The sequence below is a fragment of the Desulforhopalus singaporensis genome (genome assembly GCF_900104445.1).
Taxonomy (GTDB): Bacteria; Desulfobacterota; Desulfobulbia; order Desulfobulbales; family Desulfocapsaceae; genus Desulforhopalus_A; species Desulforhopalus_A singaporensis.
On sequence record NZ_FNJI01000002.1, the window covers coordinates 1 to 115,343 of the forward strand.

A 115,343-nucleotide genomic window follows, 5' to 3' on the forward strand; every position below is an offset into this window, starting at 1 on the left:
CACATCATTGGCCAAGGCAGATTTATTAGTCCTGGATGACTACGGCCTGGAGCAGCTGGATCGCGAAAAACGACATGATTTATTAGAGATACTTGAAGATCGCCACGGTCTCAAATCAACCCTGGTGACCAGTCAGCTACCTGTTGACCTCTGGCACGAACAGATCGGCGATCCGACCCTTGCAGACGCCATCCTGGACAGGCTGGTGCACTGTGCACACAGAGTAAAACTCAAAGGAGAATCCATGAGAAAAATGAAAGCAAACTTGACGTCAATGCAACCAACGAGGTAATGGACAAATAACAGCGTCGCTTCGCTCCGACTACCCGGCCGCGATCATCTGGAATGGGTGGCCGGGATCAGTGGAATACGCGGTTACTGCTGATCCTACAACTGGCTTTCAGCAGGATACTGTAAGTGGACTCTAATCTCGCCGGCTAGCAATTGAGTAATGTATTGTTGTGGCAGAGAAACAAGAACCATTTCATTAATGTTAATCAGCGTGCAATAATGCCCCCTTTTCGAGAAAAACAGCGTCGAAAATCGACCCCTCTATGTTACCCCGTCCATGATGGAACTATCACGGAGGATATGGAGGATGTTAGTAGTGGAGACTATAGAAAAAATCGTCGTTTACATTTTGCAGAATGGCTTGGGATAAAAGTATCAGTCGTAAGCTTGGGTTGTCTAGAAATACAGTCCGTAAATTTATTCTAAGCGGTGCAACAGAACATACTTATCAACGCACCATTCAACCCCAGCCCCTACTTGATGAGTATGTTTCCCAGTTGGAGAAGCTGCTTGACGAGGATTGGGAGCGTCCCGGGAAGCGTAAGATAACAGCCCGCCGCCTCTTTGAGCTATTGCGCACAGAAGGTTACGCCGGGAGTTACGACTGCGTCCAGCGCTTTACCAAGAAATGGAGAAGAGGGAAAGGTAAGCAAAGCTCTGGAGCGTTTGTACCCCTTAAGTTTCCCCCCAGGTCATAACCTGGTCGATCGCGGCCGCTGTAACCTTTGAAACAAGGCTGTGGGAGACCTCTGCCCCATACATTTCTTTGAAGGTTGCTGCAATATCCCGGGTTGTCATCCCCCTTGCGTAGAGGGCCAGGATCTGGTCGTCGAATTCGGTGAGACGGGTCTATCCCTTCTTGATAAATTGAGGTGAGAAACTGCCCTGGCGATCACGGGGCGTGGTTATCTCCACCTCGCCGATGTGTCCCTTGAGTGTCTTTTTAGAAGTGGTGTTGCGGCTGTTGCCAGTTCCTCTGCCCTCATTGGCATGCTTGACATAACCGAGATGCTCCTCCATCTCTTTCCCCAGCGCTGTTTCTACAGTGAGTTTTACAAGTTCACGGCTCAGGGCTGATAGGTCTTTCTCGCTTTTAAGGTTCTTGGCCAGTTCAGCGGCCAAAGACTGCGGGATTTCTTTGTCGGATTCTTTGCTCACGTCAATTCATTTTCTTAGCGAAGTTAATTGATTGTAAGCAGTTACACAATTTTATTTACAGACTCCTTCAGAAATCAACTTGGGCTACCTTGGGATGAGAGTTTAAAACTCAGAGGATAAATGGAAACTTCTTTTTACTTTTTGTGGGTCACTTTTGCACACAGACAAGGAGTCAATATTGACAACCGACAGCAGAAAATTGGATTTTTTCATCGTTATCTCCTTGTTTTTTGAGGTTACGGTCTGTTGTTCTGAGAAAAATAGACCGCTCGAATGTACTTTTTGTTGTATTCAAAATCCCAGTGAACATCTTTCATGCAGAAAACCGCTTCTTCCAGATCTTTGTCACGGATAGCCTCGAGAATTCTGTCATGTTCGGCGCATGCATCCAGGTACCATTGTTGAGGAAAAGATTTTGCCGGAAAGTCCCAGAGTCTGTTCTTGATCGGGCGTAGGATTCTTTCTGCGAACATATTGGGTGCCATCATTATAAAAAACTGATGGAACTCATAATGAAGCAGCGAGTAAGAGCGTAAATCCCCTTCCCGGACATACTCCTTCATCTGCTTGTTCAGCTCACTCATCTGGTCCAGGACTTCAGTTGTATAGTTGTCAAACCCGTTGGCGACAAGGGTGCTTTCAATAGTTCCTATTATTCCGTAGAGGTATTGAATATCCTCTTCTTCAAGGATGTTTACGGTAACCCTGCTGCGGGGATGAATGGTGACGATACCTTCTGCATCCAATCTGATAAGGGCATTGTTGAGAGGAGTGCGGCTGATGCCGAGTTCCTTGCAGATCTTCTTCTGATCTATTACTGAGCCCGGCAGGAGTTCTCCGCGGTGCAGTTTTTCGCTAAGTATCTCGTAAATCTGGTTCCTGAGGGATTGTGATCTGTTCTGTCCGGGAGTTTCACTGTTCTCCGAGTGCATGGCTTGCCTTTCTTATTGAGGTGTGTATCCGATTTCGGTTCTTCTGGGTTAAGCGTACTTCTCAGTATCGCCTAGTATTGCTGGTTTGTGGACGAGTCAAAGAAGGAAAATGTTCTGCTTTGGCAGCTTTTTTCGCTTCAAATATTTTCTTTCCTCCCCCTCCCTTTGAACAAGAGAAGGAAGGAGAGAATGCAAGATGAGGAGTTCTCCACCTCAAAAAGTCGTGGCTATTTACAGAATTCATTGACTTCAGAGCCTCTAAAAATCTAGCTCTCATATCAAAAGTACGCTTAATCCAGAAGAACCAAAAATAACGTATTCTCTCTTAAACAACAATATCTACTATCCTACAGCTGTCCTGGAAGCAAAACAGCCACCCAGACAAAGTGTCTGAGTGGCTGTTTTTATTGGTACGCCCGAGAGGATTCGAACCTCTGACCTACGGATTAGAAGTCCGTTGCTCTATCCAGCTGAGCTACGGGCGCTTAGGTGATATATTCAGCTGTGCAGGCAAAAAACCTGCACGGACGACATAATAACCGAAGTTTTCCAAAAAGCAACTTCATTCTTACTTTTAATCCATATCTTGCGCTCGTTTCCATACGGGACCGTTTTCCGTATCGATCACGGTGATCCCCTTCTGCACCAACTCCTCCCTTACCCGATCAGCCAGAGCCCAGTCCTTGTCCAACCGGGCCTGCTCCCTTTTCTGGATAAGGGCATTGACGTCAGGAGCAAGGGGGCACCCCTGCAACCGAAACACATTCAGTATCCGGTCTAGTTTCTTGAGGCTTTCAAGGATATAATTTTTTTGGTCTTTATCAAGGTGATTCACCTGCAGAATCGGGTTCAGCCTCCTGATGAAATTATAAATGGCCCCCATCCCTTTGGAAACATTGAGATCGTCGTTCATGGCCTCGTAAAACTGCTCTTCCATGCCGGAGACAAACGCAGCAACCTCCGGGTGAGGCCTGCCGCCAGGAAGACAGTTAAGTTTACAAGTGAATTCATCAAGCCGCCGCAGCGCTGTTCGGACACTGTCGAGCCGTTTGTAGGAGAAATCAAGGGGCTTTCTGTAGTGGACCGAAAGCAGCATGAACCTGACTTCGCGAGCGGTATAGCCTTTTTCAACAAGCTCCTTCAGGGTAATGTTGTTTCCCGCGTCGCTTGACATGTGCTTGCCATTCACCAGGACAAGCTCGGAGTGTAGCCAGTAATTGGCGAGCTGTTTTCCGGTAAGAGCCTCGGCTACGGCAATTTCATTTTCGTGGTGCGGGAAGATGAGATTGCGGCTGGAGGTATGAATATCCATAGTTGTGCCAAGGTACTGCAGCGCCATGGCCGAACACTCAACATGCCAGCTCGGTCTCACGTTCCCCCAGTCGGTCTCATAGAATATTCCCTTTTTTAACTCCTGGAGGGTTGATCTCTTGAGCAGAGTAAAATCCCTGGGATTATCCTTTTCATAGTCGTCCAGGTCGACGGTTTTTCCCAGCTGGATCTTGCTCAAGTCTATCCCCGACAATCGACCGTATTTCTTGCTCTTGGAGATATCGAAATAGATGGAGCCGTGCTTTTCGTAGGCATATCCTTTATGCAGCAGTTCATGGGCTATCTCGATCATGTGACCAACGCTTTCCGATGCCTTGGGATACCCTGTGGCCTTCTTCACCCCGAGAGTTTCCATATCCTGCAGGAAGGAATCGATATAGTGTCGGGTAAACTCCTTGAGCGGTTTCTGCGCAGCCTCGGCACCTGCTATGGTATTATCATCCAGATCGGTAAAATTCATAAACGCATCTACCTGAAACCCTTTGCTCTCCAGGGTCCGCGTTATAAGATCTGATACGATAAATCTCCGACAAAGCGCCAGGTTGGCAAATTCATAAGCCGTCGGCCCGCACGAATAGAAAGAAACCCGTCCTTCAATCTGCGGCACAAACTCCTCTTTTTTCTTCGAGAGGCTGTTATAAAAACGCAGCTGATTCTTTTTCCCGTCGTTTTTCTTTGGCGGGGTGAAAAGAGGTGTGCTCAGATATCTCTCGCCGCCGTCGGGGAGAATGACCACAATCATGCCTTTGTCAAGGTCCCTGGAGTAGTCGATTGCCGCCGCCATGGCACCTCCACTGCTCATGCCGACCAGAATACCCTCTTTGGCAGCCAGCTTGCGGGCCGTTTCAAAGGCGTCTTCGTCATCTACCTGCACAATCTGGTCCGGTACCGACTTGTCGAAGATGCCGGGCTTATACGACTCCTTCATATTCTTGAGGCCCTGAATTTTATGATCCAGATGAGGTTCTACCGCTATAACCTTTACATGAGGCTGAAACTCATGGAACCAGGCACAAAGCCCCATAATGGTTCCAGAGGTGCCGAGAGTGGCCACAAGATGGGTCACTTTCCCACCAGTCTGCTTCCATATCTCTGGCGCAGTCTGGTTGTAATGTGCTCTCCAGTTCGCTTCGTTGTTATACTGGTCGGTGAGGAAATAGCGATCTGGAAATTCCCGCACCATTGCATAGGATTTCTCAATCGCCCCATCCGTCGCCCTGGCGGCGGGGGTCAGCAAAATCTCCGCGCCGTACGCCTGCATTATTTTTCGCCGTTCAATCGAGGCTGATTCAGGCATCACCAGCACACACCTGTACCCTTTGGCGGCACAGACCATGGCAAGGCCGATGCCGGTATTGCCGCTGGTCGCCTCAAGGACGATTTTGTCTCTGGTCAGCTCGCCACTGGCCTCTCCGGCCTCGATCATGGACAGCGAGATGCGCTCCTTTACCGACCCGCCCGGATTGGTCGCTTCAATTTTGCCATATATCTCAACCGATTCTTTACCACCAAGACGGTTTATCCGCACAAGAGGCGTGTTGCCAATAGCACTACAGACATTTTGATGTAACATTTCAAGCCACGATGTATAAAAAAACAATAAACAAAAATCCAGTACCAGCGTTATTTCTTCTCTTTCCTGCAAGCATTAGCAAGATACCAGAACTGCATTAAAGCTTCCCGGCATTTTTCATCCTTGATGATACCGACCTGACCGGAAAACTCAGCGATCTGCGCCTTGGAAGGGGGAACGAATCGTATCAGCGGTCCGCTGTTATCCTTCATATCATGCGGATTTTTCTCTTTTTCCCTGGGCAAAACCATCCTTATATCGACAATCCTGCCCATCTGGAGATATGAATTGAAATTTTCCAGCATCTCCACCTTCCGGTACTGGAGCTGTGCCAGCCAGGAGGAATTTTCCACCTCAATCCACAATATCCCGCGCTCGATCTTCAGCGGTGCTGCGTGAACATGCACCTCCTCATCGACAAGATCGCGCCAATGCACGAATATCTTATGCAACTCCAGCTGCTTTTCCCACCCCTTGTCCCTTACGACCCGGGGAAGGGTTGCGGCGATCAGTTCTTCGGTATCAGTTTTCTTTTTAGCCATATATCCTGTTCTGTCAGATTACCTCACTCTTTACTTAGAAAAAAAATATTTGGCAAGGCTCATAAAAAAACCCGCAATCCTCAAAAAAGGACTGCGGGTTGCAGATCAGTCACCGTGGCTTTGGCCAGGTATCAGTAAATCCCCAGGTATGTTTTCAACTCCCAGTCGGTTACTGCGATCCTGTACTCATCCCATTCCTTTTCCTTTGCCTCGATATATTTGTTGAATATATGATTGCCGAGGGTAGCTTTGGAGATGGGATTACTCTTCAACTCTTCAATGGCTTCCTTCAGGGATGATGGCATGACCATGATTCCTTCTTCCATCATCTGGCTGCTGGTCATTTCAAAAATGTCTTTATTTACGGAGGGCGGCGGTGTGAGGTCGTTCTTCACTCCGTCAAGGCCACAATTGAGCATCATCGCAAGCGCAAGATACGGGTTGCAGCTCGGATCCGGGCAACGGATTTCAGTTCTGGTGGAAAGACCTCGAGCGGCCGGGATACGAATCAGGGCCGAACGGTTGGACGCCGACCAGGCACAGTAGACCGGAGCCTCGTATCCGGGGACAAGACGCTTGTAGGAGTTCACCAGAGGATTAGTTACTGCAGCAAAGGCACGCGCATTTTTTAAGGCGCCGGCAATATAAGCGTAGGCGATTTTGGACAATTGCAGCGGATCTGATTCGTCATAAAAAGCGTTGGTGCCATCCAGGTTAAAGAGTGACTGGTTGGTATGCATCCCCGAACCGTTGACACCGAAAATCGGCTTCGGCATAAAGGTTGCGTGCAATCCGTATTTTGAGGCAATACTCTTGACAACCCACTTGAAAGTGACGGTATTGTCAGCAGCCGTCAGAGCATCGGCATATTTGAAATTGATCTCATGCTGGCCTTCGGCGACCTCATGGTGGGACGCTTCGATCTCAAAACCCATCTTCTCAAGGGTCTCGATAATCTCACGGCGACAGTCGTTGGCGGTATCTTCCGGATCAAGCGAAAAATACCCGGCGACGTCATTGGTTATTGTGGTTGCAACCCCATTTTGGTCCTTTTCAAAAAGAAAAAACTCGGCCTCGGTTCCTACATTCATTGTATACCCGAGTTCCTTTGCTTCAGCCAGTACCCGCTTGAGATTCACCCGCGGACAACCTTCAAAAGGTGCACCGTTGGACTTATGGACATCACAGATAATCCGAGCCGCCGACACGCCTTCCTTGTTTCTCCACGGCAGAATGGTAAACGTATCGTAGTCCGGCTTCAGGTACATATCCGACTCGTTAATCCGTACAAAACCATCAATTGAGGAACCGTCGAACATCATCTTGCCGTCAAGAGCTTTCTCTATCTGGCTTTTGGGAATCGCAACATTTTTCATGAATCCGAAGATGTCTACAAACTGGAGACGAAAATATTGAATGTTCTCGTCCTCAATAATCTGCATGATGTCTTCCCTGGTCATTTTCCTGTCTCCTATTACTCAAAATTATATTGTTTTTCGTTTGCATCCTATGCTGCAACTGACCACAACGCCAAAATAACATTTATGACATCTTTTGCAATAAAAAATGAAATTTTATGACAATTTTGTTATTTAAAAATCGTAGGAAACAGCCCAACGCATTTAAATTAAACATATTATTTATATTCGTGCCTTAAACCGAATGTGTTATGGCGTACAGGACACCCTGGGTGATTTCTTCCTTGAGCTCTTCGTCCAGCAGCTTTCTGCCGTTGGTATCCAGAACATAAAAAGCATCAATCAGCTGCTCCACCTCGGTGGCGATATAGGCCTTGTGAATATTGATGCCGAAATCGGCCAGTGACTGCGTTATATAGTAAAGCTGCGCAGGCCGGTCAGGCGCATAGACCTCAATCACCGAATAGTTCTCCGAACTGTTGTTATCAATAACCACCTTGGTGCTCACCTGGCCGCCGGGCCTTGGCGCCCCACCGTACCCCGAGGCCAGCTTGGAATAGAGCCGGTGGCTCAACCCCATGCGGTGCTCTACCGCCCGGTCGAGCTGTTCATTAATACTCTGCCAGTCCTTTTCAGCAAAACCTAGCCCGTCTGTCGGCTGAACGTTGAGGACATCCACTACGGTGCTGTCGTACCAGGTAAAGATCTGTGCCTTGGCTACGGTCAGATTGTTAAGCGTCATCACCCCGCAAATTTTCGCAAGCAGCCCCGGCCTGTCAACGGTCATCACCAGCAGTTGCCAGCCGTCATCCACCTCAGCGGCCCGCACCAGGGCTTTCTGGCGAATACGATTGAAGTTGTCACGCTGGATCACCACATGCTCCGCGATGGTTTCCGGAGAAAACGAGAGAATATAATCGGTACTGAGCCTTTCCGGGTCGACCCTGAGCTCCTTTTCCGCCAAAAGGTGAACACGCACCTGGTCGCGGAGCCACTCCACCCCCTGCTCTTCATGGGCCAGCACATCGTGAACGCCATGGTGGCCGAAATCGAGATACGGCGTAACCTTGAGAAACAACTCCTCCATAAGGGCCGCCTTCCATTCGCTCCAGGCGGACGGACCGGTAGCTCTTGAATCCGCAACCGACAGCAGGTACAGCATGGAGAGACGGTCAAGGTCGCCTATGAGTTCTGCACATCTTTTAATAAACACCGCATCGTTGAGATCGCGCCTCAACGCATTTTCAGGAATAAACAGATGATAACGCACAAGAAATTCAATAGCGTCGCACTGCGCCTCATCAAACCCGAGCCGCTCCCCGGCTCCTTTTGCCAGGCGAGCGCCCTCAACCGAATGGTCGCGCCCCACCCCCTTGCCGATATCATGCAGCAGAGCGGCAAGATAGAGCACATTGAGATCCTTGACGCTTGCCATCACATTACCCCAGGATTCAGAGTCTGCAAGTGAATACAGCTCAGCCACAGCCTGGAGGGAATGCCGGTCCACGGTGTAAATATGATACAGATCATACTGGGCAAGGGTAGCTATCCTGCCAAATTCGGGAATAACGGCCTGCAACACCCCGGTTTCAAGCATCATGCTCAAAACAGCGTAGATATCTTTTGCCCCGGACAAGAGCGCGAAAAAGGTCTTCGCCAGCCGGGGAGAACACCGCTGCTTGTCATCTATCAGGCCGACAACCTCCGGCAGGCTTTTCCTGGTCCTGTGGTGCAACGGCAACCCGGTGCGGGCCATGACCAGAAACAACCTGACTATAATCTGCGGCTTGGCAGCCATCTGCTTGCCGGTGGCAGTGAGATGGATCTTCCCCCCTTTCACCTCGATCCCTTTCTCAACCTGCCTGTCACTCACCCTCAGCCCTTTATCGCAAATTCCAAGCACCTCATCGACGTGATCGAAAAACAGATCGGTGGTAAGGGTTACGGTGTGCAGGGCATCGTAGAGATCCCCGATAAAATGCTCAACCCCGCTCACCCCGTCATTTTCACGATACCCGAACCCCTGAGCCACCTCGCTCTGCTGCTCATAAAAAAGCTGATCGCTTTTGCGATCGTTGAGATAGTGCATATAACAGCGCAGACGCACGAGAAACTCCCTGGCGCGCAGGAACATTTTCTTTTCGTTTTCAAGCAACAACCCGGCATCCTGAAAATCATCGAGATTCTTCAGCCCGAAAACCACCTTGGCGGTCCACATCATCGCCTGGATGTCACGCATGCCGCCGCGACCTTCTTTCAGGTGCGGCTCCAGAAGATAGCTGTGGGAGCCAAACTTAACCCTCCTCGACTCCCGAAACATCTTCATCCTATCAACGAAAATCTCGCGGTGACCGTCAACAAACCTGCGGTTGAACTCCGACAAAAGCTCCTCGAACAGCTGGCGATCGCCATAGAGAAACCTGGCATCGAGAAGGGCCACCAGGAAAAAGTATTCCTCATCGGCATGAACCATCGATTCCTCGACGGTCCGCACCCCGTGCCCGACATCCAGCCCAGTGTCCCATAAAGGATACAACACCGCGTCGGCCACCTGCGCGATACAATCTTTCACTTCCGGTCGATACAGAATCATCAGATCGATATCGGAACCCGGAAACATCTCCTGCCGACCATAACCGCCAAGCGCCACCAGGCAGATCCCCTCCATGCACACGCCCAGCTGTGCCGTTTTAAAACTGCCAACGATATATTCGTCGACAATTGCGGTATGGGACGCCAGTATCGCGCCACTGTCGCTGCCTGCAGACCAACTGATCCTGAGACGGTGCCGTTCTGCCCGAAACGCTTCCAGCATCCGACTACACCGCATCCCTGTTTTCTTCGCCGGTCCGCACCCTGATCACGCGATCGACGGGGATGACAAAAATTTTGCCGTCACCAATCTTGCCGGTGTTGACGGCGGCGCGCACCTTTTCCACCACCGCATCAACCTGGTCGGCAGGCAGCACAATCTCGATCTTTATCTTGGGGATGAAATCGACAACATACTCGGCGCCACGATAAATTTCAGTGTGCCCTTTCTGGCGGCCGTAGCCCTTGACCTCGGACACGGTCATTCCGGTAATACCCAGCTCATTAAGAGCATCTTTTACGTCATCTAATTTGTAAGGCTTGACAATAGCCTCAATCTTCTTCATGTTCATCACCTTCACTCACCTATGAATCCGGCACAACCCGGAGCCTGTTCGATAGACGGTCGACAGAGCCTGTCAACCAGACCCACCACCGAGCCTTAAAGTTTATTTAGCCAAAGCATACTTACAAGAACAACACTTTACAACAAGTTCAGCATACCGCAAGCGGCAACTCCTCCATGACGCCCACTTCCCGGACCGAGCCCAAGGCCAGGCTCCAGCACACCTGCAGGGGCCGCCTAATTGTTATAGGCGGTTTCCGAATGCTCGGTCGAATCCATCCCCTGGACCTCCGCCTCACCTTCAAGACGCATCCCCATAAACGAATGGACAGCCTTGAAAAGCACCAGACTTACGACAAAAGTATAGACAACGACAACCACCACCCCCAGCACCTGGCTGCCAAGCTGACCTACCCCTCCGCCGTAAAAAAGACCGTCGGCGCCTGCCGGATTCACTTTCGTCGAAGCAAACAGGCCGAGACAGAGGGTGCCTACCACCCCGCCGACACCATGGATTCCGACCACATCAAGAGAATCATCAAGCCCCAGTCTGGTTTTTGAATTTACCGCGACAAAACATACCACACCGGCAACACAGCCGACGGCAATGGCCGCATTGGGGGCGACAAAACCTGCAGTCGGGGTAATGGTCGCCAGCCCGGCTATCGCCCCCGACGCCGCCCCGAGAGTGGTCGCCTTGCCCTGGGTCACCCACTCCATCACCACCCACATAAACATTCCGGCCATCCCTCCAAGATGGGTTGCAACAAATGCTGTGGCCGCCACTTCGTCCGCGGCCATAGCCGAACCGCCGTTAAACCCGAACCATCCGAACCAGAGCAGGCCGGTGCCCATCATCGTCATGGGCAGATTGTGAGGCATAAAGCTGGTCCGGCCAAACCCCTTTCTGTTACCAAGTACGAGAACTCCGGCAAGAGCAGCAGCCCCGCATGTTGCATGAACAACAATACCGCCCGCAAAATCCAGAACTCCAAGAGCTCCAAGCCAGCCTCCCTTACCCCAAACCCAGTGACACACCGGATTGTAAACACATATCGCCCACAACAGCGAAAATACCAGAAAGGGAACAAACCTCACCCGTTCGGCAAACGCGCCAGTTATCAGCGCAGGGGTTATTATGGCAAACATGCACTGATAGATCATAAACACTGTCTGCGGGACCGTCGTCGCATAGTCGGGACTGGGTGCGGTTGTGACCCCGCTGAGCGCAAACCAGGACAAATCCCCGACCAGTCCGCCGAGATCTGGACCAAAGGACATGGTATACCCGAGGTAGACCCACTCAATCGATATCAGCGAAATAAGGACCAGGCTCTGCATAATAGTTCCGAGAACATTTTTTCCGCGCACCATGCCGCCATAAAAAAGAGCCAATCCAGGCGTCATAAGCAGGACCAGCCCCGCCGCCGCAAGAATAAATGCGGTATCCGCTTTATCCATAACCTCCTCCCTTATCTGTTCATTCACCCAGACGCAACCGCCCCGGCCGCCTCCTCCCCGCCAGCCAGGCCTATCACCCTCCACAGGACTTGTCGCAAAACAAGCCGTCGCGACATCGCCACCGGCCATATCGAAACAAAAATACATTTACGTTATTTTTAATCATTTTTCATTACATTTTTGTACTTTATGTATGTTTTTTTCTGAGCGGCCCTACCGTTTTTGCCGAAAACCGGATTTACTTTTAGTAGAATTCCGAATAAATTCAGGCCAAAATCAGGTAAGCGCAAAATATTATTGCCGGCAAAAAAACCGGACCAGACAGGGAAACTATGAAAATAAACGGCACCCACCACAGAACAATATGGCCCGACCCTGCAAACAAAGAGGAAATCTGCATTCTTGACCAGCGGCTGCTCCCGCACAGGATCGTTATCGAGAAACTGCGCGATCCCGAAGACGCGATAACGGCAATTTCCGACATGTATGTACGAGGGGCTGGACTCATCGGTGCAACCGCCGGTTTCGGCATGTACCTGGCCGCCCTGAAAGCACCGGAATCCGGCTTCAGCTCATTTATGAACCAATACAGTGACGCGCTGGGCAACAGCCGCCCCACCGCCAGAAACCTCAAGTGGGCGATCGAGCGGGTCAACCGGGAGATCGACAAGGTTCAGACTGTTGGCGAAAAAAGAGAGAAGGCTTTTGCAACCGGTTGCGAAATAGCCGATGAAGACGCCCTGTTCTGCAGGAAAATAGGCGAACACGGCGTGGCGCTGATAGCCGAGATCAGCCGCAGGAAAAATGGAGAGCCGGTCAATATTCTCACCCACTGCAACGCCGGCTGGCTCGCTTTTGTCGATTACGGAAGCGCCACCGCCCCCATCTACGCGGCAAGGGATGCAGGTATCGATATTCACGTGTGGGTGGATGAAACAAGACCCTGGAACCAGGGAGCACGGCTTACCGCCTGGGAGCTTCAGCAGGAAGGAATCCCCAACACCCTCATCTGCGACAACACCGGAGGCCATCTCATGCAGCACGGGCTGGTCGACATGGTACTTGTCGGCAGCGACAGGACAACCCACACCGGAGATGTGGCCAACAAAATCGGCACCTACCTGAAAGCGGTGGCGGCACGGGACAACGGGATACCTTTTTATGCCGCACTGCCTTCGTCAACTTTCGACTGGAATATTGACAACGGATTTGATATCCCAATAGAACAACGTTCGGAAAACGAAGTCACCCAGGTGATGGGGCTCGACGCGACCGGCGCGATGAGCAACGTGACGCTTTGCGCACCCGGAACCAAAGCCGCCAATTATGGTTTCGACATAACCCCCTCCCGCCTGGTCTCCGGCCTCATAACCGAACGCGGAGTTGTCGATGCGAACAGGGACGCAATCCACAAACTCTATCCTGAAGGGGCTGGAACAGGAAAAAGCGAATTCCAGGCATAACAAAAAAAACAGGCGAACTGCAGGCCGCACCTACCGCCGCCGGGGGCATACTCACATAATGGAGAAAGCAGACAGATGAGCATACAAGAGAGAAGAAGATATGTAAGATACGACATCCTCCACCTGCTCGACTACATACTTTATGACAGCGACGGAAACCCCGGCCCCTATTCCATGGGCCGAACCCTCGACGTATCCCTGGACGGAATCAAGCTGGAAACGCAGCAACTGGTCAATTCCGGCACGATCATACGCATCACCATCGGCCTTAAAAACGACCTTATCGAAATAGAAGGCATAGTCACCCACGCCTCGAAGTCGGCTGGAACCTATGCCGCGGGCGTCGTCTTTTCCAAAGTATCCCAGCAAGCGCGGGAAACGCTGAAAAAATATATCGAGGCGTTCAGTGCGCAAAAAAAAGAATAGTTTTTTACAAACCATGACCGGCAACCAGCGGCGCGGCTTCATCTACCGATAGTAGTATTGGTTAAACCCAGGCCACCTGCCGACCAGGAAAACAGACATGCCGGCCTTGGGCCGTGCTCACGTTGCGCCGGACCCGGCGCAACGCCTTCTATTATTACCCATCTTCTCGTCCGTAGACGTCATCGAAACGGACGATATCATCCTCGCCAAGATAGGTCCCGTTCTGCACCTCGATCAGTTCAAGCTCGATAACTCCGGGGTTCTCCAGCCGATGCATCGAGCCGGCCGGGATGTACGTTGACTGATTTTCATGAAGAAGCGTCACCTTCTCACCGTTTGTCACCCTGGCTGTTCCGCATACCACGACCCAGTGTTCACTGCGGTGATGATGCATCTGCAAAGAGAGCTTTGCGCCTGGATTGACCGTTATACGCTTTATCTGAAACCGCGGCTGCTGTTCAAGGACGGTGTAGCTCCCCCAGGGCCGATACACGGTGGTGTGTACACTGAACTCTTTTCGTTGTTCCTTTTTTAACCTCGCGGTAATTTTTTTCACATCCTGGGAGCATGACAGGGGAGAAACCAGGACGGCATCGGCAGTTTCGACCACCAGGGTGTTTTCAAGGCCCACTGCGGCAACCAGTTTTTTCTCCGACCTGACCAGACAGTTGCGGCTGTCATCAAGGATCACATCGCCGCTGGTCACGTTGCCGTTTTCATCCTTTTCCTGCACCTGCCACAACGCCTGCCATGAACCGACATCGCTCCAGCCGAGATCAGCAGCGACCACGACCGCCTTTGCGGTCTTCTCCATCAAGGCGTAATCTATGGAATCGCTCGGGCAGCTTGTCATGGCTTTTTTATCGAAGCGAAAGAAACTTCCGTCAACCCCTCCTGCCTGCACCGCCTCACCCATGGCACTGAAAATCTCGGGGGCGTGCAGCTGCATCTCATCGAGCAGGGCCGACAGGGTAAAGGCGAACATTCCGCTGTTCCAGAAGTAGTTGCCGCTGGCGACATAGTCTCCAGCTGTCTTGAGGTCGGGTTTTTCCTTAAAGGAAACGACCTCGCACCCCGTTCCCTTTTCAATATAGCCGTATCCCGTTTCCGGTTGGGTAGGTTCAACCCCAAACGTCACGATTGACCCTTCCAGCGCAAGCAGCCGTGCCCGGCTGACCGCCTCGACAAAAGCTTCGGTATCGCTGACAACATGGTCGGCAGGCAGGACCAGCAGCACCACATCTTCGCCGATGGACTTGCAGTAATGAGCGGCCCCGCAGATTGCGGGCGCGGTGTTCTTGCCCATCGGCTCCAGTAATATTGCAAACGACTGAAAACAGTCAAGCATCTCAATCTGTGCCAGAGTGGTAAACCGATGCTCCTCCCCCGCCACCACAACCGGCGAAAGCATGCCAGGCAGTTCGGCAACCCGCAGCAGCGTAGTCTGCAGCAGCGACTTATCCCCGACCAGGCTGAGCAGCTGCTTTGGGTACTTTTCTCTCGACAGCGGCCAGAGTCTTGAGCCAACGCCACCTGCCAGTATTACCGGCTGTATCTTAACCATGGTATCCTCTTTTCAATTTCTTCCACAATATATCAACGTGTTTCAGGACTACCCCCGGCAGGGGCCAGCACCTGAACAACGCCTCCTTTTTACAAGGGTATTACACTTCTTTGGTATGGCGAATAATTCCGAGCAACTCTGCAGTCTTTTCCTTCAAAAGAGTAGAGTTTCCTCTTGTTTCTACATTCAGCCGCAACAACGGCTCGGTGTTTGATTTCCTGATGTTAAAGCGAAAATCATCAAACGAAACCGAGAGTCCATCGGTAAAATCGAGTTCCCCCTCTCCGTATCTCTTTTTAATATCGGCGATAACCCGGTCGGGATCCTTGACCCTGCTGTTGATCTCGCCTGAAACCGGATAGGCGCTTATCCTGTCGGCAACCAGCGAGGACAACTTCCGGCCGGTGCGGGAAAGCAGCGAGGCCACCACGAGCCAGGGGATCATGCCGGAATCACAAAAACCAAAATCACGGAAATAGTGATGGGCGGACATCTCCCCGCCGTAGATCGCATTTTCCATACGCATGCGTTCCTTAATAAAGGCATGTCCGGTCCTGGTCATGACGCAATTGCCGCCTGCGCGCGTCACCTGTTCCTGTGTACTCCACGTAAGCCGCGGATCATAGAGTATAGTGGCGCCGACCTCTTTTTTCAGCATTTCAAGCGCCAGCAGGCCGACAATATAATACCCTTCGATGAAATTTCCCTTTTCATCCCAGAAAAAACAGCGATCGAAATCACCATCCCAGCCAATTGCGAAATCGGCACCGTGCTTCACTACCGCCTCAGCGGTCTGGTTGCGATTTTCAATCAGCAGCGGGTTAGGTACTCCGTTTGGAAAGGTTCCGTCGGGCCTATGGTGCAGCTTGACAAAGGTGAAAGGCAACGATTTTTCCAGCAGATCGATAACAGGACCGGCACAGCCGTTGCCACCGTTGGCCACTATTTTCAATGGCTTCAGTTCATCCAGATCAACATATCCCAGAAGATGATCCACATAGCTGGCCTTGTTGTTCGTTTGGCTGTATTTACCCCGCTGCACCGCCGGGCCGGGCAGCCGGCAACCAGTAATCATTGCCGCCATCTCCTGTAGACCGGACTCGCCGGTAACCGGCCGCGCCCCTCTGGTCACAAACTTCATGCCGTTGTAATCGGCAGGATTATGACTGGCGGTAACGATCACCCCGCCGTCGACGCCGTTTTTTTCAAGACTGAAGGCGCCGTGATAAATCTCTTCGGTGCCGCACACCCCCAAATCGAGCACATCCACCCCCACATCGAGCAAACCTTCAACCAGGGCGCGGCATAGCGATTCGCCTGAAAGCCTGATATCGCGACCCACAACCACCTTCTTCAGATTGTAGAGCGCACCAAAGCTGATACCTATCTTCCTGGCAAGATCCTCATTGAGTTCTTCAGGAACTTTTCCCCTTATATCATAGGCTTTGAAACATGGAAGAGATGTGTTAACCATTTTTTGTTTTCCTTTTGAGCACCGCTCCGTTATATTTGTGTCTTCGTTTTCACTTTCACAAACTCCAGATTGTAAAAAATTAGCCGGCTGACGGCAACATTCAATACAACAGATTTCCTTTTTTTCTAACCGCTTATCATGAAAGGCATCATACTTGCCGGAGGCTCCGGTACAAGACTCTACCCGTTAACCAAGGTCATCAGCAAACAGATGATTCCCGTTTACGACAAACCGATGATCTACTACCCCCTGTCGGTTCTCATGATCGCGGGAATAAAGGAAATCCTGATAATATCGACCCCCCACGACCTGCCTCATTTCCAGGAGCTGTTCGGCGACGGATCTCATCTGGGCCTTTCCATCGACTACGCGATACAGGAAAAACCCGAGGGGCTGGCCCAGGCTTTTCTTATCGGCAAGAATTTTATCGGGACCGACAGCGTTTGTCTTATTCTCGGCGACAACATTTTTTTCGGCCCGGGCTTTTCAAAAATTTTGAGGGAATCAACCGCTCTTGATGAGGGCGGGCTTATCTTCGGCTATCTGGTAAAAGACCCTGAACGTTACGGTGTGGTGGAGTTTGATGCATGCCGGAACGTTATCGGCATTGAAGAAAAACCGACCAAACCCAAGTCAAAGTATGCAGTGCCGGGGCTCTATTTCTACGACAACGATGTTGTCGCCATAGCGGAGCAGGTTACCCCGTCTCCGAGGGGCGAGCTCGAAATCACCGATGTAAACAACGAATACCTGAGACGCAGCAAACTCAGGGTTGAACCGCTGGGCCGCGGATTCTGCTGGCTCGATACCGGAACCCATGAATCGCTGCAGCAGGCTTCAAGTTATATCCAGGCGGTCCAGGAGAGACAGGGACTGAAGGTGGCCTGTATCGAAGAGATAGCCTACGAACTTGGCTACATTACCCTGGATGAGCTGGCAAACCTGGCAACGGACATGCTGAAAAACCAATACGGCCAATACATAGCCGACATCGTTGCCGAAAAAAAGATGGCGCCATAAGGGAGTCCTTACAATGAAAATATTGATAATCGGTGCCAACGGCCAACTTGGCTCAGACTGCTGTTCACTGTTTGCAGGAGACAACGAAATCGTCGGCTGCGATATTCCGGAGGTAGACATCGGCAGCCGCGCAAGCATCGACCGCTGTCTGGATGAAAACCGTCCGGAGGCGGTCATCAACTGTGCCGCCTATACCGCGGTCGACAAGTGTGAATCAGAGTCCGAACTTGCCTGGGAGATAAACGCCAGGGGGCCGGAACATCTCGCCAAGGCGGTGCAGCGGCACAATGCCAGGCTGATCCACGTCTCCACCGACTACGTCTTCGACGGGGCGAAGCGTGTCCCCGACCATTACCTCGAGTCAGACACCACCAACCCGCTTTCAGTGTATGGCAAAAGCAAGCTTGCCGGGGAACAGTCGGTACAACAATACTGCGCCAACCACCTGATCCTGAGAACAGCATGGCTCTATTCCGCCACCGGCGGAAATTTTCTCAAGACGATGCTGAGGCTTGCTGTTTCCGACCCGGACCGCGAACTCAGGGTGGTAGACGACCAGTTCGGCTCACTCACATGGTCCTACACTCTGGCCAGACAGATCGGCAAACTGCTCGACACCGATATTACCGGCATAGCCCACGCCACGTCTGAAGGATACTCCAGCTGGTATGAAGCGGCTCGCTATTTCCTTGAAAAGATGGAGATCGACTGTTCTATCCATCCCTGCACAACGTCAGAATACCCTACCGCTGCGCACCGTCCGGCAAACTCAATTCTTGAGAATAAGGTATTAAAGGATGCCGGCCTCTCACTTTTCACAACGTGGCAGGAGGAACTCGAAATTTTTGTCGAGAAATTCCGCGAAGATCTGCTTGCAGAAGCACGGCCCCGGTAGGCAGGAAGAGAGGGTGGTAAGGCTGGTAACAGCCCCCTTCACGGTGCAGATTTCCGGTAACTGAAATCCCTGATAAGATTGCTGATAAGAGTGGTGGAGCGTGAACAGAGCCCTTTGATCTGGAATCCGGCCTGATAAAAACCGGCATTTTCATCTGCAATACACCACCTGCTGGTCGCATCGATAATGATCTCGTTTCTATCCTTCAACGGACTCGGCAACCGCATGCGCAGGCGATATTTTCGATCGAGCTCAACCGGACTTTCACAGAGGAGTTTTAATCCTTTTTCAGAGATATCAAGCAGATGACCGAGAATTCTGCAGCTCATACCGTCAAATACCCGGAGATAGAACACAAGATAGCAGCGGTCCAGACCACGTAGATCCCGGTTGTATGATCCTGTTGCACGAGATGACATGAACTACCTCCTGCACCTGAAATTTCTCTGATATGGTTAGTGCATGGGCATCGCACCCTGATACCCTAGCTCCAGTATACCCCAATTTCGCCCAACTATCCAATTGGTTGGAGCAACCGGTTTTTCTGAATACATATTGGCATCTCTTGCAATATGTCACGTGTTCGAACCAGAGCCAAGCCGCACCAGCTCAACATCACCCACCGCACCCAGCTTGTCGCCGCATACGACGATTATGCCACTCAGTCCGTCAATTAAACGGGAGGCATCAAGCGCTCGCTTTATCCCGGCATCAACATCCCGCTCCCTGCCCACTTCGTTGCCAAGCCGGGTGGCGGCACCATCAGCCAGGGGGGTCGAGCGGGCAATCACGGTGACGGAATCGGCACGGCCAAAGCTAAGCGAATGTCCGACAGTGCCCGAAGAGGTACAGATCCCGGTCGGCATTTTCGTGGCTCCAATCCTGACGCCAACCCGCATGCTAAGAGGAGATTCCCCGGCGAAAATGGCGACGGTCGCCTCCCGGTCCTTCTTGACGAAGAGATCACCGCCATTTTCGACAATAATTTCGCTGCAGTAGCTTTTGAGCAGAGAAGTGCCGACAAACTCGGCGATCGATCCTGCCACTGCAGCCATCGGTCCGGTGCCGGTTTTTTCTCCTGCTTTCAGCATCGCTTTGACTATTGGCGGAGCCAGCGGATCCGGGCTAAGCGGCGTCAGGGAATGTTCAAACCGGGGAACACACCGTATATAATCCTCAATCTGCAGTCTGTACTGCAGGGCCAGTTCCTGCGCCTTCTTAGACACATCCCGGTCGGCGAGAATATGCAGGTCGGTGTCCTTGACCTTGACCATGACCGACACCATGGACCGGCTGTCAGCCGAATCGCGGTAAAACCGTTCGACATACGACAGGGGTTTTACAAAGGATCTTTTCTTCATCATATAAGCCGGGAGGGTCTATTCATCTGCGGGCGCCAGATAGTTCTTTACCGCGTCGAGCGAAATCGCCGGCTGCTGCTGCAGCAGGGATTTTCTCACCTCTTCGTTGCGGATGAATTCCCGCGTGAAATCGGCTGCACCGTTTAACGCCCCGCAGGTTCTGCAGGTTCTGAGCATTGGGTTTTCCGGTGCCAGGATCGTTCCCAGAACGATATGGAGCAACACGGCAAGGATAGCCGCCTTGGCAAAACCCACCAGTGCGCCGAAAAGCTTATCAAACCAAGAGGTAATGGTCATCTGGACAACCATGCTCAACCCTTTGCCGATCAGCATTATCACGATATAGGTGATGATAAAGAGGATCACGTAGCTGGTCAGAAACATGACCTTGGGGTTGTCGGTAACGTTTTTCAGCATTGGAAAAATCTGCTCATGATACCGGCTTGCAGCAAAATAGCCGAAGTAAAGAGCCAGCAGTCCCGTTACCTGCTTGAGCATACCAAGCCAGATTCCCCGGCCTACCAGCAGAATGAAAAGACCGACTATAACCAGGTCGTAGGCGGTGAGTCCCCCGATAGCATCCATAACATCCTCATTTTTTTATTTTTTTACGATATTGAACGACCACAACGCTCCCTCAGGCCAATAATTAGCAGCAACCGTTGAAACTGCAAGCTTTTTCTTGAAAACAGCGGGTTAGCGTGTAGGGAGGGGTTGCCTGAATTGACAATAACGATTATAGCGTTATCAACGATAACCGCGAACCCTAAAAACCCCTCCGCCAAATTTTATAACCTCTCTATGCCCGAATTACCCGAAGTAGAAGTGACCTGCCAGGGTCTGCGCAAACACCTGCTGGGCAGAACCGTAGAGAACATCTGGTACAGCGGGCTGCCCCTTCGCACCGTTTTTGACATCGACAGGATCAGGGATGACCTCGAGCAAAAAAAGCTCGTTGCAGTAAGTCGGCGGGCCAAATATCTTCAGCTTCATTTTGACCATGAAGCACTTCTTGTCATCCATCTGGGAATGACCGGAAACCTCGGCATATTTGAGCAGGACACCCCACGCAAAAAACACGACCACCTGGAATGGCGCTTTGCTGACGGAACCCTGCTGAGATTCAACGACAGCCGACGCTTCGGCTCGATCACCCACGTGCCAGCCGAAACGGTCGCATCCCTTGAAAAGACACTCTACCGCACCACGGGACCGGAACCTTTTTCAGAAATCTTCAACGGTGCCTACCTTCAGCGGCTCGCCCGCAATCGCACGGTTGCAGTCAAGCAGCTTATTATGACCAACCAGGTCGTTGCCGGAGTGGGCAACATCTACGCCAACGAGTCGCTGTTCAGGGCCGGAATCAGGCCGGCCAGGAGAATTGCCACAATAAGTCCCAGCAGATGGCAGGGACTGGCGACCTGTATCAGAGAAGTACTCTCGGAGGCGATCGCATGCGGCGGCTCAACCATCAGCGACTTTGTAAACGCCAGTCGGGAAACCGGATATTTCCAGGTAAACTTCAGGGTTTACGGGCGACAAGGCCAACCGTGTACAGTTTGTCGGACGACGATAGAGAAACAAATGATCGGGGGCAGAGCAAGCTACTACTGTCCTGTATGCCAGAAATGAAAAAAATTGCGGTTATTCACGGAGGTGAACTGTTACCATCTCGCCCTCTTTAACAAGCCGACGACCCGGCTCGGTGACAATATAACAGGTAACAGGTTCAAGCCTTTTCGACTGTCTTACAAAAGATTTACCGCCCTCGATGAAATAGACCCCGCTCTTGTAATGAGTCACCCCGTCTCTTTTGAGCCTTAGATCATGCAGTATCTGTGCCTCAAACTTTTCAGGCCAGTAGCGGTTGGCACCCTGCATCCGTTTCAGAATCGGCCCGACCAGCTCATTTGCAAGAGTCCGAACGGCCGGAGGGGGTCCCGGCAGACCAAGGAACGCTGTGTGCTCTATCGTGCCGAACAGCAGGGATTTCCCAGGGCGCATGGGTAAGAAATCAACAACAACGTCACCCCCGGCCTCGACAAAAGACGACTTAACCAGATCATACTTGCCGGGTCCCATGCCTCCAGTGGTAATAACCAGGTCGATCTTGCTCTTCGCTGCCTCGACAAAAGTCGAAACCAGCAGCTGGCGGTCGTCGCCAAGAACCATCCCGCGTTCAACGAGTCCGCCGCCCGCGACGATTGCCTGAGAAAGGACCCATCCGTTGAGCGACTTCTTCAACCCTGTCCCAAGCCTTTCGCCGGCGGTCACCAGTTCATTGCCTGTGCAGTAATAGGCGACCTTGGGTCGACGAGCCACAGGAACCTGGTCAATCCCAATCGAGGCGAGCATGGTGATATGATCGCTGCAGACCCTCTCCCCTCGCTCAACCAGGCGTTCCCCACACCGGACTTCAGCCCCCTTTCTCTTTATATAATTGCGGCCGGCGGCAAATTCTTTCAAGTTGATGACCACACGGTCCCCTTCCTCCTTGCATTCCTCAAAGGGTACGACCATGTCAACACCGGCTGGCACCACCCCACCGGTGAAAATCCGGTGACAATATCCTGGCCTTAGAGGAACAATGTCACTGCAGCCTGCAGCTATTTCCCGGTCGATGACATACTCCAGCATCCCCTCCCCGGTTTTTCCGGACCGAAAAGCCTCATCATCAGACGGTTCTTTGCCCTGGTCATCAGCTGGGTTGTCGTCAATTGCGATAGCATAACCATCACGAAGAGCTTCGTCATAAACCGGCATATTCCCAGTGGCGGCAAGGTCTCTGGTCAGAAACCGGCCCCCGGCCGCGGACAGAGGGATCATCTCAGTTGCAGGCGACCCGAAACGCTCTTCAATGCAGTCTAATATCCTATTCATCAACCAGCCTTTTCCTGTTATTTGCCCAAACAGAACTGCTGAAAAATAACATCGAGCACATCTTCGGCCGTCGTTTCGCCGACAATCTCCGACAGACAGTCGAGGCACTCCTGCAGGTCAACCGCGATCAGGTCGTAGGTCAACCCTTGCTCCAGGGTTATCATAACCCGCCGCGCCGCCTCCAACGCCGCCCGCAAGGCGACTTTGTGCCTGAAATTTGGAGCACAACCCTGCTCTTCCCACTGTTCATTTCCGGCGACGACCTGATGGTATATTTCTTTTTTAAGCCCTGCTATCCCGATCTGTTCCTTGGCGGAAATCACCACCTGACTCTTTAGCCCGTCAAGTTGTGCCAGGTCAAACTCCCTCCCGCCACAGAGATCAACCTTGTTGACCACCGCAATGACTGGTTTATGGCACACCTCCCGGTAGAGTGTCCTGTCAGCTTCGCTAAGGCCTGCGGTGCCGTCCACAAGAAACAGCACCAGATCGGCCCTGTTTATCAGTTCTCTTGCACGGAGGATACCAAGTTCCTCAACCTCCTCCGCCCCGGACCTGATTCCGGCGGTATCGACGATTTTTACCGGAACCCCTTCAATATCTATCAACTCCTCGATAGAATCCCTCGTCGTTCCGGGAAAAGGGGTGACCAGGGCTCGCTCTTCCTGGAGCAGGGTATTCAACAGGGAGGATTTACCGACATTTGGCAGACCGGCAATGACCATCGAAATCCCTTCACGGTAAAGCCTGCCGCGTCCGGCACCTGCGAGAAGTTCTTCCAGGGGTGCAACGACCTCGTCTTCAAGCTGCCTGATCAGCTGTGAATGATCTGCTATCTCGACATCTTCATCGGGGAAATCGATTGCGACCTCAACCACCGCACGACCTCTGGCAAGTGACTGGCGGACCGGATCAATACGGTGATAAAGCGACCCGGAAAGCTGCTCCTGGGCGAGATCGACGCCTTTTCTTGTCTTGGCGGCAAGAATGTCAATAACCGCCTCGGCCTGGGTGAGATCAATACGGCCGTTTAAAAAGGCTCTCTTGGTGAATTCTCCGGGGTCGGCGAGATCCGCACCCGCATGGAGGACCAGCTCGAGAACGTTGCCGAGCACCAGATGACTGCCGTGGCAATGTAATTCCACCACATCTTCACGGGTGTACGTTGCAGGCGCAGCCATATAGACCGTTAACACTTCGTCGACGATCCTGCCGCTTTGCGGGTCTCGGAGATGTCCGTAGTAGAGCCGGTGGCTCTGGTAACTGCATTTTTTATCTTTGGGGGTAAAAAGCGAGCGCAGAATCGTCAGGGACGCCGGCCCGCTGATACGTATTATGCCTATTCCTCCTGCTCCGGGCGGAGTGGAAATGGCGGCAATAGTCGAGTCGTTATAGGATCTGTTCACCAGTACACCTCACGTCTGTCCGGAACTCTCACTGAACCAGGCGGGCGAGGTTTAAACCGCTGCTGCATAAAATTACCACGCCCATGAAAAATTGTGTGATTTTCCTTTGCAGCCTCGGTCATCACCAATTCAAACGATATTACCACTGTCGGGGGATACGACCTTGTCAACGACCGGCAACCGCTTGCAGAACACGCGTGGAAACTGTGACACTCCATGAGTGTAAAACGGCCGGAACCGTCGCTATTTTTTCTTCTGATTCGATTTGTTCTGGCCTGCCCGGGAACCTGCGCGCTTTTTCGGTCCTCTGTTGCGCTTGCCGGGTGTATAGATAAGTATCTTCTTAAACAGTCCGTCCCCTACCGACCTGCTGCGAATATCCTTGTCTTCCTGGAGAACCATATGGATGGAACGCCTCTCCGAAGGGTTAAGGGCGGGCAGTACCTGGGTTTTTCCTTCCTCCTTGGCAAGAACGGCCAGCTCTGCGGCCTTCACCTTCAACTCCTCAAGACGTTTTTCCCTGAAATCGCCGACATCTACGCTAATCCGCACTTTTTCTTCAACCTTGCGGATAATAATCTTGCGCAGCAGATACTGGAGGCTGTCAAGGACCTTACCCTCCATACCGGCAAGTTCCTCTTCGAACTCCCCCCTCAGGGTGCAGCCGACAGCAAGACCTTTGGTTTCTATATCGACCGACGAGGGAAACCCCATCAGCCTGACGAGGTCGAGCAGTTCTTGCTTGACCAGAGCGACAGCTTCCGGGCTTACCTCATTTTCCGGCTGCGAATCCTGCTGCTCTTGCTCGCCGCCACCTTGCTCGTCAGCTGCCCTCTGGGGTGACGGGACAGGCGGCTTCCCGGTTAGCTCTTCTGCCGGCTTGCCGTTGGTGTTTTCCCGAGCTGGAGGAGGCTGCTTCTGCGACTCCTCCTGATCCGCCTTTGGTGGTTTTTTGCCGGAAGTCTTGCTCTTGCCCTGTTTTTTCCCATTACCGCCGTTGGCGGCGATCATCTCGTCGACCTGAATAACCTCGACATCTTCCTCAGCGTCGGCTTTGACCTCCACCCGTATGTGCGCTTTTTTGCGGATAAGGCCGAAGATACCGGTCGAGCCTGTCTCTATCACCTCTATGTCGAGCTTTTCCTGCGCAACACCCAAACTCTCGCATGCCTTTCGTATCGCTTCCGTGACTTCCTTTCCGTAGAAATCCTTCTTATTTGAAGACATTACATAACCTTTCTCAATTGTATCTCTTTTAAGGCACCTTGTCCGTAATCGTTTCAGCCACCTTTTCATGAACAATAACTACGGATGCTAAAAGCACCACTGCTTCGTTCACGTCAAAAGAGGCAGACGGACGGTAAGGCGCTAGGCTGCCGCTGTTTTTTTCTCTCGATTGATCAGTACCTGCTGCAGAATGGAAAGTAAATTATTTACGAACCAGTAGAGTACCAATCCCGATGCAAAGTTAAGAAACATGAAAGTGAAAATAACCGGCAGAAACATCATGATCCTCGCCTGAGTCGGATCGGCCGTGGTGGGTGTCAGTTTCTGTTGTAAGAACATGGAAGCTCCCATCAACAAGGTCAATACCGGCAAACCTCCGAGATAGGGAATCTGAAACCCGAGCCACAAACGGTCCGGGGCGGAGAGGTCAGTAATCCAGAGCATAAAGGGCGCATGACGCAGCTCAATTGCCTGGAGAAGTACTTTGTACAGGGCAAAGAACACCGGGATCTGCAGCACCATTGGCAGGCAGCCTCCCAGGGGATTGACCTTGTACGTCTTGTAGAGGTTCATCACCTCCTGGTTCATCCTGGTGGGATCGTTTTTATACTTCTCCTTGATCTTGACCATCTTCGGCTGCAGTTTCTGCATATTCTTCATCGACTTCATTCCCTTCTGGGAAATAGGCCAGAACACACCTTTAAACAGTACGGTGACAAGGATTATGGCAATCCCGTAGTTGTGGAACACCCCGTAGAACATGTTAAGGAGCCACAGCGCCGGCTTTGCGATCAAATCAAACCATCCGAAATTAACGGACCGATCGAGGTTGAAGCCGATCTCCTTTAACATTTTAAGTTTTTTGGGACCGTAAAAGACGTGATACTTGTACTCCTTTGCGCTTCCAGGCTGAAGTGTGTCAAGAGCTCCGCCGATTTCGGAGCGGACAAGGTCCTGGGTACCCTGCATGGTAAAACTGGTCGCCGCCCCATCAAGGGGAACAACTCCACAGAGAAAATAGTTTCCTTCATATCCGGCCCAGTCGATCGCGCCCTGCATGACCTTGGGGCCCTCCTCAAACTCGTCCGCTTTTACCTGGCTCAACTCGTCGTTGAGGTAAATGGCCGGACCATTGAACAGAAATCTGTTGGCCGGCCCCGCAGTACCGCCGGTAAAAGGCTTATTGACCAGGCCGACATGCGGCGCCCCCTGGAGTATTGTACCGGAACCGTTGATCACCTTTACTGTCATATCCATGAGGTAGCTCTGGTTGTCGAAGCGGTACACCCTCTCCACCGTCAATCCGTTACCGGCTCGTCCAACCAGGTGAAGTTCGGCCTTGCTGTCGTTTGTTGACAGGGTCAGCTTGCGGCTGTCGGCGGTGTAGAGAATTTTCGTTCCCACCGCGCTTCCCCAGCTGAACTGAAGAGGAAACCCTTCGGTCGCGGATGTCTTTACCAGTTCCATCCCCTTAGAATTCTCACCCTTGGTCTCCATATGCTTTTTCAGCACAAAACTGGTGACGGTACCACCATCTTCGGAGATTGTTGCGGTATAAAGATCAGTGTCGATCGTTACTTCTTCCGGGGTGCGGTCATAAACCACCGCTTCAACCGGCGTCTTCATGATCTCTTCGGCGGGCGGAGCAGGGGAAACAGCCTGGGGAGTAGCGGAGGCTTCTTCACCAGGGGTCGTAACAGCTGTTGTGGCAGTTTCATTTTCCGGAGCAGGCTTGTCAAAACCGACGAAAAAATATTGATACCCGAGAAGAATGGCCAAGGAGATAAGGATAGCTAAAAAAGCTCTGTAGGTGTCCATGAACTGTCCATTAATGGTGGCGAAAGGGGTTTAACATCAGGATTCCGATTACACTAAACTCAACAGCGAGCAATCCCGTTTACGGCACAGGATCGTACCCGCCTTTTGCAAAAGGATGGCAGCGAAGCAGCCGCAGCAGACCGTAACCGGCCCCTCGGACAACTCCATGTTTTTCAACGGCCTCTATCATATAGGCTGAACAGGTGGGAGTAAAACGGCAAGCGGGTGGCAGGAGTGGCGAGATGAGATATTTATAAGCCCGTATGCATCCGATTAAAGCTTTTCTAAACAGAATGCCTATCTTCATTTCATCATTAATGACAACCGGTAAAGGAGGTTGTGATCTCGCGCACTGCCGTACGGATCTCGCCCGGGCTGTTCAGGGAAAAACCGGGTCTTACGGCGAAAACGATGTCCATCCCCGCAGGATACCGGTTCCTCTCAATCCTGAACGATTCCCTGATAATTCGTTTAATGCGATTTCTCTTTACCGCACCGCGAATTTTACGGTGAACGCTTATTCCGATCCGGCTTTCAGCCGTGGAATTCGGCAGGCAGATCAGACTAAACCTTTCACCGTGAAAGCGTTTCCCCCTACTGTAAACTCTATCAAACTCCCATCTCTTCCGGATGAGGTCCGTCTTCAAGAGTCTTTGATCGGCCAAGTTACGCTGAAAGTCTTTTCCGCCCCTTGGCGCGGCGTGCACGGATAATCGCGCGGCCTCCACGGGTGCTCATTCTCTCGCGGAAACCATGGGTACGTTTACGTTTTAGATTACTTGGCTGAAAAGTTCGCTTGCTCATTCTTCACTTCCTCTTACTTGAAACCCATGGCGTACCATGAAGCATTCACTGTTCTTTTGTCTGCGCAAGAATACGTTTTGAAATGTAAAATCCCTCTCTTGCCGCAGCCCGTTTATCCTGCCGGAAATATTTTCCCCATCAGGAATACAAAATTACAAAAGGAAAATAATAAACACATTATTATTCCCGTGTCAAACATTTTTGTTCTCTTCGCCAAGGGCATATTGCTAAAGGCTCAATGCTGTGCTATTCTCATCAGGTTCTGAAAAATATGCGCATCTATGTTCCGTAACAGCTACGATAGTTTCAAACCCACAACCATTCTCCAAGCCAGAGGATCCATGGTTCCTTCGACCCCTGCAATTTACCAAGACATCGACTGGGCAGCGCTGAGACAAAACGCCATGGCCAGAAAAGCCTGGAAGAGCAAAGGTCCTGAGCAGTGGGATGCCAAGGCCAAATCCTTCAACAGTCGCAACCGCAAAAACGATTACGTCGATCTGTTTCTGTCCCATCTTCCCAAGGACGACTCCTGTTCCGTTCTGGACATCGGCTGCGGGCCCGGTACCCTCGCCATTCCCATAGCCAGAAGGGCCCGCCGGGTCACTGCCGTGGATTTTTCTCCGGAGATGCTGAAAATTCTCGAAAGACATGCCGAGGAAGAGGGGCTTGACAACATCACCACTGTCTGCGCCGCCTGGGAGGACGACTGGCGAGATTACGGCATCGATACCCACGATATAGCCATCGCTTCGCGGTCGATGGGGGTTTACGACCTCCACAGCGCACTAAAAAAAATCGATGCAATATCAGCCAGGTATGTCTTTCTCACTGACCGGGCGGGAGCGACTCCGTTTGATGAGGGAGCCTTCGAGGCAATCGGCAGACCTTTTGAGCCGGGACCCGACTACATATATACCGTAAACGTTCTTTACACCATGGGTATATATGCAAATGTGTCTATCCTTGAAATCGACAAGCACGCCACCTTCAACAACCTCGAAGACGCTTTTGCCTCCTATGCCTGGATGTTTCAGGACCTCTCGCCAGAGGAGCAAGGGGCACTGCGCGACTATGTGAAAAGCAGGGTTGTCCGCCGGGGCTCTGACCATGTGACGGTAAAGCGCAAAACCCCGATCCGGTGGGCGCTGGTATGGTGGGAAAAACCCAAAAACAGATAACAACAGCAACAATCAATTCAAATCATACAACATGACGCAAGACCAATTCGATGTAATCGTCGTCGGAGCCGGGCACGCCGGATGTGAAGCGGCCCTGGCCGCGGCGCGCCTGGGGTGTACGACCCTTCTAACCGTGATCAATGCCGACACTATCGGGGCGATGTCCTGCAACCCTGCCATAGGGGGGCTGGCCAAAGGTCAGCTGGTGCGAGAGATTGACGCCCTCGGCGGGGAGATGGCAAAAAATATCGACGCCACCTCCATCCAGTTCAGGACCCTGAACACCAGCAAAGGACCCGCCGTGAGATCCTCCAGGGCCCAGGCCGACAGACTGCTCTACCGGCTGCGAATGAAAGCTGTCATTGAAAAACAACCTGGGCTATCCGTAAAACAGACCATGGTTTCGGGACTTATAGTGGACGACGGGACCGTCTGCGGTATAACCACTTCGCTTGGCGAGAGAATCATTGGCAAGGCGGTCGTGGTTGCAACCGGCACTTTCCTCAACGGTCTTGTGCATGTCGGCTTGAAAAATTTTTCCGCGGGCCGGCTGGGCGATGCCCCATCGCGAAAACTCGCCGAGTGGTTTCGCAGCAACGGTTTTGAAATGGGCCGGATGAAAACCGGGACGGTCCCTCGCCTCGATGCAACCACCATCGACTATTCACAGCTCGAGGCGCAGCACAGCGATTATCCGCCGGCCCACTTTTCTTTTTCATCGGGAGGCGGCTACACCCTTCCCCAGCTGCCCTGCTACATCACCTACACCAATGAGAAGACCCACGAGATCATAAGAAATTCGATCACCGAATCACCTCTTTATGCCGGGGTCATACAGGGCGTAGGCGCGCGGTACTGTCCGTCGATAGAAGACAAGGTCATGCGCTTTCCCGAAAAAGACCGTCATCAGATATTCGTCGAGCCAGAGGGGCTGGATACCGTGGAGATCTATCCCAACGGCATCCCCACCAGCCTGCCCCTGGCCACCCAGCAGGCAATGGTCAATTCCATCAAAGGATTTGAGAAGGCGAAGATCATCCGTCCCGGCTACGCCATTGAATATGACTATATCGACCCACTCGGGTTGCATCCGTCCCTGGAAACAAAAATGATCAGGGGCCTGTTTCTCGCAGGGCAGATAAACGGCACCTCAGGTTACGAGGAAGCCGCGGCCCAGGGGCTTGTCGCCTCAATCAACGCCGTCCGCTATACCCGCAACCAAAAGCCGCTGGTCATTGACCGCTCCCAGGCCTATATCGGTGTGCTCATCGACGACCTGGTTACCTGCGGCACCAAGGAACCATACCGGCTGTTCACCTCCCGGGCAGAATACCGCCTTCTTTTACGGGAAGACAACGCCGACGCCCGGCTGGCCCAGACCGGTTTCGATATCGGTCTTGTCACCGAAGAAAATCACAAGCGATATGTGGCCAAGCAGGATGCCATTACAAGAGGAATACAGCTGCTGGAAAACATTTTCCTGCGTCCGCAACAAGCAGTCAACGAAGCACTTGCAGCCCTCCAGTCGACTCCGCTGAAGCAGAAAGCATCCCTGGCCGACCTGCTCAGAAGGCCCGAGATAACAATGGGCTGCCTGCCCTCTTTGCCCATTGCCCCTGAAGAGCTCGCGGCGGTTGAAGCGCTTGAGAAAAGTGGTGCCAGAAACGAGATCGTGCTGCAGATTAAATTCAAGGGATATATCGACCGGCAGCAGGAACAGGTTTCACGGTTCAAGAAGATGGAGTCGGTGCTGCTTCCCAAAGATATCGACTACTCCTCCCTCTCCGGCCTGTCCAACGAAGTTGTGGAAAAACTTACCAGGGTCCAGCCGGTATCCCTTGGCCAGGCATCGAGAATATCCGGAGTCACCCCCGCCGCTATTTCCGTGTTGCAGGTTCATCTGAGAAAGTTAAAAATGCTATAGATTACCGACAGATAAAAACGCCCAGGCTCATATGTATACAATACCCTACCCACAATTCGATCCGGTGATTTTCGCCCTTGGCCCATTGCAGGTGCGATGGTACGGCCTGATGTACATTCTCGGGTTCGCGGCGTCCTACCTGCTCGTAAAAAAACAGATCAGGGATTTTTCTTTTGAAAGACTGGGCGACCATTTCGACAACCTCAACATGGTGCTTATCCTCTGCGTGGTTCTCGGCGGCAGGCTTGGGTACGTTTTTTTCTACAACTTTTCATATTATCTGGCGCACCCCCTCGAGATTCCGGCAACGTGGCAGGGTGGGATGTCGTTTCACGGCGCATGTATCGCCTTGATCGCCGGAGGATTGCTGTTTTGTAGAAAGCAATCGCTTAATTTCTGGAAAACTGCGGATATTTATGTCGCCACCGTTCCTGTCGGACTATTTTTCGGCAGGATTGGCAATTTTATCAACGGGGAGTTGTACGGACGGATAACCTCAACCGGAATCGGCATGGTGTTTCCCGGAGGCGGCCCCCTGCCCAGACATCCATCGCAGCTTTATGAAGCGTTGCTGGAGGGTGCGGCGCTTTTTGTACTCGTCTGGGCGGCACACAAAAAACCGTGGAAGGCTTCAGCACAAAATAGGCGATTGTGGCCCCACGGTTCGATACTGGCCCTTTTTCTCATCGGCTACGGCATTTTCCGGATAGTCGTGGAAAACTTCAGGCAGCCGGACCCGCAGCTGGGTTTTCTGTTCACATCGTTAACCATGGGCCAGCTGCTCAGCGGACTGATGGTGGCGGCCGGAGCCCTGCTCTGGATCATAAGGATCCGATACGCCACCATCTGAAAAGATCATCCTATCTCAGACGTCTCCCTCCTCACCGATCCTGGCACATAGATTTTTCCCCGGCCTGAATTTGATCACGTTGTGTTTGGGAATGATAATCGTCTGGCCGGTCTGGGGATTTCTGCCCTTCTGTGCAGCCCGCTCTTTTACGTTAAAAGATCCGAAACCTGACAGAGTAACCCTCTCTCCTTTCTCCATTGCCGAAGCCATCAGCGCCAAGACCTTATTCAAAGCGTCTTCAGCAAGTACTTTGGTATATCCCCCGGACTCCGCTATCTGTGCAACAAGTTGACCTTTGTTCATTGTTTTTCCTCTCTGTTTATATTGTAATAACTGGTTCATTGAAAATTTTGCTTTGTTAAAACCCGTTATTGACAAGTACCAGATCGGCAAAAAACAACAATTGGTATATATACCTATATCAAACTGATAATTATTTACAATCGGTTATTATCCACTGGTAATTCTTACATTATATTCGGGAAATCACGAAATATGGATGGTAATTTCTTTACCTTTTCTTTACATCACTCGTCAAAAATAACATATCCGTTGCGGATAACGTAGTTGACCAGGTCGACACTGTTTTTTCTGTTGAACTTTCTCAGCAAATTCGACCTGTAATGATCAACGGTTCGCTGACTCAGCTTGAGTTTTTCCGCCATTTTCCTGCTGGTCAGCCCTTTCACCACCAACTGCAGAATCTGTTTTTCTCTTCTGGTAAGTTCGCCGGTGGGACTCTTGCCGTCATTTTGAAACATCAGAATCATGTCGCTGGCAAAATCCTCTGTCATGTTGGGAGAGACATATTTTTTCCCCCTGGCAACTTTTTCCAAAGCAACCAGCAATTCGTTGTCAGGGTCGTTCTTCATCAGGTAACCGTCGGCACCTGCGGACATGGCGCTGTAAAACACCTGCTTACTCTCATGCATGGTAAGGATAAGTATTTTGATATGCGGATAGTTCTTGCGCACCAGTTTTATCGCCTCCATGCCGGCGATGCCTGGCATACTGATATCTAATATGACGATATGAACCTCAACGTTTTTCAGAAAATCGAACAGTTCGTCGCCGCTCCCCACTTCACCAACGATATCAAACCGTTTGTTTTGGGAGATTATGTTTTTTATTCCATGCCTGATGAGCACGTGATCATCGGCTAGCAGAATGCGTATATTCCCGTCCCCTTCACTCATCTTCGCTCCTTCTGACCAGAACTCGAGGCAAGCGCTCTTTCCCGTCTTTCTTTAATGGGAAGACCCCAATCGGGCATATTCGGGCTCGGATTTCAGAACGCGGTCACCAGCAAGGCCCCGAAATTTTCTCTTCAGCGTAAGTATACTCTTAGCTAACCAAATTTTTAAAAAAATTCAACTTCTCTCAGAACTGCTCCCAAATTATGACTATTCCTGCCTAATTTTCTTGACTTTATCTGAAAACACGCTTTGATTACCAGTCAAAAGAAAAATGAATCGTGATTCATCTGTAGTTACAGACGAATCACCAGGTTTTACATATTAACTATTTTCAAGAGGAGTAATTGATGGAAGAACCTATGAATCTGCCTTGGGCACCAGAGGCAATTCATCTGTTGCAGCACCACGTTTTTACAGTGGCTGATCCTGATCTCTTTCCTCCAAGCTCGCGTCTGACAGTCCTGAGAATATCCAGGGCCGACCCTTTTGCGCCCAAAGCCTCTTTTTGGGCAGTGGCAAATGACAAAGACGTCCCCCCCGGCTTGACCGGTGCTGCAGTTGATGCACAAGGCGCAGGGAACTTGGAAAGGCGGTCCGCCCAAGTGCTGTTACAACCGATGAACAGGCCCCGCTTATCACAGGACAAAACACATTGCCGGCCCATCAGCAAAAGATGGGGCATGGAACTGCCCGGAGTTGATTACATAAAAACTTAGCAGGAGTTCAGACATGCCTTTTGTTCCAGCGCATGGGCCGAACTTACAAAGGTGATAACATGATTCTGAAGCTTTTTCCATTTCTTGCCTGGTTTAAAGATTACGACGTGGGCAAGTTCAAAATTGACTTTATTGCAGGTCTTACCGTAGCACTCGTTCTTATTCCGCAATCCATGGCCTACGCCCAGCTCGCAGGGCTCCCGGCCTATTATGGGCTCTATGCCGCCTTCTTGCCCCCTATGATTGCATCTCTTTTCGGGTCCAGCAGGCAGCTTGCAACAGGCCCCGTGGCGGTTGTCTCCCTCATGTCCGCCGCATCCCTCGAACCGCTCGCCACTGCAGGTTCATCCGAGTTCATAGCATATTCGATAGTACTTGCCATGACGGTGGGTATATTCCAGTTCTCGTTAGGCGTGCTGCGCCTTGGGCTGGTGGTGAATTTCCTGTCCCATCCGGTCGTCAACGGATTCACCAACGCTGCGGCGATTATCATAGCGTCGTCCCAGTTTTCAAAATTTTTCGGCGTCTATGTCGACAAGGCGGAACATCACTATGAGACCATGATCCGCGTGGTCGCAGCAGCTTTTGATTACACCCATCTTCCGACCCTCCTCTACGGGGTGGGAGCCGTCACGCTCATGGTGGTTCTGCGAAAGATCAATCCACGCATCCCCAATGTGCTCATAGCTGTTGCAATCGCCACGGTGATCTCCTATTTCACCGAATTCAACAACGATACAAGACAGCCGCTCAGCACCATTGAAATGGCCGGAATTGACAGCAAGATCGCCGCATTCAACGAAGCGACCGCCAAAATAGAAAAACTTGGCAACCAGCGTGCCGAGCTCGGACTGCTTTTTGACGCCGAGAAAAAAAAGACCGCCCATTCCGTTTCTCATAGGATGATAGAGCTACAGAGCGAAATCGCTCTGCTCACCCTGGAGATCAAGGAGTCCAAGCACCAGAGCCACCTGCTGCGCACTGAGCTTCGCGACCTCAAGTTTGCAGCGGCAAAGCAGGATGGAAAGTACACCTTCTACCCGAAAGACGCTCTGCCCGATTCTGTTACCACCGACGGCAACACATGGCGGCTCAAGGTCGGCAACACCCAGCTCGATAGTTCCGCGCTGCTGTTTATGGGGGGAGGTGCGGTGGTCGGCCAGATCCCGGAAGGGTTGCCGCAATTTTCCGTTCCCGACCTGACGATCAAATCATTTTTAAAACTGCTGCCGACAGCAATCATAATCTCCTTGCTCGGATTCATGGAGGCTATTGCCATCGCCAAGGCAATGGCGGCCAAAACCGGGCAGAAGCTTGATCCCAACCAGGAACTCATAGGCCAGGGTCTTGCCAACATGATCGGCTCCATCGGCTCGAGCTATGCGGTCTCCGGATCATTTTCACGTTCTGCGGTCAACCTGCAGGCCGGTGCTGTTTCCGGGATTTCCTCGGTAATTACCTCCATTATGGTGGTGATCACCCTGCTCTTCTTCACCCCGCTGCTCTACCATCTGCCCCAGGCCGTTCTCGCCGCGGTAATCATGATGGCGGTTATCGGCCTCATCAACGTGAAGGGGTTCATTCATGCCTGGAAAGCCCAGTGGTATGACGGCGCGATCTCCATTCTCAGTTTCGCAGTCACCCTCTATTTTGCGCCTCACCTTGACAAAGGCATCATGGTGGGCGTCGCCCTTTCTATGGTTGTTTTTCTCTACAAGTCCATGCGGCCAGTGGTCGCCAGTCTTTCCATCAACGAGGAGAACGTCCTCAAGAGCGCGGACCATTACCGGCTCAAGGGATGTCGTCATATCTCGGTGGTTCGTTTTGACGGCGCGCTCTTTTTTGCCAATGCCAGCTACCTCGACGAGCAGGTGACAAAATTCCGTACCGAACAACCCAGCCTGCGCTATATCCTGCTCGACGCCCGCGGCATAAACGACATGGATGCGTCAGGCGAGGAAGCTCTGGCGATGCTGTGCAAACGTGTTCGCAGCGCCAGGCTCGGCTTTGCCATGTGCGGTGTCAAGGGCCAGGTACTGACCGTGATGGAAAGAACCGGACTGATCAACGAGATCGGACAGGAACACATGTTCGCCGACAGTAAGGCCGCAGTGGCCGCGCTGATCGACCGCGTCCATAAAGGAACCGATCTTCCCGAAGCAGGGTGCGACAACTGCCCGCTCACCCAGTATATTCCCGAGCCCGCAAAATAACACCGTTCGTATACTGGTGCGCTTGCCAACCCCTTTGACCAGGCCATTTCGGCCTCCGGTCAAAGGGGTTTTTTTATGAAGTTCCCGCTCTTTTTTCCCCTTACCGCTGACCACCAGCCAACATTTTTTGTTCCCTATGCCAGCTAATTTCCTTGGTATTTTGCAAGACCACATGTCTGTTCTTGCCTCCTGAAATTTTGGCTGTTATAATCGCCGGCATTGTTCAATTTCCATGCTAAATTCAATCAGGATTATTTCTATGAAAAAAATTCTCCCTCTTCTAACATTTCTTTTGATACCGGCCGGTGCAGCTTTTGCCAGCAGCGGCCATTCCACCAACGCCGCTGACATATCCGGATCATTTATGGGTATTTTCTCCATCTTCCTTTTTGTTGCCGCCTACTCGCTGGTAATCTTCGAGGAACAGCTCCACCTGAGAAAATCCAAGCCCGTGCTGCTGGCCGCCGGCGTAATCTGGGTGCTGGTCGCCGTCACCTTCACTTCACTGGGCGACAACAACGCGGCAGAAGAGGCCATCCGTCATAATTTGCTGGAATATGCTGAACTTTTCCTGTTTCTGCTGGTCGCCATGACCTATATCAACGCCATGGATGAGCGCAACGTGTTCCAGGCACTGCGGTCCTGGCTGGTAACCCGGGGGTTTTCACTGCGTGCGGTATTCTGGGTCACCGGCCTGCTCTCCTTTTTCATATCCCCGGTTGCCGACAACCTCACCACCGCCCTGCTCATGGGAGCGGTCGCCATGGCGGTGGGCGGCAAGGACAAAAAATTCGTCGCTCTCGCCTGTATCAATATTGTCATTGGAGCCAATGCGGGAGGCGCTTTCTCACCTTTTGGCGATATCACCACCCTGATGGTGTGGCAGAAAGGCGTCATCGACTTCCACGAATTCTTCGACATATTTCTCCCGTCAGCGGTCAACTGGCTGGTGCCTGCTGTTTTCATGAATTTTGCCATCCCCAAAGCAGTGCCCCAGCCCAGTAAAGACAAATACGTGATGAAACTTGGAGCCAAGAGGATCATTTTCCTTTTCCTGTGCACCATCGTCACCGCGGTATCGTTTCACAATTTCCTCCATATGCCCCCGGCAACCGGCATGATGCTCGGTCTTGGCTACCTCGGCTTCTTCTCCTACTACCTGAAGAAGAAAGAACACAGAAACTACGACGTTGACGACAATCCGCTGTCGCAGCAGACCTATCACGCAAAGCCGGACCCGTTCGATATTTTCCGCAAAGTCGCCCGCGCCGAATGGGATACCCTGCTGTTTTTCTACGGCGTCATTCTCTGCGTGGGCGGTCTCGCCCAGTTCGGTTACCTGGCCATGGTCTCGACATTCCTTTACCACGGCATGGGACCGACCTTTGCCAACGTCATGGTGGGATTCCTCTCGGCCATCGTCGACAACATCCCGGTAATGTTTGCCGTTCTCACCATGTATCCCGAAATGTCCCACGGCCAGTGGCTTCTGGTAACGCTCACCGCTGGGGTCGGCGGCAGCCTGCTGTCCATAGGATCTGCGGCAGGAGTTGCGCTGATGGGGGCCGCCAGGGGCATCTACACATTCAACGCACACCTTAAGTGGACCCCGATAATCGCTCTTGGCTATGCGGCATCCATCCTCTGCCACCTCTTTGTAAATCGGAGCTTGATGTAACGGGCCGCACGGTCCTTTCTCCTTGAGAATTGCCATGATCAGTCCCGACGCCACCACTCTTCCCATACCGATAAGTTGGGAGGAGTGTTTGGCCAGGGGGTGGAAAGATCTCGACATCCTGCTGATAACCGGAGATGCCTATATTGACCACCCCTCGTTCGGGATTGCGCTGATAGGCAGGCTTCTTACCCACCACGGGTACAAGGTAGCCATCCTCGCCCAGCCGCGAACCGACTCCACCTCAGATTTTACCGCCTTCCCCTGCCCCCGTCTTTTCTGCGGCATAACCGCGGGAAACCTCGACTCCATTGTCGCCAACTATACCGGCAACGGCAGGGTACGGGAGAACGATGCCTACTCTCCGGACGGCAATCCCTATCGCACCACCAAAAAGGAAAAACAGAACCGGCGGCGCCCCGACCGGGCCACCCTTGTCTATACCTCTCTTGCCAAGGCTGCGTTTGCCCAGACTCCTGTGGTACTCGGCGGAATTGAAGCCTCCCTGCGCAGGTTCGTCCACTACGACTACCAGCAGGCAAAACTGAGGGGATCCTTTCTTACCGACGCCAAGGCCGACATCCTCGTATACGGCATGGGAGAAAAAGCGATCCTCGAAATTGCAAAAAGACTGCACAGCAACCTCCCCCTTGACGAAATAGCCGGCACCTGCAGGCGCCTCACCGAAAGAGAGTGCGCGGACCTCTTTGGTTCAACCAGCCTGGAAAGCTCACGTGAGATGCTGGTGCTTCCCTCCCTGCAGCAGATATTGGCGGACAACAAAAATTTCCTTGTTGGTGAGACAGCGCTCGACAGACATCTGCGCGCCTACTCAAACAGAATCGTCCTGCAGAAGCAGCAAACCCATTGGGTCATCCAGTACCCGCAGCCAAAACCGCTCACCACCGCCGAGCTCGACCAGCTCTACGAATTGCCGTTTACCAGAAAGCCCCACCCTGAAAACCAGAACATTCCCGCCCATAAAATGATCGCCGACTCCGTCACCATCGTGCGCGGGTGTTCGGGCAACTGCTCTTTCTGCGCCATCACCAGGCATCAGGGGCCAGCCATCACCTCGCGCAGTGAAGCCTCTATTGTGCGTGAATGCACTGAATTTTCACGGGCCAGACATTTTTCAGGAACCATCAGCGATCTCGGCGGGCCCACCGCCAACCTCTACGGTACCGGGTGCGCAATCGGCTCCTGCAAGAAGCGGGATTGTCTCTACCCGGAACCGTGCCCCAATCTTGAGATAGACGAAAAGAGATTTCTCAGCCTTCTTGAAAAGGTCGGCAACCTTGAAAAGGTAAACCATCTTTTCATCTCCTCCGGACTTCGCATGGAACTGCTGCTGCAGACTCCCCGACTGATGAGGAAAATAATCGCCCATCATACGCCCGGGGCGATAAAAATCGCCCCCGAACACACCTGCGACGACCTGCTGGAGCTTATGCACAAGGAGCCTCATAAACTGTTGCAGAACTTTGTCACCAGATGCCGTGAGCTTGCCAAGCAGACGGGAAATAAATCTATAGAACTCACCCCCTATATCATCACCTCCCATCCCGGGTCCACCCCTGACCACGCTGGCAAACTTGCAAGCGATCTCAAAAAACTCGGCCTCACAGCCCGCAAATTCCAGGATTTCACCCCAACTCCGGGGACACTTTCAACCGCGATGTACGTGACAGGTCTTCGCGCCGACACCTTGAAACCGATACCGGTGAGCCGCAACAGGGGAGAGCGCAACAGGGAGAGAAAAATTCTCGAATCCATGTTTCACCCCAAAAACAAGGGTAGTGTCAAAAGAAAAAACGGAAGATACGCCAAGAAAAAGCGCTAAGCTCAACCGGATCCGGCGAGCAGTTCTATCAGGTCAAATCCTGCGGTGTAAAGGGGACGACCTCTTTTAATCCCCTCCCATTGACGGCAACCATCAGCAGCCGGTCCAGGCCGAGGGCAATACCGGCTGCGCTGTCAAGATGTTCAAGGTCCTGCAAGAAACGTTCAGGCAAAGCGGTCGTAACGTTACGACCCTGTTTTATCGCCTCTATCTCATCATGAAACCTTGTCCGCTGTTCCCGCTCATCTGTCAGTTCGGTGAATCCGTTGGCGAGCTCGATCCCGTTAATATAAAGCTCAAATCGTTCAACCAGGTGCGGCTCTTCATCCTTGCGCCTGGCGAGCGAGCCCAGCTCCACGGGATAGTCGTAAAGGAAAACAGGCCGCCCACCCCCCAGCTTCGGTTCGACATCCTCGACCAGGACTTCATCAAAACTTCCCTCGCGAACAGCTTGTTCCAGAGGTACCCGGCTGTATGCATCAAAAGCCTGCGCAACGGTAATCCGCAAAAAGGGCATATCCAGGTCGGTTTCGGCAAAAAAATTATCGCCGCCGGGGCCGCAGCCGATCCCGGTCGCCGTCAGGTCTTTGTCGACCGCGCGCAGCAGCTGTTCGCAATCATCCATAAGCGCATGATAACGGGCACCGCGCCGATACCATTCGAGCATCCGGAACTCTTCCATGTGCAGGGTACCGATCTCGTTTTTTCGAAAGCATGGACATATCTGGAAGATATTGGTCAGGCCCCGGGCAAGCAGCCGTTTCATGCAGAGTTCGGGAGAGGCTTGCAGATACTCGCCGTCAGCCTCAATCGGGACTATGTTGGCTTCGGGGATGACCACCGGTTGCCGGACAGGAGTATCGACTTCCAAAAAACCCTTATTCTTGAAAAAGAGCCTGACGGAATCGAAAAAGGCTGCCCGCAGCTTCAGCCTTTTTTCACCGAGCATGAAACTATTCTTTCACCCGGGTGACATACTCCCCGGTCCTGGTATCTATCTGGATCTTGTCGCCTTCTTCCACGAAGGGGGGGACCTGGAGCTGATAACCGGTTTCCACGGTCACCGGCTTGGTATCGTTACCCGAGGTGTCGCCCTTGGCCCACGGATCGGCCACGGTTACACTCAGGTTGACAAAGATCGGCAAGGTCACGTCGATCGGCAGGCTTTCAAAAAACAGGACTTCGACCTCCATGTTGTCGATCAGGTAATTCTTGTTGTCACCGAGCTGCTCCGCGGTCAGAAAGAGCTGTTCGTAATTGTCGGTATCCATGAAATGGTACTCGTTATTCTGGTTGTAGAGATACTGCATTTTTCTCTCTTCCAGTTCTGCCTTTTCAAATTTATCATTTGACCGGTAGGTCTTGACCAGCTGGTTGCCGGAGATCATGTTTCTCATTTTACAGCGATACAAAGCCTGTCCCTTGCCGGGCTTGGAAAACTCGAAATCCGTAATTATGTATGGGGCTCCATCGATCTGCAGTTTCAGACCTTTTCGTAAATCAGAAGCGTTCAGCATCGTACATCTCCATATTAGCTCAATAGTAAACCGACAATCCGGCTGTTTAGACAATTCTCAGGCATCCGTAGCCTTTCAGCCTCGTTGTCTGCGCAAAAGGCGCAAAATCGACAGGCTGCTGATCACTAAACGTCATAGTATACCTGCCTTGATAATCTTTTTCCAAGTAATATTTTTTAAAATCAATATCCAGGCGGTAAAACGCGCCTTTATACGGGGGGCAGATGCTGGTCCGATATTATCAGGCCATTGTCCCAAAGGGTGCTGACACGTGATAGCTATTCGCCTGGAAATATAATGTTTTCACGATTTCACTCTTGCTTTACATCGGGGTTTCAGGTCGCGAGCAGAGGTGGTAGACCGATGGCAAATTTGTCTTTTTTTCAATGCACATGAAAAATTCACAGGTATAATGAAAGACTTTTCAAGGAGGCAGACATGATCAGAGTCGGAATTCTATCGGACACCCACCTCCATCATCCTGATGGAGAATTTATAACAAGGTGCAGGAGCGCTTTTGCATCATGCACCGCGATAATCCATGCCGGAGATCTCACCAGCGTGGAGATTCTTTCCGCGTTTCAGGGCAAAAAAGTATACGGCGTCCACGGAAACATGTGCAACCAGATGACCCGTATGACTCTTCCGGAAAAACAACAGGTACGACTGGGTAAATTTCTCATTGGCATCACCCACGGAGCAGGCCCCAGACATAATATCGAAGAGAGGGTTTTCGACCTTTTCCCGGAGGCGGACTGCATAATTTATGGCCATACCCATCAACCGATCTGCCATTACCTGGGCACCACTCTATTGATAAACCCCGGCAGTTTCATGGGAACAGGCCGATACGGCGCGCCCGGAAGTTACGCGCTGCTCACCGTTGACGACAACGGTCTTGACGGTAAAATTTTCTCGTTTTGACAAGGACGCGTTCGATTATGAAAACTCTATGGACTCCATGGCGTATCGACCATGTCCTGAAAAATGTTGTCAACGGCGGCGGCTGCATATTCGAGCCTGCCGGCAACGCCAGCCATGCCAAAGAAGACCTGCTTCTCTACCGCGACCGCGACTGTGTGGTGCTGCTCAACCGCTTCCCGTACGCCAACGGTCACCTGCTGGTGGCCCCGGCACGCCACATCAGCTGTATCACCGAGCTGAGCAGTGATGAAAATTTACAGGTGATGAAAATGGTGGGGCAATCCACAGCTATCCTGAAAAAACATCTTAATCCCGACGGGTTCAACATCGGGTGCAACCTCGGGGCCATCGCCGGGGCCGGAATTGCGGATCATCTGCACTTTCACGTTGTTCCGCGATGGACAGGTGACCATAATTTTATTACGGTTGTCTCCGAGGTAAGGACCATCCCGGAGCATATCGAGACCACTTTTGACAGACTTATTCCTGATTTCATTAGTCTTTATACCAACAACGCACAATGATTACTGCTTCAAAAGAAGGAAAGACAGAGAGGCCGGTTAAACTCACCCCGATGCTGCAACAGTATATGGATATCAAGCAGCAGCATGAAGACGCCATCCTTTTTTACCGGATGGGCGATTTTTATGAGATGTTTTTTGAAGACGCGGTCATCGCATCAAAAATCCTCAATATCACCCTCACCTCGAGAAACAAGAAAAGTGACCCGGTACAGGTGCCCATGTGCGGGATTCCCTACCACGCGGTGCAGAATTATCTGTCAAAACTCATTGAGGCCGGACAGCGGGTTGCCATCTGTGAACAGGTAGAGGATCCGGCAGATGCCAAAGGCATAGTAAAACGCGACGTAATCCGCATCGTCTCTCCAGGCGTTGTAACAGACGACCAGCTGCTCGACGATAAGAGTAACAACTACATCTGCGCCCTGAATTTGCGGGAGAAAGGAAAATCGTCGAGTTGCGGGGTGAGTTTTCTCGATATCAGCACCGGTGAATTTCTTATCGGTGAATACAGTGGCAACGGCCAGGAGCTCACCGACGTTCTCGATCAGGTAACCAGGCTGCAGCCGGCGGAGCTGCTTGTTGCACAAAACTCCACCAGTGTTGGAGACACCCTGCTTGGTGAAATCAAGGCGTTACTGCCTAGAATCTGCATCACCTCAAACGGAGGCGACAGCTCCGGGCTGGACAGTGTCCCGGCGGCAAGAGAGATGCTCTGCGACCATTTCAGTGTCGTCTCCCTGGACGGTTTTGGCTGCGCAACATTCAATGAAGGTGTGCTGGCCGCAGCGACCTTGCTCGACCACGTCCGGAAGACCCAGAAAACCGCGGTTGGCCATATTGAGAAACTGACCCCCATCGAAACCGGTGCCATCCTCCACCTCGACGAAGCGTCTCGTCGCAACCTGGAACTGACGCAGACCATAGTCGGTGCCAGCCGGCAGGGATCGCTTATCTCGATTTTGGATCAGACCTGCACACCGATGGGAGCAAGGCTTCTCAAAAATCATCTTCTTTTTCCCCTGCAGCAGCAGGAGAAAATAATCAGCCGCCTTGACGCCACCACTTATTTTTTCAAAAACAGTCATTCACGAAAAGAATTGCGAGCCCTTCTGGAATCGGTCTACGACCTCGAACGGTTAAACAGCCGCATGACGCTTGGATCCGGCAACGGCCGCGATATGATCGCGCTGAAAACCTCTCTTAGTGCACTGCCGCAGATTCTGTCTGCGCTCAAAAATTGCGATACCTCAGAACTTCTCGATATCCGGTCCCGTTTCGACTGTCTCACCGATCTTTACGACCTGCTTGAACAGGCAATCGCCGAGGACTCCCCGGTGACCCTCAGGGAGGGCAACCTGATCAAGCAGGGCTACAACAAGGAGCTTGACGAACTGGTTGCGCTGCAGCGTGACGGGAAAAAGCTTATCCTCGAACTTGAAAACAAGGAGCGAAGCGCCACCGGAATTGCTAAACTCAAAGTCGGTTTCAACAGGGTTTTCGGATATTTTATTGAAGTGAGTAAAGTTCATTCGGACAAGGTTCCAGAACACTATATACGCAAGCAGACCCTGGTCAACGCAGAGCGGTTCATCACCGCCGAACTCAAGGAATTTGAGGAGAAGGTGCTCGGCGCCCAGGACCAGCGGGTGGAACTGGAATATAACCTTTTCGTTGCAATACGCGACCGGCTCGCCGCCAGCAGCAGCAGGCTGCTGCAGACGGCCAACCTGCTGGCCCGGCTCGATGTTCTGCTCAACAATGGCGAAGTCGCCCATAGATACAACTACAGACGCCCGGAAATCAACGGTGAAGATGTCATTGAGATAGTAGAAGGACGACATCCGGTGATCGAGCGCATGATGCCCAGCGGCGAATTCGTTCCCAACGACGTCTATCTTGACCAGAAAAAAGATGAGGTGCTGATCATCACCGGTCCGAACATGGCGGGTAAATCTACTGTTCTTAGGCAGACTGCACTTATCGTGCTGATGGCGCAGATGGGCTGTTACGTTCCGGCCGAAAGTGCCAAGATTGGCATAGTCGACCGCATTTTCACCCGGGTTGGGGCCATGGACAATCTCAGGCAGGGACAATCGACGTTCATGGTTGAGATGAGCGAGACAGCCAACATCCTCAACAACTCCACCGAACGCAGCCTTGTTATTCTCGATGAGATCGGCCGCGGCACCTCGACCTACGACGGATTGTCCATCGCCTGGGCGGTAGCGGAAAATCTCGTCAATAAAAATGAACGGGGGGTAAAGACACTTTTTGCCACCCATTACCACGAATTGACCGAACTCGCCAAGTCCCACAGCCGGGTGCGCAACTATTCAATTGGTGTGCGTGAGTGGCGGGGCAACATTATTTTTCTGCATAAACTTGTGAAGGGGGGAACCAGCAGAAGCTACGGAATTCAGGTGGCCGCCCTTGCAGGGGTGCCCCAGGAAGTAGTGTTGCGTGCCAAGGAGATTCTAAAGGATATTGAGCTGGGCAAGTTTGCAAAGACAACCGGCGGCGAAAAAAACCCTCGAATCACCAGTAAAAACAGGAAACACCCCGACCAGTTATCGCTTTTCTCGCCCCCGCCGGACAGGATACACGAGCTGCTGGACGCAATCAGCCCGGATGAATGTTCACCCATGGAAGCGCTCAACACCCTTTACCGGCTAAAAGAATTGCGAAAACAGTAACTAGCCTGAAAATGCAGTGCGTTAATGCTTTGCCATGACTGTTTCTTTTTTGTATAGTGTTGTTATTTTCCGCAGTTGCGCAACCAAAATCTTCAATTTCGCCAGGCGCCGCTTCGGGGCGCTGTTGATACCGTGTCAAAGCAATCGGTGCTGCGAACTGAAGTCAATATGTGCCTAATGTCAGTCAAGTCGGGATAGGTTTGTACAGCTCATGTATCGATTTTTTTTAACCAGTCTTATTGCGGCGCTGGTCCTTGGCATTGGAGCCGGTAGAATCCTTGGTGATGATTTCGGCCCGGCCTCCGGACTGGAGATTGCCAAGCGTTACGACGAGGCCAAATTTTTCTACACCCAGCTGCAGACCAACCGCAAAATGGCCTCGTCACGAGATAACTGGCTCAAGGGAACCAGCAATTTTCGCCGGATCTACCTGGCAGGTCCAAAGTCAGACTTCGCCGCAGCCTGTCTCTTCATGCTCGGCCGCCTCTACGGTGACATGAACGACCGGTTCAATACCCCCAGAGATCTAGAGGAATCGGTCTCCTATTTTGAGGATATCGTAAGGCTTTTTCCCGGGCACAAGTTGGCCGATGACGCCTATTACACCCTTGGCACTATCTACCTGAACAAAAAGAAAAACCCGCAGAAGGCTGCCGAGTTCTACGCTGTTATCGTCACCGATTATCAGTCCGGTGACATGCATCCCCAAGCTGAAAACCAGCTGAAAATACTTTCCAAGGAACACAACATCGCCCTGCCCGGTGCAATGATGTCCGGGAACAACCTTACCAATCAACTCAACTATGTACTCCCGGTGAAATACTGGTCATCAAAAACATACACCCGGGTGGTTATCATGGCATCGGGCCCGGTAAACTATAACGATGTTCTGCTGGAAAAAACCGGGAGACGGCCGGCACGGCTCTATATAGATTTCAAGAAAAGCTACATCGAACCCCGCTACCGCAGCCCTGTTCCCATTGAGGACGGGCTGCTAAAACGGATACGTACCGGTCAGTTCAGCCCCGATACGGTTCGCGTGGTGCTCGACATCGAATCGCTCTCCAGCTATAAGATATTCAGTCTTCCCGATCCTTTCCGGGTCGTTATTGATGTTCGAGGTGAAAACGGCGTTACCGGGAAAAAAGTTGCAATTTCAGCCTCGGCACAGAAGAGGATCTTCATCGCGCCAACAGGACGCAACAGTCGGCTTGTTATTCTCAAGGGCAGCAAGAAAACAGTGCCCGGACGCAACAACCTGAGAGCTGTCGCCGATATTGACAAGGTCAGCGGCCATGGATTCGCGTTCCAGCCCAGCCTGGCCCAGCAGTTGGGGCTCGGGGTGAATAAGATTGTTATAGATCCCGGACACGGAGGCAAGGATCCCGGCGCTTCTGCCTACAATCTCAAGGAAAAAGATATCGTTCTGAGGCTTGCCAGGCTGTTGTCGCCGACACTGAAAAAAGAGCTGGGATGCGAGGTTATCCTCACACGGTCATCAGATGTGTTCATCCCCCTTGAAGAGCGCACGGCCATTGCCAACACCGAAAATGCCGACCTTTTCGTGTCGCTGCATATCAACGCCCACCCTTCCGGCAATGTCCGGGGATTCGAAACATATTTCCTCAACCTGAGCACCAACGCCGAAGCGATGCGTGTAGCGGCTATGGAAAACGCGACCTCCACCCACCAGATGAGCGATCTCCAGGATATTCTGTCGGACATAATGAAAAATTCCAAGATAGAGGAATCGTCAAGACTTGCCCAGCACGTCCACAACTCTATCCTGGATAAGGCCAAGCAGAACGGTTTCAGCAAGCTCAAGAACCTGGGGGTAAAACAGGCGCCCTTCTACGTACTGATCGGTGCCCAGATGCCGGCTATCCTCCTTGAGATCGCCTTCATAACCAACCAGGATGACGTGAAGAATCTGCAAAGCGACCAGTTTCTCGATATGCTTACCAGGGAAATCACCGCAGGGATCAGGAATTACGTCAACAACACAACCGCAGGTTACCTGGGGTTTACCACCGGTACATTGCAGTGACGACCTCGCCTTGCAGGGGCATCGGCCTATGACAACCGCTGTAGTGTGGCTGTATTTGTGACAATCATCCCGCCCTCCACCGGCGCCACGGCCAACGAACAAAAAAAAAGGGGCGCTCCAGTCTTGGAGCGCCCCTTTTCATTCTTTGCAGAACCTGGTCCCGCTTTTACATCTTTGCAACCTTCAGTCTTGCCAGGGCTCTCTGGAGGGCTATTTCGGCCCTCTTTCTGTTGAAATCCTCGGTCTGCTGCGCAGCCTGAGCAAGCCGTTTCTCCGCCCGCTCTTTTGCACGCATCGCTCGCTCTACATCGATTTCACTTCCCTTTTCAGCACTCTCAACGAGAAAGGTGATTTTGTTGTTTGAAACCTCACAAAATCCGCCACTGACCATAAGGGCCTCTCTTTTCTTACCATTCTCGTAGGTCAGAGTACCAATTTTTATGGTAGACAGAAAAGGCGCGTGGTTGGCAAGTACACCGAAGTCACCACCAAAGCCGGGGGCATTTACTATATCGACATCTTCGTCGACTTTTGCTCCGGTCGGCGTTACAACTTCAAGTCTTATCTGTTGTCCCATCGCACTGTCCTCTTAAGCAAATTGATTGACCAGCAAGACCGGCGTCAGCAACCTGTACCGGTCTCCTGTCGTCGTTACCGTTGAACCGGCAACCTCTTATCCCTTGGACGCGGCGTCTTTGGCGACAGCCTCGTCGATTGAGCCGACCATATAGAAGGAGTTTTCATTGAGATCGTCGTGTTTACCCTCAAGAATCTCCTTGAACCCCTGAACCGTATCGGCAACCTTTACGAACTTACCTGGCATACCGGTGAAGACCTCGGCAACGGTGAACGGCTGCGACAGGTATCGCTGGACTTTCCTGGCACGGGAAACGAGCATCTGGTCTTCCTCAGAGAGTTCGTCCATACCAAGAATGGCGATAATGTCCTGAAGATCCTTGTACTTCTGCAGGGTAACCTGGACACCCCTGGCTACCTGGTAATGCTCTTCACCGATTACGTTCGGATCAAGGATCCTCGAGGTCGAGTCGAGCGGGTCAACCGCAGGATAGATACCGAGCTCGGAAATCTGACGGGACAGAACAACGGTACCGTCAAGGTGAGCAAAGGTTGTCGCCGGCGCAGGGTCGGTCAAGTCGTCAGCAGGTACATATACGCACTGTACTGCGGTAATGGACCCCTTGGTGGTCGAGGTGATCCTTTCCTGCAGGGCACCGAGGTCGGTTGCCAGGGTCGGCTGGTAACCAACGGCTGAAGGAATACGCCCGAGCAGAGCGGAAACCTCGGAGCCGGCCTGGGTGAAGCGGAAGATATTATCTACGAAGAAGAGCACGTCCTGCCCCTCTTCATCACGAAAATATTCAGCCGCAGTCAGACCGGTAAGAGCAACACGGGCACGGGCTCCCGGAGGCTCGGTCATCTGGCCGTAAACAAGGGCCGCCTTGGGCAGAACACCGGAATCCTTCATCTCATGGTAGAGGTCGTTCCCTTCGCGGGTACGCTCACCAACCCCGCAGAACACCGAGATACCGCCGTGGTGCATGGCGATATTGTTGACCATCTCCATCATGATAACCGTCTTACCGCAACCGGCGCCGCCAAACAGTCCCATTTTACCGCCCAGAGGGAAAGGTACCAGCAGGTCGATAACCTTGATTCCGGTCTCGAGGACGCGAACTTCGGTATCCTGCTCGGTAAATGCGGGAGCATCGCGGTGAATCGGCAGCTTTTTATCGGACTCGATCGGACCAAGTCCGTCAACCGGGCGACCGACAACGTTCATGATTCTGCCAAGAGCCGGCGCACCGACCGGAATTTCGATCGGACGGCCGGAATCCCTTGCTTCCATTCCGCGTACCAGACCGTCGGTTGCGTCCATGGCGACACATCGGCAGACGTTATCTCCGAGATGCTGGGCGATCTCGATGACCAGGTTGTCTTCCACGTCGCTGATACCTGGATTGCTAACCATACAGGCATTCATGATAGCAGGCAGATTGCCGGGCTCAAACTCCACGTCAACAACAGGACCGATTACCTGTATAATTTTTCCTATTTTCTGTTCACTCATTGGGCCTTACCCCTCCTCAAAAGTCTATGATTATCAATATGATAAATAATTATTTCAGGGCTTCCGCACCGCCTACTATATCCATTAGCTCATTGGTTACTGCAGCCTGGCGAGCTTTATTGTAAACGATGGTCAGGTTCCTTACGATGTCGCCGCAGGCGTTGGTGGCGTTGTCCATCGCAGTCATCCTGGCGGCATGCTCGCTTGCCCCAACTTCCAGCATGGCGTGATAAACCATGACGTTGAGGTAGAGCGGCTGCAGCACTTCCATTATCTCTTCGCTGGAAGGTTCGTATATGTAGTCTCCGGAAATCTTCCTTTCTTCCGCTTCATCCTTCTCAACAGGCTGAACCGGCAGAAACGGTTTTGACGCGGGTTCCTGCACGGCGACCGACCTGAATGAACCGTATACTATTTCGACCTTGTCGGTATTACCTTCAAGGAATTGTGCTGCGATATCCGTGGCAATCTCCCGGGCGTGAAACATCTGGAAGTTTCCCATGGTATCATTGTAGTTTTTCCTGACCTTACCGCTTCTTTTCAGGAGCTGAAAACCTTTTTTACCGACACAGACCAGGCTGACGTTCTTACCTTGCGCCTCGTACGCCTCCATCTTCTTGGTGGCAAGCTTTATGACGTTGGCATTGAAAGATCCGCATAGTCCGCGATCTGAGGTGATAACCACCAGTTCGACATTTTTTACTTCCCTGCTTTCCATCAGCGGGAATGCGTTGGTATTGGCCCCGGAGGAAAGGTTGGACATCGCCTCGTTGAATTTGGCAGTATACGGCCTGAAGGCTTCCATCTTTTCCTGGGCGCCGCGCAGTTTTGCCGCGGCGACCATGTTCATGGCCTTGGTGATCTGGGCAGTCTTCTTCACCCCCGTGATCTTGGTTTTTACTTCTTTTAAACTCGGCATATCTTGACCTTTTTGTGATTAATTAAGACCTTTTGTCGCCTTGAAAGTATCACCAAAGCTGGTCAGTACCTTGTTGAGCTTCTCCTTTATACCGTCAGTGAACTGTTCTTCAGCCACGAGGTCGGTGAAGATCGAAGGTTCGTTGGACTCGATATAGCTGTAGAGTTCCGCCTCGTAGTCGGCAAGGGTCTCAACCGGCAGTTTGTCAAGATAGCCGTTGGAACCGGCATAAATTATGGTTACCTGCTTTTCCATCGACAGCGGCTGGTACTGAGGCTGTTTGAGGATTTCGACCAACCGCTCACCGCGGGTCAGCTTGGCCTGGGTTGCAGCATCAAGGTCGGAACCGAATGCGGCGAAAGCTGCCAGCTCACGATACTGGGCGAGGTCGAGTCGCAGCGTTCCCGCGACCTGTTTCATTGCCTTCACCTGAGCGGCACCACCGACGCGGGATACCGAAAGACCGACGTTGATCGCCGGACGGATACCGGAGAAGAACAGGTTCGGCTCGAGGTAGACCTGACCGTCGGTAATAGAGATAACGTTGGTCGGGATAAAGGCGGAAACGTCACCTGCCTGGGTTTCGATAATCGGCAGCGCAGTCAGCGACCCGGCACCGAACTCATCGCTCACCTTGGCAGCACGCTCAAGCAGACGAGAGTGGTTGAAGAAGATATCTCCGGGGTACGCCTCGCGGCCCGGCGGGCGTCTGAGCAGAAGCGAAAGCTCACGATAGGCGACCGCCTGTTTGGAGAGGTCATCGTAGATGATCAGGGCATGCTGGCCGTTGTCACGGAAGTATTCTCCCATGGAGCATCCGGCAAACGGGGCGATATACTGCATAGGCGCAGGATCGGACGCGCATGCTGAAACAACCGTGGTGTATTCCATGGCACCATGCTTGCGGAGGGCTTCCACAACCAGGGCTACGGTTGACTTTTTCTGACCGACCGCTACGTAGATGCAGTGGATGTCTGAGTTTTTCTGGGCAATGATGGCGTCGATACAGAGCGCGGTCTTACCGATCTGGCGGTCGCCGATTACCAGCTCACGCTGACCGCGGCCGACCGGGGTCATGGCGTCTACCGCCTTGGCGCCGGTGTAGCACGGTTCGTGAACCCCCTTACGGGCGATAACGCCTGGTGCCAGTACCTCGATTTTCGCCGAGTGTTCCGAATTGATCGGTCCCTGTCCGTCAATGGGCTGACCGATGCCGTCAACAACGCGGCCTTCCATGGCCGGTCCGACCGGAACCTCTGCGATCCGTCCGGTACGCTTGACGATATCACCTTCCTTGATATGGCTTACATTACCGAGTACCGCGCAACCTACGTTGTCTTCCTCGAGGTTCAGGGCCAGTCCCATGATACCGCCGGGAAACTCGAGCAGCTCCATGGCCATGCAATTCTGCACGCCGTAGATGCGGGCAATACCGTCACCAACTGAGATAACGGTTCCAGTCTCATTCAGATCTACGCTGGTTTCATAAGCACCAATCTGGTCTTTGATAATCTGACTAATTTCTTCGGCTTTGATCTGCATCTATTCTCTCCCCTTGATGGAATCTTTTAAACCTGCAAGTTGTGTTCTGATACTCCCGTCCAGGACCAAATCGCCAACCTTGGCGATAATACCGCCTATGATCGACTGATCGACACTGGTTGTGAGTTCGACTTTCTTGCCTGTTAACTTTTCTAAAACTTTTTGCACATTTGTTTTCAATTCATCGCTCAGCTCAACCGCCGAAACAACATTGCCGTGACTGATGTTCTTGGCCTCATCGACCATTGTCTTGTAGCTCTCGGCTATCTCCGGCAATATCTCGGCACGCTTTTTCTGAACTAAAAGATTCAGGAAGTTCCCCATGACCGCGTCTACTTCCATGGAACCGATGATGCCGGTCATAACCTTTTCTCTGACATCAATCGGATAGAGTGGATTGGTCAGGGCATCAACGACCTCGGGACTTTCAGCGTAAAGCGCTGACAGTCCCTGCAGGATGGTGTCGTACTCCTCAAATGTATTCTGTTCCTGACCGACCGTGAAAATTGCTTTGGCGTATCTTTTTGCGAGGATTGTCTGTTTCACTGTACTGCCCCCACTTTTTCTAAATAGTTTTCGATGATCTTCACCTGGTCATCATCAGTGAGATTGTTCACAATCAGCTCTTGGGCCATTACCGCAGCCTGTTCCGCCACTTCATTCTTGAGCATTTTCCGCGCTTCGCTTATCTCATTGAGCACCGCCTGCTCAGCCGAACGCTTGATGTCGGCAGCTGCCTGCTCAGCTTTTTCGATAATCTTGGCTTTTTCCACTTCGGCCTGGGCTACCGCCCTGTCAACCACCTTGTCGATCTCTGACTCGACACTTGCCAGCTTGCTCTGGAAATCGGCGTAGGACTGCTCGGCTTTTGCCCGCTTTTCCTCCAGATCCTCGATCTCATCCTTGATCTTGTTTCGCCGTGTGGAAAGAGCGGCTCCGATCGGCTTGGCACCGAACTTGACCAGGATAATCATCAGGGCGATGAAGTTTACGATCCTCCATCCCAGATCCTTGATTTTTGCTGCCGACAGGCTGCTTGTCGCCGCGTGTCCCCCAGCGGCTTCTCCGTGGGCATCTGCAGCCACAGCGTGTTCGGTTGCCACCGCTTCATGGCTTGGCTCGGTTGTAGCCAGTGCGGAGTTGGCACAGCATAGTGCGAACCACAATGTCAGTGTAAGCAGGCTTAGAATGCCGGCTATTTCTCTCACTCCTCTCATCGTTACAGGCTCCTCCCCAGAATTTTGCTTGCCATATCAGATGCAAACCCTTCCAGCCCATCGTGCAGACTTGTTTTGGCACTGTCGATTTGCGATTTCAGGTCAGCGAGTTTCTTGTCCCGTTCCGCTTCCACTTCCGCCTTGATGGCGGACAGTTTTTCATCTCCGGCTTTCTGGGCGTCGGCTCTGGCTGAATCAAGCGCCCTTTTGGCCCTGCCCGACGCCTGAGCCATCTTGGCATCGACGTCTTCCTGCCGGAGTGCTGCGTTTTTCTCAAAATCCAAGATCTCTTCCTGCATTCCCTCCAGTTTTTCAGATCGCTCCCTGATGATCTTCCTTATGGGTTTGTAAAGGACACCGTTGAGGAGGAACATGAGTACAACCATGTTAACAATCTGAATAAACAAAGTGATATCCATCGTAACCATGTTAGTAGCTCCTGCTTAACTAAGATAACGAAAAAAAAAATTTAACATTCATTTACGATAAATGAATGATGACCGCGAATAAATCTGGTGCAGGAAAGACGTTCCGGTACAGTAGAGAAAAAAATGAACGCTCATTCACTATAGCCAAAAATTCTTACTGTAAATATGCAACTCTGTCAACTAATTTATGTGGTTGGGAAAGAACGACACCCTTACCAACCATGCCGTTGCGTGGTTGGTAAGGGGAAGGGAAAAACTATGTTTTTTGGGAAAGAGAAACCGAGGTGGAACCTCAGGAAAGAATCTCGTTTACCTCTGAAACCACCGACCTCATGGCTTCTCCTAATTTGTCGGCAAGAGGTCCGCCGGCCTGGGCCATATCAGGGCGGCCTCCGCCCTTGCCGCCGACATGTTTGGCGATCCTGTTGACCAACTCCCCGGCCTTGATCCTGGCGGTAAGATCCTTGGAGACAATCGCCAGTAATGCAGCCTTGCCGCCAATCACGCCTCCCAGCACCGCAACTCCGCTGCCCATGCCGTCACGCACCTTATCCCCGACCTCGCGCAGGGTTTTCGGACTGTCCAGCGGAATTTCCGCGCCGATGACCCTCACCCCTGCCACGTCCACCGCCCCCGCCAGCAACGAGTCGAGGTCGGAACTTGCAAGCTGCCTTGAGAGGTCGGCAACTCTCTTCTCCACCGTCTTAAGCTGGACCAGTAGCGCCTGGATCTTGGTGACAAGCTCATCAGGCTTGTTCACGCTCAGCAATTCGGCCATCTGGTGCTGGTTCCTGAAAACATTCTGGATATCGACAAAAGCCGGTGCCCCGGCTACCGCCTCGATACGCCGCACCCCTGCTGCAATTCCCCCTTCAGACAGAATCTTGAATACCCCGAGATCCCCGGAGGCGCGGACATGGGTGCCGCCGCACAGCTCGAGACTGAAGTCACCCATCGACACCACCCTGACCTTATCCTCGTATTTCTCGCCGAAAAGCGCCATGGCCCCCAGGTTCATCGCATCTTCCTTGTCCAGGACCCTGGTGACCACCGAAGCGTTGGTCCGTATCCTGCTGTTGACGATTTCCTCGATCCGGTCCAGCTCTTCTACGCTCACCTGCGAGAAGTGGGTGAAATCGAAACGGAGCCTGCCCGGCTCAACCAGGGACCCCGCCTGCTTGACATGATCCCCCAGCACCTCCCGCAGGGCGCCGTGCAGAAGATGGGTGGCGGTGTGGTGGGCGGCTATCGCCCGGCGACGTTCTTCATCCACCGCCAGTTCGACCGTGTCTCCCTGATTGAGGCTGCCGCTGACAATTTCAGCCGTGTGCAGGACAATACCGTCACCCTGCACCGCAGTCGTGCTTACGGCTGCCCTGCCCTTGGCGGAGCAGATCTCCCCGCTGTCGCCGATCTGGCCACCGGATTCGGCATAAAAAGGAGTCTTGGCAACGAACAGCTGGCCTTTTTCGCCTGCGGACAACGACTCAACCCGCTCACCGGCCTCGTTAAGCAGACCGAGCAGGCGACTCTTGCCGGCAACCTCTTCATAGCCCGTGAACTCTGTTTTCAGCCCCTCTGCAGCAAGACTCCTGACCCCCTCGCCGAGTACTTTTACCTGTTCGTCTTTTCTCGATCTGCGCGACTTGTCCCGCTGGTTCGCCATCTCATCCATGAACCCCTGCTCATCGAAGTCAATTCCTTTTTCAAGCGCTATATCGCGAACTATATCAAACGGGAAACCGAAGGTATCGTAGAGTTTGAAGATAAAGCTTCCGGGGATAGTTTTATCCTTGAGCCCGCTCACCCGCACAACCTCCTCCTCGAGGAGTACAAGACCGTTTTCCAGAGTTTCGCGGAACCTTCCCTCTTCATTATTGGTCACTTTTTCAAGCAGCGATGCTGAATCGGCAAGATGGGGATAGGCCCCGCCCATCTCATCGGCGACGACCCTGGTGACTGAATCGAGAAACGGCTTCTGCAACCCCAGGGTTTTACCAAAACGTACCGCCCGTCGCATAATTCGCCGCAGCACATACCCCCTGCCCTCATTTGAGGGCAGTACCCCGTCGGCTACGAGAAAAGTGGTGGCCCTGGCATGGTCGGCGATAACACGCATGGCCACGTCCACCTTGGGGTCTTCGCCATATTTTTTTCCTGACAGCTCTTCGAGCCGCCCAAGTATCGGCCCAAAGAGGTCGGACTCGAAATTATTCAGTTTTCCCTGCAACACCGCGGCGACCCGCTCCAGCCCCATACCGGTGTCGATCGACGGTTTCGGAAGGCGGGTCATGGTGCCGTCCGCGTCCTTGTTGAACTGCATGAAAACCAGGTTCCACAGCTCCAGATACCTGTCGCAATCGCAGCCGAGCTTGCAGTCGTCCCTTCCGCAGGTGGCCGCCGCCGGCCCCTGGTCAATATGGATCTCGGAACAGGGGCCGCAGGGTCCGGTATCACCCATCGCCCAGAAATTATCCTTTTCTCCCATGCGCACGATCCGGCCCTTGGGCAAATCCTCTATCTTATCCCAGAGCTGCTCGGCTTCGTCATCGTCTTCGAATATCGACACCCACAGGTTGGCCGGGTCGATTCCCAGCTCTTTGGTCAGAAATTCCCAGGCGTATCTGATAGCGTCTTCCTTGAAATAGTCGCCAAAGGAGAAATTTCCGAGCATTTCAAAAAAAGTATGATGTCTCGCTGTATAGCCGACATTTTCAAGGTCATTGTGCTTGCCGCCGGCCCTGACGCATCTCTGGCTTGTTACGGCACGCACGTAATCGCGGGAGTCCTCACCCATGAAAACGGTCTTGAACTGCACCATCCCGGCATTGGTAAAAAGCAGTGTCGGGTCGTCTTTTGGCACCAGAGACGAACTGTCGACCGGGGTATGCCCCTTATCCTCAAAATATTGTAAAAATCTGCTGCGAATTTCATTACCTTTCATATTCTACACAAAAGATCCTGTTATTAGTCTGCAGGGCCGCGCCGACCTAGGCTCCCGGCTCCGGTCCTCTTTATGGAAATCTTCACCGGCCGCATCCGACCGACGCCGAAAATCTCCCGCTACCCGAACTCTCTATTACTGCTGCCGCCTGATGATATGTGGCAGCACCTCCTTAAACTCAGCACTTCCCGCTCTGCCAAGCAATTCATAAATCAACATCTGTGTTGGCCCCGCTGATCCGCCGATACGCAATATCCGGTCGATGCCCGCCTCATGGTCTTCTCTTTTGATAGAGGAGACCGCATCAGTCACCACCCATACGTCTTTTCCCATATCAAGCAGCCCGGCGGCGGTCTGGTAAATGCAGATATGTGACTCGACCCCCACCAGGATGACGGTGGACACCTTTGACGGCAACTCTTCCAGGAAGGCGCGGGTCCGTGGATTAGCCATGGCACTGAATTCGACCTTGTCGAATCGCATGACCCCATCCATATATGATTCCACCCTGTCGACGTAAGGCCCCAGCCCCTTTTCATACTGGGTATTGGCTATAATGGGGATATCAAGAATTCTTGCCACTTCAATCATCAGTACGATGTTGTCGATGACACTATCTGCCCGGTCTATTTTTGCCATCAAACTTTTTTGCACATCGATTATGTGCAAACAGACATTTTCAGGTTTCAGCAGGGTTGGTTTCATTAGGATATCTCCGATTAAGTACTCGCCATTGAGTGATCAGTAAACCTTTTTCTCCTTTCAGATTCAAGCATATCGTGACATTTATGACAAAAAACGGCGTGACCGGAATACCATTCCTGACACGCCGGCGACAAACGGCTGATTACTGCAGAACGCACCGCAGTCACATCAGTCATATATCAATGTTTCTTCTTTCCCTCAACCAGATCGACAATAAGCGAGGGGTCGGCAAGCGCGGTCACATCACCAATATGCTCATATTCATCAGCGGCGATCTTCTTCAGCACCCGCCGCATGATTTTGCCGCTTCTGGTTTTCGGCAGCATCTCGGCATACTGGATGACATCGGGTGTGGCCACCGGACCTATCATCGCGCGGACATGATCACGAAGCTCCTCGAGCAGCTCACCGCTCTGTTCAAAGCTGCTTTTAAGGATGACATATGCATATACGGCCTGGCCCTTGAGGGAGTGGGGTATCCCCACCACTGCAGCTTCGGCCACGCTTTTATGGGTCAGCAGGGCCGACTCTATCTCCACCGTCCCCAGTCTGTGGCCGCTGACATTGATGACATCGTCAACCCTGCCCGTGATCCAGTAGTACCCGTCCTGATCCTTTCTCGCACCATCCCCGGTGTCATAGCCGGTTGATGTCACCGCCCCGCCTCGTCTATCCGTTTTTTTTCTTGCTCTGAGGATCTCCTTGAACATCCCCGGCCACGGGCTGGTGATCACTAGACGTCCCGGCCGCCCCCGCTCCACCTGCTGGCCCAGTTCGTCAACGACCATGGCAGAAATTCCCGGCAGCGGGTGAGCCGCAGCACCAGCCTTTTCCGGAGGAGATGCGACAAGGGGAGAAATCATCACCCCGCCGGTCTCGGTCTGCCACCATGTATCGGCAATCCGTAGCTTTTTCTTGCCAATAATGTCATGGTACCAGCGCCAGGCTTCAGCGTTAATCGGTTCTCCCACCGAGCCCAGCAGCCGCAGAGACGACAAGTCGTATTTTTCAACAGGCGCGGTACCAAATTTCATCAGCGCCCTGATCACGGTCGGCGCGGTATAGATGATGTTTACCTTGTATTTTTCCACTATGGACCAGTACCTGCCGGGATCGGGGTAAAGGGGTATCCCTTCGTAAATCAGGCTGGTTCCGCCAAGTCCCAGCACCCCGTAGACAGAGTAGCTGTGACCGGTAATCCAGGCAATATCGGCAGTACACCAGAACAGCTCATCCTCTTTAAGATCAAACACAACCTTGCAGGTATACATCACATAAAGCAGATAGCCGGCGGTCGAGTGGGCGACCGCTTTCGGCCTGCCGGTGGCCCCTGAGGTGTAAAGGATGAAGAGCGTGTCATCGGCGGCCATCTCTTCGGCAGGACATTGGTCGCCAATGTCGGGGCTGGCCATCTCCTCATGGAACCAGCTGTCCCGATCCGGAACCATCTGCACCTCCCGCTTGGAACATCGCACCACCACGCAGCTTTTTATGTCCGGACAGTCGTCCAGCGCTTCATCGGCGTTCGCCTTGAGAGGCAACGCCCTGCCCGCACGGTTTACCGCGTCTGCGGTGATCAGAATCTTTGATTTGCACTGGTGCAGCCTGGCCTGCAGGCTGACAGAGGAGAACCCTGAGAATACTACGTTATGGATGGCCCCGATTCGAGCACACGCCAGGATCGCGACAACCAGTTCGGGCACCATGGGAAGGTAGAGAGAAACACAGTCTCCTTTTGCGACCCCTTTCTTCTTGAGAACGTTGGCAAAGCGGCAGACCTCGCGGTGCAGCATTTCATAGGTGAAGACAGTAGCATCGGACTCGTTTTCACCCTGCCAGATAAGCGCGGCCTTTTTCCCCCTGCCGTTTTGCAGGTGCCGATCGAGACAGTTGACGGACGCGTTCAGTTCTGCACCAGAGAACCATCGCAGCCCGCCTGTGGCGAAATCACCTTCAACAACCGTGTCCCAGCGTCTTGAACAGCTGAGCAGTTCGGTGGCCCGGTTTTCCCAGAATATCCTCGGATCCCCGGCGGCCTCATCATAAAGTCTGTTCAGCAGATTGGTCCTTGAGTTCTCGTTCTCCGGATAGTTGTCTGAGTCTTTTCTTTGCTCCCGGCAACTTTTAGCTGCTTTTGTTCCCGCCTGTGTATTCTTATAACCATTCACGCCATCTCCTCAAAGTAGAAATGGAATACAGCAGTCAGCCCGACAAAACAGCCGGCGGCTTTTTCTCTTTATTTCGTAACCTGTCAATCCTTCAGGAAAAAACCGTCCCGGCCACATCCTGTCACAACGGACACAATGTCACCAATTAGCCTACCCACCATCTGAGGCTAAAGCAAGAAAATTTTACAGCGACAACACAAATCCAGGTCCCTGAAAATCCTTGCTTCAAGAAAATAAAAACCTTGTCGAAATACACAGTTGTTGGAACAGGTTCCCCGACCAGCTCTATATTTTTCTGTTGCACAATGCCCACGAGGGGCGGTATTGTATAAGCGTCTCATTAATTTCGCTCGGTCTTGTCCAGCCATCCCTTGCAGAAATTCGGTTTTGAAAGATTTTACTTTACAATTCAGGGATCGCTATTAAACTATAAAATGAAATACTTTCTTAGGTGAAACAATGCAGGATGATCAGATAGATGCAATGTCCAAACTGCTCAAATCGATGTCGCACCCGATACGCCTTAAAATCCTCTGCCTGCTTCAGGACAAGGAACTGTCTGTCGGGGAGATACGGGACCAGGTCAAGACCACCAACGCCAACGTCTCGCAACATCTGAACATTCTGCGAAGTCAGGGGATAATAGACTATCGCAAGGACGCAAACTTCATCTATAACAAGATCACCGACAAAAGAATACTGGAACTCATCAAGAAGATGAGGGTCCTCTTCTGTCCCGACTTCTGACACCTGGAAAAGTTAGGCAGATGCTTGAAAAAATTACAGGATTGAGACGATGATCATAACAGACTGGATACATGCAATTGCCGGCTTCTTTATTGTTATAAGCCTGCTGTTCGGCGTTGAGGCGAGTCCCTTGTTTCACAGCTCATACTGGTTGTTCTTCACCGCTTTTGTCGGCCTCAATCTGTTCCAGTTCGGATTTACCAAGTTCTGCCCCCTGGGGGTCATCCTCAAAAAGCTCGGTATTCCGGAAAACAGGTAGTCAGGCCGCGCCTTTAATCAACCATCGGCACCATCTGGGCAGAACATGAAGCCTGCCAGCAGCATCTCATTTCACTGCAGAAATCTCTTTTGCGAAAACAGGGGACATTACCCTCTTTTTCCTGAATTCGTTCTATCAGTTCGGCAAGTTTAATGCCCTTTTCCTGTGGAATATCGAGCATAAGAGCTTTTTTCCTGGCCAGAGAAAACAGTTTCGGTCCCTTTTTGAACTTTGGATTAACCATACTTCCCCCGCTTTGTTGTTTGCGCAACATTTCAGAAGTTGGCCCCCCCTGAACCTCCCCGCCGGCTGCTTCGGTTATGAGTAGTGGTATGAGAAGGTATTATTAATCGTTTATCGTGTTCTTCCTATTATTGTACTTATGGGACAAAGAAACGCACGGAAAAAATATTTTGGTAGCATTCAGGCTAAATTGGCAGAATATGGTATTCCTCGACAGTGTCGTGCAACCCGTTGAGCACCTGTCCGGTACGTCCATCGATGGAAACGGGATCGCCGAACCCGATATGGACCCCGTTGATCTCGCAATACTGCTGAGCCTCATAGACTTTCAGGCTGCTGCAGCCGACGACGCATGTCTTTTCCAGGCGCACCGCCACCACGCTGGCGTGTGAGGTCTGCCCGCCCCGCGCGGTCAGCAGGCCGTCGGCCTTGCTGACCACCTTGATATCTTCAGGAACGGTATCCTGTCTGATCAGGATAAGGGGCACACCGGGAGTCTCGCGTCGCAGCCGGTTGATATTATCCTCGGTAAAAACAGCGCGCCCGGAAAGTGCGGAACCGGAGACCCCGACACCTGCGCCCAGGTGAGCCGCTTCAAGCCCATCGCTTTCGACAAAAACGTTGAGATGCTCCTTTTTCTTGATAGTTATCATATCCCTGGTCTGCAACAGGTACAGTTTCTCAGGGTCCGGACCTTCAAAGGTGAACTCAATTTCCTGGGGATTCCACCGCTTGTCATAGACCAGCTCCCGCGATATGTCCAGAAGCTCTCGGTAGATACGGGGGAACCGCCTCTCAAGGGTTTCCTCTTCCGAGCGTCCATCGAGTTTTGCCTGCTCAACGGAGATGGCATAACTTGAAACCAGGCCGGAGACGATATCTTCTCCCTGGTCGCCATAGGCGTAATCCCCCCACAGCGCGACCCTCTGCACCTTGCGGTAGGGGTGGGCGGTGAAGACGACCCCGGCCCCGGACGAGCCGCTCTTGTTGCCGAACACCATGGCCTGGACGATGACGGCGGTGCCCCAGGAATCGGACACATCCATAACCCGCCGATACTCGTTGGCCTTCTTCGTTTCCCATGAATCAAGCACCAGCTGGATGGCATGAACAAGCTGCAGCCACGGGTCATCGGGCATACCGAGCCCCCGCTGCCTGATCAGCCGCTGGTAGGAAAGAGCGAGCTCCTTCATCTGGTCCGGCGAGAACTGCCGTTTCAGCGCCACATTATGCCGGGCCTTGGCCTCGTTCATCAGCCGCTGGAACTCTTCCCGACCCACGCCGGAGATCATCGCCCAGGACTGGAGAAAGCGGCGGTAGTTGTCCCAGGCCAGGTATGGGTTGCCGTGACGGGCGACGGTCTCCTCGATCAACTCTTCGTTGAATCCGACATTATGAACAGTAGCCATCATTCCCGGCATTGAAATCGCTCCCCCGCTACGCACCGAGAGCAGCAGCGGCGAATCGGGAGAGCCGAAGTTGCGCCCCGTCATTTTTTCAATTTCACTCAGCGCCCTACGCAGCCGCCGGTTGAACTCCTCTCTGGTTTTCCGGTAGCCGAACACGATATCCCGGCAGCGAAAGATTTCCGTGGTGATGACAAACCCCGAGGGAACCCGCTTGCCGTGGCGGGAAAGCGTCGCCAGATTGAACCCCTTGTTGCCGAGATAGATAAGATTGTTGGTGAAGGGGTTGGGGTTGTGCAGGAGCGAAAGAGCCCGTTCGGGATTATAGGTCATCAGTAGGTCGAGACTTTCCTGATCGAGCAGATCCTTCTGGTTTTCAAGAGTCTGCAGGATTCTCAGGATGAAGTTGTCGAGGTGCTGGAGCCCGAAGGTGGAAGATATGAGCTCGCGCATGAACAGTTCCGACAACCTCTGGACCGAGGTCCCCATCTCCTTCTGGTCGTACAGCGACGCGTATTTGCTCAGTATCTTTTCCGGTCCTATCTGCGGAATGATGATCGACAGGTTATTCTGGTGGATATTGGTGTAAAACGCATAGATGATATCCTTTACCCCCTCCGACATTCCCCGGAAGATGTCGAGATACTGGGTATAGGAAAACCGTCTCACCTTGAGTGAGTTTTTCAGCAGCATCAGGTAGATGGACAACCTTCTGGAGGTGATACCGTCAATTGCCAGGGCGCGCATGAACAGTTTGATACAGCGGACAATATTATAGAAAGTGGCCTGGGTTATAATCGACAGGTTGATGGTCTCCGGCAACTTTTCAAGGTACAGGGTAGCCAGGTTTTCAAGCCTGAAGGTAAGACTCAAGGCATCAAATTTCTTCTCCCGATAACGGCCGTACACCGAAGGGATATCCACCGCGATGTGCCGCTTGTAATAGATATCCTCGCGGGCCTCGAATTTTTCTTTTGAGAGTATTATCTCCTTGAGCGCCTCAAGTGCCGTAAATATCGCAGCAAGCCCCTTTTCGATATCGGAATTCTCAAGTTCCTTGACCAGGATGTCAAGTTCGGGGAATCCGTCGTTGACCGCCCGCGTCACCTCCGACTTGAGCTGCTGGAATCCAAGCTTATATTTTTTCTGCAGGAGTTTATACATCCTGATCAGCAAAGCAAACCGCCGACATTCGCTGGCATCCAGGTCTTTCTGCTGGTCAAGAAATGCGTCAATGCGGCTGTTTGATATTGCGAGAATGTCTTCAACGTCGGAAATAGCGTAATGGTTCCAGAACCTCTTGCTCAACCTGAACTGAGTCTCCACGTAGATCCCGTCCGGCCTGACCTGGGCATACACCTCCTCCGGCAGAAACTGGGCGAGCGCGGTTTTGGTGCCGTCTCTCCAGAAGGTGATTATGGCCTTGATGAAGTCGACTATCAGGTTGGAGCTCTCAACATGACCCTGCTTGCGAAGAAAATGAATCAATACGTCCTTGCGCCGATGGATCTCGTCCAGCTCGGTTGAGACATCACGCAGTTCGCCCTCAGAACCGATCTCGTTGAAAAATACCGGCATCAACTTGGTGAACTGTTTTGCCAGGTTGTAGATAGGTTCGATGGGGTGGTTGAGCAGCTCGGTAATATCGCGCTGAAACAGGTCGGTATCCTTGACGCAGGTGCCGGAAAGCTTGATGTGGATAATAAGGGCGGAAAAGAGCGTTGAGCACCACTTCGGCTCCCTCATGATCAGGTGCAGCCACACTCTGATATTGGCAAGATGTGCCGGGTTTACAAGCGGCTGCCAGTTTTCGTCAACCCCCATGACCCCCGCATGCTGAAAGCCGAAACGAACCGCTTCCCAGAGAAAGGTCTCCACCATTCGGCTGTTGCCCCGATCAAACACTTCACCGCCAAGGACCTGAATACATTGCAGCGAGGTATGGGGGTATTTGCGGACATTCGCCTTCAACAGCTTGAAAGCGGTGAGCAGGAATTCCTCGATTTCCTCAAAACTCTGCTGCCTGATAAGCTGCACAAGGTTGCGGTTGATCTCCCTGAGGGTTTCCTCATGGATGAGGTAAAGCCCCCTGGTGTCCATTATCTTGAAGAGGAAAAGCAGTTTCCTGTTTTCGACAATGTGTATCGACACCCCGGTCTTTTTTTGCAGCTGGGAGAAATCCTCCTGCGCCTCTTTCAGCTTGTCGGGAACGGACCGATAATACCTGACTATCTCGATATGGTCGGGAAGATTAAGACTTTGGCCAAGCGCCGCCTTGAGATCCTGTTTCCCATGCATCTCCCTTGCCGCTTCAAGATGGTTGCGCATTACCCCGTGGCTTATGGGGGTAAAGAGCTGCGACGAGTGAAAATCGTCGGCATCAATCGAGCAGCGTTCGAGAAACCAGGAGAGCGGATCGTCCTCTTCCAGCCAGTAGAGATAGCATCGCTCAAGGCTTTTGTCCAAAAACCCCAGGTACGGCCCCAGATCAAGCAAATCGCCGAACTTGAGGAGCCTCTTGCCCAGTTTCTTCAGCGGATGCTGTCCGTGAACGAACTGCATCATGATCGCCGGATTGGATTTGTCGAACTCGGTCAACCGGACAAACGCTTCGTTGAATACCGGAGCGAAAGTTTTCATTTCCTGCTCACCACACCCGGCCAACAGCTTGTCAAACCAGACCATCTGCGCACCTACCGCCCGGGCCAGGAGCAGCTGATCCTTCTGGGTGTCGCACAGGGCTTCTTCAAAGAGCCTAAGAAAAAGCCGGATCGATTCCGGCCCTTTCTCGTGTGCGAGGTAGTAATGACTGTTTTTGAGCACATAACTCCTGAGCTGCGGGAGCACCAGCTTCCAGTTACGGAAAGGATGGCAGATCTCGTAAAGCAGTCTTTCAAGAGTTGCCCGCAACCCTTTGTAGTTGTCCACAACCTCAAGCAGGACTGTGAGCTCAGGGTTGATCCGGACCTCCCCCGAAGTCTCGATGAGATTCGCCTTCAGAGCATCCGAATCTATTGCCGCGACATCATTTTCCATCATAGTACACCAATAAACAGTCAGTTTCCGAGCAGCCAGCTGCGCTCCTGATTCTTTTCCCGTTACAGCGTTTTGTTTGCCTCCATGTGCAGGATCAGGTCGAGCATCCTGTTGGAATAGCCCCACTCATTATCATACCAGCTCAGCACCTTGACCGATTTCCCTATTACCTTGGTCGATTCCGCATCGATCACCGAGGAGTGCGGATCTCCCTGAAAGTCAATGGAAACGAGCGGCAGCTCTGAATAGCCGAGATACCTGTTGGCAGCTTCCCTGAGAACCTGGTTCACCTCGGCGACACTGGTCTCCCTTTCAACCTCTATCACCGCATCCACAAGGGATACCGTTGGCGTCGGGACCCTCACCGCCAGCCCGTCAAACTTGTTTTTCAGCTCCGGAATCACCAGCGACACAGCCGCCGCGGCCCCGGTCTTTGTGGGGATCATCGACAACGCCGCAGCCCTTGCGCGGCGCAGGTCGGAATGGGGAGAATCGAGCAGGTTCTGGTTGCCGGTGTAGGCATGGACAGTAGTCATCAGACCGCAGGTTATGCCGAAGTTGTCCAGGATGACCTTGGCAAAAGGCGCAAGACAGTTGGTGGTACAGGAGGCGTTGGAGACAACGTGGTGAAGCGTTGCGTCATAATCGTCCTCGTTCACCCCCATCACCAGGGTTTTGACGTTGCCTTTGGCCGGCGCGGAAATAATCACCTTGGCGGCGCCGGCGTCGATATGCGCCTGGGCCGATTCCTGGTCCCTGAAAAACCCTGTGCACTCGGCCACATATTCCGCCCCCAGCGCACCCCAGGGAATGTCGGCGGGGTCCCGGAAGCTTGAGACTTTTATCAGCTTGCCGTCTATGTATATTCCTTCGTCGCACCCCTCCACTTCCCTGCGGTATACTCCCAGCACCGAATCGTACTTCAGCAGATGGGCAAGGGTCTTGTTGTCGGTAAGATCATTTATCCCCACCACCTCAATATCGGAAAACGCTTCATCCTCGCCAAGAGCCCTGAAGATATTTCTGCCGATACGACCAAACCCATTGATTCCAATTTTAATAGTCATCCTCTCAACCTCCAAAATTAATACCCTGATCGTTATACGTAAACTTCATCCACGTTTTCACCCGGTAGTGGCGAAAGCGAGGATTTTTGAACTTTTTCAGGCTGCCCCCGGCCTCTTCCGATACCCACGACCCTGGCCGCCGACAAAACGGCGCAGGTGCAGGGTCACGGCATGCTTTTACGGTAAAGATCGAGATATTTGTGCATCACCTTCGACCAGGTATATCGCTCGTGGATAGTCTGTACCGCCCGCAGCTGCATCCTTCTTTTTTTCTTGTCGGAAAGAGCCAGCGCCCGCTCGATAGCGTCTACAAGCCCCCTGGCACTGTTGTCGTCATACCCTATCCCGGTCTTGCCGTCTATCACCTTGACCAGTCCGCCCACAAGGTGGGCGATGGGAAGGTTCCCGTATAGCTGAGCCATGAAATCGGTAAGGCCGCAAGGCTCGAAGCGGGAAGGAAGGACAAAGAAATCACCGGCAGCGAAAATCTGGTTGGCAAGATCAGGGTCGTACCCCCGGAGATAACAGAGCCTGCCCTTAAAGGCTTCCAAAGTCGTCATCCCGACCAGTCGATCCTCAATTTCCGTCCAGCCGCTGCCGAGGACGAGCATCTGGACCCCGGGGGTTGCAGCAAAAAGCTGCGGCAGGGCGTCAAGAAGAATATCAACGCCCTTCTGTTCGTTCAGGCGGCCGACATAGGTGAGCAGCACCATGTCACTATCGCCACTGAGTCGTCCATATCCGGCAACCCGGTGAAAACTGCCGCCGGTCAGACGGACCAGCTCGTTCTTGCAGCGCTTCTTACCGCTTAACGTGTCTTTGGGGTCCGCCGGGTCGAAGTGCATTTTTTCGGCAACTCCTGGAAAAACTTTCGGCGGGAAAGACCGGGGATCGATCCCGTTTGTCACACCTTCCAGGACAATATGCCGCCTCTTCAGCTCATGTCCGAGCCAGCCGGTCATGCTGTCCTGTACGGTTTCCTGCAGTTCCCTGGCGTAATTTTCACTGACGGTATTCACCAGCGCATAAACCCCGGCCACCAGCAGCGGGTCGAACTTGCGCTCCAGCTGGCAGGACTCGACAACTCGTACCGGCAACCCGGTTATGGAGACTGCGTACGGGATATCGGCGATCTCCTGGTGGTAACCATAGCCGGCATTGTGGATTGTAACCAGACACCCGGTCCCCCTGAAATAACTGATATACCCGCTTTTTTCCCTGATCAGCGCCGCCAGCAGACCAGTGTGCCCGTCGTGGCAGTGGATGACATCCACCTTTGCACCGAGCGCGATCATCAGTTCAAGCGACGCCTTCTGGTGCAGGACGTTCATGGCAAAATAGTCATGATGCCCGGCCGAACTTTTTTTCCATTCGGAGCCTTGCGCTTCCTCCGTGGTGTATGTGTATATCGATTTTTTTTCACGAAAGCGGACCGCATCGACGAGATAGAGCCGAACCTGTCCATCCTGCTTATAGTAATATCCGGCCTCTTCCCTGATCGATCGATCAGGTTGGTTCATATTAATCGGGATGCAGAGTGGTTTGCCCGGGGCGAGCGGGTCCTCAAGGGGGAGAAATCCGTGTTTTTCCGGGTCGATAAATCCGTAGAGGGGGATAACCACAGACACCGACCTGGCAGTCCCGGCACCAAGAGCCCTGCTCAACTGGCACACCATATCCTTAATCCCTCCGGCACCTGCAAGCTCCCCGTACTCCCTGCTAATCATCCAGATGGACCTGATCTGCCTTGTCATGGTGAAACGTATGTCCTCGTAGCGTGTTGCGGTATAATCGACTGAGGAGTCCATCAATCATCCGCTACTTTTCCCAAATCCTGTTCCACCAAAAACTGGTCGAACCCACATTACATATACCACTACCACCATATCCGGTGTCAACTCAAAAAGGAGCATGGTCCTTCGTAATTTAAAGAAATTGTTTATGTTTTCAACGCAACCAGAGACAGGGGCCAGATGCAGCCGCCCCGCTTTCATTATAGTATCAGCCCCCCCTGCCGTGTCAAGCGGCGCACCTGAACAGGCAGCGCAGATTGTCAGTACCCAGTCCATCCCCACTTGATCTGCATCAGCACCTGCAGCTTTCAGTCGGAGATTGACTGTCCGGGTAAAAACTCCTATAGTGTCCCACCGGACAGTGTCCGTCACCGGTGCCGGGCAACCGAACAGGACAGGGCCGGCCGGTGTTTGACAGTTTCATAACTTCCGTTCCTCCATGACCACCACCCCAGGGGAGCGGAGCGGCAACAATGTTCGTCATTTTTGCAAAAAAGAAGCATAATTTATCCCCACAACTCCACAGGTTGGATCTGCTTTTTAAGGATAGGCCATGACCGACAGAACAATTAGGGTTACCACCACACGCCACATGGAACTTGTCGACATAACCGCCGAGCTGAGCGAGGCCATCAGCCGGCAGGGGGTCGACTCAGGTGTTCTTTACCTGTTCAATCCCCATACCACAGCGGGACTCACCATAAACGAGGGAGCTGATCCGGACGTGCAACAAGACATTATCCTCGGATTAACGGACATGGTTTCAGCAAACCTCCCGTACAGACACCTTGAGGGCAACTCGGTCTCCCACATCATGGCGCTTCTTACCGGGAGCTCCCTGACTGTTGAAATCGCAGGGGGACGCCCGGTGCTCGGAACGTGGCAGAAGATTTTTTTCTGCGAATACGACGGTCCGAGAAACCGCAGTGTCAGGTGGAAAATTGTCGGGGACAATCCAACCGCATAAATCCTTTACCGGACAACAACGGATATGAAAGTCGATGGAGCAAAGATATGTTTCGGTCTCACCGAAGAGCTTGACAGGGATTCGCTTGTCATCTTCCTGCAACTCGCCGGGCGTCAAGAATTGGCACAGACCCTGGCGGCCAGGATGTCCAGTGAGGAAATCATCAATTTTGTCGATTCCTTTATGGACCTGTTACGCCAACACCTGACCGAGCAGGAATACCACACTCTTTTTCTCAACGAAAACCACCCTCACCATACACCAGATCAATAGGGAGCCTCCGTTGGATGCAAACAAATTTTACGACCTCCGCAGCTACCTCGACGTTCTCAGGCAGGAGAACCAGCTGCTGGTCATAGAAGAACAGGTCGATCCGTATCTGGAGATAGCGGAAATCCATCGACGGGTTATCGCCGCCGGCGGCCCGGCCCTTCTTTTTACCAATGTCAAGGGATCCGATTTCCCGGTAACCACCAACCTGTTCGGATCCGCCAAAAGACTTGAGCTCGCATTCGGCAATAAACCGCAGCAGTTCGTCCGTGACATTGTCCGGCTTGCGGAAACGGTTATGCCGCTAACTCCGGCAAAGCTGTGGCAGAATCGGCAACTCCTGTTCGACGGGATGAAAATTGGGCTTAAAAAGCACGCCAATCCACCGGTCATGGAGAGGTTGCAGCGCCCTCCCCGGCTCTCAAGATTGCCGATGCTCACTTCCTGGCACAGCGACGGAGGGCCTTTTGTAACTCTTCCCCTGGTATATACCGAGCACCCGGACGGCAAGGGTCACAACCTCGGCATGTACCGGATACAGCGGCACAGCGACACAACCACCGGAATCCACTGGCAGATCCACAAGGGCGGCGGTTACCACTACTACGAAGCGGAAAAACTAGACCGCCCCCTGCCGATGACCCTCTTCATAGGCGGTCCCCCGGCGCTGATGCTGTCTGCTATCGCGCCGCTGCCCGAGGATCTGCCCGAGCTGATGCTCACCTCGCTGCTCCAGGGATCCAGGTTGGCCATGGGCGACGATCCCCTGGGCGGACACCGGCTGGTCGCCTTCGCCGAATTCGCCGTCAAGGGCGAAGTGCCGCCGAAGCTGCGTCACCCCGAAGGCCCGTTTGGCGACCATTACGGATACGATTCCCTGCAGCACGACTACCCGGTGTTCAAGGCCACCCATCTCTATCACCGTAAAAACGCAATTTACCCTGCGACCGTCGTGGGCCGCCCCAGACAGGAAGATTACTTTATCGGCGACTTCCTCCAGGACCTGCTCTCGCCCCTGTTTCCTCTGGTCATGAAGGGGGTAAAGGAGCTGAAAACTTTCGGCGAGGCCGGGTTCCACTGTCTGGCAGCTGCCAGGGTTCACGATCGCTACCCGCGGGAGGCATTTGGCTGCGGGCTGCGCATCCTCGGCGAAGGCCAGCTTTCGCTGACCAAATTCCTCATGGTAACCGACGGCGACATCGACATTACCGACTTTGGCAGACTGTGGGTGCATCTACTTGAACGGGTGGTATGGAGCCGTGATCTTTTTGTCTTCGCCAACGTCTCCCAGGACACCCTCGATTATACCGGCCCCTCGGTGAACAAGGGTTCCAAGGCGATGCTCATGGGCCTTGGCAAGGACAAACGCAGGGAACTGCCCCGTGAATTCAACGGAACTCTGCCCGCTGGCTGTACCAAGCCGACAGTCTTTTTACCAGGCACCCTGGTCGTACAGGCCCCCCCCTACACGGAATCCCCGGATCTAGCCGGTCAACTTGCCGAGCACCAGGGGGTAGACAACTGGCCGTTTCTGCTACTGGTCGATAACTGCGCTGAGGCAACCTCCACCATGCAGGAGTTCGTCTGGACCTTTTTCACCCGGTTCGAACCTGCGGCGGACATTTACGGAAAAGCAACATCGGTTCACCGTTTTCACGTCGGTCTTGAACCCCCGATCGTCATAGACTGCAGGATGAAGCCCTGGTATACTGATGTCCTCGAGGTCGACTGCGAAACCAAGAAGAAGGTTGATGAAAAGTTTTGTCGCATCATCCCTGCCAGATACCGGTAACATGAAGAAATCCGAACGTCTACAGAAATACCTCGCCAGATGCGGTCTCTGCTCCAGGCGAAAAGCCGAGGAATATATCAGGGAAGGCAGGATAACCGTCGACGGCCGGATCGTGACCGAGATGGGCACCACCCTGGATCCAGACACCAGCGAAGTTCTCTTTGACGGCGCCAGGGTCAGCCCGGAAAAGGAGAAGCTCTATTTTCTGCTCAACAAACCCAAAGGGTACGTTACCACAATGTCCGACCCGCAAAACAGGCCGGTGGTGACTTCCCTGGTCAAAGGGGTGGACGCACGGCTTTTTCCGGTAGGCAGGCTTGATTTTGATACCGAAGGCGCCCTGCTGCTCACCAACGACGGAGAGCTAGCCCAGAAGATCCAGCACCCCAGCTTTGAAACCAACAAGACCTATGAAGCTCTTGTCAGGGGAGTGGTGCCGCAGAATAAAGTCGACCAGCTGGAAAAAGGCGTGATTCTTGACGGAAAAATGACCTCCAAGGCAACCATCAGATATCTCAATCGTAAAGGAAAAAACCAACTTCTCAGAATCACCATTCACGAAGGCCGAAAACACCAGGTCAAAAAGATGTTCCAGCATATCGGCCACCCCGTTCTCCACCTCAGGCGCACAGCCTACGGAAAACTTACCCTGGGCTCGCTGCCGACCGGACAGACCAGACGACTTAACCCCTCAGATATTAAAAAGATTTTTTTATAGAATTTTCTTTACAAAAATTAAATTAGCTGATTAAATCTAAGTAGTTAGAGGCGCATCTATTTATCAGGCACAGCAAAGTCATCCAGTAACTGACTGTTATTGCTGCACTTTTCCGCAGGCCGTCCACCGATGGCCGACGACTGGTTACTATTGACGCAACATTACTGAAAAAAAGCGTTGTACAAAGGGTCTAATTTGATTTCCGGAGACAGGAGTTAAGTATGAATAAATCAGAATTAATTGAAGCGTTGGCTCAGGATATTGACGTACCTCATCGTGAGGCAGCGGCAATTACAAATACCGTGATCGAGACGATGACCGAAGCCCTGGCACGGGGTGAGTCCATTGAAATACGCGGTTTCGGCAGTTTTGTGATAAAAAAATACGATTCATACGAAGGCAGAAACCCCAAAACCGGCAAGAAAATCAAGGTGAAGCCCAAGAAGCTCCCCTTTTTCAAGGTTGGAAAAGATCTTAGGGAAAAAGTCAACACCAAGTAACCTGCTTACACCAGCCTCCGGCAGCACAGCCAACCAGGTTACCACCAGTGATCGATGTGGCAACGGTTGCTGCCGGTTGCGGCCTGATCCGGCGGATGCGCGAGCACGAGTCGCAGCTGGCGCGTCAAGCAACAATACCGCCGATCAGGTCGTAGGTCTTCGCCTCTTCAATTCTCACGTTCACAATATCGCCTGCAGCAGCCGTGCCTTCATTGATATAGACGCAGCCGTCAACCTCGGGCGCCTGGTACTTTGTTCGCCCCTCAAGCAGTAACTCGGTTTCCCGGCACACCCCTTCAACAAGTACCGGCACGGTCTGGCCGACATATTTCTGCTGGACCTGTCCCGATAATTCGGCCTGCACCCCCATCAGGTGGTCCCGGCGACGGTTCTTTTCATCTTCCTCGAGTTGGCCCGGAAAATTTTCCGATGGAGCCCCTGGCTCGTTTGCGTATGCGAACACCCCCACATGGTCCAGCTTATACCTTGACATAAATTGTTCAAGCTGGCCTAAGTCGTGCTCGGTTTCTCCTGGAAAGCCAACGAGAAAAGTAGTTCTGAGTGCAATATCGGGAATTTCCCCGCGCAGTTTTTCGACAAGTTCCGCCAACTGCCGATAGCCGTAAGGTCTGTTCATTTTCTTCAGAATGTTGTCACTTACATGCTGAAACGGAATATCGAGATACGGCACTATCCGCTGTTCATTTACCACCAGCTCGATAAGTTTACGGCTGATTCCCGTCGGATAGAGATAGAGCAGTCGAATCCACGGTATAGAGGTCTTCTGCAGTAATTGTTCAAGCAGCTTCTCGAGGCTGGTCCCCCTGCCAAGGTCATTGCCGTAGGCGGTGATATCCTGGGCGATAAGTGAGAGTTCCTTGACACCTGCCCGCTCAAGATTTGTTGCCTCAGCTACAAGGTCATCAATAGGCCTGCTCCTGAGCCTGCCGCGGATTGACGGGATCATGCAGTAGGAACAGCGGTTGTCGCATCCTTCGGTAATTTTCAGCCATGCCCTGAAACCAGGCGTGGAAATTATCCGCGGGGTAGCAGCATCCATCAGATATTGCGGGGGTAAAATCACCTTTTTAGAAAGGTCGTAGACTTTTTTATCGAGCAATTCCGGAACCATCGCAACCGCTTCGGTTCCCAGAAAGAGATCGACCTCCGGCAACTCTGCTGCCAGACTTTCGCGGTACCGCTGCACCAGACAGCCGCAGACCACTAATTTAACCCCCGGCCTGCTCTTTTTAATATTCGCCATGGCCAGGATTTCATCAATGGCCTCTTCAACCGCCGGCTGGATGAACCCGCAGGTATTGATTATTATCACATCGGCCAGTTCCGGATCTTCACACAGCTGCCAGCCACTTTGGTCAAGAGCGCCGAGGATGACTTCGGAATCAACCAGGTTTTTGGCGCAGCCAAGGCTTACCAGGTGAAAGGTCGACATAGTCTCCCCCTACTATTGAGAAATGAATTTTTGCAGTACTTCATAGGCCGCCTCTTTACGAGCCCGAAAATGATCTTTTGTAAAACCAGGGCTCCAGGATTCGCCCCACACCTCATCGGAAACGATGAGCACAGCACTAAACTCGATTTTCCGAAAAATGGCAACGGCGCATAAGGCGGAAAATTCCATGTCGATCGCCACCACCCCCCGACTCCTGTTCAACTGCGCAAGCTGGGACCTTTTTTCCCGGTAAACAGCATCGGTGGACCACACCCGCCCGGTGGCCGTGACAACCCCCTGACCTCTGAAAAAATCGCGAAGTTCCGCGGTGAGGCTGCCAGAGGGAGCTATCTCGCTTTCTCCGGTATAATAGGGTGAAGTTCCCTCCCCGGAAAGGGCGCTGTCGGGAATGACGATATCCCCCACCGCCAGTTTTTTGTCAACCGCCCCGCACCATCCGCAGAGAACAATCCGCCTCGCTCCAAGGGCAATGAGTTTTTCCATGGCAAGAGCTGCCATCGGTGCACCGATTGCCGGCCCAGCGACAAAAGAGTAGTCGTTTTTGCTCACGCATAGCCTTGAGTTGAAAAGAAACCGCGAGCTCCAACCCGAGTCGAGCAGGGTGTCTATTCTCGGTTTCGCCTCGGTCGGATTAACCAGGAGAAGACCACGCTCAGGGATCGATTTTTCATTGCGGTTTTTGCGTGGAAAAATAACAATATCGGGATCGTTTTCTACAGACATTTTTTCCTCTGGTTGCGATGAAAAAAAAAGGACTGCAGATACCTGCAGTCCTTTTATCGATCACCAACTGATCGTTATGATCCCTGATGGACTTTTATCCAAGCAGCGGATTTGCGTAGAGCAGGATCAGGGAGATAACCAGTCCGTAAATAGCTACTGATTCGGCAAGAGCCATACCAAGAATCATGAACACCATGAGCTTGGGCTGAACTTCGGGGTTTCTTGCAAGGCCCTGACATGCGCCGTTACCAACAGAACCGATACCAATACCAGCGCCCAGTCCGGCAAGACCGATAGAGAGTGCAGCACCTACGCAGATCAGAGCTAATTGAATATTACCTTCCATTGTTTTCTCCTTTAAAAAGTTTTGTAAGTTGGCCTTCTTCTTTATATCCTAAAACCGCTAAAACCAATATTTTGCAGAAGATGCTCCGCATATCCGCCGGAGCACAGTCCTGTAATCTTTTTAATGTGCGTGCTCCTGCGCCTGTGAAAAGTAGACCACAGTCAGAAGAACAAATACCATCGCCTGTACCAGTGAGACCAGAACACCGAGGATCATGATCGGCAGCGGTGCAAAGAATCCCCCGGCGAGCATAAAGAGGATTGCAAGAAGGGTCTCTTTAGCCATGATGTTACCAAAAAGTCGGATGGACAGAGACAGCAGCCTGGCAACGTTACTGATGATCTCAATAGGCAACAGCAGAGGTACCAGCCACCATACCGGCCCCATGAAATGTTTGTAGTAACCCAGACCGTGATTACGAAAACCGATCAGGTGATGAGACAACCATACGATGACGGTCAGTGCGAGAGTGGTGTTGATCGAAGAAGTGGGCGACATGAACCCGGGAATCAACCCGATCAGGTTGGCTACGGCAATGTAGAGTCCGAAAGTTGCGATCATCGGAAAAAACTGATCGGCTAGCTCCCTGCCCATGTTGTCCGCAAAGAAATCGTCCATACCGCCGATTACCAGTTCCCAGAAATTCTGTCCCTTGCCCGGAACCATTTCAAGGTTTCCAAGGGTCAGTTTGGCCACAATGAACAGGAATACCATCACCAGCCAGGTATATGTCATGTACGGCGCACACAACTGCTCGAGTATACCGTTTCCCACCGGGCCGTGCGGAACCGGAAGTCCCATTTTTTCCAGGATGATCGAAATAAATAGTATCGGATGTTCCATAACTCCTTTTACCTCCTCCCTCTGAATAAGTAGCCCCCCGCCAGCCTGATCGCAACCAGGGTGACCGAGATAACCACCGTTGACAAACCCAAAATCAGTCCAAAGATGTTGACCAGCTGCCACTTGATAACGACAAACAGGACAACACCTATAATTACAATGCGTATCCAGAACTTCAGCAGGTACCCTTTCTGTTCCCGCTGGGCGCGTTCCCTGCGCTCTTCCGGGGAGCGAAGAGCGGTGACACTATCGATAAGCCTGTTGACATCGCTTGCCGACACCGAGAAGCTGCATATGGAGATCAGCCCCCCAACCAGCACCGAGAAGGCGAAATCAAGGTTTACAAACAGAGCCGAACCGAGTGCCAGGCAAAGGAGAACGATCCAGCTTGCCACCTTCATCATCAACAGTGGCGCGAACTCATCAGTCACAGAAATTTCTACTCCTCGTGCTCTCGTTTATCTTTCTGTTGTTGTTTTTCCTTCTCTTCCTTCTTGGTTCGCCAGATAATTTCGAGCAGGGTCTTGTACCCCGCGGCAATACCAAAAGCCAGACCGATAAACGTGAACCATGGCGCGGTGCGACCATCGAACACTTTCTGGTCAAGCACAATCCCCGCGCCAAGACCGACCAGTATCGCAGAGACGAAAGTGAACCCGATATGGCCGTAGTTGGCGAGCAGCTGAACAAATTCTTTTTTCAAATCCGACATTCACACCACCCACCTTCTGCTCAGGACAACCCTGAGTTCATAACCGAGTTTGATATCACGACTGCCTATCATAGTCAATATAAATTCATTTTTCGAGCATTTTTTTGAATGACCATTCAGTCATTTTTATTGCCTTTTCGAGATCATCTCCGCTCTGCGCAGCGGAGATGAAGGCAACTTCGAACTGCGACGGAGCCATATAGATACCTTTGGACAACATCTGCCGGTAATGGAGACCATAGCGGTTGGTGTCGGCGGTCATCGCCGACTCAAAATCAACCACTTCGTTCTCGGTAAAAAAGCCGGTCATGATCGATCCTACCCGGTTAAGGGTCACCGCAATTCCGGTACTGGCGCTAATGTCCGCAAGCCTGCCTGCGTATTCAGCGGCCTTTTCTTCCAGCTGCTCATAGAACCCGGGGGCCTGCAGCAGTTTCAGGGTTGCAATTCCTGCCGCCATGGCAAGCGGGTTGCCGGACAAGGTTCCCGCCTGGTACACCGGACCGTCTGGAGCGATGCAGTCCATGATCTCTTTTTTCCCGCCATAAGCACCAACCGGCAATCCGCCACCGACGATTTTACCAAGACATGTCATATCGGGAGTGATCCCGTAGTATTTCTGGGCTCCACCGTAACTGAGCCTGAATCCGGTGATGACCTCATCGAATATGAGGACGATTCCCAGCTCTCCGGTCAATCTCCTGAGGTCTTCGAGAAACTCTTTCTTCGGCGGGACGCACCCCATATTTCCGGCAACCGGCTCGACGATGACGCAGGCGATGTCAAGCGCCGGGTCTCGAAGGGTTTTCTCCAGGGTCTCGCAGTCGTTATATGGGATGGAGAGGGTATTTTTGACGATATCGTCAGGCACCCCAGGACTTCCGGGGATACCGAGGGTAATGACCCCCGACCCGGCTTTCACCAGGAAGGAATCGGCGTGGCCGTGATAGCAGCCGTCAAACTTGACCACCATCTTTTTACCGGTGTATCCCCTGGCAAGGCGCACGGCGCTCATGGTGGCTTCCGTGCCCGAATTGACGAACCGGACCTTTTCTATGGACGGAACCGCTTCCACCACCATCTGGGCAAGCTCAATTTCTGTCGGCGTGGGCGCGCCGAAGCTGGTTCCCTGCGCCGCGGCATCCTGCACCGCCTTGACGATTTCCGGATGGGAATGACCGAGGATCATCGGCCCCCAGGACCCGACGAAATCGACGTATTCCTTACCGTCGGCATCCGTCAGCTTTGCCCCTGAGGCGCCAGTGATGAAAACCGGATCACAACCTACCGAGCGACACGCCCGGACGGGACTGTTGACCCCACCGGGAATAACTTTCTTGGCGTTTTCAAACAGGGAAGCGGAACGTGTATTTTCCATTGCTATCTCCTTATCGACCGACTCAACGGCCGGCTGTTGCTGTTATTATGTTATCGTGTTGATGTCAAAAGATAGCGGTGAGCACCACACCTTTTTTCACCCTTTTTTTCATTGATCGACGGGCAATATAGCATGGTGATCGTTTTACTGTCAAACAATCCCCCCTTGATTTTTTTTTATTTGATGAACATTGTAGGGTATCGCTAAACAATGGCGTTTGGCACCCGGCATGCCACTTTTTATGCTTGTCAGCCAATGGAGCAACAGGTAAAGTGGACAGCAGACTTATTTGCGGCTGCTTGGAGCCGTAACCAGACGATCAGACACGAACAAATTTCATGAATAAAGGAGCACATGATGGCAAACGAAAACGTCTTGCAACTGACTGACGCAGAGTTTGATAACGTAATTAAGGCAGACAGGCCCACCCTGGTTGATTTCTGGGCTCCGTGGTGCGGTCCGTGCAAGGCAATCGGCCCGGTCATTGAAGATCTCGCCAACGAATATGACGGCAAAGTAACCATTGCCAAAATGAACGTGGATGACAACCCTGAAACCCCCGGGAAATTCGGCATTCGCGCCATTCCGACCCTGATCCTTTTCAAAAGTGGCGAAGTTGTCGACCAGATCACTGGATCTGTCGGCAAATCCCAGCTTGTTGCTCTCATTGAGAAAGCTCAATAAAGCAGTCGCCATGGCTGCCGTTTCCCGGGGTTTACCCGGTCACAAAACAGCAGCCTCTGTTTAGCCCATTTGACGTATTCAACACCGATGAAAGAACATTACGAACTCATTATATTAGGCGGCGGCCCGGCAGGGCTTGCGGCCGGGCTCTACGCGGCACGGGCGCGTCTGGATCATGTCCTCATTGAGAAGGGGGCTACCGGGGGGCAGGTGCTGCTGACCGACTGGGTAGACAACTATCCCGGCTTTCCCGAAGGGATTACCGGATTTGAGCTGGTCGAGAAGATGACTCAGCACGCCAAACGATTCGACCTCAACATAGAAATTGGTACCGTTGTCAAGGTCGATCTTGACGACGAAGCCATAAAGGTTCTTCACCTTGAAGACGGGAGCCGGGTGAGCTGCGACACGCTGATCATTTGTACCGGCGCCAGGGCAAATACCATCAACGTTCCCGGCGAACAGGAAATGCGCGGCAAGGGTGTCTCTTACTGCGGCACCTGCGACGCACCTTTTTACCGGAACATGCACGTCGCAGTCGTGGGAGGCGGCAACACCGCCATCCAGGAAGCGGAGTATCTCACCAAGTTTGCCAGCAGGGTAAGCGTCATTCACCGCAGGGATGAACTGCGGGCAACGAAAATAATCCAGGAAACCGCCTTTGCCAACGAGAAGATCGATTTTATCTGGGACAGTGTGGTAACGGCCATAGAAGGTGAAAACGGGGTTGAAAGGCTCAGACTGAAAAACAAGGACGGCAACGAGTCCGTCCTTGAGGTACAGGGGGTGTTTGTGCTCATCGGAGTCACCCCGAACAACAGTGGACTTCCCCTGGAAAAACTGAAGGCCGACCAGTGGGGATTTATCCCCACCGACATCGAGTCAAGAACCGCGGTTCCCGGAGTCATGGCGGCAGGCGACATATGCAGCAAGGACGTACGACAGATTGTCAACGCCGCGGGAGAGGGAGCGGTTGCCGTTCTGGCCGCTGAAAACTATTTACAACTGATGAAAAGCTGAACAAACCGGACCAGCCCTGATGACCCTGACGAAATTACATTTGTCCAGAAAAGCCGGAATGATACTGGTAATCCTCTTGCTTGCAATGCAAAGCGGATGCTCAGGCTTCAAGGAGACCTTTAACTTCACCTCCATTGATGAAGAAGGCAACGTAATAGAAAACGACAACCTGACCCTGCCGGCCAGGAAGCTGCTGTCCCAGGGGATGGATGACTACAACGTCGGTAAATATTTCACGGCTGTGCAATTTTTCGAGGAAATATTGAACAGATACCCGTTCAGCCCCGAAGCGATCCTGGCCGAACTCAAAGCCGCCGACTGCTCCTACCATCTCGGTAAATATCTCGAAGCCCTGATGCTTTATGAGGAGTTTGAGGAGCGGCATCCGACCAACGCCTCCATGCCCTACGTGCTGTATCAAAAAGCGATGTGCAATTACAAGCGCATAGACCGCATCGACCGAGATCCGTCCGGCGCGGAACAGGCCATCCGCCATTTCAACCAGCTGCTCAAAGCGTATCCCGACTCCCCCTACAGCGCTGAAGCAGAGGCGCGAACCAAGGCTGCAACCGAGTTCCTGGCGAACCACGAATACTTCGTGGTGGAATACTACGTAAGAACAGCAAAATACGATCAGGCTGCAGTCCGTCTGAACTATCTGCTGGCAGCTTACCCGAAAAGCTCTATCGCGCCCACCGCGACCGAGCTCCTGGCCCGTATCGAGGCGGGTGATCCACCCGGCTCAAAGCTGTCATCCTGGTTTCCCAAGCTCAACCTGCCGGACTGGACTCTGTTTGGAGGCAAGGATGAAGAAGACGACTCGGTCGGCCCTGTCGTCCATTAACAACACCGGAAGAGCAGGCGCCGATGCGGCGCCTGCTCTTTTTTTTTAAATCATATATTCTGCAAAGATCCGCTCGTCGTTCAGCGACACTTCCATCGCCCGAACCGGACAGATAGGGACGCACAGGCCACATCCGGTACACTTTTCGGCATCAAAGACAACAGCCATCTCCGGACGCTTGACATAGAGAGCCCCGGAGGAGCAGACCCCGGTACAGGCGCCACACTGGAAGCAGTTGTCGTCGTCACGACGAATTCTCGCGGCCATGCGCTCCACCCGCACCCCAAGATTTCTGAGATAGTCGAGCCCGGACTTTACGTTGCCTTTGCTGGTGCCTTTGAGTTCAATGATCATGAGTCCTTCACGCTGGAGCAGGATATCGGCCTTGAGAATATTGAACTCGATATCATACTCTTTTACCAGCCGGTAGATATAGGGTTGGTCACTGGCATCCTTGGGAAATCGCAGTATATATATTTGGGTGTACATTACTCTACCTCTTCGGTTAATATTGCTTTAATTATCGGCGTGTTGCCGGCAATGTGGACCGTCCGTCCCGTTCGTTCTTGTTTGCGATCCAGCGCAGCAGAGACCGGCCCCGGACGCAGGAACAGATACAATCCGAGTGTCAAGTGTACTTCCCGGCCAATATTATGGCAAGCCCCTTTTTAGCTGAGGACCGGGCGGGGGCAACTGTAAATTATACTGGAAACCGCTTCCCCCTACGGACGGCGACAATCAATCACCTAAAGACGCAACAGGGATAATAGTTATGGACCCCCGGACACTCACCGACCTGCTGAACCGGGTCAAGGACGCCACCTGCACGGTGGAGGAAGCAATGCAGCAGCTGACCGGATTTCCATCGGAGATCATGGAGCACGCCAATCTTGACCACCAGCGCCATTTACGCACCGGCATTCCCGAGGTTATCTACGGCGCTTCAAAAACTGTTGAGCAGATAATCACCATTGCCCGTGCCATGCTAAAGAGGGCGAGCCCCGTACTGGTAACCAGGGTCGACCCCCAAAAAGCAGCGAAGATTCTTTGCAGCTGTCCAGAACTTGAATACCACGAACCTGCAGGTCTGCTTTGTGCCAACAAGGCAGACGTGAGGATGCAGAAAACCCGGGGCAAGGCCCTTGTGGTATGTGCCGGGACCTCCGATATTCGGGTTGCAGAAGAGGCGCGGCTGACCCTGGAGCTGTTCGGTCATCCGGTGGGAAGTCTCTACGACATCGGGGTGGCCGGCCTCCATCGCCTGTTTTACAGACAACAACTGCTCCATGAGGCATCCGTTATCATTGTCGTGGCCGGAATGGAGGGGGCACTGCCCAGTGTCGTCGCCGGTCTTGCCAGGGCTCCGGTTATCGCGGTGCCGACCTCAGTCGGATACGGCGCAAGCCTCGGCGGCATCGCTGCGCTTCTTGGGATGCTCAACAGCTGCGCTCCCGGAGTAGCCGTGGTGAATATTGACAATGGGTTCGGTGCCGCCTGTATGGCACACGCAATCAACTGCGACTATAGCGACGATGCCCCCCAGTAATTTCACCTCGCTGAACCCGGCCGCCATGCAAAGGCAAAGACACAAGACAAGCGACCTCCATTTGGTTCTTTGCCTTGAGAAATGCACCCTATTTCACACCGCAGAACTTGCAAGATTCATGCATTGCGGTATAATCGCATGGTTTGACCTAATTTGATTACCGCTTCTTGCTCATATTACGATAATTTCAGGAAAATCCATGAACACTGCACTCAAACTCAAACTCGCGCTTCTGGTCGCCATAATGGCTCTCGCCGTTGTCACTGTGGTGCCCTCTTTTTATGCCAACACTCCTTCCTGGTGGAAAACCTACATGGCTCCGGAAGGGTTGCGGCTGGGCCTTGATCTCCAGGGCGGAATGCACCTGGTTCTCAAGGTCAACCTGAAAAAGGCTGAGGAGAACAACCTTGAATTCGCCGCAAACGACCTCAAGGATACGCTTGCGGAAAATTCCATAAGCGCTGTAAGAACAGCTTCCCCCTCACCCGACACGGTAATCTTCACCCTGCCCAACAGCAGCGCCACCGACAAGGTCACGAAAATGATTGGTGAAGACTTCCCAGACCTCAACGCCAGGGTAGAGGCGAAAGAAGGCAGTTTTCCCAGGATCTTCCTGACTCTTAACAACGACAAGAAACAATATATCAAGGATAATGCAGTAGAACAGTCCCTTGAAATTTTACGTAACAGAATCGACCAGTTTGGCGTTGCAGAACCGGTCATTATCAGGCAGGGGACATCTGAGATCGTCATCCAGCTCCCCGGGGTAAAAGATCCCCAGCGTGCGCTCAAACTGTTGGGCGACACCGCCCAGCTCGAATTTCGGCTGGTCGCCGAATCAGCGGGAATCAATCTCAATGAGCTTATCGCCGACGCAACTCATCTTGGCCAGTGGCACGACGGAGAACCGGTTGCAAAGCTCAACCGGGCACTTTCCGGACGGCTGCCCGACAATACTTCCATATATTTTGAAAAACAGGTAGACAAGCAGACCAAGCAGGAATTTACCATACCCATCCTGCTTGAAAACAAGATCCTCATGACCGGCGAGATGGTCAAAGACGCCCAGGTCCGGATTGGCGGCACCTTCAACGAACCCTACGTAAGCCTCGACATGACAAGCCGGGGAGGCAAGGTGTTTGCCCATATTACAGAACAAAATGTCGGCAGACGCATGGCGATAGTACTCGACGACGTTGTCCGTTCCGCCCCGGTCATCCGCGAACGGATTCTCGGCGGATCGGCCCAGATATCCGGCAGCTTCACCCATGAAGAAGCGTCGGACCTCGCCATCGTTCTGCGGGTGGGCGCCCTTCCCGCCCCCGTTGACATTATCCAGAACATGACCGTCGGGGCAAGCCTTGGACAGGATTCCATCAATAAAGGACTAACATCTGGTATTTTCGGGGCACTTATCGTTCTCGGCTTTATGATCATCTATTACCGGCTCTCCGGTATTATTGCCAATTTTGCGCTGCTCCTCAATATCCTGCTGCTCTTTTCAGGCCTGGCCATCCTCAACGCCACCCTCACCCTGCCGGGTATCGCAGGTATTATCCTCTCCATAGGTATGGCGGTTGACGCCAACGTTCTCATCTTTGAGAGGATGCGCGAGGAATTTGGACTCGGTAAATCGGTACGCTCCAGTATCGACAGCGGTTTCGGCAAAGCCTTTCTGACCATTGTCGACTCCCAGGTAACCACGCTTATTACGGCCCTGGCCCTGTTTCTGTTCGGTACCGGACCCATCAAGGGTTTTGCGGTAACACTTTCTCTGGGTATCGTCTTCAACCTCTTCGCCGCCCTTTTCTTCAGCCGGCTTATGTTTGACACCATCAATTCTGTAAAACCGATGGAAAAACTCAACTTCCTGCTGATAGCGAAAAAGTCCACCCTCGACTTTCTTAAATTGAAGAAAATCGCCTTTGCCCTGTCGTCCATAATGGTTATTATCGGACTGCTGGCTTTTATCCAGATCACCAGGGGACAGGCCAACCTCGGCGTCGACTTCACCGGCGGCTCCCTTCTCCAGTATAAGGCCGACCAGCCGTTCACCATTGGCGAGGTGCGCAACGCGTTCCACCGCAACGATATGCAGGACCTGAATTTTCAGGAAGTGGAGAACGAGAACCGGTTGATCATCAAGATCAAGAAATCCGATGCGGTGGTGGCAAATCTCGATCAGCAGGTCAGTACCATCTTAAAAAACGAATTTCCCGAAAAAGCATTCAACCTGGAAAGCGAGTCGGAAATCGGGTCGTCGGTCAGCTCCGTGCTGCGCAACAAGGCGATCCAGGCGATTATTATCTCCCTTGCCGGCGTTATCGTCTACCTGGCCTTTCGGTTCGACATACGGTTCGGACTGGCAGCGGCCATCGCGACCTTTCATGACGTCATCGTGGTACTGGGCATCTGCTGGCTGCTCAACATCGAGATCACCCTGCTGATCGTCACCGCCTTACTCACTCTGGCCGGGTATTCCCTCAACGACTCCGTGGTCGTGTTCGACAGGATCAGGGAAAACATGATAAAATCGGCAAACAAGTCGGTGGAATCCAATATTAACGACAGCATCAACCAGGTGCTCAGCAGGACAATCGTCACCTCGCTCACCACCATCATAGTTCTGGCATCGATTTTCTTTGTCGGCGGAGCTGTCATTCACGACTTCGCCTTCGCCCTGCTCACCGGTATAGTGGTGGGTACCTATTCATCCATCTTCATCGCCAGCCCGGTCCTTACCGTGCTCGGCAAGAAAAGGCTCTAGTCAGGTGAGAGATGGAAAATAGAGTCCAGTTACCGCAATTTGTCCATCGATTGGGAAAGGATGAGCGGTTTACGTTCGACTGCCATAGCGGGGTCAGCTGTTTCACCCAATGCTGCCGCATGCTTGAGTTGGCGCTCACCCCCTACGATGTGCTCCGGCTGCGCCGGGGAGCCGGCTGCAGCTCAAGCGAGATGCTTGAGAAATATATAATCATGGAGCATGAACCCGGAGAACCTTTTCCCAGATTTTACCTGACCATGGTGGACGATGGCCGCGCCAGCTGCGTGTTCGTCGGCAGGCGGGGATGCACTGTATACGACCATCGCCCCTCGGCGTGCCGGTCATACCCGCTTGGGCGGGCGGTGATGAGAGTGGACGGGGACAGGCTTGAGGAACATTTCGTCCTGATAAAAGAGCATCACTGCCAAGGCTTCAGCGAAGCCAGGGTCAATACGGCCGCTACCTACGGGCAGCATCAGGGGCTGGCCGAATACAACCATTTCAACGATCGTCTTGCCGCGATCCTGCAGCACGACGCTGTCAGGAACGGTTTTATCCCTTCCGTCGGTCAGGTGGACAAGTTTATCCTCAGTCTGTACGACCTCGATACTTTCAAAGACCGGCTGCTCACAGACCGGCTCGGCGGCATCAAGCCTGACGAGCAACAGATGAACAAAATGGAAGATGACCGTGAACTGCTCGGGTTTGCAATTGACTGGCTTTGCGACCAGCTTTTTTCAGGCCTGTGAGATGATTCACAAGCTATATCCAAGGTACTTTTTGTTATGTTAAAACTTATCGTCTTTGACTGCGACGGCGTCATGTTCGACTCAAAGCAGGCCAATATCGCATACTACAACCACCTGCTGGATCACTTCGGATTGCCGAAAATGGATAGCGGCGAGGAAGATTACGTGCACATGAGCAGCGTGATTGAAGCGATCACCCGCATTTTCAGCAGGCACCGCTCTCCAAACCTTGACCAGGTACATGAGTACCGCCTGCAGATCACCTACGAACCATTTTTGCAACACATGAAGATGGAACCGGACCTGGTTTACTTCCTTGAGAGGGTGTGGAAAAAATACCGCCTGGCCATCTCCACCAACAGAACCAATACCATGCTCCCACTCCTGGAGAGTCACAACCTGGACCACTACTTCGAGAAGGTGGTAACCGCGGCCACGGCAAAGCGCCCGAAACCGGCACCCGACGGACTGCTGGAGATTCTCGACCATTTCAACTGCGCCCCCGAGGAAGCACTCTTTATCGGCGACTCAATCGTTGACCAGCAGCACGCGTCAGCCTGTGGCGTCGACCTGATCGCGTTTAAAAACAGCGATCTCGAGGCCCGCTATCACGTCGACAGCTTCAAAGAGATCCTGCAGCTTCCGCCCTTTGGCAGAAGCTAGACAGTATCGATCGGCCGGCCTTCTCAGACCAGGAAGCGGAACTCTCCTTTTCCCAGCAGATTATGCAGGTGCAGAAGACCGATCAGGCGGTGCTTTTCATCCACCACAGGCAGCGCGGTGATTTCATGGCGTTGCATGATCGACAGGGCATCGGCTGCCATGTGGTCGATGTCTATGGTAATCGGATCGTGGGTCATCAGTCCAGCGGCGTCGATTTCATTGAGAACTTTACCCGAAGTGAGAGCCCGCCTGATATCGCCGTCGGTAACTATACCCAGCAGCACCTTGTTATCATCGAGAACCAATACCACCCCGCGGTTTTTGTTGTTGAGTTCCTCTATGGTCCTGATCGCTGACAGATCCGAGCTCACCCAGGGGATGTCATCGCCGGTAAGCATCACTTCCGACACCCCGACTTTCAGACGCTGGCCAAGGCTGCCTCCAGGGTGATTTTGGCGAAAATCCTCCGCCTGGAACTGTTTTCTTTTCAGCAGTACAACCGACAGGGCATCACCCATTGCAAGGGTCGCGGTGGTGCTGGTGGTCGGGGCAAGCCCAAGTGGGCATGCTTCTTTCGGGATGGCAATATCAAGGACAATATCCGCTGCCAAGGCAAGAGAGGAATTACGCCCCCCGGTCATGGCAATGATCGGGTTACCGCGCTTTTTGATGCTGGACAACAAGCTGTTCAGTTCGGAGGTCTCCCCTGAATAGGAGATTGCGAGGACGACATCCCCGCTCATAACCATACCGAGGTCACCGTGCATGGCTTCAACCGGGTGCAGAAAAAAAGATGGCGTACCGGTGCTGTTGAGGGTGGCGGAAATTTTCTGTCCGACTATCCCCGATTTGCCGATCCCGGTAATAACGAGTCTTCCACGACTGGCCAGTATGGTTTCAATGGCCTTCACGAACTCTTCCCCAATGTTTTCTCTCACTGCTGAAAGTCCGCGCTCTTCAGTCAAAAGCACTTCTTTGGCCGCTTCAATTGTCATCTGATTATCCCTATTGCGTTACAGGTGGAATATTATTCTGAAATATCGGGATATAGAGCCCTCCCGTCGTTACCGGGGCAACTGTAAGCATCTTTTGCACCGCCGCAACAAAAAATGGCGCACCTGTTACCCATTTAGGTGAAGGTTTTCTCGTAAACTTATTTTCTCAAACTGTAATTGTCATTCGCCATCCCAGAAAAGCACCGCCTGACTGACCGTGATGTTTTGTAATATGAGCGTTTGGTGATGGATCCAGATTTTTTTTGTCCAAATAAAATACTTTTTTTGCGTTCTTTTGTTGTAATTAGTAGTACAATGTGTACCTTTTGCAATCGTTAATAGAACAGTTACGCGAGACAATCCAATCATAGGAGTTAAGATGTCAGCTTATTTATTTACCTCTGAATCGGTTTCAGAAGGTCATCCTGACAAAGTTGCCGACCAAATATCAGATGCAATACTCGATTCCATCCTGGAACAGGACACCCAGGCCAGGGTCGCCTGCGAGACGCTGGTTACCACCGGAATGGTGCTCATAGCCGGTGAGATCACTACTTCCGCCTGGGTGGACATGCCAGACGTTGTAAGAAAAACGGTCAAGGGAATTGGTTACAATTCTTCAGATATGGGTTTTGACTGGCAATCCTGCGCAGTCATGACCTCGATCGACAAACAGTCCACCGACATCGCCCAGGGAGTCGATGAAGGAAGCGGTCTCGATCTCGACCAGGGAGCAGGCGACCAGGGAATTATGTTCGGCTACGCCTGTAACGAGACCGAGGTGCTTATGCCGATGCCGATTACCCTGGCCCACCGCTTGACCAAACGGCAGGCCGAGGTGCGCAAGGCGAAAATACTGCCCTGGCTCAGACCCGATGCCAAGAGCCAGGTGACCATAGAATATGAAGGCAACGTCCCGAAGCGCATCGAGGCGGTGGTTCTTTCCACCCAGCATGACGAGACAATAAGCTACGAAGCGCTCAAGGAAGGGGTGATTGAGGAGATCGTAAAACCTATCCTGCCCCTTGATATGGTCGACAAGAACACCAAATATTTCATCAACCCTACCGGACGGTTCGTTATCGGCGGGCCCGTCGGCGACTGCGGCGTTACCGGTAGAAAAATTATCGTCGACACCTACGGCGGGAAAGGGTCCCACGGCGGCGGCGCGTTCTCCGGCAAAGACCCATCCAAGGTCGACAGGTCGAGCTCCTACTATGGTCGCTACGTCGCCAAAAATCTCGTAGCAGCGGGAATCGCCGATGAAATAGAGGTACAAATTGCCTACGCCATCGGCATATCCAACCCGGTATCGATCAACGTCAACAGCTTCGGCACCGGAAAAATTTCCGACTCAAGGATCAAGCAGCTCATCGTCGACCATTTCGACCTGAGACCCAAAGCCATCGTCGCCCAGCTTGACCTGCTCAGACCGATCTACCGTGAAACAGCAGCCTACGGACATTTCGGCAGAGAGCTCGACTCGTTCACATGGGAAAAGACCGATAAAGCCGATCTTCTCAGGGATTCGGCAAACCTCTGATACGAAGATTGTCATCATTTTCTAAAGGGATATCCCAATGACCAAACAGACCAACGATTATAAAATAGCCGATATCACTCTTGCCCAGTGGGGACGTAAAGAGATTGAGATCGCGGAAACCGAAATGCCCGGCCTTATGGCGCTGCGCGAAGAATATGCCAGCAAGCAGCCGTTAAAGGGAGCCCGCATCGCCGGCTGTCTGCACATGACCATACAGACGGCTGTCTTGATGGAGACCCTCGTTGCGCTTGGCGCAGAGCTGCGCTGGTCCAGCTGTAATATCTTCTCAACCCAGGACCATGCCGCTGCAGCTGTAGCCGCAGCCGGCATCCCGACCTTTGCCTGGAAAGGAGAAACCGAGGAGGAGTTCTGGTGGTGCATCGACCAGACAATTTTCGGTCCCGACGACTGGCGACCGAACATGGTGCTTGACGACGGTGGCGACCTGACGCTGGTTCTCCACCAGAAATACCATAACGAGTTGACAGGTATCCGCGGCATCAGCGAAGAGACCACCACCGGGGTTCACCGGCTCAACGAAATGGCAACCGCAGGCAGCCTTGGCTGTCCTGCCATCAATGTAAACGACTCGGTCACCAAATCCAAATTCGACAACCTCTACGGCTGCAGGGAATCCCTGATTGACGGAATCAAGCGAGCCACCGATGTGATGATCGCCGGCAAGAACTGTGTCGTCGTCGGTTACGGTGATGTCGGCAAGGGATGCGCCCAGGCGCTACGCGGCATGGGAGCGACGGTTTATATCGCCGAGATCGATCCTATCTGCGCCCTCCAGGCGGCGATGGAAGGGTACCGCGTGGTAACTGTTGAAGAAGTTGCCGCTATCGGCAACATATTCGTCACCTGTACCGGTAATCTCAAAGTGATAACCCGGGGCCACATGGAGATGATGCCCGACGAGGCCATCGTCTGCAATATCGGGCATTTCGACTCTGAAATCGATATCGCAGGAATACGGGATCTTGAGTGGGACAACATCAAGCCCCAGGTAGACCACGTCATCTTTCCCGACGGCAAAAAAATCATCGTCCTGGCTGAAGGACGCCTGGTTAACCTTGGTTGCGCCACCGGCCATCCCAGTTTCGTGATGAGCAACTCCTTCACCAATCAGGTCCTGGCACAGATAGAGCTTTGGCAAAATGCTGAAAAATACGAAAAGCAGGTCTATTTCCTGCCGAAGTCCCTCGATGAGAAGGTCGCCAGACTTCACCTGCAGAAGATCGGGGCTAACCTGACCACCCTCAGCCAGGAGCAGGCGGACTATATAGGGGTGAAGGTTGAAGGCCCGTATAAGCCCGAGTATTACCGCTACTGAGCTGTTTTCATTCTTTCCCATCGCTCCGGCCGATTCGATCATCAGCCGGAGCGTTTGAGTCAGGCCTTACGCGCAAGCTCCACGTCACCGGAGAGAACCTTGTGCAGGCGGCCGTCCTCACCCCTGAGATAGAGATTTCCTGTTTCATCCGGGCCAAGAGACAGTCCGCTGACCAGTTCTCCATAGACATCAACGCACGTCAGGTTCTTGCCAAGCAGATAATCCATTCTGCGCCACTGGTCAAGGACAGGCCCGAACCCTTGCTGTTCAAAAATATCGATCTCTTGAGCCAGCGCCTGGACCACTTTTTCACCAAGAAGCCGCAGATCAAAGGTTACGCCAGCCAGTTCATGGAGACTTGTCACCTTTTGCTGCAACTCGGCCGGGAAGCTGCCTGTCTTCTGGTTGACGTTGATCCCTATGCCGATAACGGCGTACCTCTTTTCTGGCGGTGCCGTAAGATCAGAACTCTCTGCGAGGATTCCAGCACATTTTCTACCGTCAAAAAAGACATCGTTGGGCCATTTCAGCTGAACCTTTTTGTCAACCATTAAGGAGAGGAGCCTCGCCACCGCAACTCCCGCGACCATGGTCAGCTTAGGGTATTCCTCGGCACCAACAGTTGGACGTACGATGCAGGAGCAGTAGAGCCCCTGCCCTGCGGTAGAATGCCACTGTTTGCCGAGCCTGCCTCGCCCTGCGGTCTGGGCCTTGGCGCATACTGCAACACCTGATTCGCAGCCTTTTTCGGCAAGTTCTTTTGCCTTGCGGTTGGTCGAATCCAGCTGGTCATACCAGTAAATTTTCATCTTCTTGTCTGGTGATTTGGGGACAAATAGAAAAGGCACCATGGAGCAGATGCTCCCGGTGCCTCTACGAACGGTGACGCAAAAAAGACAAGATATTAATCTTCCTTCGAGTGTTCCTCGTCCTGAATACGTGACGGAATTCCATACATGGTGGTGGAACCGGAAGACCAGAACGCAAGGCGGCCTTCTCTAACCATCTCGTTGGCGACATTTTTGATAACCCGCGGCTTGCTGTCAGGATCACATGCATAGAAATCCTTGATGTACAGCTGCGGCTTCGGAGATTTAGTAGCTTTCTCCTCTATGGCGTCTTTTAATGCTTCTTTATCCAGTGCCATAATCCTACTCCTCTATTTGTAGAGATTGAAGAAAGCATCGGTTCAGCCGGAGCCGAAAACGACTCCGGCTAAAAACCTTCATTCCTGCTTTGTTATTTTACATGGCTGCTGTACTTAAACTGCGTGGTGGTACGCCACGTATCATATGCAAGACGATAGTCGTCGATGCTCTTCTCTGTGAACGGGATGTCACATTTTTCAAAAAATCTTTCCCAGCCGATTCTCTCAGCCCAGTCACCGATACGCTCGTACTTTTTGGCGTCCGCTGCATACGCTTCAAGAATCTTCTTAACCGCTTGAACCGTCTCCGGCCAGCGCGGGGTGTTGTTCGGCAGGTAAGGAATTACCAGCTTGGAAAACTTTGGCTCGGAAATTCTGTTTGAAACCTTACCGCCCACCAGGATTGCGATACCGTCGCCTTCAGGGTCGGCAAGCGGCATGGCGGGGCACATGGTGTAGCAGTTACCGCAGAACATACAGCGGTCAACATTAACCTTGACGGTCTTGATCTCCTTGCCGTCAATTTCAGCTTTTGCAGGTTTAACTGCGCCAAGCGGACAGGATGCGATAGCAAGCGGAAGCTCGCAGACGCCGGTAATACGCTTGTTGTCGATCATCGGCGGCTTACGGTGAATACCGAGGATGGCGATATCCGAAGCGTGAACAGCACCACACATGTTGAGACAGCAGGCGAGGGCGATGCGCACCTGTGCCGGCAGTGTCATGGAGGTGAAGTAGTCGAACAGTTCATCCATTACCGCTTTGACAACACCTGAAGCATCGGTTGCCGGAGTGTGGCAGTGTACCCAGCCCTGGGTGTGAACGATATTGGTCACACCGGCGCCGGTTCCACCTACGGGATACTTGGTTCCGTAGGTGGCAAGCGTGTCAAGAAGAGGCTGAACCTTGTCCTTGGAATCAACCATGAACTCGATGTTGTTCCGGGTGGTGAAACGCAGGTACCCGTCACAATGCTTATCAGCGATATCACAAACTTCACGGATGTACTCAACAGATACGAGACGAGCGCACCCTACACGAACGGTATACACTTCGGCACCGGTTTCAGATTTGTGCATCAGCACGCCGGGCTGAGTGATTTCGTGCCACAGCCACTTTCCTTTGTTTTCCTTGATCACGGCCGGAAAGAACTGTTCGTAATGTGGGGGACCAAGATCTGAAATGCGGCCATCCATTGGTTTGTCCGGATTATAACCCATTGTTAATTCTCCTTGTATTTAATATGAATTTTAGCTCAAATTAAAATCGTAATTAAGCAGCGTGCTTTCTACGGAATTCGTCGATATCACGCTCGAAACCGCCTTCAACCTCTTCTTCCTTCCAGAATACGTATGGGTTTGAACGAGGTTCTTTCACGTGCTGCGGAATCGGCTCGATACCCATAACTTTGAGGAAAGTCGGAAGACCAAGTCTCTGCATGGTTTCACCGACACGCTCGCGGTTCTTGCCTACTTCCATCCACCAGTCCCATACGCCTTCGATGAACTCTACCAGTTCCTCGAAATCGTTATCGGCGGATACCTTCATGAAAGGTACGATCAGGGTGGAGAACTGAGCACCGTCGAGGATAGGAGCTTTTGCGCCTACACAGATTGAAGCACCCTGGTCGGCACCGGGACGCAGTGCGCGGGGCATTACGTTGATGCAGTGCATGCAACGGGTACATTCGGCATCGTCAATTTTCAGCTCGTCCCCTTCCATCCACATACATTCGGTCGGACACAGGTCGATCACTTCTTTCTGGATATCGAACTTGCCCCAGTCTTTGCCTGAGTGGGCACCGCCGTTTGCAGGATAGTTGCCTGCTACATACTCTTTTACCGCAGCCTGATCGATGCGGATGTTATCTTTCCAGGTACCGATGACGGAAATATCGGAACGGGCGATGGACGCAACGCAGTCGTTGGGGCAACCGGAAAACTTGAACTTGAACTTGTACGGGAATGCCGGGCGATGGATCTCATCCTGGTAGTGCATGGTCAGGAAGTGACAGCACTCTTCGGTGTCGTAGCAGGACCATTCGCAGCGGGACTGGCCGATGCAGTTGGCAGGAGTACGCAGGTTGGAACCGGAACCACCCAGGTCCTGTCCCATCTCGTGGGTCAGATCCCAGAAGAACGGCTCGAGATTTTCAGTACGGGTACCCAGAAGAATAACGTCGCCGGTGGAACCGTGGAAGTTGGTCATACCGGAACCGTGCTTTTCCCAAAGATCCATCAACTTGCGAAGGTTGGCGGTTGAATAGTACTTGGAAGCCGGTTGTGCGACGCGAACGGTGTGGAAATGCTCGACACCGGGGAATTGCTTGGGCAGGTCGGCATAACGGCCGACAATACCACCACCGTAACCGAAAACACCTACGATACCACCGTGCTTCCAGTGAGTGATTCTATCTTTGTAGGACAGCTCCAGGATACCAAGGATGTCCCAACATTCAGGCTTTGTTTCCGCCTGCTTTTTAATGTCGGTAACGAAGCTTGGCCACGGGCCACTCTCCAATTGATCCAACAAGGGCGTCTCATGCTTTGCCATGATTTCCTCCTTTGAATTACAGTTTGAACTTCTACCTTAACCAAAATCATACTAAAGCCGAGCACCAGTGGCTGATCTTCAGCTTTATTTCAATAATGCTGGATCATAATCGTATCTATCCGATCTACTGTTCGAATACGTTTCTAGATACAATCATGAAAGTTGATTCAGCGTGTGAGAATATCTTCGCTATGCCGTTTTGTCAACAAAAATCGGCCCCGATCATCCCCTGCGACTGAACCGTCATTCACCCACTGTTACTACCACTCCGGCCATTTCAGAGCTGTTTGAGAAAATAGTTTTCGAGGCTGTCCGGATCGGATTCTCTCTTCGATATTTCGGCAATGAACCTGGTTGCCAGCGCCTTGCCGAGCTGAACCCCCTCCTGATCAAACGAGTTTATGTTCCAGACGAACCCCTGAAAGATAATTTTCGCCTCGTAAAGAGCCAGAAGAGCCCCCATGGTTTTGGGGGTAAGGCGTTGTGCCAGCAGCAGAGAAGAGGGTCTGTTACCGGGAAAAACCCTGTTGGGATTGTCCGACTCTTTACCCGCCGCAAGAGCCACCATCTGAGCGAAAAGGTTTGCCAGGAGTTTTTCCTGAGAGGTCGTGTTTTCTACGGTTTGATCAAGGCCAGACTGGGAGCGTCTGAATCCGATGAATTCCACGGGAACAATCTCCGTTCCCTGGTGCAGCAGCTGGTAAAAGGCATGCTGCCCGTTTGTTCCCGGCTCTCCCCAGACTATCGGCCCGGTAGTCGATGCAACCGGTTGCCCGTTTCTCTGCAGAGATTTTCCGTTACTCTCCATGTCGCACTGCTGGAGATGGGCGGGAAACCGGTGCATCGCCTGGCTGTAAGGCAGAACAGCCAGACTCCTGCAGCCGAGAAAATTATGGTTCCAGACCCCGATCAGAGCCATCAGCAGCGGAATATTCTGTTCAAGCCGTTCTTCTTCGGCCATCTCGTCGAGCAGCGCGGCTCCTTCCAGAAACTGCTTTAACTGTTCCATTCCCAGAAAAAAACCGAGGCTTGCCGCACCAACCATTGAACAGGTGGAATATCGTCCGCCGATATATTCGTACATATGGAAGGTTTCAAGATAGTCACCACTGTTATCCATCCTGCTGCCCTCACCCGTCACCGCAATACAGTGATCCGCCGGGTTAAGCCCTGCTTTTTTCAGGGCAGCGCGAACGATCTCTTCATTGGTCAGGGTCTCAAGGGTAGTCCCGCTCTTGGAGACGATATTGACAAGCGTTGTCGACAGGTCCACCTGGCTCAGCACGGCTACGGCATCGTCAGGGTCGACGTTGGCGATAAACCTGACCGTCCTGCCTTCTTTACCGTAACACTTCAGACCCTCATATACCGCACGCGGGCCGAGGTCCGATCCGCCGATACCGATGTGAACCAGGGAGGTAAACCGCTGCTGTCGATGATTGACAATCACTCCTGAATCGAGTTTTTCAAGAAAAGAGGCCAGTTTATCCAATTGGCCCGCCGCGCTTGCCGTAGCCTCCGGGTGGCATGGCAAGGCGCTGAAGAGATCGCGGCAGGCCGTGTGGAGAACCTGGCGGTTTTCACTCTCCACCCCCTCTATCCTGTTGGCCACGGCCCCCCTTCGCAGAGCCTTGAACTGTTCCACCAGTTCGAGCTCCCGGCTCATGTCGGACAGTCCCTGCAGCACGTGGTGATCGATGCGCTGGGTACCGTAGTGCAGATTCACCAAGGGCGACCGGCAGACAAATTTTTGCAGCCGGTCATCTTCAAACAGCGCACCCTTCCGGGTAAGGTCGTACGGCCTTTGGGCACATCGCCTGAGTCCGGAAAAAGCCTTAGTCTGTGTGAAATTCTTGTACATCCCCACCCCAGTGCAATTCAAGGCCCCGGTTACGCCCGGTACCGAGCAGCGCCCTCTTCCCCGTTTTTTTTCAGAGCGCTTATTGTTTCCAGGTAATCGTCGCTGCCGTAGACCGCCGATCCGGCGACAAACACGTTAGCCCCGGCCTCGGCCACGTCGGCGATGGACAGTGGACTGATGCCGCCATCGACCTCTATATCGACGTCCAGCCCCATGACATCGATGGTCTGCCGCAGCTGCCATATCTTGCCAAGGGAAGAGGGTATAAACGATTGGCCGCCAAAGCCGGGATTCACAGACATGAGCATAACTATATCCACATCTTCGAGGATATAATCAAGCACCGTCAGCGGTGTCGCCGGATTAAGCACAACCCCCGGCCTCCTGCCCTTCTCCCTGATCCTGGACACGGTCCGGTGGAGGTGGGTACACGCCTCTGCATGAACGGTTATCCAATCGGCACCTGCATCGGCAAAGGCATCAACATATCTGTCAGGATCGCTGATCATCAGATGAACGTCCAGCGGTGTTGTTGCCACTCTCTTGGCCGCCTCGACCACCAGGGGCCCGATGGTTATGTTCGGTACAAAGTGGCCGTCCATCACGTCTATATGAATAACATCGGCACCGGCTTTTTCGACGGCTCTTATCTCCTGGCCGAGCCTGGTAAAATCGGCCGACAGAATCGAGGGCGCAATCTGGATTTTTCGACTCATGGTATATCCTTGTATGATCTGTTTATTGATTGAACAAATTATCGCCGCCTGCAGCCGGTCAATCGCTTCGGCCGCCGCCAACCTTTGTCACCTGCCCGCCGGGCAACAGCTCGACCAGCCCTTCAAGCTCCAACATGAGCAGCAACTCGCTCACCCGCGAGGAATCGAGACCTGAACGCTCAACAATAACATCCCTGCTCTGGGGGTAACAGTCGACGCACTGTAACAGTGCATGTTCGTCCGGGTCAAGATCAGGCGCACAATTTTGTAGCCGGGCAGGATCGTCGCGCATCCTTCCTGCGGCTGCGGCACCGCAGCTGGCCGCACCGTCCATTTCGACCAGGATATCATCGACATTCTGCACCAGCTTCGCCCCCTGCTGCAGGAGCCAGTGAGTGCCTTCGCTCTTGAAGGAGTCGACCTGTCCAGGGACTGCAAAGATTTCCCGGCCAAGATCAAGTCCGATCTGGGCGGTGATAAGCGAACCCGATTTTTTTGCCGCCTCCACCACAACCACCCCCTGAGTCAGGCCGGCGATAATCCTGTTGCGAGCCGGGAACCTGAACGGTTCCGGCCGGGTGCCAAGAGGATACTCGGAGACCACCAATCCGCTACGGCGGATCTTTTCCAGCAGGGACAAGTTCTGTTTCGGATAGATTACATCGAGTCCGCAACCGAGGACGGCAACGGTCATTCCACCGCACTGCAAAGCTCCCTCGTGGGCATGGGTATCAATCCCCAGAGCAAGTCCGGAGACGACCACCACCCCTTTTGCTGCAAGCAAGGAACAGAGCCCGGTACAGATTCGCCGGCCGTACCCGGTTGCCGCCCGGGAGCCGACAACAGCAACGGAGGGTCTGGTCAGCAGGGAGGGATCTCCCTGCACATAGAGTACCGGCGGAGGATCAACCAGGTGCCTCAGCTGGCCTGGATAATCCGCGTCCTGCCAGCATATCGCCTGGCCGCCAGATTTTTCGATCCTGTCAAGTTCGACCAGCGCCCGTTCCCGTGCCCTGCCGATTTCCCTGAACCCGTCAAGCTGCTTTGTCCTGATTCCCTGAATTTTCCGACTCTTTTCAACGGAGGCTCCAAGAGCAGCTCCGGGGGAGGTGTAGTGGTTGACGAGGCGCCAGAACCCTGTCACACCCAACCCCGGAATAAAACTCAACGTTATCCAGTCAACTATGGAATTCAAAAGAAGATATGCTCTTATTTTGATCAAATAAAGATAAATAGACACTATCGCAATCAAGCTGCAAAGCGCAGTCTACCGCCTGTCACCCCTTTAGTCGGTCATAAAAACCTTCAGTTCTCCCGCCCTGGACGGGTGCTTGAGCTTCATAATCGCCTGGGCTTCGATCTGCCGTATCCTCTCCCTGGTCACGGCAAAACATTTCCCTACCTCCTCAAGGGTGTGGTCGCTGTCGACATCGATACCGTATCGCATCCTGAGCACTTTAGCCTCCCGCGGAGACAGCGACGACATAACCTGGTGGAGACACTCCCTGAGGCTGGCAACCATAGTGACCTCATCGGGCCCCATCTTATCCTTGTCCTCGATAAAATCAGCCAGGTAGGTTTCCCCATCCTCTCCCACCGGGGTGTCCAAAGAGATCGCATCCTTTGCTATCTTGAGCGCAGACTTGACCTTGGCCACATCGGTTCCCAGATGCTCGGCCATCTCTTCAGGACTTGGCTCCCGGTGTTCTTCCAGCATAAAGTCCTTGGAAACCCGGAGCAGACGGTTGATGGTCTCGATCATATGTACCGGCAGCCTGATGGTTCGTCCCTGATCGGCGATCCCCCTGGTTATCGCCTGTCTGATCCACCAGGTGGCATAGGTACTGAACTTGTACCCGCGGTGATAATCAAACTTTTCCACAGCCTTCATCAGACCGATATTGCCTTCCTGGATCAGGTCGGAAAATTGCAGGCCGCGGTTGACAAATTTCTTTGAAACGGAAATGACCAGCCTCAGGTTGGCCCTGACCAGCCCTTCCTTGGCATCCTTGTACATCGCCCACCCGCTGTCGATCTCATAGAGCACATCCCCCAGCTGTTTTTCCGTTACCCCGGATTCGGCGAGCATCTGCCGGTTGACCTGCTTCTCAATTTCCTCGGGCTCCATCAAGGCCTCACCACCGTCTGTTGCAACGGCTTGGCCGGTCATCACCTCCACCAGTACCTTGCGGAATTTTTTCGCCAGATCTTCAAGCCCCGTTGCGATCGCCTTGATACAGTCGGCACAGATGATCTTTTCCTGGAAAATATGGGAAACAGACCGCCCCAGGGCTTCAATGTCACTGAGGATTTCTTCCGCCTCCCGACTCTGCGGCTCAAGTTCGAGATATCTTTTGAGCAACTTCTGCCGCTGCAGGTCGCAACGAGCGGCTTCCTCGACTTTTGCCAGAAAATCAGCACTTTCTTCCTCCACCACCTCCCGGCTGTTGTCTTTCAACCCGGTGAGAATCTGGCAGATCTTATCGTTTTTCCGGTCCAGTCCCCGGACCACCTCCTGCAGTACCGGAATGGCCAGCGGCGTCTTCAATACGGCGTCCTGCACCCGCTGTTTTCCAACTTCCATCGCCTTGGCAAGTTTCAACTCTTCTTCATGACTGAGAAGTGTCAGTGTTCCCATCTCCCGGAGGTAGATGTTCATCGGATCGGCAGAACTCTTCGATTTCTGGGTCCCGGACTCATCACCGCTGATTCGCGCCGTCCTTCTCCGGTCGTTTGCGTTCCTCTCTCCGAACGGCTTGGTTCTCCGGTCTGCCAGCCCCCCACTTCTGCTTTCTACTGCGGGATCGTCAAAGTCCACTAAATTGTTATCCTCCGCCGTTTCATCTTCGTAATCATCTTCAGGATCATAGGACGACAAGCCGTTTTCCTGATCCAGCTGCATCATGGCCTCATCCATATCCTTGATAGTTTCATCATCATTTTGCGGCAATGTCATCCTGCACCTCTTTTGCTTCAAATAAGGGAGTATCGGCGACACAGCCGCTACCCTCGTTTTCCACATTCCAGTGACAGACCCTGCTAAATTATTGTCGAAAATTCAGACATATCCTCTCAAAATCAATCCAAACAGAAGCAAATGTCAAGAAAATTAATCGCCAGAGCCAAAAAACATCCCCCCATTGCTTCCTCACGAATCCGCTTCGTGTAACTTCCTGGTAAGATCCATTTTTTGCTCCAGGAGCTGTCGCAGCAACTCCATGTCCCCTTTATGCTGTGCTTCCTCTATCTGTTTCAGCAGGCAAGCTGAACTCTTCTGCAGCCTAGACCGTTGCAGATACCTGACCAATTCCGCCAGATCCTCCTTCGCCCCATCGCTATCCGTGGTCCCCTGGGGCGGCTGCAGCAGCAACTCGGCCACAAAACGCCTCTCCACCCCTTCAGGCAATACCGTAAGCAACTCTTCCGGCTCCGCCTCTTTGTTGACGCGCAACAGTTTTTCCATTTCAAGAAAAAGGATCTCGCCAAAAGAACCAGCGAGGCAATCCCGCAGTCCTTCTCCTGCCAGCAGTTCGAAATGGTCCGGGTACAGGACCATGAATTCAGCCAGCTGTTTCTGGGCTATGGTCAGCGGTTCAGCCCTCAGTTCAGCCCTGGGCCGCTCTGGTGGTTGCTGGGCAAACACATCGCGGGGCGCAGCCATGAACTGCTCCAGCTGTTCCACCGCCATACCGAGTTCCTGTGCAAAATGGGACAGGAAGACACTGCGTTGCAGCGGTGACGGCGCCGCCTCAACCAGCGGTACCAGCTCTTCTACAATACGCCTTTTTCCGTCAAGCCCCAACCCGAACTGTTCGACCAGGCGACCAAGGACGAATTCCGGAAGATCTTTCGCCTCCCCGAGGATCCTTGACAACTCTGCCAATCCGAATTCACGGATATACGTGTCGGGATCATGTCCTCCCGGCAACAGCGCAACCTTTCCGGCCAGCTGCTCGGCGAGAAACAAAGGAACGGCCCTGGCCGCTGCTTTTCCTCCGGCCTCATCGCCGTCAAAAAGCAGGGTCGCTTCCTCGGCAAATCTCTTTATCAGCCTCAACTGTTCTCTGGTAACGGCGGTGCCAAGGGGTGCGACCACATTTTCACACCCCTTGGCGACCAGAGATACAAGGTCGAAATTACCCTCCACCAGAATGGCCCTGTTGTGCCTGCGAATGGACTCCTTCTGCTGAAAAAGACCCAGGAGCAGGTTACTCTTGTTAAAGACGGCGCTTTCAGGAGAATTGAGATATTTCGGCTGCCCCTCCCCCACTATACGCCCGCCAAACCCGCATACCTGGCCGGCGATATTGAAAATCGGGAAAACTATCCGATCACGGAACCTGTCGTAGGTTCCGCCTTTCTTGTTATCCACCAGCAGCCCTGTCTCAACTGCTGCTCTGGTCTGTTCCTGCGAAAAAGTCGAACCCAGGAAATTCCAGCCGGCAGCCTCCACCGGCGGCGCGTACCCGATCCTGAATTTTTCAACGATCCGATCCTCGATACCCCGGTTTTGCAAATATTTGCGGGCGGCTTCAGCGCCTTTCTCATTATTTTTCAGAAAATCAAAATAGCGTGCGGCGGCTTTTTCATTGACTTCAAAAAGTAATTTCCTTTTTCTTGATTTCTCCTGCTGCTCCGTGGTCTGGCGGTTCTCGGGCAGGTCAATCCGGTACTTTTCGGCAAGCAGCTTGAGAGCTTCGACAAAATTGAGATTTTGATACTTCATGACAAAGCTGAACACATCGCCTGACTCACCGCACCCGAAACAATGAAAAAACTGGTGCCCGGGGTGCACCGAGAAAGAAGGTGTCTTCTCACCGTGAAACGGACACAACCCCAGATAGCGCGCCCCGCTGCGTTTCAGCTCTACATGTTCGCCGATGACCTGAACGATATCGGCATGTTCCTTTACTTTAGCTACAGCTTCTTCACGCTGGTCGGATATCTGCATGGTTCGCTTTTTGCTCTCTAAAAAAGATGATTCTTTGACGAGATGATACTATACTACCGTTTAGAAACTGTTGCTACGGCTTAGCCGATGTTTATACTTCACCAGACCGGGTATCAAATGGATAACCTCGCCAATATATTGGCACTTGAAATCAAACAGGAAATAGCTACGCGATATTTCAGCTTTCGCAAAAAAGCCGAGACCGAGTCAGAGGAGTATAAAAAACAGCTTGACCAGGCAAAAATATCGCTTCAGCCGACTCTTGATACCATAGCCGGTGAGCTTGCAACAATGAAAGTACTGCTGGTCCCGGACAGTGTCGTATACCTCGATTTTCTTACATTCACCAGACTTCCGCAAAGCCTCGGCGAACAAGGCGACGAAGGCCAGAGCACGGAAAAAAAGCTCAACCACCTTATCTTTGGCCCCATTTTTATTAAAAAACATAAACACAAGAAGCTGGTTTTCAGCACCTATCAGGCCCTTGAAACCGCCCTTGCCAAATATTGCGAGGAACAGAACCGCCTGGTCAAGTGGCACAACAGCCTGGAAAAAGAGATAGACCATTTTTTCCGTAACAACGACATCGGTTCGATACTCGATTTCCTTCGGCAAATGAACAGTCCCGACGGCACAAGATCGACCATACTCGACACCTCCCCAGGACCTGGCAGCGACAAGCTGAACAGGGAATTGCGGATTTTTCCTCCCCCGCCGGTTTCCGCAGAACTTGTTATCCTGCCCCTGATACCACATTTTAAAAATGCCAAGCCGACCCTCAAGCAGCTGGCCTTGCGAGCTTTTCCCGGTTACCAGGCCAATTGATCCGGGAGCACTGTTTACAAAAAAAGCAGAGAGGCAACTGAATCGGCACGACAAGTCTTATAGACCGCAAAAGCGGATAAAACCCTTTATTTTTACTCAACAAATTAAATCTTTAAATTGCATTGAGGGTGTCCGGGAGTATATACTTAGGAAATAAAACGTTACTCCGGGTACCATCAACCACCTAGCCTCAGTCAGCTGATGAAAATTACATCGATCAGGCGCACCATCAGAAATACCAAGCGGTTGGCGGAAATAATCAAGGTCTTGTCAAAGTTCGGTTTCCAGCAGCTTGTGGTCGATTCCGGAATGTTACGGATCCTTGGAGGTACAGACGAGCAGGTACCGCCGCCGCAGTCGCCCAGCTCCCTGGCCCTGCCAAGGTCGGTACGGATACGTATGGCCCTTGAGGAACTGGGACCGACGTTTATCAAGCTGGGCCAGCTCCTCTCCACCCGCCCCGACCTGATCCCTGGAGAATGGGCCAACGAATTCAAGAAACTCCAGGACAGCTGCAGGCACGTTCCTTTTACGGAGATCCACGAGGTACTCGAGCTCGAGTTTCCCGGAAGGATGGAGGAAATTTTTGACACCATCAACGAGACCCCTCTGGCCACTGCTTCCATCGCCCAGGTTCACAGCGCCACCACCAAAGATGGCAGCCGGGTGGTGATAAAAGTATTAAAGCCGGGAGCCAGGAAGTTACTTGAAGAGGACATGGCCCTGCTTGAAACCCTGGCCCAGGTGCTCGAACAGTATTTTTCCGACCTCGGGTACAGCCCGACGGCTGTCGCCAAGGAATTCAGCAGGGAACTCCTCAAAGAGATAAATCTTGTCATCGAAGGACAGTCCACCGAACGGCTGCGGCGATATTTTGACGACGACGAAAACATATTTTTTCCAAAGATCTATTGGTACGCGACAACCCGCAATGTCCTGACGATGGAAAAGATTGAAGGCAGGCTGCTGTCAACGATCGATCCGAAAACCCTGCCAGGCAGTGAACGAAGAAAAATTGTGTCCAACGGGACCGATGCGGTGTTCAAGCAATGCCTCAGATTCGGCTTTTTCCATGCCGACCCCCACCCGGGAAACATATTTTTGCTGGAGGGCGGGAAAATCTGTTTCATAGACTGCGGCATGACCGGCCAGCTCGACAGGAGGACGACGGACCAGCTGATCCGACTGGTTACAGGGGTTATCAAGGGGGACATCGATCGACTCTGCCGGGTGATCCTGGAACTGACAACGGTTGACCCGCTTATCCTGGAAAAAAGGGAATTCCGCCTGGAACTCCGCCATCTCACTGGGCAATTTCAAAATATCGACCTTGGCCACCTCCATATCGCAGCCCTGCTCTCCGATTTTTTTTCCATGCTGCAGCGATACCACATCCAGTGTCCCGGAGATCTCATGCTGTTGACCAAAGCGCTTACCATTATCGAAAGCGTGGCGGAGCAGTTCGACCCCACCTTTGACGTCCTGGCCCATGTGGAGCCGCAGATCAAGACCCTGGTCATGGACCGCTACTCAATGAGCGCCATCAGGAAAAGAATCAGCAGAACCCTGTTCTCATCGCTGGAATTGCTCGAAGAAATGCCCCGTGACATCCAGCGTTTTTTCGATCATGCCAGGCACAGCCGTTTTACCCTGAACCTCGAGCTCAAACGCATCGAACACCTTGCGGAAAACATCGACAACTCCAGCCGCCTCATGGGCATTGCGATGATCATTGCCGCTCTTATAGTCGGCTCCTCAATCCTGATACTCGCCGACGCAATTTCCCGGGAACCGGGGTTTCTGGGGACACTGGGACTGATAGGGCTGATTCTCTCAGGAATCAATACAGCCGCGTTTATCACCGCTTTCCTGCTGCCCAAGAAAAAGAAATAGAACCGGAAAAACCAACCGACCGTCAGGCTTTCTCCTACAGTGATGCGCCCATGGCCCGGCAAAGGGTTGAAAAGCTTTGTACCTCAAGGCTCGCCGTAGCCGTGAAAAGACCGCTCAGCCCGTCAATTTCGAGATATTCCCGAAAATTATCCACGTTGAGAGCGCCTCCGTAGACAATGGGCCGCCGGGGAAAATAATTGGCGATCCGCTTGATGACCACCCCCACCCTTGCAACCGACTCCGGGATTCTGAAGTTTAGAGAATCAACGGGCGTGTAGGCGAGAATCATCCCGGGACAGTCGATATCCTTGAGCGCAAAGAGGCTGGAGAGAGTGTCGCCGTTTTCGATACAGATTATGGGGGTCAACCCGACATCTGCAGCCTCGGCAGCCTTGTTCACCAGATCCGTTACGGTTTCATGAAAATACCTGCGCCGCTCACTGTGACCTATTATCGCATAGGAGGCAAAAGGTTTCACCATGTCCGCGGCAATCGCCCCGGTATAGCTTCCCCTGGGAAAAGGGGAAATATCCTGAGCCCCAAGAGAAAAATGTCGCAGCTGCAGCCGCTTCACATGAAACGAAAGCGACTCCAGATAGACAGCGGGCGGCGCGACGATAACCTCAAGACCGTCCTGCGGGCGATAAGCTTTATCGAACCTGTCCAGCCACTCCTTTGACGAGTCGCTGCTCTTGTGACACTTCCAGTTGCCGATAAGATACCTGGCCATTTCTCCCTCTTTCTCACCCGGCACAGGACATACTCTCTTTCACCTGCGCTCTCACTGCCGTTTCAGCTACGCCGGCCACGGCGACAACCTTCTGTCTCGACTTATGCCCGGACACAACTTCCACGTTTTTTTTCGACACCCCCAGCAACTTTGCAAAAAAGGATACGATCTCCTTGTTGGCCTTGCCGTCGACCGGAGGCGAACCGACGGCAACCTTGAGCCGCTCTCCGTAAAGACCGGATATCTGGGTTCTGGAGGCCTTCGGCTGCACATGCAGCTCAAGGATCACCCCGCCATTTTTACAACTTTGCAGATAAGGCATACCCAACCGGAAAGTTAATTTCTCGATGCGACCGGTTCTTCGGCAGCTTCACCATCAAGATCAAGTGCTGCAAGGTAGCTGTGCAGCAACTCCTGCAACTCCCTGCGGACCTGTGACTTTTTCTGCTCCAGTTCCTCGATCTCTATTGGCAGCCTATGTAACTCGGCTTGCGCACTTTCCTTGAACCCTTCAACCTCAGCCTTTGCTTCCTCCATCAATTTTCGGGCATTCTCTTCGGTCGTGGCTTTCAGATTGTTGGCAAAATTCTGTGCGGCGAGGATCGTTGTCTTGAAATCGGCGCCCTCCTGTTTAAGCTCCTCATTGCGTTCGACAAGCAGCTCCAACCTGGATCTCAGCTTCTCCGTTTCGGTCTTTTCCCTGGCTGTTTCCCGCTCGGCCCGCTCGACATCCTCCTTGAGCTTTTCATTGCTCTGCTGGTAGTCCCTGTTCTCCTGTGCAAGAGTCTGGTTTTCCTGCTTTACCCTTTCAAGTTTTTCCTTGAGGGTGGCAAGTTCTTTTTCTTTAGCATCTCGTTCCTGCGCTATTTCCGACTCGGATCCCACACTGGTTGCCAGGTGGGCCCGGAGCTCTTCCTGCAGGGCGCCGTTGTCCGCCTGCAGTTCCTCGCGTTCCACGTGAAGAGTCTCCAGCTGCTCCTCCAAATTGCGGTTCAGTTCGGCAAGCTCAAAGTAGTCATCGGCCAGCAACTCCAGATACGCCTTCACCTCTATGGTATCATAACCTCTGAATTTGGTTTGAAATTCCTGATCCTTAATTGCCTGCGGTGTCAGCATAATCACCTCCTGAGTGTAATGATAAAGAGCCGTTTTTGATCAACGGCAAGGCCGCCTGCCGTCGAGCTGTTATGGTTTAAGGAGCTGCATCTTGCACAAAATCGCACCTCCGGTTATCCCATCCCAAGCGCAATCTGCTTGAGGGTCCCCACCACGAAGCTCTGCACAAACATGATCGCCAGGATGAGAATCATCGGCGAAAAATCTATGCCCCCCATACTTATCGGTAAAACCCTGCGTATCCTGCTCAGAGCAGGTTCCGTCGCTTCATAGAGAAACCTGACGATCGGGTTGTAGGGATCGGCCCCAACCCACGAGACAACCGCTCTACCAATGATAATCCACACATAAGCGGTAAGGACAAAGTCTAAAAGCTGCGCTACGGCCATCATAAAATTATTTACTACAAACATTTCCCTCTCCTTGCAATCAAGCTACACCACTTCCCGGTTCAATCGGTTCGCCCGGCGCACAGAGCACCAGTTTTTCCCTGCCGTCTACGACTGTTTTTGCGGCAAGAACCATGCCCTGTGATTTTACACCCATCAACTTGGCCGGCTTGAGATTGGCGACGAGTATCACTTGCCTGCCCACCAGCTGCCCAGGGTTGTAATGTTCGGCTATCCCGGCAACAACAGTACGTTGTTCCGGAGCCATTACTGTCAACTTAAGCAACCGGTCGGATTTTTCGATCGGTTCCGCCGCAACGATTTCGGCGATTCGGAGATCAATGTTTTTAAAATAATCAAATGATACCAACCCATCTTCGGCGGGCTGTTCTTTTTCCTTCTTTTTTTCCTTTTTGGCTGCTGTCGGCGATGTTTGCTTATCCTGTCGTTTGTCCTCTTTCTTCTCCATTCGGGGAAAGAGCGGTTCGATTTCCTGCAACCGGCCGCCAGGCACAAGCAGCCCCCATTTCCCGCCAAGCGTCAGGGAGCTTATGGTGTCGTGGTCCCGGCCAATCCCCAATCCGTCCCCCATCTTGCGGGCGGTTCCGGGGATCACAGGCCTGAGAACCAGGGCCAGGATACGCAACGCTTCAACGAGGTTGTAAAGAACCGTATCAAGGCGTTTTTCAAGCGCTTGGTCCTTTGCCAGCCCCCACGGTTCGTTGGTCACGATGTACCTGTTGACAAGCCCCACAAACTCCCAGACGGCCTGGATGCCGAGATGAAACTTGAACTGGTTCATCATCTCGCTGTATTTCTCCACCATTGTTGCGGCCGCCTGACGTAGCTCCTGGTCCCGCTCGTCATCTTTATCGGGCCCGGGAATCACCGAATCGCGGTACTTCTTGACCATGGCGCTCACCCTGCTGAACAGGTTGCCGAGATCATTTGCCAGGTCTGAATTCTGCCGTGTCACAATCGCCTCGGAGTTAAACGACGAATCCAGACCGAAAGACATATCCCGAAGCGTAAAATAGCGCAGGGTGTCGACGCCATAGGTCTCAACCAGTTCTTTGGGCCGGACAACGTTGCCGATACTCTTGGACATTTTGGTATCGTTCACGTTCCAGTATCCGTGAACATGAAGCTTCTGATAAAGAGGTACCCCCATTCCCATGAGCATGGTCGGCCAGTATATGGCGTGAGGCTTGAGGATGTCCTTGGCTATCACATGCTCCGCCACCGGCCAGTAATCCTTGTATTTGTCACCGTCGGGATAACCTATTCCGGTGAGGTAATTGATAAGGGCGTCAAACCAGACGTAGGTGACGAAATTTTTATCGAACGGCAGCTCAATTCCCCACGTGAGCCTCGATTTCGGTCTCGATATGCAAAGATCCTCAAGAGGTTCAGCAAGAAACGACAGGACCTCATTACGGTACCTCTCCGGGGTTATGAAGTCGGGATTGTCATTGATATGGTCAATGAGTTGCTGCTGGTACTTCGACATCCTGAAAAAATAGTTCTTTTCAGCAATCTGCTGGGGCGGCTTCTGATGGTCGGGACAATTGCCGTCCACCAGTTCCTTCTCGGTCAGGTACCGTTCGCATCCCTGGCAGTAAAGTCCGGTATACTCATCAAAATAGATATCACCGCTGTCATATACCTTCTGCAGTATCTGCTGCACCACTGCGACATGGTCACTATCGGTGGTACGGATGAAGTTATCCGGTTCTATCTCCAGCAGCGGCCAGGTATCTCTGAACATGGCACTGATTTTGTCCACATAGGCCTTTGGCGCCACGTTATCTTTTTCCGCCGCCTCGACGATCTTGTCCCCATGCTCGTCGGTGCCGGTCTGGAACCTGACGTTGTCATCGACAAGACGCCGGAACCTGCTGTAGGTGTCGGCAACGATTGTGGTGTAGGCGTGACCCAGATGGGGCTGGGCGTTCACGTAGTAGATCGGAGTAGTTATGTATGTAGTCATATCCTCTGCTGTTTCTGGTAGAAAAAGCTCTGGTACCGCAGCTCTTGTATGGTATGCCACTATTCGCGGCTTTTTTTCTCTTTTCTCTTGTCCTGCGTCTCTTTTTTGGCCAGCCGATAGGTGCGCCACTGGTCTCGTTCCAGCTGTTTTTCTTCGCCGACACTGTTCTCGACGATAATGGCATCCTGGAGGACCAGCTGCCGCCGTACAAGGTACTGTTCGTCGTCGATGATTATGGATCTGCCCGGTTTCGGCATTTTTTTACGCTGCCTCCGGTAGGTGTCGTATTCGTATGTCAGACAGCAGAGCAGCCTGTTGCACACCCCCGATATCTTGGTGGGATTAAGCGGGAGATCCTGCTCTTTGGCCATCTTGATTGAGACCGAGTCGAATTTCTTGATAAACGACGAACAGCAGAGCTCCCGGCCGCAGGTGCCGATGCCGCCGATCATCTTGGTCTCATGTCTAACCCCTATCTGGCGCATCTCGACCCGGGTCCTGAACTCCTGAACGAGATCTTTCACGAGCCCCCGGAAATCCACCCGGTTTTCCGCTGTAAAATAGAAAATCATCTTACTGCCGTTAAAAAATCTCTCGACCCTGACCAGGCTCATTTTCAGGTTATGCTTTTTTATCAGGCCGGTGCATATCTGAAAAGCGCGATCCTCGATTCCGGCAAGGTTTTCAAACTTGTTCAGCTCGGATTTTGTTGCCATCCGCTTTATCTCAAAGTCCACCTTCCTGCCATGCTCGCGGCAGCCGCACATCGGTGCAATCCCCCTGATTTTGCAGGGTTCCAGACCGTGGTCGGTCTGCACCATCACCACGCTGTCGGCCGGCAGGCCGTCGATCGAACATGACGCGGTAACAAACTGTCCGTCATCGCGGTACTGTACCCGGTAGAAAAAAATGTCCTGCTCAGTTTTTTCTCCCGTTTTCTCTATTGACTCTCCAGTCGACACCTCGGCCGATTCCTGGTTTTCAGTAATTGTCATAAACCATCATCCTTCGGTGATTATCACCATACATCAGGCACCTAGTCCTGCAATGAAAACATCAGCGCTTCAGCTACAAGGTTTTTATTGCAGTTCCCGGCCAACTGCCTCTCGGCCCGGTCTATGGCCCGCAATTTAGCAAAAAGTTCCACGGAACTCCAGCTTTTCAACATTCTGCCGGAAACACCGCCATTTTCGCCCTGGTCGCGCGCCAGCAGCAGATCCCGCAGCCAGTATCTCAACAGTCCCAGAAAAGCAGCGAAATCCTCCTTAAGTGCAGCCATTTTTTCCGCCAGGATCAACAACTCACCCGCATCCCTGTTGGGATCTACTCGCGGATCGCCCAGAAAGGTGACCACTTCCCTCCAGACAGGGACCATGCCGGCGCGCTCATAGACCAGAGCTTTTCCCGGACTCCCCCCGGAAAGCTGTGCCAGCAAGCGGCGATTTTCAGCATCGATATCGTGGCGCTGCAACACCGCAACCGTATCCGCAATACTCAGCGGTCCAAAGAAAATCACCTGGCACCTTGAGACCAGGGTCGGCAGCATCTCCTGGGAGGACTCGGCGGTAAGGATAAACAGGTTTTTCGCCGGGGGCTCCTCCAGGGTCTTGAGCAGGGCATTCGCCGCCTCTCGGCGCATGGCGTGGACATCTTCTATGACCACGACCCGCACCGGCGACTCATAGGGGGCGAACTCCAGCTCCCTGATCAACTGCCGGATCCGGTCTATCTTGATGACTCCTTTGTCCGGCCTTATGACCACATAATCGGGTTGGTTTGAAGAGATAAATTTTCTGCAGGAGCTGCAGATACCGCAAGCCCCCACCCTGTTGACATCCCGACAGTTGACAGCCGCGGCGACCCCCCTGGCAAAAAGCTGTTTGCCAACCCCCTCCTCCCCGCGAAACAGAAAGGCGTGGGGCAGCCTGTCGCCGGCAAGAGCACGGCTGAGCATCTTTTTCGCCCGATCCTGCCCGAACAGCTGGGTATAACAGAGAGGTGACTGATCCATGGGTCCGGCCTCATCCCGAACTAGAAAAGGGACGGCTGTCGTCTGGACGGAACAGTGTCATCTTCCGGCGCCGATGGGGCCTGCTGTTCCCGCAGACCGCCGAGATAAAGATACCGCTCAAGAACCCGCTGGTATTCGGTCCAGCTCAACTCCTCACTCTTGAGTTTGCGCCGCAGCTGTTCTATCTGGTTCATCTTGGCGTCAAGATCGTCTGTCAGACTCAGGATAAACGCCTCCACCGTCATGGGAACCGTGGGGGAACCGAACTCCAGCCGGCCGTGATGACTCAGTATCAGGTGCTGCAGCTGATCGAGCAGTTCCTGTGGAAAATCCTTGATCCGCCGGGCCGCTTCGGCCACCATCTCGCAGCCGATCACCAGATGCCCCTTGAGCCTGCCCCCGGAAGTATACTCAATGGCACCGCCGATCCGCTCAAGCTCCGTCAGCTTGCCGATATCGTGAAGCAGTGCCCCGGCCACGAGCAGCGACTTGTCCACCCCCGGATAGTGATCGGCCAAGAACCCGGCAACCCTGGCAAGGGACAGGGAGTGCTCCAGCAGTCCGCCGATATACGCATGGTGTATGGTTTTAGCAGCCGGTGCCTCCTGGAACAGGGGCCACCAGTGACTTTTATTAAAAAAATAGTTGAGAAGTTTTTTCAGGTGGGGGTTTGCCACCTGGCGCAGAATATCTTGCAGATCCTGGGCCATCTCCTGGCGGCATTTCGGGGAAGCTGGGAGAAAATCTCCAATATCAACGCTATCTGCAGGACAGGGGTCTACCGAGTCGATTTTCAGCTGGGGCGCATCGCGATAGAGCTGGACACTGCCCTTTACCCGCACCGGCTCACCGACGCGACACAAAGAGTTCAGATGTTCTGCGTTTTCCCAGACGGGTCCGCTGATGTCGCCGCTCTTGTCCATCACGGTCAAAACCAGATACGGTTTGCCGGCCCGGGTTTCCCCCAGCTTGACATTTTTAACCAGAAACAGATCGTCAAACCGATCCCCGTCCTGCAACTCCGTGACAAATTGTTCTTTTTTCATATCGCAACACACCAGGTTCACTCCGGTTTCCTCCCTGCGCTCCACAGCGCAAATCACAACGACTACTGATACAATAGTAAAAATGACGCAGTATACAAGCAATTACCGGAAAACACCCATACTTTAACCTGAATATTTCATCCCTCCCCCGGTCCGGCCGACCCGGCAGTTCATTTTTCCTGCTTGCTCATTTGAGCAAACGATGGAATAATATAAGATTTGCAAGCGCAACATCAGAGCGAACCTAATTTTTGTACCAGCAGGAGTATTGAGGATGGAAAAACAGATGATAGTATCGGTCATGTCCAAGGACAGGCCTGGAATCATAGCCGGTATTACAGGAGCCATATTCCGGCTCGGCGGCGACGTGGCTGATCTCAACCAGACGGTTCTCTGCGGATACCTGACCATGATTCTAAGCGTTTCCTTTGAACCGAGCACCACCAAGGAAGATGTGCTGGCAGCCATATCCCATATCAAGACCGAATCAAAATTTGAAGTTTCAATCAAGGAACTGACCGAAGGCGAGCTGGCTGAAGCCGTGCTGCCGCCGGAGGAAACCTATATTCTAACCGTGCAGGGTCCCAACAGGGGTGGCATAGTCCACGGGATCAGCCTGTTCTGTTATGAGCGTAATATCAATATCCTCGATCTCGCCACAACGCTTGAAGCCGATCAGTACACCATGGCGCTCCAGCTCGATCTGAAGAATTGCACCTGTTCACTTGAGGTTTTACGGGAAGAACTTGAAAAACACGCCAGTTCATCCGGACTGACCATAATGATGCAGCACAACGATATATTCCAGGTCACCAACGAGGTAACCCTGCACTGATTGCTGCCAGATTTCAACCAAGCCAACTTTCCTTATACAGGAACAGGAGATCCATATGCTACGCTCAGACCAGATTCTCTCCACTGTGGAAATGATCCAGAAAGAAAACCTGGATGTCCGGACAGTGACCATGGGGATCAACCTGCTCGACTGCCGTTCCGACACCATCGCCAAAACGTGCAGCAATATTGAAGAAAAGATCATCAGTTTCGCCGGCAACTTTGTCGCCACCTGCAACGAGATGAGCAAGAAATACGGCATTCCGGTTGTCAATAAGCGGATCTCGGTCACCCCGGTGGCCATGGTCGGCGCCGGATTTGAGAAAAACGATTTCATCGAGATAGCCAAGACCCTCGATCGTGCCGCCGGTGCGGTCGGTGTTGACATCCTCGGCGGTTTTTCAGCCCAGGTTGAAAAAGGCATGACCCAGACCGACCGCGAATTCATCGCGTCTATCCCCGACGCCCTTGCCGCCACGGAAAAAGTATGCGCGTCGATCAACATTGCCACCACCAACAAGGGCATCAATATGGACGCTCTTGCGATCATGGGCCATACCGTCAAGGATCTTGCGGAAAAAACCGCGGACCAGGGAGGGTTCGGGGCCGCCAAGTTCGTCGTTTTCTGCAACCAGCCGGGCGATAATCCTTTTATGGCCGGTGCGATCCACGGGGTTGAGGAAGCCGAAGCGGTACTCAACGTGGGCGTCAGCGGGCCGGGAGTAATCGCCCGGGCGCTTGAGCGGTTGATAAGTAACCACCCGTTCCCCGCTAACCTGCAGTTCGACGAACTGGCCGAAGAGATCAAACAGACCACCTTCAGGGTTACCAGGTGCGGGGAATTGATCGGCCGCGCGGTCTCGATGTCGCTTGGAATCGAGTTCGGTGTTGTCGACCTCTCCCTTGCCCCGACGCCCACCGTCGGCGACAGTGTCGGGGAAATATTCAAGATCCTCGGAGTCGATGCAGTCGGCGCGCCCGGCTCCACTGCCATCCTCGCCATGCTCAACGACGCGGTCAAGAAAGGCGGTATTTTCGCCAGTAAAACAGTGGGCGGCTTAAGCGGCGCCTTTATTCCGGTAATGGAAGACTCAGTGCTGGCCGAAGCGGTGGGAGAGGGGTCGCTCTGTCTTGAAAAACTAGAGGCTATGACCTGCGTCTGCTCGGTGGGGCTTGACATGGTGGCGATTCCCGGATCGGTGGACGCCGACACCATATCGGCAATTATTGCCGATGAAATGGCGCTTGGGGTGATAAACGCCAAGACTACCGCCGTCCGGCTGATTCCCGTTCCCGGCAAGGAGGCGGGCGATGAGGTGAACTTCGGAGGACTGTTTGGCGCAAGTCCCATTCTGCCGATAAAAAACGTGGGTAAATCTTCCAGGTTTATAGCCTGGGGGGGAAGAATGCCCGCCCCCGTGCACAGTTTTAAAAACTGAGCGTATTGCTGATTGAGACTGCCTCTCACAGGTCGTATAACACAAGAGCCCGGATGACGTTTCATCCGGGCTCTTGTTGCTTCTGCCGTCTCTATAAAAGGCGCGCCTCTTCACTGTGGTTAATGGCTATCCCGCGCGCCGACTGTTCTGGCCGAAGCGGCCGGCTAACGAATCCTCTGTTTTCCCTCCATCATCAAATCCGGCGGTCCGAGCCACACCCCCTTGAGCAGAAGGTTGAAATAGGCCCACTTGAACATAAGTTTTGCCATGTGGTTCATTTCGGTTTCTTTTAACAACGCCAGCGGTCCCACGGCGGGGAACGGATATTTTCCGGTCAGTGGCTCAGTGTCGTAGTTAAAGTCGATTATGTAGGCTTTCCCGAAGCCTGATTCTATGAATCAGACCGCGTGTCCGTCCGACCGGGCATGCTGTTCTCCCCCGGTGATATACGCCATGATGTTTTCATGGATGACGTCGCCCTGGAAATGTGCCACCGCTCCAGCCTTGGATGTCGGCACGTCGGTGCCGTCGCCAAGTACCCAGACGTTATCGTAGCCGTTTGGCTGGAGGGTATGCTTGTCCACCGGGATATACCCCATGGGGTCCGCTATCCCCGAGTCGATCATGACCTGGGACCCGAAGTTGGGCGGGATCGACACCAGCATATCGTAGTCGACCTGGGTTCCGTCGTAAGCCTCGATCACCTTCTTGGAATGATCCACCGAGCCAAGGGCGAAATTAGGGGTGATCTTGATATTTTTATCACCGCACGCCTCGGTCAGCACCCTGGTCGCCACCGGCTTGGTAAAAGCCCCCGACAGAGGTGTGACAAATTCAATCTCGACGTTGTCCCGTATCCCGCGTTCGTGGAAGTACCAGTCGGCAAGGAACGCAAACTCGAGAGGCGCCACCGGGCATTTAATCGGCATCTCAGCTATATTGACAACCAGCTTGCCGCCATTAAAGCGCTTCAGCGCCTTGCCCAGCGTCTGGCAGTCATCGAAACGGTAATATCCATATATATCGTTGTTCCAGCCTTCCTGGAGTCCTTCAACTTCCTCCGGCCTGACATCACATCCGGTGGACATGATCAGGATATCGTACTTGAACACACCCTCGGTTGCCGTGGTAACTTCCTGTTTCTGCCAGTCGACATTGGTCAGCTCTGAAATGACAAAGTCAATACCCGGCTTGATGAACTCACGCCGACTCCTGCGGATCTCTCGTGGTTTATTGATGTCGAACGGAACAAAGAGAAAACCGGGCTGATAGTAATGGACATTGTCCCTGTCAATCAGGGTAATGGACCATTCATCGTCGAGATCCTTCCGCATTTTGTTCGCCATCATGGTGCCGCCGCTTCCGGCACCCAGTATGACTAATTTTTTCATAACAGCATTATTCTCCTTTTTGCCTTCATGGCCTCATCCTTGTTACCCGAAGCAGATTTCCGGCCGTTTATCTATCACCAACTCGAGGTGGTTATCTCCCCTGTCAACCTTGTTACTTGGCGACCTCCTGGCTACCGGCTCCACTGCGATACGCCTGCAGGCAACCACCCACCGCCTGGAGCATCATGAACATAAAACCGAAAGCCTCCTGAACCTGGGGGTCGTTGAGTTTTTTCACCAGACCAAGCGGCCCGACCGGTTTGACATAACTGAAATCAAGTCCATCAATTACCCGGCAGACATCCTCGATCTGCTTCTCGCTGAAATCGACCCTTCTCATAAATGTGATCAACGTGCCCGCCAATCTCACCGCGCCGCTGCCCTGCTGCAGTCCATCGAGCCAGACGTTCACTCCATTGAGGACATCGGTCTCTTTCATCAACACTCCCACTTCCTTGACCAGTTCGGTCATAGGCTGCAACATATTCAGCAGATCGCTCAGGGTGTGGATAT

General features: G+C 52.7%; 101 protein-coding genes, 1 tRNA gene and 1 pseudogene (1 of these 103 running past the window's edge). 36 read left to right on the forward strand and 67 right to left on the reverse strand.

From position 1 onward, the window contains the following. On the forward strand, window positions 1-292 hold a 292-nt coding region (locus BLQ17_RS01125; protein WP_176761028.1), incomplete at its 5' end, for an ATP-binding protein. A 686-nt stretch (window positions 293-978) separates the two neighbouring features. On the opposite strand, the pseudogene BLQ17_RS01140 reads toward BLQ17_RS01125, so the two are convergent. From BLQ17_RS01140 to BLQ17_RS01180, 9 genes and pseudogenes are all read right to left on the reverse strand, one after another. Beyond that, a pseudogene (locus BLQ17_RS01140) lies at window positions 979-1,449 on the reverse strand (transposase); the annotation flags it as partial. Window positions 1,450-1,685: 236 nt separating this feature from the next. After that, window positions 1,686-2,381: a GntR family transcriptional regulator gene (locus BLQ17_RS01145; protein ID WP_092218946.1), complete on the reverse strand. Its 696-nt coding sequence runs from the start codon at window positions 2,379-2,381 to the stop codon at window positions 1,686-1,688. A gap of 408 nt (window positions 2,382-2,789) precedes the next feature. Further along, window positions 2,790-2,866 (reverse strand) — tRNA-Arg (locus BLQ17_RS01150). Between the two features lie 89 nt (window positions 2,867-2,955). Then, window positions 2,956-5,286, reverse strand: a complete 2,331-nt coding sequence (cysS, locus tag BLQ17_RS01155) for a cysteine--tRNA ligase (RefSeq protein ID WP_092219304.1) — start codon at window positions 5,284-5,286, stop codon at window positions 2,956-2,958. 50 nt (window positions 5,287-5,336) lie between these two features. Further along, the gene (locus BLQ17_RS01160; RefSeq protein ID WP_092218948.1) at window positions 5,337-5,828 is read right to left on the reverse strand and encodes a DciA family protein; all 492 of its coding nucleotides are present in this window, start codon (window positions 5,826-5,828) and stop codon (window positions 5,337-5,339) included. A 131-nt stretch (window positions 5,829-5,959) separates the two neighbouring features. Further along, on the reverse strand, window positions 5,960-7,288 hold the full coding sequence (glnA, locus tag BLQ17_RS01165; protein WP_092218950.1) for a type I glutamate--ammonia ligase: 1,329 nt from the start codon (window positions 7,286-7,288) through the stop codon (window positions 5,960-5,962). 193 nt (window positions 7,289-7,481) lie between these two features. Continuing rightward, the gene (gene glnD, locus BLQ17_RS01170; RefSeq protein ID WP_176761030.1) at window positions 7,482-10,061 is read right to left on the reverse strand and encodes a [protein-PII] uridylyltransferase; all 2,580 of its coding nucleotides are present in this window, start codon (window positions 10,059-10,061) and stop codon (window positions 7,482-7,484) included. A 4-nt stretch (window positions 10,062-10,065) separates the two neighbouring features. Continuing rightward, a complete protein-coding gene (locus BLQ17_RS01175; RefSeq protein WP_092218954.1) occupies window positions 10,066-10,404 on the reverse strand; it encodes a P-II family nitrogen regulator in 339 nt (112 codons plus the stop codon). Window positions 10,405-10,640: 236 nt separating this feature from the next. Then, window positions 10,641-11,864 (reverse strand): ammonium transporter, encoded by a 1,224-nt coding sequence (locus BLQ17_RS01180; protein WP_092219306.1) that lies wholly within the window; start codon window positions 11,862-11,864, stop codon window positions 10,641-10,643. Between the two features lie 332 nt (window positions 11,865-12,196). Between BLQ17_RS01180 and mtnA the strand changes: the two genes are divergently transcribed. Then, complete coding sequence (mtnA, locus tag BLQ17_RS01185; protein ID WP_092218956.1) at window positions 12,197-13,327, forward strand: S-methyl-5-thioribose-1-phosphate isomerase; 1,131 nt, start codon at window positions 12,197-12,199, stop codon at window positions 13,325-13,327. A gap of 75 nt (window positions 13,328-13,402) precedes the next feature. Next, entirely contained in the window at window positions 13,403-13,753 is a 351-nt protein-coding gene (locus BLQ17_RS01190; RefSeq protein WP_092218958.1) for a PilZ domain-containing protein, read from the forward strand. Between the two features lie 154 nt (window positions 13,754-13,907). On the opposite strand, the gene BLQ17_RS01195 is transcribed toward BLQ17_RS01190, so the two are convergent. Both BLQ17_RS01195 and BLQ17_RS01200 read right to left on the reverse strand, forming a co-directional pair. Further along, window positions 13,908-15,317 carry a mannose-1-phosphate guanylyltransferase/mannose-6-phosphate isomerase gene (locus tag BLQ17_RS01195; protein WP_092218959.1) on the reverse strand — a complete coding sequence of 470 codons (1,410 nt, stop codon included), beginning with the start codon at window positions 15,315-15,317 and terminating at the stop codon, window positions 13,908-13,910. Between the two features lie 100 nt (window positions 15,318-15,417). Further along, complete coding sequence (locus tag BLQ17_RS01200) at window positions 15,418-16,791, reverse strand: phosphohexomutase domain-containing protein (RefSeq protein WP_092218960.1); 1,374 nt, start codon at window positions 16,789-16,791, stop codon at window positions 15,418-15,420. 138 nt (window positions 16,792-16,929) lie between these two features. Here BLQ17_RS01200 and rfbA point away from each other — a divergent pair, with 138 nt between their 5' ends. Both rfbA and rfbD read left to right on the forward strand, forming a co-directional pair. Further along, window positions 16,930-17,811 (forward strand): glucose-1-phosphate thymidylyltransferase RfbA, encoded by an 882-nt coding sequence (gene rfbA, locus BLQ17_RS01205; RefSeq protein ID WP_092218962.1) that lies wholly within the window; start codon window positions 16,930-16,932, stop codon window positions 17,809-17,811. 13 nt (window positions 17,812-17,824) lie between these two features. Next, window positions 17,825-18,706, forward strand: coding sequence for a dTDP-4-dehydrorhamnose reductase (gene rfbD / locus BLQ17_RS01210; RefSeq protein ID WP_092218964.1), 882 nt, complete (start codon window positions 17,825-17,827; stop codon window positions 18,704-18,706). Window positions 18,707-18,744: 38 nt separating this feature from the next. On the opposite strand, the gene BLQ17_RS01215 is transcribed toward rfbD, so the two are convergent. The 3 genes from BLQ17_RS01215 to BLQ17_RS01225 all read right to left on the reverse strand — a co-directional run bounded on the left by BLQ17_RS01215 (window position 18,745) and on the right by BLQ17_RS01225 (window position 20,652). Next, complete coding sequence (locus BLQ17_RS01215) at window positions 18,745-19,125, reverse strand: PilZ domain-containing protein (protein ID WP_092218967.1); 381 nt, start codon at window positions 19,123-19,125, stop codon at window positions 18,745-18,747. Between the two features lie 156 nt (window positions 19,126-19,281). Beyond that, entirely contained in the window at window positions 19,282-20,070 is a 789-nt protein-coding gene (locus BLQ17_RS01220; RefSeq protein ID WP_218121692.1) for a UPF0280 family protein, read from the reverse strand. Window positions 20,071-20,085: 15 nt separating this feature from the next. Then, window positions 20,086-20,652 carry a CvpA family protein gene (locus BLQ17_RS01225; protein WP_092218969.1) on the reverse strand — a complete coding sequence of 189 codons (567 nt, stop codon included), beginning with the start codon at window positions 20,650-20,652 and terminating at the stop codon, window positions 20,086-20,088. 129 nt (window positions 20,653-20,781) lie between these two features. Here BLQ17_RS01225 and mutM point away from each other — a divergent pair, with 129 nt between their 5' ends. Continuing rightward, the gene (mutM, locus tag BLQ17_RS01230) at window positions 20,782-21,699 is read left to right on the forward strand and encodes a bifunctional DNA-formamidopyrimidine glycosylase/DNA-(apurinic or apyrimidinic site) lyase (protein ID WP_245694920.1); all 918 of its coding nucleotides are present in this window, start codon (window positions 20,782-20,784) and stop codon (window positions 21,697-21,699) included. Between the two features lie 12 nt (window positions 21,700-21,711). On the opposite strand, the gene BLQ17_RS01235 is transcribed toward mutM, so the two are convergent. The 7 genes from BLQ17_RS01235 to rpmH form a co-directional block, all read right to left on the reverse strand. Continuing rightward, window positions 21,712-22,947, reverse strand: a complete 1,236-nt coding sequence (locus BLQ17_RS01235; RefSeq protein WP_092218971.1) for a molybdopterin molybdotransferase MoeA — start codon at window positions 22,945-22,947, stop codon at window positions 21,712-21,714. Window positions 22,948-22,964: 17 nt separating this feature from the next. Then, window positions 22,965-24,353 (reverse strand): tRNA uridine-5-carboxymethylaminomethyl(34) synthesis GTPase MnmE, encoded by a 1,389-nt coding sequence (mnmE, locus tag BLQ17_RS01240; RefSeq protein ID WP_092218973.1) that lies wholly within the window; start codon window positions 24,351-24,353, stop codon window positions 22,965-22,967. Window positions 24,354-24,596: 243 nt separating this feature from the next. Then, the gene (locus tag BLQ17_RS01245; RefSeq protein ID WP_176761031.1) at window positions 24,597-25,580 is read right to left on the reverse strand and encodes a Jag family protein; all 984 of its coding nucleotides are present in this window, start codon (window positions 25,578-25,580) and stop codon (window positions 24,597-24,599) included. A 141-nt stretch (window positions 25,581-25,721) separates the two neighbouring features. Beyond that, window positions 25,722-27,398 carry a membrane protein insertase YidC gene (gene yidC, locus BLQ17_RS01250; RefSeq protein WP_092218977.1) on the reverse strand — a complete coding sequence of 559 codons (1,677 nt, stop codon included), beginning with the start codon at window positions 27,396-27,398 and terminating at the stop codon, window positions 25,722-25,724. 79 nt (window positions 27,399-27,477) lie between these two features. Next, a complete protein-coding gene (gene yidD / locus BLQ17_RS01255) occupies window positions 27,478-27,705 on the reverse strand; it encodes a membrane protein insertion efficiency factor YidD (RefSeq protein WP_092218979.1) in 228 nt (75 codons plus the stop codon). 7 nt (window positions 27,706-27,712) lie between these two features. Further along, the gene (gene rnpA, locus BLQ17_RS01260; RefSeq protein ID WP_342674176.1) at window positions 27,713-28,126 is read right to left on the reverse strand and encodes a ribonuclease P protein component; all 414 of its coding nucleotides are present in this window, start codon (window positions 28,124-28,126) and stop codon (window positions 27,713-27,715) included. After that, window positions 28,065-28,202 (reverse strand): 50S ribosomal protein L34, encoded by a 138-nt coding sequence (gene rpmH / locus BLQ17_RS01265; RefSeq protein ID WP_092218983.1) that lies wholly within the window; start codon window positions 28,200-28,202, stop codon window positions 28,065-28,067. The genes rnpA and rpmH overlap by 62 nt, the downstream gene beginning before the upstream one ends. 341 nt (window positions 28,203-28,543) lie before the next feature. On the opposite strand from rpmH, the gene BLQ17_RS01275 reads away from it, so the two are divergent. Genes BLQ17_RS01275 through lgt form a run of 3 tightly spaced genes read left to right on the forward strand, consistent with a single transcriptional unit; the run spans window position 28,544 to window position 32,157 of the window. Next, a complete protein-coding gene (locus tag BLQ17_RS01275; RefSeq protein ID WP_176761032.1) occupies window positions 28,544-29,383 on the forward strand; it encodes a class I SAM-dependent methyltransferase in 840 nt (279 codons plus the stop codon). Between the two features lie 31 nt (window positions 29,384-29,414). Then, entirely contained in the window at window positions 29,415-31,307 is a 1,893-nt protein-coding gene (gene mnmG / locus BLQ17_RS01280) for a tRNA uridine-5-carboxymethylaminomethyl(34) synthesis enzyme MnmG (protein ID WP_092218987.1), read from the forward strand. Window positions 31,308-31,338: 31 nt separating this feature from the next. Then, on the forward strand, window positions 31,339-32,157 hold the full coding sequence (gene lgt / locus BLQ17_RS01285) for a prolipoprotein diacylglyceryl transferase (protein ID WP_092218989.1): 819 nt from the start codon (window positions 31,339-31,341) through the stop codon (window positions 32,155-32,157). A gap of 15 nt (window positions 32,158-32,172) precedes the next feature. Here lgt and BLQ17_RS01290 read toward each other — a convergent pair whose 3' ends face one another. Both BLQ17_RS01290 and BLQ17_RS01295 read right to left on the reverse strand, forming a co-directional pair. Beyond that, entirely contained in the window at window positions 32,173-32,499 is a 327-nt protein-coding gene (locus tag BLQ17_RS01290; RefSeq protein WP_281180474.1) for an HU family DNA-binding protein, read from the reverse strand. A 185-nt stretch (window positions 32,500-32,684) separates the two neighbouring features. Then, complete coding sequence (locus BLQ17_RS01295) at window positions 32,685-33,353, reverse strand: response regulator (protein WP_092218991.1); 669 nt, start codon at window positions 33,351-33,353, stop codon at window positions 32,685-32,687. 775 nt (window positions 33,354-34,128) lie between these two features. On the opposite strand from BLQ17_RS01295, the gene BLQ17_RS01305 reads away from it, so the two are divergent. The 3 genes from BLQ17_RS01305 (at window position 34,129) to BLQ17_RS01315 (ending at window position 39,800) form a co-directional block, all read left to right on the forward strand. After that, window positions 34,129-36,282, forward strand: coding sequence for a SulP family inorganic anion transporter (locus BLQ17_RS01305; protein WP_092219311.1), 2,154 nt, complete (start codon window positions 34,129-34,131; stop codon window positions 36,280-36,282). A gap of 259 nt (window positions 36,283-36,541) precedes the next feature. Further along, window positions 36,542-37,960, forward strand: a complete 1,419-nt coding sequence (gene nhaD, locus BLQ17_RS01310; protein ID WP_092218995.1) for a sodium:proton antiporter NhaD — start codon at window positions 36,542-36,544, stop codon at window positions 37,958-37,960. A gap of 34 nt (window positions 37,961-37,994) precedes the next feature. After that, a complete protein-coding gene (locus BLQ17_RS01315) occupies window positions 37,995-39,800 on the forward strand; it encodes a YgiQ family radical SAM protein (RefSeq protein WP_092218996.1) in 1,806 nt (601 codons plus the stop codon). 28 nt (window positions 39,801-39,828) lie between these two features. Here BLQ17_RS01315 and epmA read toward each other — a convergent pair whose 3' ends face one another. Together epmA and efp are read right to left on the reverse strand one after the other, a co-directional pair. Next, a complete protein-coding gene (epmA, locus tag BLQ17_RS01320; protein WP_092218998.1) occupies window positions 39,829-40,749 on the reverse strand; it encodes an EF-P lysine aminoacylase EpmA in 921 nt (306 codons plus the stop codon). A 4-nt stretch (window positions 40,750-40,753) separates the two neighbouring features. Further along, the gene (efp, locus tag BLQ17_RS01325; RefSeq protein WP_092219000.1) at window positions 40,754-41,317 is read right to left on the reverse strand and encodes an elongation factor P; all 564 of its coding nucleotides are present in this window, start codon (window positions 41,315-41,317) and stop codon (window positions 40,754-40,756) included. A 438-nt stretch (window positions 41,318-41,755) separates the two neighbouring features. Between efp and BLQ17_RS01330 the strand changes: the two genes are divergently transcribed. From BLQ17_RS01330 to BLQ17_RS23080, 4 genes are all read left to right on the forward strand, one after another. Then, window positions 41,756-42,241 (forward strand): metallophosphoesterase family protein, encoded by a 486-nt coding sequence (locus BLQ17_RS01330; RefSeq protein WP_092219001.1) that lies wholly within the window; start codon window positions 41,756-41,758, stop codon window positions 42,239-42,241. A 17-nt stretch (window positions 42,242-42,258) separates the two neighbouring features. Further along, a complete protein-coding gene (locus BLQ17_RS01335; protein ID WP_092219004.1) occupies window positions 42,259-42,765 on the forward strand; it encodes an HIT family protein in 507 nt (168 codons plus the stop codon). Beyond that, window positions 42,762-45,458: a DNA mismatch repair protein MutS gene (gene mutS / locus BLQ17_RS01340; RefSeq protein ID WP_092219008.1), complete on the forward strand. Its 2,697-nt coding sequence runs from the start codon at window positions 42,762-42,764 to the stop codon at window positions 45,456-45,458. The genes BLQ17_RS01335 and mutS overlap by 4 nt, the downstream gene beginning before the upstream one ends. A gap of 211 nt (window positions 45,459-45,669) precedes the next feature. Beyond that, window positions 45,670-47,505, forward strand: coding sequence for an N-acetylmuramoyl-L-alanine amidase (locus BLQ17_RS23080; protein WP_092219011.1), 1,836 nt, complete (start codon window positions 45,670-45,672; stop codon window positions 47,503-47,505). Between the two features lie 166 nt (window positions 47,506-47,671). Here the strand turns inward: BLQ17_RS23080 and BLQ17_RS01350 are convergent, their stop codons facing one another. The 10 genes from BLQ17_RS01350 to acs all read right to left on the reverse strand — a co-directional run bounded on the left by BLQ17_RS01350 (window position 47,672) and on the right by acs (window position 59,517). Next, entirely contained in the window at window positions 47,672-48,082 is a 411-nt protein-coding gene (locus BLQ17_RS01350) for a F0F1 ATP synthase subunit epsilon (RefSeq protein WP_092219013.1), read from the reverse strand. A 96-nt stretch (window positions 48,083-48,178) separates the two neighbouring features. Next, window positions 48,179-49,594, reverse strand: coding sequence for a F0F1 ATP synthase subunit beta (gene atpD, locus BLQ17_RS01355; protein ID WP_092219015.1), 1,416 nt, complete (start codon window positions 49,592-49,594; stop codon window positions 48,179-48,181). Window positions 49,595-49,643: 49 nt separating this feature from the next. Continuing rightward, a complete protein-coding gene (gene atpG, locus BLQ17_RS01360; RefSeq protein WP_092219017.1) occupies window positions 49,644-50,513 on the reverse strand; it encodes an ATP synthase F1 subunit gamma in 870 nt (289 codons plus the stop codon). A gap of 18 nt (window positions 50,514-50,531) precedes the next feature. Beyond that, window positions 50,532-52,055: a F0F1 ATP synthase subunit alpha gene (gene atpA / locus BLQ17_RS01365; RefSeq protein WP_092219019.1), complete on the reverse strand. Its 1,524-nt coding sequence runs from the start codon at window positions 52,053-52,055 to the stop codon at window positions 50,532-50,534. Beyond that, window positions 52,056-52,601, reverse strand: coding sequence for a F0F1 ATP synthase subunit delta (locus BLQ17_RS01370; RefSeq protein WP_092219021.1), 546 nt, complete (start codon window positions 52,599-52,601; stop codon window positions 52,056-52,058). Then, window positions 52,598-53,272 carry an ATP synthase F0 subunit B gene (locus tag BLQ17_RS01375; protein ID WP_092219023.1) on the reverse strand — a complete coding sequence of 225 codons (675 nt, stop codon included), beginning with the start codon at window positions 53,270-53,272 and terminating at the stop codon, window positions 52,598-52,600. The genes BLQ17_RS01370 and BLQ17_RS01375 overlap by 4 nt, the downstream gene beginning before the upstream one ends. Window positions 53,273-53,274: 2 nt before the next feature. Further along, window positions 53,275-53,700: an ATP synthase F0 subunit B gene (locus BLQ17_RS01380; RefSeq protein ID WP_092219025.1), complete on the reverse strand. Its 426-nt coding sequence runs from the start codon at window positions 53,698-53,700 to the stop codon at window positions 53,275-53,277. A gap of 292 nt (window positions 53,701-53,992) precedes the next feature. Then, on the reverse strand, window positions 53,993-56,644 hold the full coding sequence (gene alaS / locus BLQ17_RS01385; protein ID WP_092219027.1) for an alanine--tRNA ligase: 2,652 nt from the start codon (window positions 56,642-56,644) through the stop codon (window positions 53,993-53,995). Between the two features lie 135 nt (window positions 56,645-56,779). Next, window positions 56,780-57,349, reverse strand: a complete 570-nt coding sequence (locus BLQ17_RS01390; protein WP_092219029.1) for an isochorismatase family protein — start codon at window positions 57,347-57,349, stop codon at window positions 56,780-56,782. 179 nt (window positions 57,350-57,528) lie between these two features. Beyond that, the gene (gene acs / locus BLQ17_RS01395) at window positions 57,529-59,517 is read right to left on the reverse strand and encodes an acetate--CoA ligase (RefSeq protein WP_092219031.1); all 1,989 of its coding nucleotides are present in this window, start codon (window positions 59,515-59,517) and stop codon (window positions 57,529-57,531) included. 459 nt (window positions 59,518-59,976) lie between these two features. Between acs and BLQ17_RS01400 the strand changes: the two genes are divergently transcribed. Together BLQ17_RS01400 and BLQ17_RS01405 are read left to right on the forward strand one after the other, a co-directional pair. Continuing rightward, the gene (locus BLQ17_RS01400; RefSeq protein ID WP_092219034.1) at window positions 59,977-60,264 is read left to right on the forward strand and encodes an ArsR/SmtB family transcription factor; all 288 of its coding nucleotides are present in this window, start codon (window positions 59,977-59,979) and stop codon (window positions 60,262-60,264) included. Window positions 60,265-60,313: 49 nt separating this feature from the next. Beyond that, window positions 60,314-60,523, forward strand: a complete 210-nt coding sequence (locus tag BLQ17_RS01405) for a YgaP family membrane protein (RefSeq protein ID WP_092219036.1) — start codon at window positions 60,314-60,316, stop codon at window positions 60,521-60,523. 13 nt (window positions 60,524-60,536) lie between these two features. Here the strand turns inward: BLQ17_RS01405 and BLQ17_RS01410 are convergent, their stop codons facing one another. The 4 genes from BLQ17_RS01410 to BLQ17_RS01425 form a co-directional block, all read right to left on the reverse strand. After that, window positions 60,537-60,767, reverse strand: coding sequence for a hypothetical protein (locus tag BLQ17_RS01410; RefSeq protein WP_092219038.1), 231 nt, complete (start codon window positions 60,765-60,767; stop codon window positions 60,537-60,539). Window positions 60,768-60,951: 184 nt separating this feature from the next. Further along, the gene (locus tag BLQ17_RS01415) at window positions 60,952-65,211 is read right to left on the reverse strand and encodes a PEP/pyruvate-binding domain-containing protein (protein WP_092219040.1); all 4,260 of its coding nucleotides are present in this window, start codon (window positions 65,209-65,211) and stop codon (window positions 60,952-60,954) included. A 59-nt stretch (window positions 65,212-65,270) separates the two neighbouring features. Continuing rightward, a complete protein-coding gene (gap, locus tag BLQ17_RS01420; protein ID WP_092219042.1) occupies window positions 65,271-66,275 on the reverse strand; it encodes a type I glyceraldehyde-3-phosphate dehydrogenase in 1,005 nt (334 codons plus the stop codon). A 164-nt stretch (window positions 66,276-66,439) separates the two neighbouring features. Beyond that, window positions 66,440-68,083 (reverse strand): glycogen synthase, encoded by a 1,644-nt coding sequence (locus tag BLQ17_RS01425; protein ID WP_245694925.1) that lies wholly within the window; start codon window positions 68,081-68,083, stop codon window positions 66,440-66,442. 538 nt (window positions 68,084-68,621) lie between these two features. On the opposite strand from BLQ17_RS01425, the gene BLQ17_RS01435 reads away from it, so the two are divergent. The 5 genes from BLQ17_RS01435 (at window position 68,622) to BLQ17_RS01455 (ending at window position 72,315) form a co-directional block, all read left to right on the forward strand. Further along, window positions 68,622-69,035, forward strand: coding sequence for a secondary thiamine-phosphate synthase enzyme YjbQ (locus BLQ17_RS01435; RefSeq protein WP_092219046.1), 414 nt, complete (start codon window positions 68,622-68,624; stop codon window positions 69,033-69,035). A 24-nt stretch (window positions 69,036-69,059) separates the two neighbouring features. Beyond that, entirely contained in the window at window positions 69,060-69,308 is a 249-nt protein-coding gene (locus BLQ17_RS01440) for a hypothetical protein (protein ID WP_092219047.1), read from the forward strand. Window positions 69,309-69,318: 10 nt separating this feature from the next. Beyond that, complete coding sequence (locus BLQ17_RS01445) at window positions 69,319-71,097, forward strand: UbiD family decarboxylase (RefSeq protein ID WP_092219049.1); 1,779 nt, start codon at window positions 69,319-69,321, stop codon at window positions 71,095-71,097. After that, window positions 71,057-71,815 (forward strand): pseudouridine synthase, encoded by a 759-nt coding sequence (locus tag BLQ17_RS01450; RefSeq protein ID WP_245694927.1) that lies wholly within the window; start codon window positions 71,057-71,059, stop codon window positions 71,813-71,815. The genes BLQ17_RS01445 and BLQ17_RS01450 overlap by 41 nt, the downstream gene beginning before the upstream one ends. 221 nt (window positions 71,816-72,036) lie before the next feature. Beyond that, a complete protein-coding gene (locus BLQ17_RS01455; protein WP_092219050.1) occupies window positions 72,037-72,315 on the forward strand; it encodes an HU family DNA-binding protein in 279 nt (92 codons plus the stop codon). Window positions 72,316-72,439: 124 nt separating this feature from the next. On the opposite strand, the gene rimO is transcribed toward BLQ17_RS01455, so the two are convergent. The 7 genes from rimO to hemL form a co-directional block, all read right to left on the reverse strand. Beyond that, entirely contained in the window at window positions 72,440-73,768 is a 1,329-nt protein-coding gene (rimO, locus tag BLQ17_RS01460; RefSeq protein ID WP_092219052.1) for a 30S ribosomal protein S12 methylthiotransferase RimO, read from the reverse strand. 12 nt (window positions 73,769-73,780) lie between these two features. Beyond that, entirely contained in the window at window positions 73,781-74,512 is a 732-nt protein-coding gene (locus tag BLQ17_RS01465) for a nucleoside phosphorylase (protein WP_092219054.1), read from the reverse strand. A 94-nt stretch (window positions 74,513-74,606) separates the two neighbouring features. After that, complete coding sequence (atpE, locus tag BLQ17_RS01470; RefSeq protein WP_045705672.1) at window positions 74,607-74,858, reverse strand: ATP synthase F0 subunit C; 252 nt, start codon at window positions 74,856-74,858, stop codon at window positions 74,607-74,609. A gap of 120 nt (window positions 74,859-74,978) precedes the next feature. Then, on the reverse strand, window positions 74,979-75,701 hold the full coding sequence (atpB, locus tag BLQ17_RS01475) for a F0F1 ATP synthase subunit A (RefSeq protein WP_092219055.1): 723 nt from the start codon (window positions 75,699-75,701) through the stop codon (window positions 74,979-74,981). An 8-nt stretch (window positions 75,702-75,709) separates the two neighbouring features. Further along, on the reverse strand, window positions 75,710-76,132 hold the full coding sequence (locus BLQ17_RS01480) for an ATP synthase subunit I (RefSeq protein WP_092219057.1): 423 nt from the start codon (window positions 76,130-76,132) through the stop codon (window positions 75,710-75,712). Between the two features lie 8 nt (window positions 76,133-76,140). After that, complete coding sequence (locus BLQ17_RS01485; protein WP_092219058.1) at window positions 76,141-76,413, reverse strand: AtpZ/AtpI family protein; 273 nt, start codon at window positions 76,411-76,413, stop codon at window positions 76,141-76,143. Window positions 76,414-76,498: 85 nt separating this feature from the next. After that, entirely contained in the window at window positions 76,499-77,791 is a 1,293-nt protein-coding gene (gene hemL / locus BLQ17_RS01490; protein ID WP_092219060.1) for a glutamate-1-semialdehyde 2,1-aminomutase, read from the reverse strand. A 357-nt stretch (window positions 77,792-78,148) separates the two neighbouring features. Between hemL and trxA the strand changes: the two genes are divergently transcribed. The 3 genes from trxA (at window position 78,149) to BLQ17_RS01505 (ending at window position 80,339) form a co-directional block, all read left to right on the forward strand. After that, window positions 78,149-78,475: a thioredoxin gene (trxA, locus tag BLQ17_RS01495; protein ID WP_092219062.1), complete on the forward strand. Its 327-nt coding sequence runs from the start codon at window positions 78,149-78,151 to the stop codon at window positions 78,473-78,475. A gap of 87 nt (window positions 78,476-78,562) precedes the next feature. Then, the gene (gene trxB, locus BLQ17_RS01500; protein ID WP_092219064.1) at window positions 78,563-79,495 is read left to right on the forward strand and encodes a thioredoxin-disulfide reductase; all 933 of its coding nucleotides are present in this window, start codon (window positions 78,563-78,565) and stop codon (window positions 79,493-79,495) included. Window positions 79,496-79,553: 58 nt separating this feature from the next. Beyond that, window positions 79,554-80,339, forward strand: a complete 786-nt coding sequence (locus BLQ17_RS01505; RefSeq protein ID WP_092219317.1) for an outer membrane protein assembly factor BamD — start codon at window positions 79,554-79,556, stop codon at window positions 80,337-80,339. 45 nt (window positions 80,340-80,384) lie between these two features. Here the strand turns inward: BLQ17_RS01505 and BLQ17_RS01510 are convergent, their stop codons facing one another. After that, window positions 80,385-80,828, reverse strand: coding sequence for an NIL domain-containing protein (locus tag BLQ17_RS01510; RefSeq protein WP_092219067.1), 444 nt, complete (start codon window positions 80,826-80,828; stop codon window positions 80,385-80,387). 283 nt (window positions 80,829-81,111) lie between these two features. Here BLQ17_RS01510 and larB point away from each other — a divergent pair, with 283 nt between their 5' ends. The 4 genes from larB to BLQ17_RS01530 all read left to right on the forward strand — a co-directional run bounded on the left by larB (window position 81,112) and on the right by BLQ17_RS01530 (window position 86,064). Then, the gene (gene larB, locus BLQ17_RS01515; protein ID WP_092219070.1) at window positions 81,112-81,885 is read left to right on the forward strand and encodes a nickel pincer cofactor biosynthesis protein LarB; all 774 of its coding nucleotides are present in this window, start codon (window positions 81,112-81,114) and stop codon (window positions 81,883-81,885) included. A 199-nt stretch (window positions 81,886-82,084) separates the two neighbouring features. Beyond that, entirely contained in the window at window positions 82,085-84,652 is a 2,568-nt protein-coding gene (secD, locus tag BLQ17_RS01520) for a protein translocase subunit SecD (RefSeq protein ID WP_092219072.1), read from the forward strand. A gap of 11 nt (window positions 84,653-84,663) precedes the next feature. Continuing rightward, window positions 84,664-85,401 carry a YkgJ family cysteine cluster protein gene (locus tag BLQ17_RS01525; RefSeq protein WP_092219074.1) on the forward strand — a complete coding sequence of 246 codons (738 nt, stop codon included), beginning with the start codon at window positions 84,664-84,666 and terminating at the stop codon, window positions 85,399-85,401. Window positions 85,402-85,437: 36 nt separating this feature from the next. Then, window positions 85,438-86,064 carry an HAD family hydrolase gene (locus BLQ17_RS01530; RefSeq protein ID WP_092219075.1) on the forward strand — a complete coding sequence of 209 codons (627 nt, stop codon included), beginning with the start codon at window positions 85,438-85,440 and terminating at the stop codon, window positions 86,062-86,064. A 23-nt stretch (window positions 86,065-86,087) separates the two neighbouring features. Here BLQ17_RS01530 and BLQ17_RS01535 read toward each other — a convergent pair whose 3' ends face one another. Then, a complete protein-coding gene (locus BLQ17_RS01535; RefSeq protein WP_092219077.1) occupies window positions 86,088-87,059 on the reverse strand; it encodes a KpsF/GutQ family sugar-phosphate isomerase in 972 nt (323 codons plus the stop codon). 379 nt (window positions 87,060-87,438) lie between these two features. Between BLQ17_RS01535 and metK the strand changes: the two genes are divergently transcribed. Together metK and ahcY are read left to right on the forward strand one after the other, a co-directional pair. After that, entirely contained in the window at window positions 87,439-88,602 is a 1,164-nt protein-coding gene (metK, locus tag BLQ17_RS01540; protein ID WP_092219079.1) for a methionine adenosyltransferase, read from the forward strand. A 37-nt stretch (window positions 88,603-88,639) separates the two neighbouring features. Continuing rightward, window positions 88,640-89,938, forward strand: a complete 1,299-nt coding sequence (ahcY, locus tag BLQ17_RS01545; RefSeq protein WP_092219081.1) for an adenosylhomocysteinase — start codon at window positions 88,640-88,642, stop codon at window positions 89,936-89,938. A 59-nt stretch (window positions 89,939-89,997) separates the two neighbouring features. On the opposite strand, the gene BLQ17_RS01550 is transcribed toward ahcY, so the two are convergent. The 9 genes from BLQ17_RS01550 to dnaG all read right to left on the reverse strand — a co-directional run bounded on the left by BLQ17_RS01550 (window position 89,998) and on the right by dnaG (window position 101,166). Continuing rightward, window positions 89,998-90,789: a biotin--[acetyl-CoA-carboxylase] ligase gene (locus BLQ17_RS01550; protein WP_092219083.1), complete on the reverse strand. Its 792-nt coding sequence runs from the start codon at window positions 90,787-90,789 to the stop codon at window positions 89,998-90,000. Window positions 90,790-90,842: 53 nt separating this feature from the next. Beyond that, window positions 90,843-91,085 (reverse strand): dissimilatory sulfite reductase D family protein, encoded by a 243-nt coding sequence (locus BLQ17_RS01555; RefSeq protein WP_092219085.1) that lies wholly within the window; start codon window positions 91,083-91,085, stop codon window positions 90,843-90,845. 92 nt (window positions 91,086-91,177) lie between these two features. After that, a complete protein-coding gene (dsrB, locus tag BLQ17_RS01560) occupies window positions 91,178-92,305 on the reverse strand; it encodes a dissimilatory-type sulfite reductase subunit beta (RefSeq protein ID WP_092219087.1) in 1,128 nt (375 codons plus the stop codon). Between the two features lie 52 nt (window positions 92,306-92,357). Further along, window positions 92,358-93,638 (reverse strand): dissimilatory-type sulfite reductase subunit alpha, encoded by a 1,281-nt coding sequence (dsrA, locus tag BLQ17_RS01565; protein ID WP_092219089.1) that lies wholly within the window; start codon window positions 93,636-93,638, stop codon window positions 92,358-92,360. Window positions 93,639-93,915: 277 nt separating this feature from the next. Next, on the reverse strand, window positions 93,916-95,499 hold the full coding sequence (locus BLQ17_RS01570) for a glucose-6-phosphate isomerase (protein WP_092219091.1): 1,584 nt from the start codon (window positions 95,497-95,499) through the stop codon (window positions 93,916-93,918). A 29-nt stretch (window positions 95,500-95,528) separates the two neighbouring features. Next, the gene (gene rpe, locus BLQ17_RS01575) at window positions 95,529-96,215 is read right to left on the reverse strand and encodes a ribulose-phosphate 3-epimerase (protein ID WP_092219319.1); all 687 of its coding nucleotides are present in this window, start codon (window positions 96,213-96,215) and stop codon (window positions 95,529-95,531) included. Between the two features lie 58 nt (window positions 96,216-96,273). Then, entirely contained in the window at window positions 96,274-97,410 is a 1,137-nt protein-coding gene (dprA, locus tag BLQ17_RS01580) for a DNA-processing protein DprA (RefSeq protein ID WP_176761033.1), read from the reverse strand. A gap of 90 nt (window positions 97,411-97,500) precedes the next feature. After that, complete coding sequence (locus BLQ17_RS01585) at window positions 97,501-99,171, reverse strand: sigma-70 family RNA polymerase sigma factor (RefSeq protein ID WP_245694929.1); 1,671 nt, start codon at window positions 99,169-99,171, stop codon at window positions 97,501-97,503. Window positions 99,172-99,363: 192 nt separating this feature from the next. Next, window positions 99,364-101,166 (reverse strand): DNA primase, encoded by a 1,803-nt coding sequence (gene dnaG / locus BLQ17_RS01590; RefSeq protein WP_092219095.1) that lies wholly within the window; start codon window positions 101,164-101,166, stop codon window positions 99,364-99,366. A 117-nt stretch (window positions 101,167-101,283) separates the two neighbouring features. On the opposite strand from dnaG, the gene BLQ17_RS01595 reads away from it, so the two are divergent. Together BLQ17_RS01595 and BLQ17_RS01600 are read left to right on the forward strand one after the other, a co-directional pair. Then, window positions 101,284-101,991 (forward strand): hypothetical protein, encoded by a 708-nt coding sequence (locus BLQ17_RS01595; protein ID WP_143005408.1) that lies wholly within the window; start codon window positions 101,284-101,286, stop codon window positions 101,989-101,991. Window positions 101,992-102,192: 201 nt separating this feature from the next. Next, window positions 102,193-103,884: an ABC1 kinase family protein gene (locus BLQ17_RS01600; RefSeq protein ID WP_092219099.1), complete on the forward strand. Its 1,692-nt coding sequence runs from the start codon at window positions 102,193-102,195 to the stop codon at window positions 103,882-103,884. A gap of 34 nt (window positions 103,885-103,918) precedes the next feature. Here BLQ17_RS01600 and BLQ17_RS01605 read toward each other — a convergent pair whose 3' ends face one another. The 8 genes from BLQ17_RS01605 to BLQ17_RS01640 form a co-directional block, all read right to left on the reverse strand. Next, entirely contained in the window at window positions 103,919-104,614 is a 696-nt protein-coding gene (locus tag BLQ17_RS01605; protein ID WP_143005409.1) for a triose-phosphate isomerase, read from the reverse strand. Between the two features lie 13 nt (window positions 104,615-104,627). Next, complete coding sequence (locus BLQ17_RS01610; RefSeq protein ID WP_092219105.1) at window positions 104,628-104,936, reverse strand: DUF167 domain-containing protein; 309 nt, start codon at window positions 104,934-104,936, stop codon at window positions 104,628-104,630. 14 nt (window positions 104,937-104,950) lie between these two features. After that, window positions 104,951-105,730: a DivIVA domain-containing protein gene (locus tag BLQ17_RS01615; RefSeq protein WP_092219107.1), complete on the reverse strand. Its 780-nt coding sequence runs from the start codon at window positions 105,728-105,730 to the stop codon at window positions 104,951-104,953. A gap of 113 nt (window positions 105,731-105,843) precedes the next feature. Next, window positions 105,844-106,143: a YggT family protein gene (locus tag BLQ17_RS01620; RefSeq protein ID WP_092219110.1), complete on the reverse strand. Its 300-nt coding sequence runs from the start codon at window positions 106,141-106,143 to the stop codon at window positions 105,844-105,846. A 16-nt stretch (window positions 106,144-106,159) separates the two neighbouring features. Next, window positions 106,160-108,109, reverse strand: a complete 1,950-nt coding sequence (gene metG, locus BLQ17_RS01625) for a methionine--tRNA ligase (protein WP_092219113.1) — start codon at window positions 108,107-108,109, stop codon at window positions 106,160-106,162. Between the two features lie 59 nt (window positions 108,110-108,168). Next, complete coding sequence (locus BLQ17_RS01630) at window positions 108,169-109,104, reverse strand: PSP1 domain-containing protein (RefSeq protein WP_092219114.1); 936 nt, start codon at window positions 109,102-109,104, stop codon at window positions 108,169-108,171. Between the two features lie 41 nt (window positions 109,105-109,145). After that, window positions 109,146-110,120: a DNA polymerase III subunit delta' gene (holB, locus tag BLQ17_RS01635; protein ID WP_092219116.1), complete on the reverse strand. Its 975-nt coding sequence runs from the start codon at window positions 110,118-110,120 to the stop codon at window positions 109,146-109,148. Between the two features lie 20 nt (window positions 110,121-110,140). Beyond that, window positions 110,141-111,166 (reverse strand): 3'-5' exoribonuclease YhaM family protein, encoded by a 1,026-nt coding sequence (locus tag BLQ17_RS01640; RefSeq protein WP_092219119.1) that lies wholly within the window; start codon window positions 111,164-111,166, stop codon window positions 110,141-110,143. Window positions 111,167-111,440: 274 nt separating this feature from the next. Between BLQ17_RS01640 and BLQ17_RS01645 the strand changes: the two genes are divergently transcribed. Then, window positions 111,441-112,001, forward strand: coding sequence for a glycine cleavage system transcriptional repressor (locus tag BLQ17_RS01645; RefSeq protein WP_092219121.1), 561 nt, complete (start codon window positions 111,441-111,443; stop codon window positions 111,999-112,001). A gap of 55 nt (window positions 112,002-112,056) precedes the next feature. Then, window positions 112,057-113,439 carry a PFL family protein gene (locus BLQ17_RS01650; RefSeq protein WP_092219123.1) on the forward strand — a complete coding sequence of 461 codons (1,383 nt, stop codon included), beginning with the start codon at window positions 112,057-112,059 and terminating at the stop codon, window positions 113,437-113,439. A 164-nt stretch (window positions 113,440-113,603) separates the two neighbouring features. Here the strand turns inward: BLQ17_RS01650 and sqr are convergent, their stop codons facing one another. After that, window positions 113,604-114,830, reverse strand: coding sequence for a type III sulfide quinone reductase, selenoprotein subtype (gene sqr / locus BLQ17_RS01655; RefSeq protein WP_419724111.1), 1,227 nt, complete (start codon window positions 114,828-114,830; stop codon window positions 113,604-113,606). Between the two features lie 112 nt (window positions 114,831-114,942). After that, a protein-coding gene (locus BLQ17_RS01660; RefSeq protein WP_143005410.1) for a DUF1641 domain-containing protein crosses the window boundary here: on the reverse strand, window positions 114,943-115,343 show its 3' portion. Its footprint extends 559 nt past the window's final position; 401 of the gene's 960 nt are visible here — the last part of the coding sequence; its start codon lies off the right edge, out of view — the gene reads right to left on this strand; it ends in the stop codon at window positions 114,943-114,945.

What these genes read in the sequence shown, in the direction of transcription:
- BLQ17_RS01145 (WP_092218946.1), bottom strand. Translation starts at nt 2,381, where the DNA reads ATGCACTCGGAGAACAGTGAAACTCCCGGACAGAACAGATCACAATCC.
- cysS (WP_092219304.1), bottom strand. Translation starts at nt 5,286, where the DNA reads ATGTTACATCAAAATGTCTGTAGTGCTATTGGCAACACGCCTCTTGTG.
- BLQ17_RS01160 (WP_092218948.1), bottom strand. Translation starts at nt 5,828, where the DNA reads ATGGCTAAAAAGAAAACTGATACCGAAGAACTGATCGCCGCAACCCTT.
- glnA (WP_092218950.1), bottom strand. Translation starts at nt 7,288, where the DNA reads ATGACCAGGGAAGACATCATGCAGATTATTGAGGACGAGAACATTCAA.
- glnD (WP_176761030.1), bottom strand. Translation starts at nt 10,061, where the DNA reads ATGCTGGAAGCGTTTCGGGCAGAACGGCACCGTCTCAGGATCAGTTGG.
- BLQ17_RS01175 (WP_092218954.1), bottom strand. Translation starts at nt 10,404, where the DNA reads ATGAAGAAGATTGAGGCTATTGTCAAGCCTTACAAATTAGATGACGTA.
- BLQ17_RS01180 (WP_092219306.1), bottom strand. Translation starts at nt 11,864, where the DNA reads ATGGATAAAGCGGATACCGCATTTATTCTTGCGGCGGCGGGGCTGGTC.
- mtnA (WP_092218956.1), top strand. Translation starts at nt 12,197, where the DNA reads ATGAAAATAAACGGCACCCACCACAGAACAATATGGCCCGACCCTGCA.
- BLQ17_RS01190 (WP_092218958.1), top strand. Translation starts at nt 13,403, where the DNA reads ATGAGCATACAAGAGAGAAGAAGATATGTAAGATACGACATCCTCCAC.
- BLQ17_RS01195 (WP_092218959.1), bottom strand. Translation starts at nt 15,317, where the DNA reads ATGGTTAAGATACAGCCGGTAATACTGGCAGGTGGCGTTGGCTCAAGA.
- BLQ17_RS01200 (WP_092218960.1), bottom strand. Translation starts at nt 16,791, where the DNA reads ATGGTTAACACATCTCTTCCATGTTTCAAAGCCTATGATATAAGGGGA.
- rfbA (WP_092218962.1), top strand. Translation starts at nt 16,930, where the DNA reads ATGAAAGGCATCATACTTGCCGGAGGCTCCGGTACAAGACTCTACCCG.
- rfbD (WP_092218964.1), top strand. Translation starts at nt 17,825, where the DNA reads ATGAAAATATTGATAATCGGTGCCAACGGCCAACTTGGCTCAGACTGC.
- BLQ17_RS01215 (WP_092218967.1), bottom strand. Translation starts at nt 19,125, where the DNA reads ATGTCATCTCGTGCAACAGGATCATACAACCGGGATCTACGTGGTCTG.
- BLQ17_RS01220 (WP_218121692.1), bottom strand. Translation starts at nt 20,070, where the DNA reads ATGATGAAGAAAAGATCCTTTGTAAAACCCCTGTCGTATGTCGAACGG.
- BLQ17_RS01225 (WP_092218969.1), bottom strand. Translation starts at nt 20,652, where the DNA reads ATGGATGCTATCGGGGGACTCACCGCCTACGACCTGGTTATAGTCGGT.
- BLQ17_RS01235 (WP_092218971.1), bottom strand. Translation starts at nt 22,947, where the DNA reads ATGAATAGGATATTAGACTGCATTGAAGAGCGTTTCGGGTCGCCTGCA.
- BLQ17_RS01245 (WP_176761031.1), bottom strand. Translation starts at nt 25,580, where the DNA reads ATGTCTTCAAATAAGAAGGATTTCTACGGAAAGGAAGTCACGGAAGCG.
- yidC (WP_092218977.1), bottom strand. Translation starts at nt 27,398, where the DNA reads ATGGACACCTACAGAGCTTTTTTAGCTATCCTTATCTCCTTGGCCATT.
- yidD (WP_092218979.1), bottom strand. Translation starts at nt 27,705, where the DNA reads ATGAAGATAGGCATTCTGTTTAGAAAAGCTTTAATCGGATGCATACGG.
- rpmH (WP_092218983.1), bottom strand. Translation starts at nt 28,202, where the DNA reads ATGAGCAAGCGAACTTTTCAGCCAAGTAATCTAAAACGTAAACGTACC.
- BLQ17_RS01275 (WP_176761032.1), top strand. Translation starts at nt 28,544, where the DNA reads ATGGTTCCTTCGACCCCTGCAATTTACCAAGACATCGACTGGGCAGCG.
- mnmG (WP_092218987.1), top strand. Translation starts at nt 29,415, where the DNA reads ATGACGCAAGACCAATTCGATGTAATCGTCGTCGGAGCCGGGCACGCC.
- lgt (WP_092218989.1), top strand. Translation starts at nt 31,339, where the DNA reads ATGTATACAATACCCTACCCACAATTCGATCCGGTGATTTTCGCCCTT.
- BLQ17_RS01290 (WP_281180474.1), bottom strand. Translation starts at nt 32,499, where the DNA reads ATGAACCAGTTATTACAATATAAACAGAGAGGAAAAACAATGAACAAA.
- BLQ17_RS01295 (WP_092218991.1), bottom strand. Translation starts at nt 33,353, where the DNA reads ATGAGTGAAGGGGACGGGAATATACGCATTCTGCTAGCCGATGATCAC.
- BLQ17_RS01305 (WP_092219311.1), top strand. Translation starts at nt 34,129, where the DNA reads ATGATTCTGAAGCTTTTTCCATTTCTTGCCTGGTTTAAAGATTACGAC.
- nhaD (WP_092218995.1), top strand. Translation starts at nt 36,542, where the DNA reads ATGAAAAAAATTCTCCCTCTTCTAACATTTCTTTTGATACCGGCCGGT.
- BLQ17_RS01315 (WP_092218996.1), top strand. Translation starts at nt 37,995, where the DNA reads ATGATCAGTCCCGACGCCACCACTCTTCCCATACCGATAAGTTGGGAG.
- epmA (WP_092218998.1), bottom strand. Translation starts at nt 40,749, where the DNA reads ATGCTCGGTGAAAAAAGGCTGAAGCTGCGGGCAGCCTTTTTCGATTCC.
- efp (WP_092219000.1), bottom strand. Translation starts at nt 41,317, where the DNA reads ATGCTGAACGCTTCTGATTTACGAAAAGGTCTGAAACTGCAGATCGAT.
- BLQ17_RS01330 (WP_092219001.1), top strand. Translation starts at nt 41,756, where the DNA reads ATGATCAGAGTCGGAATTCTATCGGACACCCACCTCCATCATCCTGAT.
- BLQ17_RS01335 (WP_092219004.1), top strand. Translation starts at nt 42,259, where the DNA reads ATGAAAACTCTATGGACTCCATGGCGTATCGACCATGTCCTGAAAAAT.
- mutS (WP_092219008.1), top strand. Translation starts at nt 42,762, where the DNA reads ATGATTACTGCTTCAAAAGAAGGAAAGACAGAGAGGCCGGTTAAACTC.
- BLQ17_RS23080 (WP_092219011.1), top strand. Translation starts at nt 45,670, where the DNA reads ATGTATCGATTTTTTTTAACCAGTCTTATTGCGGCGCTGGTCCTTGGC.
- BLQ17_RS01350 (WP_092219013.1), bottom strand. Translation starts at nt 48,082, where the DNA reads ATGGGACAACAGATAAGACTTGAAGTTGTAACGCCGACCGGAGCAAAA.
- atpD (WP_092219015.1), bottom strand. Translation starts at nt 49,594, where the DNA reads ATGAGTGAACAGAAAATAGGAAAAATTATACAGGTAATCGGTCCTGTT.
- atpG (WP_092219017.1), bottom strand. Translation starts at nt 50,513, where the DNA reads ATGCCGAGTTTAAAAGAAGTAAAAACCAAGATCACGGGGGTGAAGAAG.
- atpA (WP_092219019.1), bottom strand. Translation starts at nt 52,055, where the DNA reads ATGCAGATCAAAGCCGAAGAAATTAGTCAGATTATCAAAGACCAGATT.
- BLQ17_RS01375 (WP_092219023.1), bottom strand. Translation starts at nt 53,272, where the DNA reads ATGAGAGGAGTGAGAGAAATAGCCGGCATTCTAAGCCTGCTTACACTG.
- BLQ17_RS01380 (WP_092219025.1), bottom strand. Translation starts at nt 53,700, where the DNA reads ATGGTTACGATGGATATCACTTTGTTTATTCAGATTGTTAACATGGTT.
- alaS (WP_092219027.1), bottom strand. Translation starts at nt 56,644, where the DNA reads ATGAAAGGTAATGAAATTCGCAGCAGATTTTTACAATATTTTGAGGAT.
- BLQ17_RS01390 (WP_092219029.1), bottom strand. Translation starts at nt 57,349, where the DNA reads ATGAAACCAACCCTGCTGAAACCTGAAAATGTCTGTTTGCACATAATC.
- BLQ17_RS01400 (WP_092219034.1), top strand. Translation starts at nt 59,977, where the DNA reads ATGCAGGATGATCAGATAGATGCAATGTCCAAACTGCTCAAATCGATG.
- BLQ17_RS01405 (WP_092219036.1), top strand. Translation starts at nt 60,314, where the DNA reads ATGATCATAACAGACTGGATACATGCAATTGCCGGCTTCTTTATTGTT.
- BLQ17_RS01410 (WP_092219038.1), bottom strand. Translation starts at nt 60,767, where the DNA reads ATGGTTAATCCAAAGTTCAAAAAGGGACCGAAACTGTTTTCTCTGGCC.
- BLQ17_RS01415 (WP_092219040.1), bottom strand. Translation starts at nt 65,211, where the DNA reads ATGATGGAAAATGATGTCGCGGCAATAGATTCGGATGCTCTGAAGGCG.
- gap (WP_092219042.1), bottom strand. Translation starts at nt 66,275, where the DNA reads ATGACTATTAAAATTGGAATCAATGGGTTTGGTCGTATCGGCAGAAAT.
- BLQ17_RS01425 (WP_245694925.1), bottom strand. Translation starts at nt 68,083, where the DNA reads ATGGACTCCTCAGTCGATTATACCGCAACACGCTACGAGGACATACGT.
- BLQ17_RS01435 (WP_092219046.1), top strand. Translation starts at nt 68,622, where the DNA reads ATGACCGACAGAACAATTAGGGTTACCACCACACGCCACATGGAACTT.
- BLQ17_RS01440 (WP_092219047.1), top strand. Translation starts at nt 69,060, where the DNA reads ATGAAAGTCGATGGAGCAAAGATATGTTTCGGTCTCACCGAAGAGCTT.
- BLQ17_RS01450 (WP_245694927.1), top strand. Translation starts at nt 71,057, where the DNA reads ATGAAAAGTTTTGTCGCATCATCCCTGCCAGATACCGGTAACATGAAG.
- BLQ17_RS01455 (WP_092219050.1), top strand. Translation starts at nt 72,037, where the DNA reads ATGAATAAATCAGAATTAATTGAAGCGTTGGCTCAGGATATTGACGTA.
- rimO (WP_092219052.1), bottom strand. Translation starts at nt 73,768, where the DNA reads ATGTCGACCTTTCACCTGGTAAGCCTTGGCTGCGCCAAAAACCTGGTT.
- BLQ17_RS01465 (WP_092219054.1), bottom strand. Translation starts at nt 74,512, where the DNA reads ATGTCTGTAGAAAACGATCCCGATATTGTTATTTTTCCACGCAAAAAC.
- atpE (WP_045705672.1), bottom strand. Translation starts at nt 74,858, where the DNA reads ATGGAAGGTAATATTCAATTAGCTCTGATCTGCGTAGGTGCTGCACTC.
- atpB (WP_092219055.1), bottom strand. Translation starts at nt 75,701, where the DNA reads ATGGAACATCCGATACTATTTATTTCGATCATCCTGGAAAAAATGGGA.
- BLQ17_RS01485 (WP_092219058.1), bottom strand. Translation starts at nt 76,413, where the DNA reads ATGTCGGATTTGAAAAAAGAATTTGTTCAGCTGCTCGCCAACTACGGC.
- hemL (WP_092219060.1), bottom strand. Translation starts at nt 77,791, where the DNA reads ATGGAAAATACACGTTCCGCTTCCCTGTTTGAAAACGCCAAGAAAGTT.
- trxA (WP_092219062.1), top strand. Translation starts at nt 78,149, where the DNA reads ATGGCAAACGAAAACGTCTTGCAACTGACTGACGCAGAGTTTGATAAC.
- trxB (WP_092219064.1), top strand. Translation starts at nt 78,563, where the DNA reads ATGAAAGAACATTACGAACTCATTATATTAGGCGGCGGCCCGGCAGGG.
- BLQ17_RS01505 (WP_092219317.1), top strand. Translation starts at nt 79,554, where the DNA reads ATGATACTGGTAATCCTCTTGCTTGCAATGCAAAGCGGATGCTCAGGC.
- BLQ17_RS01510 (WP_092219067.1), bottom strand. Translation starts at nt 80,828, where the DNA reads ATGTACACCCAAATATATATACTGCGATTTCCCAAGGATGCCAGTGAC.
- larB (WP_092219070.1), top strand. Translation starts at nt 81,112, where the DNA reads ATGGACCCCCGGACACTCACCGACCTGCTGAACCGGGTCAAGGACGCC.
- secD (WP_092219072.1), top strand. Translation starts at nt 82,085, where the DNA reads ATGAACACTGCACTCAAACTCAAACTCGCGCTTCTGGTCGCCATAATG.
- BLQ17_RS01525 (WP_092219074.1), top strand. Translation starts at nt 84,664, where the DNA reads ATGGAAAATAGAGTCCAGTTACCGCAATTTGTCCATCGATTGGGAAAG.
- BLQ17_RS01530 (WP_092219075.1), top strand. Translation starts at nt 85,438, where the DNA reads ATGTTAAAACTTATCGTCTTTGACTGCGACGGCGTCATGTTCGACTCA.
- BLQ17_RS01535 (WP_092219077.1), bottom strand. Translation starts at nt 87,059, where the DNA reads ATGACAATTGAAGCGGCCAAAGAAGTGCTTTTGACTGAAGAGCGCGGA.
- metK (WP_092219079.1), top strand. Translation starts at nt 87,439, where the DNA reads ATGTCAGCTTATTTATTTACCTCTGAATCGGTTTCAGAAGGTCATCCT.
- ahcY (WP_092219081.1), top strand. Translation starts at nt 88,640, where the DNA reads ATGACCAAACAGACCAACGATTATAAAATAGCCGATATCACTCTTGCC.
- BLQ17_RS01550 (WP_092219083.1), bottom strand. Translation starts at nt 90,789, where the DNA reads ATGGTGCCTTTTCTATTTGTCCCCAAATCACCAGACAAGAAGATGAAA.
- BLQ17_RS01555 (WP_092219085.1), bottom strand. Translation starts at nt 91,085, where the DNA reads ATGGCACTGGATAAAGAAGCATTAAAAGACGCCATAGAGGAGAAAGCT.
- dsrB (WP_092219087.1), bottom strand. Translation starts at nt 92,305, where the DNA reads ATGGGTTATAATCCGGACAAACCAATGGATGGCCGCATTTCAGATCTT.
- dsrA (WP_092219089.1), bottom strand. Translation starts at nt 93,638, where the DNA reads ATGGCAAAGCATGAGACGCCCTTGTTGGATCAATTGGAGAGTGGCCCG.
- BLQ17_RS01570 (WP_092219091.1), bottom strand. Translation starts at nt 95,499, where the DNA reads ATGTACAAGAATTTCACACAGACTAAGGCTTTTTCCGGACTCAGGCGA.
- rpe (WP_092219319.1), bottom strand. Translation starts at nt 96,215, where the DNA reads ATGAGTCGAAAAATCCAGATTGCGCCCTCGATTCTGTCGGCCGATTTT.
- BLQ17_RS01585 (WP_245694929.1), bottom strand. Translation starts at nt 99,171, where the DNA reads ATGACATTGCCGCAAAATGATGATGAAACTATCAAGGATATGGATGAG.
- dnaG (WP_092219095.1), bottom strand. Translation starts at nt 101,166, where the DNA reads ATGCAGATATCCGACCAGCGTGAAGAAGCTGTAGCTAAAGTAAAGGAA.
- BLQ17_RS01595 (WP_143005408.1), top strand. Translation starts at nt 101,284, where the DNA reads ATGGATAACCTCGCCAATATATTGGCACTTGAAATCAAACAGGAAATA.
- BLQ17_RS01600 (WP_092219099.1), top strand. Translation starts at nt 102,193, where the DNA reads ATGAAAATTACATCGATCAGGCGCACCATCAGAAATACCAAGCGGTTG.
- BLQ17_RS01605 (WP_143005409.1), bottom strand. Translation starts at nt 104,614, where the DNA reads ATGGCCAGGTATCTTATCGGCAACTGGAAGTGTCACAAGAGCAGCGAC.
- BLQ17_RS01610 (WP_092219105.1), bottom strand. Translation starts at nt 104,936, where the DNA reads ATGCCTTATCTGCAAAGTTGTAAAAATGGCGGGGTGATCCTTGAGCTG.
- BLQ17_RS01615 (WP_092219107.1), bottom strand. Translation starts at nt 105,730, where the DNA reads ATGCTGACACCGCAGGCAATTAAGGATCAGGAATTTCAAACCAAATTC.
- BLQ17_RS01620 (WP_092219110.1), bottom strand. Translation starts at nt 106,143, where the DNA reads ATGTTTGTAGTAAATAATTTTATGATGGCCGTAGCGCAGCTTTTAGAC.
- metG (WP_092219113.1), bottom strand. Translation starts at nt 108,109, where the DNA reads ATGACTACATACATAACTACTCCGATCTACTACGTGAACGCCCAGCCC.
- BLQ17_RS01630 (WP_092219114.1), bottom strand. Translation starts at nt 109,104, where the DNA reads ATGACAATTACTGAAAACCAGGAATCGGCCGAGGTGTCGACTGGAGAG.
- holB (WP_092219116.1), bottom strand. Translation starts at nt 110,120, where the DNA reads ATGGATCAGTCACCTCTCTGTTATACCCAGCTGTTCGGGCAGGATCGG.
- BLQ17_RS01640 (WP_092219119.1), bottom strand. Translation starts at nt 111,166, where the DNA reads ATGAAAAAAGAACAATTTGTCACGGAGTTGCAGGACGGGGATCGGTTT.
- BLQ17_RS01645 (WP_092219121.1), top strand. Translation starts at nt 111,441, where the DNA reads ATGGAAAAACAGATGATAGTATCGGTCATGTCCAAGGACAGGCCTGGA.
- BLQ17_RS01650 (WP_092219123.1), top strand. Translation starts at nt 112,057, where the DNA reads ATGCTACGCTCAGACCAGATTCTCTCCACTGTGGAAATGATCCAGAAA.